The sequence below is a fragment of the Mycobacterium gastri genome (genome assembly GCF_002102175.1).
Taxonomy (GTDB): Bacteria; Actinomycetota; Actinomycetes; order Mycobacteriales; family Mycobacteriaceae; genus Mycobacterium; species Mycobacterium gastri.
The window spans coordinates 114,937-224,036 of sequence record NZ_LQOX01000129.1 but is presented as its reverse complement, the minus strand read 5'-3'; the positions used below and the strand labels follow the sequence as shown (position 1 = coordinate 224,036).

At 66.6% G+C, this 109,100-nt stretch carries 101 protein-coding genes and 3 pseudogenes (1 of these 104 running past the window's edge); 61 read left to right on the top strand and 43 right to left on the bottom strand.

The genetic code is table 11. The annotated features are described in order from the left end of the window. Together AWC07_RS20970 and AWC07_RS20965 are read right to left on the bottom strand one after the other, a co-directional pair. The coding region (locus tag AWC07_RS20970) for a hypothetical protein (RefSeq protein ID WP_167380114.1) at positions 1-605 on the bottom strand (605 nt) is incomplete at its 3' end. 5 nt (positions 606-610) lie between these two features. Next, positions 611-1,819 (bottom strand): tyrosine-type recombinase/integrase, encoded by a 1,209-nt coding sequence (locus AWC07_RS20965; protein ID WP_036419679.1) that lies wholly within the window; start codon positions 1,817-1,819, stop codon positions 611-613. 102 nt (positions 1,820-1,921) lie between these two features. Here AWC07_RS20965 and AWC07_RS20960 point away from each other — a divergent pair, with 102 nt between their 5' ends. Further along, complete coding sequence (locus tag AWC07_RS20960) at positions 1,922-2,203, top strand: hypothetical protein (RefSeq protein ID WP_139829805.1); 282 nt, start codon at positions 1,922-1,924, stop codon at positions 2,201-2,203. Between the two features lie 84 nt (positions 2,204-2,287). Continuing rightward, entirely contained in the window at positions 2,288-3,121 is an 834-nt protein-coding gene (locus tag AWC07_RS20955; protein ID WP_036419675.1) for an ExeA family protein, read from the top strand. Positions 3,122-3,524: 403 nt separating this feature from the next. Here the strand turns inward: AWC07_RS20955 and AWC07_RS20950 are convergent, their stop codons facing one another. Beyond that, complete coding sequence (locus tag AWC07_RS20950) at positions 3,525-4,622, bottom strand: F420-dependent hydroxymycolic acid dehydrogenase (protein WP_036419672.1); 1,098 nt, start codon at positions 4,620-4,622, stop codon at positions 3,525-3,527. Positions 4,623-4,821: 199 nt separating this feature from the next. On the opposite strand from AWC07_RS20950, the gene AWC07_RS20945 reads away from it, so the two are divergent. After that, positions 4,822-5,427: a GNAT family N-acetyltransferase gene (locus tag AWC07_RS20945; protein ID WP_036419671.1), complete on the top strand. Its 606-nt coding sequence runs from the start codon at positions 4,822-4,824 to the stop codon at positions 5,425-5,427. A 120-nt stretch (positions 5,428-5,547) separates the two neighbouring features. On the opposite strand, the gene AWC07_RS20940 is transcribed toward AWC07_RS20945, so the two are convergent. Continuing rightward, entirely contained in the window at positions 5,548-6,222 is a 675-nt protein-coding gene (locus AWC07_RS20940) for a TetR family transcriptional regulator (RefSeq protein ID WP_085105217.1), read from the bottom strand. A 69-nt stretch (positions 6,223-6,291) separates the two neighbouring features. On the opposite strand from AWC07_RS20940, the gene AWC07_RS20935 reads away from it, so the two are divergent. From AWC07_RS20935 to AWC07_RS20920, 4 genes are all read left to right on the top strand, one after another. Further along, complete coding sequence (locus AWC07_RS20935; protein WP_036417659.1) at positions 6,292-7,374, top strand: ferredoxin reductase; 1,083 nt, start codon at positions 6,292-6,294, stop codon at positions 7,372-7,374. Positions 7,375-7,399: 25 nt separating this feature from the next. Beyond that, a complete protein-coding gene (locus AWC07_RS20930; protein WP_036417657.1) occupies positions 7,400-8,512 on the top strand; it encodes a fatty acid desaturase family protein in 1,113 nt (370 codons plus the stop codon). 105 nt (positions 8,513-8,617) lie between these two features. Further along, a complete protein-coding gene (locus tag AWC07_RS20925; RefSeq protein ID WP_036417655.1) occupies positions 8,618-9,133 on the top strand; it encodes an SRPBCC family protein in 516 nt (171 codons plus the stop codon). After that, entirely contained in the window at positions 9,133-10,179 is a 1,047-nt protein-coding gene (locus AWC07_RS20920) for an LLM class flavin-dependent oxidoreductase (protein ID WP_036417653.1), read from the top strand. Before AWC07_RS20925 ends, AWC07_RS20920 begins: the two co-directional genes overlap by 1 nt. A gap of 6 nt (positions 10,180-10,185) precedes the next feature. Here AWC07_RS20920 and AWC07_RS20915 read toward each other — a convergent pair whose 3' ends face one another. From AWC07_RS20915 to AWC07_RS20890, 6 genes and pseudogenes are all read right to left on the bottom strand, one after another. After that, complete coding sequence (locus tag AWC07_RS20915) at positions 10,186-10,458, bottom strand: hypothetical protein (RefSeq protein ID WP_244187648.1); 273 nt, start codon at positions 10,456-10,458, stop codon at positions 10,186-10,188. Then, positions 10,437-11,153: a hypothetical protein gene (locus AWC07_RS20910; protein ID WP_425271267.1), complete on the bottom strand. Its 717-nt coding sequence runs from the start codon at positions 11,151-11,153 to the stop codon at positions 10,437-10,439. Before AWC07_RS20910 ends, AWC07_RS20915 begins: the two co-directional genes overlap by 22 nt. A 279-nt stretch (positions 11,154-11,432) precedes the next feature. Continuing rightward, positions 11,433-11,684 carry a hypothetical protein gene (locus AWC07_RS28960; RefSeq protein WP_244187647.1) on the bottom strand — a complete coding sequence of 84 codons (252 nt, stop codon included), beginning with the start codon at positions 11,682-11,684 and terminating at the stop codon, positions 11,433-11,435. A gap of 489 nt (positions 11,685-12,173) precedes the next feature. Next, positions 12,174-12,281 (bottom strand): annotated as a pseudogene (locus AWC07_RS27130) (helix-turn-helix domain-containing protein); the annotation flags it as partial. Between the two features lie 153 nt (positions 12,282-12,434). Continuing rightward, positions 12,435-13,547, bottom strand: coding sequence for a DUF1214 domain-containing protein (locus AWC07_RS20895; protein ID WP_036419578.1), 1,113 nt, complete (start codon positions 13,545-13,547; stop codon positions 12,435-12,437). After that, the gene (locus AWC07_RS20890) at positions 13,544-14,131 is read right to left on the bottom strand and encodes a TetR/AcrR family transcriptional regulator (RefSeq protein ID WP_036419576.1); all 588 of its coding nucleotides are present in this window, start codon (positions 14,129-14,131) and stop codon (positions 13,544-13,546) included. The genes AWC07_RS20895 and AWC07_RS20890 overlap by 4 nt, the downstream gene beginning before the upstream one ends. A gap of 28 nt (positions 14,132-14,159) precedes the next feature. Between AWC07_RS20890 and AWC07_RS20885 the strand changes: the two genes are divergently transcribed. Continuing rightward, a complete protein-coding gene (locus AWC07_RS20885) occupies positions 14,160-15,395 on the top strand; it encodes a sulfotransferase family protein (RefSeq protein ID WP_036419575.1) in 1,236 nt (411 codons plus the stop codon). Positions 15,396-15,494: 99 nt separating this feature from the next. Continuing rightward, positions 15,495-16,379 carry an alpha/beta fold hydrolase gene (locus AWC07_RS20880; protein WP_036419573.1) on the top strand — a complete coding sequence of 295 codons (885 nt, stop codon included), beginning with the start codon at positions 15,495-15,497 and terminating at the stop codon, positions 16,377-16,379. Here the strand turns inward: AWC07_RS20880 and AWC07_RS20875 are convergent. Genes AWC07_RS20875 through AWC07_RS20865 form a run of 3 tightly spaced genes read right to left on the bottom strand, consistent with a single transcriptional unit; the run spans position 16,369 to position 18,281 of the window. After that, on the bottom strand, positions 16,369-17,409 hold the full coding sequence (locus AWC07_RS20875; RefSeq protein ID WP_085105215.1) for a zinc-binding dehydrogenase: 1,041 nt from the start codon (positions 17,407-17,409) through the stop codon (positions 16,369-16,371). The two genes, AWC07_RS20880 and AWC07_RS20875, sit on opposite strands and share 11 nt — an antisense overlap. Positions 17,410-17,411: 2 nt before the next feature. Continuing rightward, positions 17,412-17,624 (bottom strand): TOBE domain-containing protein, encoded by a 213-nt coding sequence (locus AWC07_RS20870; RefSeq protein WP_036418633.1) that lies wholly within the window; start codon positions 17,622-17,624, stop codon positions 17,412-17,414. A 51-nt stretch (positions 17,625-17,675) separates the two neighbouring features. Continuing rightward, entirely contained in the window at positions 17,676-18,281 is a 606-nt protein-coding gene (locus tag AWC07_RS20865) for a TetR/AcrR family transcriptional regulator (RefSeq protein WP_036418638.1), read from the bottom strand. Positions 18,282-18,427: 146 nt separating this feature from the next. On the opposite strand from AWC07_RS20865, the gene AWC07_RS20860 reads away from it, so the two are divergent. Continuing rightward, positions 18,428-19,753: a cytochrome P450 gene (locus tag AWC07_RS20860; protein ID WP_085105220.1), complete on the top strand. Its 1,326-nt coding sequence runs from the start codon at positions 18,428-18,430 to the stop codon at positions 19,751-19,753. 12 nt (positions 19,754-19,765) lie between these two features. On the opposite strand, the gene msrA is transcribed toward AWC07_RS20860, so the two are convergent. Beyond that, complete coding sequence (msrA, locus tag AWC07_RS20855) at positions 19,766-20,278, bottom strand: peptide-methionine (S)-S-oxide reductase MsrA (protein WP_036419258.1); 513 nt, start codon at positions 20,276-20,278, stop codon at positions 19,766-19,768. 211 nt (positions 20,279-20,489) lie between these two features. On the opposite strand from msrA, the gene AWC07_RS20850 reads away from it, so the two are divergent. The 4 genes from AWC07_RS20850 to AWC07_RS20835 are packed head-to-tail and all read left to right on the top strand — an operon-like array spanning position 20,490 to position 23,268. Then, positions 20,490-20,996 carry a nuclear transport factor 2 family protein gene (locus AWC07_RS20850; protein WP_036419261.1) on the top strand — a complete coding sequence of 169 codons (507 nt, stop codon included), beginning with the start codon at positions 20,490-20,492 and terminating at the stop codon, positions 20,994-20,996. Further along, positions 20,993-22,027 carry an NAD-dependent epimerase/dehydratase family protein gene (locus AWC07_RS20845; protein ID WP_036419264.1) on the top strand — a complete coding sequence of 345 codons (1,035 nt, stop codon included), beginning with the start codon at positions 20,993-20,995 and terminating at the stop codon, positions 22,025-22,027. The genes AWC07_RS20850 and AWC07_RS20845 overlap by 4 nt, the downstream gene beginning before the upstream one ends. An 8-nt stretch (positions 22,028-22,035) precedes the next feature. Beyond that, on the top strand, positions 22,036-22,863 hold the full coding sequence (locus AWC07_RS20840; protein ID WP_036419267.1) for a class I SAM-dependent methyltransferase: 828 nt from the start codon (positions 22,036-22,038) through the stop codon (positions 22,861-22,863). Positions 22,864-22,887: 24 nt separating this feature from the next. After that, on the top strand, positions 22,888-23,268 hold the full coding sequence (locus AWC07_RS20835; RefSeq protein WP_036419270.1) for a DUF427 domain-containing protein: 381 nt from the start codon (positions 22,888-22,890) through the stop codon (positions 23,266-23,268). A gap of 1 nt (position 23,269) precedes the next feature. Here AWC07_RS20835 and AWC07_RS20830 read toward each other — a convergent pair whose 3' ends face one another. Further along, a complete protein-coding gene (locus tag AWC07_RS20830) occupies positions 23,270-23,653 on the bottom strand; it encodes a nuclear transport factor 2 family protein (RefSeq protein WP_036419273.1) in 384 nt (127 codons plus the stop codon). A gap of 86 nt (positions 23,654-23,739) precedes the next feature. Between AWC07_RS20830 and AWC07_RS20825 the strand changes: the two genes are divergently transcribed. Then, positions 23,740-24,651: a DNA-3-methyladenine glycosylase family protein gene (locus AWC07_RS20825; protein ID WP_036419276.1), complete on the top strand. Its 912-nt coding sequence runs from the start codon at positions 23,740-23,742 to the stop codon at positions 24,649-24,651. A gap of 40 nt (positions 24,652-24,691) precedes the next feature. Here the strand turns inward: AWC07_RS20825 and AWC07_RS20820 are convergent, their stop codons facing one another. Then, positions 24,692-26,131, bottom strand: a complete 1,440-nt coding sequence (locus tag AWC07_RS20820) for a chloride channel protein (protein ID WP_036419279.1) — start codon at positions 26,129-26,131, stop codon at positions 24,692-24,694. A 108-nt stretch (positions 26,132-26,239) separates the two neighbouring features. On the opposite strand from AWC07_RS20820, the gene AWC07_RS20815 reads away from it, so the two are divergent. From AWC07_RS20815 to AWC07_RS20780, 8 genes are all read left to right on the top strand, one after another. Continuing rightward, positions 26,240-27,226, top strand: a complete 987-nt coding sequence (locus tag AWC07_RS20815) for a pirin family protein (protein WP_036419282.1) — start codon at positions 26,240-26,242, stop codon at positions 27,224-27,226. Next, positions 27,226-27,855 carry a TetR/AcrR family transcriptional regulator gene (locus tag AWC07_RS20810; protein ID WP_036419284.1) on the top strand — a complete coding sequence of 210 codons (630 nt, stop codon included), beginning with the start codon at positions 27,226-27,228 and terminating at the stop codon, positions 27,853-27,855. The genes AWC07_RS20815 and AWC07_RS20810 overlap by 1 nt, the downstream gene beginning before the upstream one ends. A gap of 245 nt (positions 27,856-28,100) precedes the next feature. After that, complete coding sequence (locus tag AWC07_RS20805) at positions 28,101-29,033, top strand: class I SAM-dependent methyltransferase (protein WP_139829809.1); 933 nt, start codon at positions 28,101-28,103, stop codon at positions 29,031-29,033. After that, positions 29,033-29,977, top strand: a complete 945-nt coding sequence (locus AWC07_RS20800) for an SAM-dependent methyltransferase (RefSeq protein WP_036419290.1) — start codon at positions 29,033-29,035, stop codon at positions 29,975-29,977. Before AWC07_RS20805 ends, AWC07_RS20800 begins: the two co-directional genes overlap by 1 nt. Positions 29,978-30,243: 266 nt before the next feature. After that, positions 30,244-31,542 carry an MFS transporter gene (locus AWC07_RS20795; protein ID WP_244187646.1) on the top strand — a complete coding sequence of 433 codons (1,299 nt, stop codon included), beginning with the start codon at positions 30,244-30,246 and terminating at the stop codon, positions 31,540-31,542. 189 nt (positions 31,543-31,731) lie between these two features. Beyond that, positions 31,732-33,219 (top strand): aldehyde dehydrogenase family protein, encoded by a 1,488-nt coding sequence (locus AWC07_RS20790; protein ID WP_036418550.1) that lies wholly within the window; start codon positions 31,732-31,734, stop codon positions 33,217-33,219. 80 nt (positions 33,220-33,299) lie between these two features. Then, positions 33,300-34,160, top strand: a complete 861-nt coding sequence (locus AWC07_RS20785) for an SDR family oxidoreductase (RefSeq protein ID WP_036418547.1) — start codon at positions 33,300-33,302, stop codon at positions 34,158-34,160. 5 nt (positions 34,161-34,165) lie between these two features. Then, positions 34,166-35,134, top strand: coding sequence for an NADPH:quinone oxidoreductase family protein (locus AWC07_RS20780; protein ID WP_036418544.1), 969 nt, complete (start codon positions 34,166-34,168; stop codon positions 35,132-35,134). Here AWC07_RS20780 and AWC07_RS20775 read toward each other — a convergent pair. The 6 genes from AWC07_RS20775 to AWC07_RS20750 form a co-directional block, all read right to left on the bottom strand. Beyond that, a complete protein-coding gene (locus tag AWC07_RS20775; RefSeq protein ID WP_036418541.1) occupies positions 35,131-36,861 on the bottom strand; it encodes a PE family protein in 1,731 nt (576 codons plus the stop codon). The two genes, AWC07_RS20780 and AWC07_RS20775, sit on opposite strands and share 4 nt — an antisense overlap. A gap of 289 nt (positions 36,862-37,150) precedes the next feature. Beyond that, entirely contained in the window at positions 37,151-38,923 is a 1,773-nt protein-coding gene (locus tag AWC07_RS20770; RefSeq protein ID WP_036418539.1) for a PE-PPE domain-containing protein, read from the bottom strand. A 216-nt stretch (positions 38,924-39,139) separates the two neighbouring features. Next, positions 39,140-40,822 carry a PE family protein gene (locus AWC07_RS20765; RefSeq protein ID WP_036418536.1) on the bottom strand — a complete coding sequence of 561 codons (1,683 nt, stop codon included), beginning with the start codon at positions 40,820-40,822 and terminating at the stop codon, positions 39,140-39,142. A gap of 100 nt (positions 40,823-40,922) precedes the next feature. Next, positions 40,923-42,563, bottom strand: coding sequence for a PE family protein (locus AWC07_RS20760; RefSeq protein WP_036418533.1), 1,641 nt, complete (start codon positions 42,561-42,563; stop codon positions 40,923-40,925). Positions 42,564-42,680: 117 nt separating this feature from the next. After that, positions 42,681-43,493, bottom strand: a complete 813-nt coding sequence (locus AWC07_RS20755) for a tyrosine-protein phosphatase (RefSeq protein ID WP_036418530.1) — start codon at positions 43,491-43,493, stop codon at positions 42,681-42,683. After that, positions 43,486-44,715 (bottom strand): acyl-CoA dehydrogenase family protein, encoded by a 1,230-nt coding sequence (locus tag AWC07_RS20750; RefSeq protein WP_139829808.1) that lies wholly within the window; start codon positions 44,713-44,715, stop codon positions 43,486-43,488. The genes AWC07_RS20755 and AWC07_RS20750 overlap by 8 nt, the downstream gene beginning before the upstream one ends. A gap of 138 nt (positions 44,716-44,853) precedes the next feature. On the opposite strand from AWC07_RS20750, the gene AWC07_RS20745 reads away from it, so the two are divergent. The 4 genes from AWC07_RS20745 to AWC07_RS20730 all read left to right on the top strand — a co-directional run bounded on the left by AWC07_RS20745 (position 44,854) and on the right by AWC07_RS20730 (position 48,426). Further along, positions 44,854-45,315, top strand: a complete 462-nt coding sequence (locus AWC07_RS20745; RefSeq protein ID WP_036418527.1) for a nuclear transport factor 2 family protein — start codon at positions 44,854-44,856, stop codon at positions 45,313-45,315. Between the two features lie 236 nt (positions 45,316-45,551). Beyond that, positions 45,552-46,661 carry a Re/Si-specific NAD(P)(+) transhydrogenase subunit alpha gene (locus AWC07_RS20740; RefSeq protein ID WP_036418525.1) on the top strand — a complete coding sequence of 370 codons (1,110 nt, stop codon included), beginning with the start codon at positions 45,552-45,554 and terminating at the stop codon, positions 46,659-46,661. A 2-nt stretch (positions 46,662-46,663) separates the two neighbouring features. Continuing rightward, positions 46,664-47,002: an NAD(P) transhydrogenase subunit alpha part 2 gene (locus tag AWC07_RS20735; protein WP_036418521.1), complete on the top strand. Its 339-nt coding sequence runs from the start codon at positions 46,664-46,666 to the stop codon at positions 47,000-47,002. Then, on the top strand, positions 46,999-48,426 hold the full coding sequence (locus AWC07_RS20730; RefSeq protein WP_036418519.1) for an NAD(P)(+) transhydrogenase (Re/Si-specific) subunit beta: 1,428 nt from the start codon (positions 46,999-47,001) through the stop codon (positions 48,424-48,426). Before AWC07_RS20735 ends, AWC07_RS20730 begins: the two co-directional genes overlap by 4 nt. A gap of 41 nt (positions 48,427-48,467) precedes the next feature. Here AWC07_RS20730 and AWC07_RS20725 read toward each other — a convergent pair whose 3' ends face one another. Continuing rightward, entirely contained in the window at positions 48,468-49,931 is a 1,464-nt protein-coding gene (locus AWC07_RS20725) for a PE family protein (RefSeq protein ID WP_036418518.1), read from the bottom strand. 283 nt (positions 49,932-50,214) lie between these two features. Further along, positions 50,215-50,340, bottom strand: coding sequence for a hypothetical protein (locus AWC07_RS27125; protein WP_023369539.1), 126 nt, complete (start codon positions 50,338-50,340; stop codon positions 50,215-50,217). Positions 50,341-50,511: 171 nt separating this feature from the next. Here AWC07_RS27125 and AWC07_RS20720 point away from each other — a divergent pair, with 171 nt between their 5' ends. Beyond that, a complete protein-coding gene (locus AWC07_RS20720) occupies positions 50,512-51,144 on the top strand; it encodes a TetR/AcrR family transcriptional regulator (RefSeq protein WP_036418516.1) in 633 nt (210 codons plus the stop codon). Between the two features lie 216 nt (positions 51,145-51,360). Here the strand turns inward: AWC07_RS20720 and AWC07_RS20715 are convergent, their stop codons facing one another. The 4 genes from AWC07_RS20715 to AWC07_RS20700 all read right to left on the bottom strand — a co-directional run bounded on the left by AWC07_RS20715 (position 51,361) and on the right by AWC07_RS20700 (position 57,233). Further along, positions 51,361-52,896, bottom strand: coding sequence for a PE family protein (locus AWC07_RS20715; protein WP_084293737.1), 1,536 nt, complete (start codon positions 52,894-52,896; stop codon positions 51,361-51,363). A 133-nt stretch (positions 52,897-53,029) separates the two neighbouring features. Further along, on the bottom strand, positions 53,030-54,514 hold the full coding sequence (locus tag AWC07_RS20710) for a PE family protein (RefSeq protein WP_085105214.1): 1,485 nt from the start codon (positions 54,512-54,514) through the stop codon (positions 53,030-53,032). 164 nt (positions 54,515-54,678) lie between these two features. Next, complete coding sequence (locus tag AWC07_RS20705) at positions 54,679-56,199, bottom strand: PE family protein (RefSeq protein ID WP_036410122.1); 1,521 nt, start codon at positions 56,197-56,199, stop codon at positions 54,679-54,681. A 143-nt stretch (positions 56,200-56,342) separates the two neighbouring features. Beyond that, entirely contained in the window at positions 56,343-57,233 is an 891-nt protein-coding gene (locus AWC07_RS20700; protein ID WP_036410121.1) for an alpha/beta hydrolase, read from the bottom strand. A gap of 168 nt (positions 57,234-57,401) precedes the next feature. On the opposite strand from AWC07_RS20700, the gene AWC07_RS20695 reads away from it, so the two are divergent. Further along, positions 57,402-58,742 carry an FAD-binding oxidoreductase gene (locus tag AWC07_RS20695; RefSeq protein ID WP_036410125.1) on the top strand — a complete coding sequence of 447 codons (1,341 nt, stop codon included), beginning with the start codon at positions 57,402-57,404 and terminating at the stop codon, positions 58,740-58,742. A 25-nt stretch (positions 58,743-58,767) separates the two neighbouring features. Here AWC07_RS20695 and AWC07_RS20690 read toward each other — a convergent pair whose 3' ends face one another. Continuing rightward, entirely contained in the window at positions 58,768-59,316 is a 549-nt protein-coding gene (locus tag AWC07_RS20690; RefSeq protein ID WP_036410120.1) for a TetR/AcrR family transcriptional regulator, read from the bottom strand. A gap of 148 nt (positions 59,317-59,464) precedes the next feature. Between AWC07_RS20690 and AWC07_RS20685 the strand changes: the two genes are divergently transcribed. Both AWC07_RS20685 and AWC07_RS20680 read left to right on the top strand, forming a co-directional pair. Beyond that, positions 59,465-60,346 (top strand): acyl-CoA thioesterase, encoded by an 882-nt coding sequence (locus AWC07_RS20685; RefSeq protein ID WP_036410119.1) that lies wholly within the window; start codon positions 59,465-59,467, stop codon positions 60,344-60,346. A 4-nt stretch (positions 60,347-60,350) separates the two neighbouring features. Next, positions 60,351-61,265: an LLM class F420-dependent oxidoreductase gene (locus tag AWC07_RS20680; RefSeq protein WP_036410118.1), complete on the top strand. Its 915-nt coding sequence runs from the start codon at positions 60,351-60,353 to the stop codon at positions 61,263-61,265. 14 nt (positions 61,266-61,279) lie between these two features. Here the strand turns inward: AWC07_RS20680 and AWC07_RS20675 are convergent, their stop codons facing one another. After that, positions 61,280-61,981: a DUF427 domain-containing protein gene (locus AWC07_RS20675; RefSeq protein WP_036410117.1), complete on the bottom strand. Its 702-nt coding sequence runs from the start codon at positions 61,979-61,981 to the stop codon at positions 61,280-61,282. 230 nt (positions 61,982-62,211) lie between these two features. Here AWC07_RS20675 and AWC07_RS20670 point away from each other — a divergent pair, with 230 nt between their 5' ends. Both AWC07_RS20670 and AWC07_RS20665 read left to right on the top strand, forming a co-directional pair. Next, positions 62,212-63,381, top strand: a complete 1,170-nt coding sequence (locus tag AWC07_RS20670) for a CaiB/BaiF CoA transferase family protein (protein WP_036410116.1) — start codon at positions 62,212-62,214, stop codon at positions 63,379-63,381. 174 nt (positions 63,382-63,555) lie between these two features. Further along, positions 63,556-64,104, top strand: a complete 549-nt coding sequence (locus AWC07_RS20665) for a hypothetical protein (protein ID WP_036410115.1) — start codon at positions 63,556-63,558, stop codon at positions 64,102-64,104. Between the two features lie 21 nt (positions 64,105-64,125). On the opposite strand, the gene AWC07_RS20660 is transcribed toward AWC07_RS20665, so the two are convergent. Then, positions 64,126-65,256 carry an alcohol dehydrogenase catalytic domain-containing protein gene (locus tag AWC07_RS20660; RefSeq protein ID WP_085105218.1) on the bottom strand — a complete coding sequence of 377 codons (1,131 nt, stop codon included), beginning with the start codon at positions 65,254-65,256 and terminating at the stop codon, positions 64,126-64,128. 59 nt (positions 65,257-65,315) lie between these two features. On the opposite strand from AWC07_RS20660, the gene AWC07_RS20655 reads away from it, so the two are divergent. Together AWC07_RS20655 and AWC07_RS20650 are read left to right on the top strand one after the other, a co-directional pair. Then, on the top strand, positions 65,316-65,780 hold the full coding sequence (locus tag AWC07_RS20655; protein ID WP_036412083.1) for an acyl-CoA thioesterase: 465 nt from the start codon (positions 65,316-65,318) through the stop codon (positions 65,778-65,780). 102 nt (positions 65,781-65,882) lie between these two features. Beyond that, the gene (locus AWC07_RS20650) at positions 65,883-66,323 is read left to right on the top strand and encodes an SRPBCC family protein (protein ID WP_036412081.1); all 441 of its coding nucleotides are present in this window, start codon (positions 65,883-65,885) and stop codon (positions 66,321-66,323) included. On the opposite strand, the gene AWC07_RS20645 is transcribed toward AWC07_RS20650, so the two are convergent. Continuing rightward, positions 66,320-67,039: a GntR family transcriptional regulator gene (locus AWC07_RS20645; RefSeq protein WP_036412079.1), complete on the bottom strand. Its 720-nt coding sequence runs from the start codon at positions 67,037-67,039 to the stop codon at positions 66,320-66,322. The two genes, AWC07_RS20650 and AWC07_RS20645, sit on opposite strands and share 4 nt — an antisense overlap. A gap of 147 nt (positions 67,040-67,186) precedes the next feature. On the opposite strand from AWC07_RS20645, the gene fadD5 reads away from it, so the two are divergent. The 14 genes from fadD5 to AWC07_RS20575 all read left to right on the top strand — a co-directional run bounded on the left by fadD5 (position 67,187) and on the right by AWC07_RS20575 (position 82,813). Further along, positions 67,187-68,815, top strand: coding sequence for a fatty-acid--CoA ligase FadD5 (fadD5, locus tag AWC07_RS20640; protein WP_085105213.1), 1,629 nt, complete (start codon positions 67,187-67,189; stop codon positions 68,813-68,815). A gap of 327 nt (positions 68,816-69,142) precedes the next feature. After that, entirely contained in the window at positions 69,143-69,859 is a 717-nt protein-coding gene (locus AWC07_RS20635; protein WP_425271266.1) for an MlaE family ABC transporter permease, read from the top strand. Between the two features lies 1 nt (position 69,860). Beyond that, entirely contained in the window at positions 69,861-70,730 is an 870-nt protein-coding gene (locus AWC07_RS20630) for an MlaE family ABC transporter permease (RefSeq protein ID WP_036413710.1), read from the top strand. A 4-nt stretch (positions 70,731-70,734) separates the two neighbouring features. Further along, positions 70,735-72,054: an MCE family protein gene (locus AWC07_RS20625; protein ID WP_085105212.1), complete on the top strand. Its 1,320-nt coding sequence runs from the start codon at positions 70,735-70,737 to the stop codon at positions 72,052-72,054. Further along, positions 72,051-73,091 carry a virulence factor Mce family protein gene (locus tag AWC07_RS20620; RefSeq protein ID WP_036416063.1) on the top strand — a complete coding sequence of 347 codons (1,041 nt, stop codon included), beginning with the start codon at positions 72,051-72,053 and terminating at the stop codon, positions 73,089-73,091. The genes AWC07_RS20625 and AWC07_RS20620 overlap by 4 nt, the downstream gene beginning before the upstream one ends. Continuing rightward, positions 73,088-74,677 carry a virulence factor Mce family protein gene (locus tag AWC07_RS20615; RefSeq protein ID WP_085105211.1) on the top strand — a complete coding sequence of 530 codons (1,590 nt, stop codon included), beginning with the start codon at positions 73,088-73,090 and terminating at the stop codon, positions 74,675-74,677. Before AWC07_RS20620 ends, AWC07_RS20615 begins: the two co-directional genes overlap by 4 nt. Then, entirely contained in the window at positions 74,674-76,281 is a 1,608-nt protein-coding gene (locus AWC07_RS20610; protein ID WP_036412143.1) for a virulence factor Mce family protein, read from the top strand. The genes AWC07_RS20615 and AWC07_RS20610 overlap by 4 nt, the downstream gene beginning before the upstream one ends. Positions 76,282-76,343: 62 nt before the next feature. Continuing rightward, the gene (locus AWC07_RS20605; protein ID WP_036412141.1) at positions 76,344-77,513 is read left to right on the top strand and encodes a virulence factor Mce family protein; all 1,170 of its coding nucleotides are present in this window, start codon (positions 76,344-76,346) and stop codon (positions 77,511-77,513) included. Further along, entirely contained in the window at positions 77,507-79,063 is a 1,557-nt protein-coding gene (locus AWC07_RS20600) for a virulence factor Mce family protein (RefSeq protein ID WP_036412140.1), read from the top strand. Before AWC07_RS20605 ends, AWC07_RS20600 begins: the two co-directional genes overlap by 7 nt. Next, a complete protein-coding gene (locus AWC07_RS20595; RefSeq protein ID WP_036412138.1) occupies positions 79,033-79,797 on the top strand; it encodes a hypothetical protein in 765 nt (254 codons plus the stop codon). Before AWC07_RS20600 ends, AWC07_RS20595 begins: the two co-directional genes overlap by 31 nt. Beyond that, positions 79,794-80,771 (top strand): RDD family protein, encoded by a 978-nt coding sequence (locus AWC07_RS20590; protein ID WP_036412135.1) that lies wholly within the window; start codon positions 79,794-79,796, stop codon positions 80,769-80,771. The genes AWC07_RS20595 and AWC07_RS20590 overlap by 4 nt, the downstream gene beginning before the upstream one ends. Beyond that, positions 80,768-81,322, top strand: coding sequence for a hypothetical protein (locus AWC07_RS20585; protein WP_036412133.1), 555 nt, complete (start codon positions 80,768-80,770; stop codon positions 81,320-81,322). Before AWC07_RS20590 ends, AWC07_RS20585 begins: the two co-directional genes overlap by 4 nt. Next, positions 81,289-82,083, top strand: a complete 795-nt coding sequence (locus tag AWC07_RS20580) for a hypothetical protein (RefSeq protein ID WP_036412131.1) — start codon at positions 81,289-81,291, stop codon at positions 82,081-82,083. Before AWC07_RS20585 ends, AWC07_RS20580 begins: the two co-directional genes overlap by 34 nt. 22 nt (positions 82,084-82,105) lie before the next feature. Next, positions 82,106-82,813, top strand: a complete 708-nt coding sequence (locus AWC07_RS20575) for a YoaK family protein (RefSeq protein WP_036412129.1) — start codon at positions 82,106-82,108, stop codon at positions 82,811-82,813. Here AWC07_RS20575 and AWC07_RS20570 read toward each other — a convergent pair. The 5 genes and pseudogenes from AWC07_RS20570 to AWC07_RS20550 form a co-directional block, all read right to left on the bottom strand. Continuing rightward, on the bottom strand, positions 82,806-83,888 hold the full coding sequence (locus AWC07_RS20570; RefSeq protein ID WP_036412128.1) for a phosphodiester glycosidase family protein: 1,083 nt from the start codon (positions 83,886-83,888) through the stop codon (positions 82,806-82,808). The two genes, AWC07_RS20575 and AWC07_RS20570, sit on opposite strands and share 8 nt — an antisense overlap. A gap of 105 nt (positions 83,889-83,993) precedes the next feature. After that, positions 83,994-85,382: a YhgE/Pip domain-containing protein gene (locus AWC07_RS20565; protein ID WP_036412127.1), complete on the bottom strand. Its 1,389-nt coding sequence runs from the start codon at positions 85,380-85,382 to the stop codon at positions 83,994-83,996. 47 nt (positions 85,383-85,429) lie between these two features. Continuing rightward, on the bottom strand, positions 85,430-86,155 hold the full coding sequence (locus AWC07_RS20560) for a pirin family protein (protein WP_036412126.1): 726 nt from the start codon (positions 86,153-86,155) through the stop codon (positions 85,430-85,432). A gap of 247 nt (positions 86,156-86,402) precedes the next feature. Next, positions 86,403-86,816, bottom strand: a pseudogene (locus AWC07_RS20555) (alpha/beta hydrolase domain-containing protein); the annotation flags it as partial. Further along, positions 86,816-87,930, bottom strand: a pseudogene (locus AWC07_RS20550) (sigma-70 family RNA polymerase sigma factor). The pseudogenes AWC07_RS20550 and AWC07_RS20555, both read right to left, overlap by 1 nt. On the opposite strand from AWC07_RS20550, the gene AWC07_RS20545 reads away from it, so the two are divergent. From AWC07_RS20545 to AWC07_RS20530, 4 genes are all read left to right on the top strand, one after another. Beyond that, a complete protein-coding gene (locus tag AWC07_RS20545; protein WP_036412118.1) occupies positions 87,878-88,753 on the top strand; it encodes an alpha/beta hydrolase in 876 nt (291 codons plus the stop codon). The pseudogene AWC07_RS20550 and the gene AWC07_RS20545 overlap by 53 nt on opposite strands. A gap of 35 nt (positions 88,754-88,788) precedes the next feature. After that, a complete protein-coding gene (locus tag AWC07_RS20540; protein WP_036412117.1) occupies positions 88,789-89,538 on the top strand; it encodes a DUF2786 domain-containing protein in 750 nt (249 codons plus the stop codon). Continuing rightward, the gene (locus AWC07_RS20535) at positions 89,535-90,032 is read left to right on the top strand and encodes a TIGR04338 family metallohydrolase (protein WP_036412116.1); all 498 of its coding nucleotides are present in this window, start codon (positions 89,535-89,537) and stop codon (positions 90,030-90,032) included. Before AWC07_RS20540 ends, AWC07_RS20535 begins: the two co-directional genes overlap by 4 nt. 125 nt (positions 90,033-90,157) lie before the next feature. After that, positions 90,158-92,221: a glycoside hydrolase family 3 protein gene (locus AWC07_RS20530; RefSeq protein ID WP_036412148.1), complete on the top strand. Its 2,064-nt coding sequence runs from the start codon at positions 90,158-90,160 to the stop codon at positions 92,219-92,221. A gap of 21 nt (positions 92,222-92,242) precedes the next feature. On the opposite strand, the gene mymT is transcribed toward AWC07_RS20530, so the two are convergent. Both mymT and AWC07_RS20520 read right to left on the bottom strand, forming a co-directional pair. Beyond that, complete coding sequence (mymT, locus tag AWC07_RS30030) at positions 92,243-92,389, bottom strand: copper-binding metallothionein MymT (RefSeq protein WP_084293464.1); 147 nt, start codon at positions 92,387-92,389, stop codon at positions 92,243-92,245. 124 nt (positions 92,390-92,513) lie between these two features. Next, positions 92,514-95,873: a PE family protein gene (locus tag AWC07_RS20520; protein WP_085105210.1), complete on the bottom strand. Its 3,360-nt coding sequence runs from the start codon at positions 95,871-95,873 to the stop codon at positions 92,514-92,516. A gap of 204 nt (positions 95,874-96,077) precedes the next feature. Between AWC07_RS20520 and AWC07_RS20515 the strand changes: the two genes are divergently transcribed. Continuing rightward, complete coding sequence (locus tag AWC07_RS20515; RefSeq protein WP_036412282.1) at positions 96,078-96,518, top strand: SPW repeat protein; 441 nt, start codon at positions 96,078-96,080, stop codon at positions 96,516-96,518. A 353-nt stretch (positions 96,519-96,871) separates the two neighbouring features. Here AWC07_RS20515 and ilvD read toward each other — a convergent pair whose 3' ends face one another. Then, positions 96,872-98,566 (bottom strand): dihydroxy-acid dehydratase, encoded by a 1,695-nt coding sequence (gene ilvD, locus AWC07_RS20510; protein ID WP_036412280.1) that lies wholly within the window; start codon positions 98,564-98,566, stop codon positions 96,872-96,874. A gap of 123 nt (positions 98,567-98,689) precedes the next feature. Here ilvD and ricR point away from each other — a divergent pair, with 123 nt between their 5' ends. The 5 genes from ricR to AWC07_RS20485 all read left to right on the top strand — a co-directional run bounded on the left by ricR (position 98,690) and on the right by AWC07_RS20485 (position 104,607). Continuing rightward, positions 98,690-98,980, top strand: coding sequence for a copper-sensing transcriptional repressor RicR (gene ricR, locus AWC07_RS20505; RefSeq protein WP_036412279.1), 291 nt, complete (start codon positions 98,690-98,692; stop codon positions 98,978-98,980). Between the two features lie 149 nt (positions 98,981-99,129). Then, positions 99,130-100,368: an MFS transporter gene (locus AWC07_RS20500; protein ID WP_036412291.1), complete on the top strand. Its 1,239-nt coding sequence runs from the start codon at positions 99,130-99,132 to the stop codon at positions 100,366-100,368. A gap of 137 nt (positions 100,369-100,505) precedes the next feature. Then, positions 100,506-101,549, top strand: coding sequence for a L,D-transpeptidase (locus AWC07_RS20495; protein ID WP_036412277.1), 1,044 nt, complete (start codon positions 100,506-100,508; stop codon positions 101,547-101,549). A 200-nt stretch (positions 101,550-101,749) separates the two neighbouring features. Beyond that, positions 101,750-102,337 (top strand): TetR/AcrR family transcriptional regulator, encoded by a 588-nt coding sequence (locus AWC07_RS20490; protein ID WP_036412276.1) that lies wholly within the window; start codon positions 101,750-101,752, stop codon positions 102,335-102,337. Then, positions 102,334-104,607 (top strand): molybdopterin-dependent oxidoreductase, encoded by a 2,274-nt coding sequence (locus tag AWC07_RS20485; RefSeq protein ID WP_036412274.1) that lies wholly within the window; start codon positions 102,334-102,336, stop codon positions 104,605-104,607. Before AWC07_RS20490 ends, AWC07_RS20485 begins: the two co-directional genes overlap by 4 nt. Before the next feature lie 35 nt (positions 104,608-104,642). On the opposite strand, the gene AWC07_RS20480 is transcribed toward AWC07_RS20485, so the two are convergent. Next, positions 104,643-106,670, bottom strand: coding sequence for a M13 family metallopeptidase (locus AWC07_RS20480; protein WP_139829804.1), 2,028 nt, complete (start codon positions 106,668-106,670; stop codon positions 104,643-104,645). Between the two features lie 21 nt (positions 106,671-106,691). Between AWC07_RS20480 and AWC07_RS20475 the strand changes: the two genes are divergently transcribed. Together AWC07_RS20475 and AWC07_RS20470 are read left to right on the top strand one after the other, a co-directional pair. Further along, on the top strand, positions 106,692-107,330 hold the full coding sequence (locus tag AWC07_RS20475) for a hypothetical protein (RefSeq protein ID WP_036412273.1): 639 nt from the start codon (positions 106,692-106,694) through the stop codon (positions 107,328-107,330). Beyond that, complete coding sequence (locus tag AWC07_RS20470) at positions 107,327-108,028, top strand: hypothetical protein (protein WP_036412271.1); 702 nt, start codon at positions 107,327-107,329, stop codon at positions 108,026-108,028. Before AWC07_RS20475 ends, AWC07_RS20470 begins: the two co-directional genes overlap by 4 nt. 8 nt (positions 108,029-108,036) lie before the next feature. Here the strand turns inward: AWC07_RS20470 and AWC07_RS20465 are convergent, their stop codons facing one another. Together AWC07_RS20465 and AWC07_RS20460 are read right to left on the bottom strand one after the other, a co-directional pair. Continuing rightward, positions 108,037-108,555 (bottom strand): hypothetical protein, encoded by a 519-nt coding sequence (locus tag AWC07_RS20465; protein ID WP_036412270.1) that lies wholly within the window; start codon positions 108,553-108,555, stop codon positions 108,037-108,039. Then, positions 108,552-109,100, bottom strand: partial view of an MMPL family transporter gene (locus AWC07_RS20460; RefSeq protein ID WP_085105209.1) — the final stretch only. Its footprint extends 2,517 nt past the window's final position; the window shows 549 of its 3,066 coding nt (coding positions 2,518-3,066); its start codon lies beyond the right edge, outside the window; it ends in the stop codon at positions 108,552-108,554. The genes AWC07_RS20465 and AWC07_RS20460 overlap by 4 nt, the downstream gene beginning before the upstream one ends.

Here is a 109,100-nt window from a genome sequence, read left to right as displayed (position 1 = left end):
CCTTTGGCGGCCATGATCATGGCGATGCGCGCCAGCGCGATCCGGCGAGCCGTGTCCCCGACGGCCAGCCGATGGCACTGCTCGTTCAGCACCGCGAATCCCTCCGGGTCGCGGCTGCGGGCCATGGCGGCGGCCAGGTTCTTCGGCGACGGAGTCGCCAGCAGCCAGCCCAGGCTGGGCCGGATCACATCGGCGCAGATCAGCACCGACAAACCGCGTGAACAGCGGTTGTGCAGGTTGCTGATGGCGGTCTCGGTGCGCCCGGCCGCCAACGGCGTCACCGGAAGGATCCGCCAGTCGGCGGCGTGTTCCGCGCCGGAGGCGGCCCACCGCGCCTGCCAGGTTCTTCCTGGCATCGTGGCCAGCCAGTCCAGCACGGTGCGCACACTTCGCCGCACCTCGGCCTGGTATTTGACGTTGTCGGCGGTGAACGGCGCGCGAAACACCCGGGCAAGGACACGCCCGCGCGAGGCTTCGGTGGCTTCCCACGACACGGGATTCGCCCGGGCCGGGAACTGCTTTCGCAGTTCGAACAAGTCGCGACGATCCGAGCGTTGTCCCCGCTGGTCGCGGCTCGTCGCGGGCGTGGCGGTCGAAACCAGCACCGTGGTCACCGCGAGGCCCCCGGGAACAGCACATCCAGTGCATCGGAGCGGTATTCCGGCGTGATCGCGGCCGGTGTTGTCGGCGCTGCGGCTCGCCGCGCGTGGTGGGCCAGGATGCTTGCGATGGTCTCCTCGACCGGAGCCGAGGTATAGATCTGCGTGGTGGTCAGCTGGGCATGGCCCAAGATCCACTGGACGTCGGTCAGCGGCATATCAGGGTCGCGGGCCATCCGATAGGCAGCCGTGTGACGCAGGTCGTGGATCGAATAGTCCGTTCCTAGAACGGAATTCACGCGGATGAACATTGCGCGGGCGGCGTGATAGGTCAGTGCGCGAAACGGCCGCCGCAACGTCCACCACAGCGGATCGTCGCGCCCGGTCCGCACCCGTCCGTGAAATTCCGCCTGATACAGCCGAAGCCACACGAACGCATCCGGCGAGGCCGGAAGCTGCTGCGCCACCCGGCTGCCCTTGCGGATCACCGTGATCAGCTGCGATCCGGTATCCACATCGCCGCAGCACCCACCCAGCAGCTCCGACGCCCGGGCACCGGTCGACACGAAGAACGCCACCAGCGCCCGATCGCGATGCGATCCGAGCCCGGCGAACAGTTCGTTGAATCTCTCGTCCGGGATGCAGCGCGGCGGCCGTTCGACCAGCTTGGGTCGATACAACCCGACACGCTCGTTGCGGCGCGGATGCATCGGATTGTGGTGCGCGCCAACCCTTTTACGTCGCCGTTCCCGCACCAGCGGGAACGGGTTCACCATCGGGCCCGCACCGGTGTCGACATGGAAGTCGTAGAACGCCCGTAACACGGTCTCGCCATGCGCAGCAGTCGTCGGCGCGTACTTCCCGCCAGACACTGCGGGCAGCGCGTCGCTCTGCTTCCAGCGCACGCTCGCCGGTTTGCTCCCGGTCTGCACCCAGCGGCAGAAATCACGTGCCTCGACCCGGGTCGCCTGGTCCCACGGCACCTGCACCGCCCACAGAAACCTGAACCACCGCAACAGATCATGACCATACGACCGCTGCGTCGCTTCCGACCGCCCGGACGCCTGCAGCTCTTTGAGGAACTCACCGACCGGGCCGATCACCTCCCCGGTCGGATCGATCACCCGATACGGCTCCCATGGCGAACCGGTTGCCTCCAGCCGCCCGACCCGAGCGACCGCCAACGCCGCCGGGTCCCGCTCCGACTCATCTCCGATCATGGGCCGGAACCCTAACGGCCACTCACCAGACATGCCTCCTGAACAGGGAGGACAGCACTGGTAGTTCAGTTAACAGGCAACCGCTATCAGGTTGACGCCGCGTTGACCGGGCGCATGGTGGACCTGTTGTTCACCCCGTTCGATTTGACCGTCATCGAGGTGGAATACCAGGGCAAAGCGATGGGCCACGCGGTGCCGCACACCATCGGCCGCCACACCCACCCCGCGGTCAAATCCCAGACACCGGCACCGGTGCAGGCCACCGGCATCGACTACCTGCAACTGCTGGAGACCGCCCACCAGACCGACGTGGGCCAAGCGATCAACTGCCCCGCCCTCACCGACTGCGAGAACGACACCGAACCCTGCAGCGGCAACCGGTAGCAGATCAGCGGCGCTGGCCTCGTAAACAGACTGAACCCCAACCTCATTCACCACCGACCGCAGAACACCTTGGAGAACCCCCCCATGCTGGACAAAATCCAATCCTATTTCGGCTTGACCACCATGCCATTCGGGCGCGGCCTCGCGCCGGGCATGCTGTTTCGCAGCGGCGATCACGCCCAGGCCGTGGCCCGCATCGGCTACGGCATCGCCACTCGCGGCATCACCGTGATCACCGGCGAGGTCGGCGTGGGCAAAACCGTCGCCGCCCGCGCCGCGATCGAGCGCGCCGAACCCGCCCGCCACCACCTGATCTACATCCCCGACCCCACCGTGGGCGCCCGCGGCATCTACCACCACATCGTGTCCGCCCTGGGCGCACGCCCCAGCTTCCACAACGCCGCCCTGGTCCCCCAAGCCCGCGACGCGCTGGCCGCCGAAGCAGCCGAACGCGGCCGGGTCCCCATCTTGTGTATCGACGAGGGCCACTTGCTTTCCCACGACGCCCTCGAAGCATTGCGACTGCTCACTAATCATCGGCTTGACACCGAATCACCCTTCGCCACAATACTTTTAGGCCAACCCACGCTGGCCACCAAGATGGCCCTGGGAATCCTGGCCGCGCTCGAACAACGCATCACCGTGCGCCGCACCATGACCGGCATGACCAACGAGGAAACCGCCGGCTACATCCGCCACCACCTACAACTCGCGGGCCGATCCGACCCGCTGTTCACCGACGACGCCATTAGCCTCATTCATGACTCCGGCCGCGGCAAACCCCGCGCCGTCAACCGGCTCGCCATCTCCGCGCTCATCGCCACCTGCGCCGCCGGCAAAAACCTCGTCGACGAAACCAGCGCCCGATCCGCGGTCACCGAAACCAACCACGACACCCAACCCGCGCCGACACCCTGACCATCCCGGCGACACCCCGACCACCCCGGCCCCGCCCGAAACCACCCGAGCGGGGCCATTTCACACCCCAACCAGCCTCACCGGCAATGACGCCGCCGTGTGCACGATCAGTGACGCGCAACACCGGGTCGACTCTCATGCCGCCGCATCGAGTGTGCGGTGACGGGTGTGACCGTGTATGTAGGGCGAGAGTTTGACGATCCGGCCGCCCTGACAGCACACTCGGCGCCGTCAGCGCACACTCGGCGCCGTCAGCGACCGACCCAACGCGATTTCCATCTCCCCACACCGGGCGTAGCCCACGCCCGCCTAGTAGCGACAAGCCTAGGCCCGCAAGAGAATTAGCGCACTTAGCCGGGCAGGCGCCCGGATCCTGAGAGGCCGGCGGATCAAGGCCGATTCGCTAGCGCAGCCTGGGCAAGACGTTGGTGCGGTAGAACTCGATAGCGACGGTGGGGTCGTCCTGCGGAAAGTGCAGAAACGGTATGGCACCGGCATCGATCACCGCTTGCACCGCACCGATATGGGTCGACGGGTCGGTGCCCACGGCCCAGTTGGCGAGCACCTTCTCGATAGGGTTCGACTCGGCGGCACGCTGGATTTCCACCGGGTTGGGCTGGTCGACGGCCCCGGCGGTAAATCGCCACAGGCCGGCGGCGCGGGTGGCCGTCGTATGGTCACCGACGACAGCGAACAGCTCGGCATACTTGCCAAGATTTGCGGGGTCGCGTCCGGCGGCTTGTGCCCCCGCGGCGAACGCGGCGAGCAGCCGCGGATTCTTGAGGTCGCCTGCTTGGGTAATCCAGCCGTCCCCGTGCCGGCCGGCCAGCTCCGTGCTTTTTGGACCGCTGGCGGCCACGAAGATCGGCGGTGGCGTGGCGGGCAGGTCGTAGAGTTTTAGAGCGTCCGTCTGAAAATGCCGTCCGTCAAACGAAATTCGCTCACCGCTCCACAGCTGGCGGATCAGCCTGATGGCCTCGACCAGCCGGTCGTGGCGCTCCCGGTAGGAACCGAACGTGTTGGTGGCGGCCTGTTCGTTGAGTCGCTCACCGGTGCCGAGCCCCAAGAACACCCGGCCCGGACTCAGCATTGCCAACGAGGCGAATGCCTGGGCCACCGTGGCCGGATGGTAGCGGTAGGTAGGGCAGGTCACCCCGCTGCCGAGCGAGATACGAGTGGTGCTTTGACCCACTAACGCCAAGGTCAGCCAGGGAAACATCGAGTGACCCTGATTGTCCTGCCACGGCTGAAGGTGGTCACTGGCCCACACGTACCCAAACCCGGCACTTTCGGCGGCCCGGGCTTGCGCCACCAGCTGATCAGTGCGGAATTGCTCGTGGGACAACACGACTCCAATGCCGCTGGCCGGCGACACCGTGGGGCCGGTCGCCTCGCCGGTCGGTTCGCCGCGGGTGCCGCACCCGGTGGATATCGCGCCCGTCCCCAGCACGCCGGTGCCAGCGGCCAGTCGTGCAAACGCCCGTCGCGAGATGCCGGTCACCGGCTCCGACTACCCGTCACGCGACCCGTCACACCACCGAGCTTGCCGCACGCTCGCCGGGGCTGCCACAGCCGTCGGCGCATCGGGCGCGGCTGCGCAGAAAGCTGTGCCGAAGCGATTGACCAGCTGGCCGATCGGGCATGAGTCCCGCAGGGCGGCGGATTGGCCGATCCGTCGGCGCTACCACTAGTTTGGGCTGGTGACCTCCCAGGCGCGCCCAGCGCAGAAGGCCGACATCCGCGATCTGTCCCGCACCCTGGCTCGCGCCTTCTACGACGACCCGGTGATGACATGGTTGCTGCCCGACGACAAGTCCCGGCTCGCGCACCTTCATCGGGTGTTCGCGACGATGACCCGGCACCACCATCTGGCCCGCGGCGGCGTCGAGGTGGCGTGCGAGGGCGCCGGCGTCGGCGCGGCCGCCCTGTGGGATCCGCCGAATCAATGGCGTGAGACCCGCCGGGCGGAGCTGACCATGACCCCGGCATTCTTGCGGGTATTCGGCTTTCGCGGAGCGACCGCACGCGCTGTCCAGGAGGCGATGAAGCGCGCGCATCCCGAAGAACCGCACTGGTACTTGGCCGTCATCGGCAGCGACCCGGGCGTGCGCGGGCGGGGCTTTGGTCAGACCTTGATGCGGTCGCGGCTGGACCGCTGCGACGCCGAGTACTGCCCGGCATATCTCGAGTCCTCGAAACCCGAAAACATCCCGTATTACGAACGTTTCGGATTCACCGTCACCGGCGAGATCGCGCTGCCCCACGGCGGGCCGCCGATTTGGCCGATGTGGCGCGAACCGCGCTGAGCATCCGGCCGGAGCAAGGCGGCGGCCGACGACCTGTCCGACGACTTCGTCGAAGCATTCACCAAAGTCCTTGCCAAACACCGCGTTTGGGAGCGCGAGACCGACTCGGTGCCCGCCTGATCAGGGCTTGCTCTGCCAGCCGGCGACACCGATCGCGATCATCCGCAACTGCTTGACGGCGATTCGATGGATCTCCTCCAGCGCCTCGGCGCTCTGGGCGTCCTCGATCGCCTCGGCGATCACGATCATCGCGTTGACGAACAGTGTCGCCAGGATGTTGAGGTCCTCGGTGCTCCATTCGTTGAGCCCCGGGAAGCGGGCCAGGTCGGTGGCCAGCTCGGAGGTGATCAGCCGGATCTCCGTGCGGATGGCGTAGCGCAGCACCGATAGTCCGGTGGAGCGCTCCCTGACGATGAAACGCCAGTGTTCACGTTTGTCGGCGACGCTGCCCACCAAGATCTCCACGGACGACTCGATCACCCGGTTCGGGTCCAGCTTGCCGGCGCGCGCCCCGCGCAACGTGTCGCGCAGGGTGCGAAACGACTCGTCGATCAGGACCAGCCCCAGGGCCTCCATCGACTCGAAGTGCCGGTAGAACGCCGCGGGCACGATCCCGGCCTCCCGGGTCACCTCGCGCAGGCTCAGGCCGCTGAAGCTGCGGTCCTGCAGCAGTTTGAGCGCGGCGGCGACGATGGCGCGCCGGGTGGCTTCTTTGCGCTCCTCCCGCGACACGGTGGCGCGGGCCCGGCCTTGGCCGGACCGGTGTGAGCGTGAGCTAGGAGTACGATCGTTCACTGTGTGAACCCTACCACAGACCTGGGGAAACACTTGACGAACTGCTCAATCCCGACGCACCGTGTACATATGTTCACTCAAACTTTCAGCCAGGCTGTTGCGAAGCGAGTCCTGGGTTCCGACCTGGTCGGCCTGCTCACCGGCCCGCACGGCGTCGACCGCTACACCGAGCTGGTGGCGCCGACGTGGACATTGGGTGAGGCCCGCGCCAAGGTCATCGAGGTGCGGCGCGACACGCCGCGCAGCGTCACCCTCACCCTCGCTCCCAACGACACCTTCACCTCCACCCACACCGTCAAGGCGGGTCAGTACGTCAACCTCACCGTCGACATCGACGGTCGCCGGCATACCCGCTGCTATTCACCGGCCAACGCAGAAGGCAGCCCGACCCTCGAGCTGACGATCGGCCACCACGACGGCGGGCTGGTCTCGACCTACCTGTACCAGCGTGCCCGCCGCGGCATGGTGGTCGGTCTGGCCGGTGTCGGCGGCGACTTCGTGTTACCGGCGAAGCGGCCGCTCCGTATCCTGCTCGTATCCGGCGGCAGTGGCATCACGCCCGTCATGGCGATGCTGCGCACGCTGGTCGCCGAGGGCCATCAAGGCGAGATCGCCTTTGTGCACTACGCGCGCACGCCTGCGGAGGCGTGCTACCGCGACGAGTTGGCCGCCCACAAAGGTCGGCCGGGGGTGCGGGTATTGCACGGCTACACCCGCTCCGGCGCCGGTGATCTGGCCGGCCGGTTCGGCGCGGACCACCTGACCACGGCCATGGCGTCGCCGGACGCGGTATTCGTCTGCGGCCCAACAGCATTGGTCGAGGCGGTACGTGAGCACTGTGACAACGTCGTCACCGAGAGCTTCGTGCCTCCGGTGTTCGAGGCGCCGGCGAACCCCTCGGGTGGCCGAGTGTCCTTCGCCGACAGCAGTATCGACGTCGTCGACGACGGCCGCTCGCTGCTCGAGCAGGCGGAGGCGGCCGGCCTGGCACCCGAGAACGGCTGCCGGATGGGCATCTGCCACACCTGCACCCGGCGCAAGACCGCCGGCACCGTGCGAAACCTGGTCACCGGGGCCGTCTCCACGGGTCCCGACGAGGACGTGCAGATCTGTGTCTCGGTTCCCGTCGGCGACGTCGACCTCGCTCTATAACCGACAACATCTCAAGGAGTTCTCAATGACACCCAACAAGATCACCCTCACCCCCGACCAGGCCGACGCATTCGGCCGCGAACTCGACGCCATCAAGGAACGCATCATGGCGGATCTCGGCGAACAAGACGCCGACTACATCCGCAGAGTCATCAAGACGCAGCGCGCCCTGGAAGTCGGCGGACGATTGCTGCTGTTCCTGCCGCCGGCGTGGCTGCTGGGAACCGCGATGCTCGGGGTGTCAAAGATCCTGGACAACATGGAGATCGGCCACAACGTCATGCACGGTCAGTACGACTGGATGCGTGACCCGGCCATCTCGGGGCGTTCCTTCGAGTGGGACACGGCCTGCCCGGCCGATCAATGGCGGCATTCGCACAACTACCTGCACCACACCCACACCAACATCGTGGGAATGGACCGCGACATCGGCTACGGCATCCTGCGGATGAGCGAAGACCAGCCCTGGGAGCCCTACTTCCTGGGCAACCCGGTCTACGCATTCCTGTTGATGGTGCTGTTCCAGTACGGCGTCGCGCTGCACGAACTGGAATCCGAGCGCATCCGGGCCGGTGAGATCCGGCTGGCCGACAAACGCGAGGTCTTGCGGGCGATCTGGAAGAAGACGCGCCGGCAGACCCTCAAGGACTACGTCGCCTTCCCGCTGCTGGCCGGGCCGTTCGCGCCGTTCGTCTTCACGGGCAACCTCACGGCCAACCTGATGCGCAACGTGTGGTCGTACATGATCATCTTCTGCGGCCACTTCCCCGACGGCACTCAGGAGTTCACCGCCGAGGAAACCAAGAACGAGTCCCGTGGTCAGTGGTACTTCCGCCAGGTCCTCGGTTCGGCAAATCTGACCGGCGGCAAGCTGTTTCATCTGTTGTCGGGCAACTTGTCGCACCAGATCGAGCATCATCTGTTCCCCGACATGCCGGCCCGGCGGTACGCCGAGATCGCCCCGGAGGTGCGGGAGATCTGTGAGCGCTACGGCATCCCCTACAACAGCGGCCCGCTGCCCAACCAGTTCGCCACCGTGGTGCGCAAGATCGTGAAGCTCAGCCTCCCGGGGTCCTGGCCCGCGCGGCGCAAACCCGCTGCCGAGCAGCCGGCCGATCGGGCACTGGCCGTCGCATAGGCCGGTCGAGTCCCACGCGTTTCGTTCGGAACTCGGATAGCTTCCCGGCAGATTTCCGGCAGATTCGGGGCCGCTCCACGGGCCCGACTGGAGGACAATGGGCCCGTGGAGTGGACCGGCGCACGCTATGCGGACAAGCCAACCGTGGAGGCCTCGACGTGGATCGATGCCGATCCCGAGCGCGTCTGGAGTCTGGTCTGTGACGTCGAGTTGATGCCGACCCTCAGCAACGAATTGCAAGCAGTGGAATGGGTCGACGGGGCCACCGGCCCCCGGATGGGCGCCCGGTTCATCGGCCACAACCAGCACGACGCGTTCGGCGAATGGACCACCACGTCACAAATCGTCTGCTGTGATGAGCCGCATGAATTCGCTTGGGCCGTAGGCGAACCCGACAACCCCTCGGCCACCTGGCGGTTCCGCCTGACACCCCGGGACGGCGGCACCCTGCTGACCTACTGGACGCAGCTGGGGCCGGGCCGCTCGGGGTTGTCGCGGGCCATCGACGCGATGCCCGACAAGGAACAGAAGATCGTCTTCGTGCGGTTGCGGGAGTTCGAGACCGCGATCGACAAGACGCTGGCCGCGATCAAGAGGTTGGCCGAACACGGGGTCCGCTGATGCGCACCGCCACCACGGTCGAACTGTCCAGCGCCGGCCGAGACACCGTGGAGTTCGTCGTCGAGGCCGAAAAGCTGGGGCTGGACGTCTGCTGGGTCGCCGAGGCATGGGGTGCGGATGGGCCGTCGGCGTTGGGATACCTCGCCGCGCGCACCGACCGGATGCTGCTGGGCTCGGGTGTGCTGCAACTCGGCATCCGATCGCCCGTGGCGGTGGCCCAGACCGCGATCACGCTGTCCAACCTGTCGTGCGGGCGGTTCCTGCTCGGCCTGGGCGCCTCGGGTCCGCAGGTAATCGAGGGCCTGCACGGGGTGTCGTTCGGCCGGCCGCTGGCGCGGATGCGCGAAACCATCGACATCGTGCGGCAAGCGTTTGCCGGCGGCAAGATCTCCTACTCCGGCAACGAGTTTCGGATTCCGCGCCCCGGTGGGGAGGCGGTGCCGATGCGCTTGTCAACGCGGCCCGAGCACCGCATCCCGATATATTTGGCCGCGTTGTCGCCGGCGATGCTGCGGTTGACGGGACAGATCGCCGACGGCTGGCTGGGGACCAGCTTCGTGCCGGAAGGCGCCGCCGGCGCCTACTTCGCGCACCTGGATAGCGGGCTGGCCGCGGCCGGTCGCACCCGGGCCGACATCGACATCTGTCAGGGCGCCGAGGTCGCGTTCGCCAAGGACGAGGACCAGCTGCAAGGCATGGTCGCCGGTCGCAAGAAGGAGCTGGCGTTCAGCCTGGGCGGCATGGGATCGGCCAGCACCAACTACTACAACCGGGCCTACAGCCGGCAAGGCTGGGCCGACGTCGCCGCCGCGGTGCGGGAACACTGGCAGCGCGGTGAGCGCGACCGCGCGGTCGCGTTGATCACCGACGAGATGGTGCTGGCCACCACGCTGATCGGGACCGAGGACATGGTCCGGGCCCGCCTTGCGGTGTGGCGCGACGCCGGCGTGAACACGGTGCGGCTCTATCCCGCGGGCGACACGCTCGATGCCAAGCTTTCGACGCTCGGCCGGGCCATCGAGCTGGTCCGCGAGGTTCAGTTCTAGTTCGAATTACCGCTTTGTGCGTGACCGTGTCCGTTGGGCTCGCCGATGATTGAAGATCACCATCGAGCCGAACAGCGCCAACATGCCCGCCGAAACGATGACCATGTCGGTGTTACCGATGACCAGCAGGACCGCGACAAGCGCCACCGCGATAGCCGCGGCCAGGAGGTAGGACGCCACACGATACCGAGGGCGCCAGGCGGCCCACAACGCCAACCCAAACGCGCCAGAAAGGATCGCCCCAACCAGTGCGTCCATCACTTGGTCCCGGTCAGGCATTTCAGCAGATTCTCGCCCGCTACGGCCGTGCCGACACCGCCCGCCACAGCGACCGCGAGCCCCGCCCCGGTCTCTGCGGTCAGCCCGCCGATGCCGGTGACTACCAAACCGCTGGCAAACTGGCTAGTCCGGTCGATCCAGTCGCTGGTGCTGCAATGGGTACGGGCGTAGTCGATGTCTTTCACATGCGCCTGCAGATCCGCAACCTGGCCGCGCAACCACGCGGTCCTGGGGTCGTTTTCGGGAAGCGACTGCACGAACCGTTGCACATTGTCCACAAGACCCTGGCCGGTCAAATTAGCTGGATCACCACCGAGGATCATCTGCTGCAGCTTAGGGCTCAGGCCAGTGCCCGGCCGCGGTGGCCCATCAGGGGTGTCCCACGGGGCAAAGGGGGGCGGAGATTCAGGACCACTATTTTGATTGAAGTCGACCAACTGGATTCCGTTACCGCTATGAGCCGGTGTGAAGCTGACGTTGCCCAAGCCTGCCGTGGCGGCGGTCAGCGCACCGGCAACCCTAAGATCTGCGCTCTCAAGTTGTTCGGCGCGCGAGCGGATATCACCAGCAAATGCCTCTGCTTGTGCTTGGCGGGCAGCCTTCTCTGCGGGTGTGCTGCTAGTGCGGGTATCCGTGACAGATAAGTCCTCTCCGACGTTGAAACCCGCATTTTGGGCGTCCTCGACGGCAAACATCACCCGACGCTGCGCCGCGCTAATATCGCTGGCACCGTCACGTGCAATCCCAGCCGCCTGACGTAACTGATCGGCCTTGCTATTTACAACGGGCAAGTCGGCGCCGGTGCGTTGCCGCAACGCATCACCCCCGGCGCCTTCCCACGCGATCGAATAGGACTGGTTGCGCATCTGAAGGAACACGTCCTCCCACTGGTCGGCGGTTCTACTCCAGTAGCCGGCCGCGTCGACTAGGTGCTCGGTGCTCCACGCTCGGATTTGGGAAAGGCTGGCGGGCATCTAAACGACCGTCACGTGCGTCACGGCAGCCATTTCGCCCGCCGCAGTGGCTTCTTGATTGCCGTAACCCGTGGAGGCAGCGGCCACCGATGCAGCCGCCGCTTGAGTTCGGATGACAAACGCCGCCGCGGCAGCGCCGATCGCTGCGTTGATACCATTCACGGCCACCGTGGTGGTTTGAAACGGCTGCCCCGGCGACGACGGCGCTAACCCGGTGAGTTGGGCACTTAGGCCCTGCCATTGGCCGGCCATGACGTGTAGCTGATCGAGAATGACCCGTAGCTATTGTGATCCCATGGGCACGAGTTTAAGTCCATGGCATAAGGCGGGTTATCGATGCCGGTGTCATTTGGGACCAGTAGGTAGCCCCCTGCTGCGAAGCGAGAGACAAAAAATTGTTGCCGGAGCGCGTGGGCTGGACATTCAGAGTCAACTGCGTATCAGGGAGCACCATCACCAGTAGCGCGCAGTGGCGCGACGCCCGTGAAGCACGGCGATTCGTCCACCGAGACCGCCGTGGCTGGGCCGTTGGGCAGCCCGCGCACAGAGAGGCGCGTGGGCGTGCTCAAGCCCGTGCGGGTCGGCGCGAATGACCGGCATAGATGACCGGAACGCCAGGTCGAAACCGAACGAGACACCAGTTGCCAATGCGACAGGTCAAAGTGCCCGACGGTGAACCGGGCGCACCAGGACCACGAAGGTCGGCCAGTCACGCAGACGCGATGGACTCATCCCAAGTTGTTGCACCGTGTTCTTCGAAATCCCCATCACCCGGGCGATCATCTTGATCGACAAACCCTCCGCCCGGCGCAACCGACGAATCTCAGCCCAATCTTCCACAGACAACATTCCCTTCGGTCCTCCTGGCTCGGGTAGAGCCAGGACACCGGACCAGGGGGTCAAAATTCGGTTGCCGCGCCGGGGTCAGTTTTCACGTGCCGTCGACACGCTGCAGATCCAGAAAACCCATGGGGCAGGCCACGCCGACCGTCTCCGCGAGCTTTAGCCCACGCCGGTCGGCGCTTCGGCTACCGGTACCAGTCGCACCTCGGGCCGCGCCGGCAGCTCGTCGGCCAGAAACCACCGGAAGGCGAGGTTGCCTTGCGGATAACCCAGTGCGGTAAGCGAATTCGGATGGGCCGTCGTCCCGCGGGACAACACGATCGTCACCGAGCCGTCGCTATCGGCCACCGCGCTGTGACCGTTGATCGAGCAGCGGGCATCGGGGCCCTCGGCGGGGCCGTAGGTGGCCATGAACTGGTTCCACACCACCAGGTTCCAGAACCGGCACGGCGGCGGTCGGTGGGTGATGACCAGCGCTTCGTCGTCGTCGAGCACGAAACTGCCGTAGGAATAGCAGGCGTCGCGCGCCGACCAGCCGAAGTTGGCGTCGGGCACCTGATAGGGAGCCGCGAATTGGTTTGCGACGTGGGCGGTCTCGTGGCCGAGTCGATGCGCGTCACGGGCCCTCTCCCCGACGGCCAGCGGCACGATGGCGAACATGGTGCGCATCCAGGTGGCCGCCGCCCGCAGTCTTGCGGCGGTCTCGGCGTCGCCGTGGCGTATCGGATCCGGCGCGTCGAGCGCCTCGATGGTCCAGGTGACCGGGCGGCCGGTCAGCGGGTCGGCCTGATAGTCACGAGTCATCAGCACGGCGGCATCGGGCGTCGGACCCAGCTCGAAGGAGAAGTTGCCGTCGGAATCGATATCGAGATCACTGTCGCGGACAATCGCGACGACCCGGTCCGACCACGCGCCGGGGGAGGGTTCGTTGTAGGCGGTCACCGAGAAATACGCGCTGTCACCCTTGTTACCGCCAATCCGGTAGCGCCGTGCCGGATCGACCGGGCACATGAAGTAGTAGGCGTCGGTGTTGTCGCCGCCCCAGCGGCGGTCGCGACGAAACGGCGTGTTGACCGCGACGAATTGCGGCCGGCCCGGCTCGGGGAACAGATAGGCGTCGAAGGCCACACCCAGGGTGGCGGCGAGCATCCGGTACCCGTCGGCGAGGTGCCGGTCGTCGGTGACCGCACGCTCGCCCTCGAGGAAGCCGCTGTCCAGGGCGCCCAAGGTGTCGAGCAATTCCCGCCATGCCGTAGTCGACTCGTGCGTCATTCAGGCATTCCCTTCAGGATTCCGCTCAGGAGCAAGGTGGTGGTGCGGTGCACCCAGGCATCGTCGAGTTCGGCGCCGCGGGTCAGCAGGCGCAGCAGTGTGATGCCGGCAATGGCCTCGACCAACTCATCAGCGGTTACGTCGGCCCGGATTTCGCCTGCGGCAGCGGCGTTCTCGAGCCGTCCGGCAAGACCGCCGGAGATGATGCCGGCAAACCGATCCAACAGTGCGGCATGCAGGGTCGGGTCCGCCGCCATCTCGCCGACCAGGCCGGGGAGCGCCGCGCGGGCGGCCGGCGTCGCCAAGACCGCCATCGTGCGTCGCACCATCTCGCGCAGATCCGCCGCCAGCGATCCGGTGTCGGGAATGGCGGTCTGGGCGCCGATCGGAAACACCGCCTCGTGCACCAGGTGCGCCTTGCTCGGCCAGCGCCGATAGATCGCGGGCTTGCTGGTGCCGGCCCGCTCGGCGATGGCAGATACCAGCAGCCCGGCATAGCCCGTTTCGGCGAGCAGTTCAACCGTCGCGCGCAGCACCGCCGCATCGATCCGCGGATCACGGGGCCGGCCGAAATCGACTACCATTACGAAACCCAGAGTAACATAAGTTGCCGTGAGTGACGTCGTTCGTCTCGACGACCTGGCCGAGCCCCGGTTCAGCGCGGAGGCCCAGCAGATCCGCGACATGATGGCCACGATGGCCCCGCAATGTCCGTTGGATGCCGGGGCGTTGCACGCGCGCGCCAGCGCCGACACCGGCCTGCACGATTTCGGCGACGACGACTACCGGCAACGCCTCGACGTCTTCCTGGCGGCGCTGCGGGATATCGACGGCCTGCATGCGGCCGGGGTGGTGAACTTCTACGGGCAACTGCTGCAGTTGCTCAAGAACCGGCTGCTGTTGACCGACCTGCTCACCAGGCATCCCGAGATCGACGACATCGAACTGCAACCACCGGTGTTCATCGCCGGTTTGCCCCGTACCGGCACCACGCATCTGCACAACATGCTGGCGGCGGCCTCCACCTTTCGCACCATGCCGTACTGGGAAAGTGTCGAGCCCTTTCCGCTGCCGCACGAGGTTGGCGTGGAGCCGGATCCGCGGCGGGCACGCATGGACGTCGCGGTGGCCGTGATCAACACCGTGATGCCCTACTTCCCGCTGATGCACGAGATGACCACCGACCATGTGCACGAAGAGATTCAGCTGCTGGCCAACGACTTCTCGACCATGCTTTTCGAAACGCTGGCCCAGGTGCCCCGGTGGCGCGACTACTACCTGGCCCACGACCAAACGCCGCACTACCGATACCTGGCCAGGCAGCTCAAGGCGATGCAGTTTCTGCGCGGCGGGCGGCGGTGGCTGCTCAAGTCGCCCCAGCACCTCGAGCAGGTGCCGGTGCTGGATCGGGTTTTTCCCGGCAGCATCGTGGTGTTCACCCACCGCGACCCGGTGCCGGTGGCGCTGTCGATGATGGCGATGATCACCTATTCCGCTCGGATGCACCGCTCGCCGGTGCCGGTGGCGGCGATTGCGGCGTATTGGGTGGACCGGCTCGACCGGATGCTCACCGCGCTGGTGCGCGATCGCGACACCATCGGTCCGCGGCGCTCGATCGACGTCCGATTCGACGACTTCATGGCCGACGAAGTCGGCGTCGCCGAGCGGGTGTACGCCCTGGCCGGCGAGCCGCTCGACGAATCGGCACGCGCGGCGATCACCGGCTACCTGGCCGGCCACCGGCGCGGCCGGCTGGGCAACGTCGAAACGTCCTGCGAGATGTTCGGCCTTGCCGAGGAGGACCTGCGCGCCCGCTTCGCGCCCTATGTCGAGCGGTTTCTGACCTAGCGCCGAGCCTGTAAATAGGCAGAAGAAGTGCGAGTAGCGGCCTGCAAAATTACAGGCTCGGTGGCCGGCTGGGTGGGGCAAGCGCTACCTTCTCAACACATGACCACAATGCCCGCCCTGGACGGCGTCGAGCACAGATATGTCGAGGTAGGCGACGACGTCACCATCCACGTCGCCGATGCCGGGCCTACCGACGGGCCGGCGGTCATGCTGGTGCACGGCTTTCCGGAGAACTGGTGGGAGTGGCACGAGCTGATCGGCCCGCTGGCCGCCGACGGCTACCGGGTGCTGTGCCCGGACCTGCGCGGCGCGGGCTGGAGTTCGGCGCCGCGCTCCCGGTACCTCAAGAGCGAGATGGCCGATGATCTGGCCGCGGTGCTGGACCGGCTGGGTGTCGAGAAGGTCAAACTCGTGGCCCACGACTGGGGCGGGCCGGTCGCCTTCATCATGATGCTGCGCCACCCCGCCAAAGTGACCGGCTTCTTCGGGCTGAACACCTCGGCGCCGTGGGTACGCCGCGACCTCGGGATGCTGCGGCATATGTGGCGGTTCTGGTACCAGATCCCGATCTCGCTGCCGGTCATCGGTCCCCGGCTGATCGCCGACCCCAAGGCCCGCTACTTCCGGATGCTGACGTCCTGGGTCGGTGGCGGATACCGCGTGCCCGACGAGGACGTCCGGATGTACGTCGACTGCATGCGCCAGCCCGGGCACGCCGAAGCCGGCTCCCGCTGGTACCGCAGCTTCCAGACGACCGAGATGGCGCGCTGGCTGCGCGGCGAGTACGACGACGCTCGGGTCGACGTGCCGGTGCGCTGGTTACACGGCACCGGCGACCCGGTGATCACGCCCAACCTGCTACGCGGATACGAAGATCGCGCAAGCGATTTCGAGGTCGAGCTGGTCGACGGTGTCGGCCATTGGATCGTCGAGCAGCGGCCCGACCTGGTGCTGGACCGGCTGCGCGCGTTCCTTACGGCTTGACCAGGATGCGGATCGGGTTGCCCTGCTGCCGCTCCAGCTTCTCGATGCCCGCCGGGAGGTCTTCGAGCGTGACGACCTCGCTGATCGACCGCGAAATATCAAGGCGCCCAAGCGAAACCAGCTTCGCCAGGGTCTCGATGTCGACGTTCTGGTAACCGAGGTGACCGAGCACCTGCTTGCGGGTCACCCCGAACATCACCGTCGGTCCGATGGTCGGCGACTCCGCGCTCATTCCCACCCCGACCAGCCGCCCGCCGGGTGTCAGCGAGCCCAGGGCCTGTTCGAACGTCACCTTCAGGCCGACCGCGTCGAACGCCACGTCCAATAACCGCCCGCCGGTGACCTCGGCGAGCTTGTCGGTCAACCCGTCGTCACGGGTGTCGAACGCGTAGTCGGCGCCGAGTTCCAGCGCGCGTTCGAGAACGGCCGGGTTGATGTCGAGGGCGATCACCGGTGCCGCGCCGACCAACCGTGCGAGCTGGACGATGTGGGTGCCCACCCCGCCGACGCCCCAGACCCCGACCGATTCGCCGATCCCCACCTTTGCGGTTCGGACGACGGCGCCGAACGGCGTCGACACCGCGTCGGCCAGGATCGCCGCCTGCTCCAGCGCAACGTTGTCCGGCACCCGGGTCAGGCCGGTTGCCTGCGCGACGGTGTATTCGGCCCACGCGCCGTCGTAGGCGAAAGCCATCAACCGGATGCTCAGGCAGTTGACGACATCGCCGCGGCGGCAGTTGGGGCACGTTTGGCAGGGCCGGCCGGCGGCGACCACCACGCGATCCCCCTCCGCCCAGCCGGTCACGTCGGGGCCCAGCTTCGCGATGGTGCCCGAGGCCTCGTGGCCCTGGGTCACCACCGGTGTCTGGGCCGGGAACGTTCCGTTGATCAGGCTCAGGTCCGAGTGGCAGATCCCGCAGAAGGCAACCTTGACCAGGACCTCGCCCGGACCGGGCTCGGGTATCGGAACATCTTCCAGCGCAACCTTTTTGGTGTCGGCGTAGAAGCGTTCCGCACGCATGGTGGCCATGGTCACTCGACGCCGATCGTGACCTCGGTCGACTTGATGAACACCGTCGCGGGCTGGCCGGCCTTGAGGCCGAGATCGACCGCCGCGTCCTTGGTGACCGACGACGTGACGATCTGGTCGCCGCCGTCGAGCCTGACCTTGACGATCGCCATCACGCTGCCGAGGTCGACCTCGGTGATGGTGCCCTTGAGCTGGTTCCTGGTAGATAGCCGCATCGCAGTCCCTTCCACAAATCACCGGGTGTGCGACGAGCGTAGTCGGCCCGGTCAGGAACGAGGGCCCAGGAGGGCTATCGACGCATCGATCGCCGGTTCGACGACGTCGCGGACCGGCCGCCCGTCCTCGACGGCGAGTGCGGTCAGCTCGCGCAGTCCGCCCAGCAGGATCACCGACAACGGCACGGTCAGCGGGGGTAGGCCGGCCCGCCGGAACCCCGGGCTGGCACTGAGGTCGATCAGCAGGGTGGACAGCAGCTGCAATCCGCGGCGCTGGACGGGCCGCGCGACGGCGCCCAGCGAGGGGAGCTCGCGAATCCAGCTCAAGGTGATGGCCGGGCGGGACTCGATGTGCCCGGCGTAGGCCTCGACCGCTTGGCGAATCTGCTGATGCCAGTCGGCGTCGGGATCGACCGCTGCCGAGATCTTCTCGCTGAGCTTTTCGACGTCGGCCCGCAGCAGCTCCAGGAAGCACTGCTCCTTGCTGGCGAACTGGTCATAGAAGGTGCGTTTCGACGTCCGCGCGTGGCGCACGACGTCGGCGACGGTAGTCGCGCGGTAGCCGCGTTCACCGATAGCGGCGGCCAGACCGTCGAACAGCCGAAGCCGGAAGGGATCGACGTCGGCCGGCGCGGCAGTGCCGGCAACTGCTGTCACCAACGCGCCTCCTTACCCGGATCGGTGCGGACCTTGTCAGCCTTGGTACCAAAGAGTACCGTGCCAGGATAAGCCTGCGGTACACCGCGGTACCATCCCCGTGTTCCTGACCGAGCAGCCGGGGCAGATGTTGGGAGCCCATGTCGATGAGCCACGCAATCACCGATGCGCCAGCACCACCCGGAGGCACGTTGCCGCCGGCGCCGCGGATTCCGAGCCTGGTCCAAGGCCTGGTCTTTGCGGTCACGCGCCGCGGCATGATGCGACGGCTGGCGCACCGCTACGGCAACGTCTTCACCCTGAACATCCCCATCTACGGGCGGGTCGTGGTGGTCGGTGATCCGCAGCTGGCAAGGCAGGTCTTCACCACCAGTCCCGACGAGTTGGGCAACATCCAGCCGAATCTGAGCCGGCTGTTCGGCTCCGGTTCGGTGTTCGCGCTCGACGGCGACGACCATCGCCGGCGGCGACGCCTGCTGGCGCCGCCGTTTCACGGCAAGAGCATCAAGAAGTACGAGGCCATCATCGAGGAAGAGACGTTGCGCGAGACGGCTCGATGGCCGAAGGGGGAGCCGTTAGCGACCCTGCCGTCGATGATGCACATCACCCTCAACGCCATCCTGCGTGCGGTGTTCGGGGCCGACGGTGCCGAACTCGACGAGCTGCGCCGGCTGATCCCGCCGTGGGTCACGCTGGGCTCGCGGCTGGCGGCGATGCCCAAACCGCAACGCAACTATGGCCGGTACAGTCCGTGGGGCCGGCTGGCCGAGTACCGGCGGCAGTACGACGCCGTCCTCGACAAGCTGATCGACCGCGAGCGGTCCGACCCGAACTTCGCCGATCGGACCGATGTCCTCGCGTTGATGTTGCGCAGCACCTACGATGACGGTTCGGTGATGTCCCGCAAGGACATTGGTGACGAGCTGCTCACCCTGCTGGCCGCCGGGCACGAGACCACCGCGGCCACGCTGGCCTGGGCATTCGAGCGGCTGACCCGGCACCCGCAGATCCTGGCCGACCTGGTGGCGGAGGCCGATGCCGGCGGTGACGAGCTGCGCCAGGCGACCATCCTGGAAGTCCAGCGGGCCCGGACCGTCATCGATTTCGCGGCCCGGCACGTTTATTCCGACGTTTATCACCTGGGCGAGTGGGCGATCCCGCGCGGGGATTCGATCATCATCAACATCGGCCAGATCCACGACAACCCCGACGTATTCCCCGACCCGCAGCGCTTCGACCCGCAACGCTACATCGCAAGCAAGCCGTCGGCGTTCGCCTGGATCCCGTTCGGCGGCGGTACCCGCCGCTGCGTGGGCGCCGCGTTCGCCAACATGGAGATGGACGTGGTGCTGCGAACAGTGCTGCGCCACTTCGTCATCGAGACGACGACGGCGCCCGACGAGAAGTGGCACTGCCGCGGGGTTGCCTACATTCCCAAGGACGGCGGACGAATCGTGGTGCGCCAGCGTTAGTTAGCGGCTGATTTATTGGCTTGCCGACGCCCGCCGCGGCAGCTTCCAGCCCGGACGGATGTAGTGGCAGGTGTACCCGTAGGGGTAGCGCTGCAGGTAATCCTGGTGCTCGGGCTCGGCTTCCCAGAATGCTCCGGCCGGGCTGACTTCGGTCACCACTTTGCCCGGCCACAGGCCCGAGGCCTCGACATCGGCGATGGTGTCCAACGCGATCCGCCGCTGCTCGTCGTCCAGGTAGAAGATGGCCGAGCGGTAGCTGGGACCGACGTCGTTGCCCTGCCGGTTCCTTGTGGTCGGGTCGTGGATCTGGAAGAAGAATTCCAGCAGCGTGCGGTAGTCCGTGACCGCCGGGTCGTAGAGGATTTCGACGGCCTCGGCGTGGCTGCCGTGATTGCGATAGGTGGCGTTGGGCGTGTCGCCGCCGCTGTAGCCGACTCGGGTGGCGATGACACCGGGCTGACGGCGGATCAGGTCCTGCATGCCCCAGAAGCATCCGCCGGCCAGGATTGCCTTGTTGGTCGTCATTGCGTCTCTCCTTCGGTGGTGTCGTGAAGGGCCCACGATCCGAGGTTAGTTGCGGTCGGCTGACATCGCCCAGAGCCAGACCGCGCAGTCGGGTCGATGCCGTCGGCGCTACCGTCGTCGGACGTCGTACGATTCGCCTCATCTCGCGTCATCTCGCCTCATCGACCGAAATTGACGGACGGCTGCTGCCGGGCCGTCCTGAGGAGCTAACGTGACCGGCCCGGTGTTCAGCCGCGACGAATTGGCCGCGGCATTCGGCGAATTCGAGCGAACCGTCGCCCGCGCGGCGCAGACGCGAGACTGGGACGACTGGGTCGCCCAGTACACCCCGGACATCGAATACATCGAGCATGCCGCGGGCACGATGCACGGCCGCGAGCAGGTGCGCGCCTGGATTCAGCACACGATGTCGACCTTCCCCGGCAGTCACATGGTGGCGTTTCCGTCGTTGTGGTCGGTGATCGACGAGTCCACCGGCCGCATCATCATGGAGCTGGACAACCCGATGCGCGACCCCGGCGACGGCAGCGTGATCAGCGCGACCAATATCTCGATCATCACCTACGCCGGCGACGGCCAGTGGTGCCGCCAGGAAGACATCTACAACCCGCTGCGCTTCTTGAAGGCGGGAATGGCGTGGTGCCGCAAGGCGCAGGCGCTGGGCACCCTCGACGAGGACGCGGCGCAGTGGATGCAACGGTATGGGGGACCTCAATGAGCACCAAGCCCAAGCTGGTCATCGGCGCCAACGGCTTTCTGGGTTCACATGTGACCCGCCGACTCGTCGCGGCCGGCGAACAGGTACGGGCGATGGTGCGCCCCACCGCCAATACCCGGTCGATCGACGACCTGGAGGTCACCCGATTTCACGGCGACGTCTTCGATACCGCGGTGCTGCGCGAGGCGATGGACGGTTGCGACGACGTCTACTACTGCGTGGTCGACACCCGAGCCTGGTTGCGCGACGCGTCGCCGCTGTTTCGCACCAACGTCGAAGGCCTGCGCAACGTTCTAGATGTGGCCGTCGAAAAGCCGATAGCCGCGAACCTGCACAGGTTCGTCTTCACCAGCACCTATGCCACGGTGGGCCGCCGCCATGGGCACGTGGCCACCGAGGACGACGTCGTCGATGTCCGCCGGGTCAGCCCCTATGTCCAATCCCGGATCCAGGCCGAAGACCTGGTGATGCGGTATGTGTCGGAGGCGGGGCTGCCCGCCGTCGCACTGTGCGTCTCGACGACCTACGGCAGCGGCGACTGGGGCCGCACACCCCACGGCGCCTTCATCGCCGGCGCGGTTTTCGGCAAGTTGCCCTTCCTGATGACCGGGATCCAACTGGAAGCCGTGGGCGTCGACGATGCCGCCGAAGCGATGATCCTGGCGGCCGAGCGCGGCCGCAACGGCGAGCGCTACCTGGTCTCCGAAAGAATGATCGCGTTGACCGAGGTGGTGCGGATCGCCGCGGACGAGGCCGGGGTGCCGCCGCCGCGGCGCTCGATCCCGATGCCGGTGCTCTATGCGCTGGGCGCGCTGGGCAGCCTGCGGGCCCGGCTCACCGGCAAAGATGCCGAACTGAGCCTGCAGTCGGTGCGGATGATGCGCGCCGAAGCCGAAGTCGACCACAGCAAGGCGGTCCGCGAGTTGGGCTGGCAGCCGCGCCCAGTCGAGGAATCGATTCGCCAGGCCGCCCGGTTCTGGGCCGAGATGCGCACCGTCAGGCCGGACGCCAAGACCGCGCCATCCGAATAGGCAGACATATGGACAAAGTCGCGGTCAACCTCAGCGGGCCGCCGCAGACCATGCTCGCGACTCTGTACGCCAAGGCGCTCGACGCCGGCTTGGCGAACCCGATCCTGGGCGATCGCTACGCCGAGGAGGTTGTGAGGCGCATCGACTACGACTGGTCGCAAACCTCCATCACCGCGCGCAACTGTGCGTCGGTGACGACGCGGACGGCGCACTTCGACACCTGGGCCCACCAATTCCTGGCCGTGCACCCCAGCGCCGTCGTGCTGCATCTCGGTTGCGGGCTGGACAGTCGATATTTCCGGCTGCGGCCGGGCCCGGCGGTGCAGTGGTATGACGTCGACCACCCCGAGGTCGCCGCGCTGTTCACCCGGCTGTACCCGACAGCGGCCAACCACCACGTCATCGCCGCGTCGGTCACCGATCCGGCCTGGCTCGCCGACATTCCCGAAGACCTGCCCGCGCTGCTGATCGGCGAGGGGCTGACCATGTACCTCAGCGAACCGGACGGCGTCGGGTTACTGCGACGAGTGGTTGACCGTTTTCCGTCCGGCGAGTTGCAGTTCGACGCTTTCAACCGGCTGGGCATCAAGTCGCAATGGATCAACACCGTGGTGCGCCGATCCGGATCGACGCTGCGCTGGGGGATCGACGGGCCCGACGACATCCTGCGGGCGGTGCCCGGCACCCGGCTGCTGGCCCGGGTCCGCTGGTTCGAATCGGACACCTTCGCGCGGTTGCCGCGCGCCTACCAGGTGATGGGCCGGCTGATGTCGCGGGTGCCGGCACTGGCCAACATGGCGCAGTACCACCGCTACGCCTTCGGCCGGGAATGTTGATCGCCGGCAGGCGTTGCACCTCCCATGAGCCACCGGAAAGTCTTGGAACCCAACGCAGGGCACCCGATCACCATCGAACCGGCCAAGGGCCGGGTACAGGTCCGCGTCAACGGCGAACTCGTCGCGGACACCACTGCGGCATTGGAATTACGGGAGGCCACTTTGCCTGCGGTGCACTACATTCCGCTGGCCGACGTCGCCCAGGACCGGCTCACCCGTAGCGACACCAGCAGCTACTGCCCGTTCAAGGGACAAGCCAGCTATTACAGCGTCACCACCGCGGCCGGCGACACCGTCGACGACGCGATCTGGACCTACGAGCAGCCCTACCCCGCGGTCGCGGCGATCGCCGGACACGTCGCCTTCTATCCCAACAAAGCCCAGATCAGCGTCGAGCCGGCATAGCTCAGGGAAACACCTTCGCCAGCGACTGCGTATCGCTGTATTCACGCAACGACACGATCTGGCCGTCGTGGCACTCGAAGAGGCAGACGAACGGGCTGTCGTAGCGGGTGCCGTCGGCGGTGACGCCGTCGACCTCACCCTCGATGACAACCGTCTCGCCCTCGTTGACGCAGCGCAGCAGTTCGATATTGACCTCGAATTTCTTTTTGCGACGCTCGACCGCGCGCCGCAGGGTTGCCTTATTGAACGACGAACGCGTGACGATGCTCCAGTAGGTGAAGTCGTCGCTGAGCAACGCGAAGCCCTCGTCGAGGTCTCCGCCCTCGCACATGCTCTGCATGAACATCCATGCCAGTTCGGCCTGCGGGTCGTCGAACGGCGTCATCACATCGTCATCCTGTCGCGGGAGGGCGATCGCGGTCAATCGAGGTCCCGATCGCGGTTCGCTTGCGGGAGTCATGGCAGGCTCGGGTGATCAGCGCGCGCACAGTCACCTTCCCCGGGGCCGCCGGCTTCGGGCATACCCTGGCGCCATTGCGCCGCGGCCGCGGCGATCCCTGCTTTCGCATCCCCGGTGACGGCACGATCTGGCGCACCAGCCTGCTGTCCAGCGGTCCGGTCACGGCGCGCATCAGCCGGGCGGCGCCCGAAGCAGCCCGGTGCGCGGCGTGGGGCCGAGGGGCCGAACAGTTCATTGAGATGCTGCCGACGATGCTGGGCGCCGACGACGACGCCTCGGATTTCATGCCGAGTGAGCCGACGGTCGCAGCCGCGCTCCGGCGGCTGCCGCACCTGCGCCTGGTCCGCACCGGGCAGGTGCTGGAGGCGTTGATCCCGGCGGTCATCGAGCAGCGGGTCCCCGGCGCCGACGCCTTTCGGTCGTGGCGCGTGCTGGTGACCAAGTACGGCACGCCGGCCCCCGGACCGGCGCCCGACGGTATGCGGGTGCCGCCGTCGGCTGATGCATGGCGGCATATCCCGTCCTGGGAGTTTCACCGCGCCAACGTCGATCCGGGGCGGGCCCGGACGGTCGTGAACTGTGCCCGGCGGGCGGTGTCGCTGGAGCGGTTGACCGCGGTGCCGGCCGCGCAGGCACGCGAGGCACTCATGTCGCTGCCGGGAGTCGGTGTATGGACCGCGGCCGAGACGGCCCAGCGGGCCTTCGGAGACCCCGACGCGGTGTCGGTGGGCGATTACCACATTCCGAAAATGATCGGCTGGACCCTGCTGGGCCGTCCGGTCGACGACGCCGGCATGCTCGAGCTGCTGGAGCCAATGCGGCCGCACCGGCATCGGGTGGTCCGGCTGCTCGAAGCCAGCGGCCTGGCCTACGAGCCGCGCCGCGGGCCGCGGTTGGCGGTGCAGCAGATCCACTCGCGGTAAGCCTCCGCGGCGAGGACCGGTGTGAGACGGCCGGGACCGATCAGTCCCCGCGAGCCTTCGCGGCGCGCTCGGCCGCGGCGGCTTCGCGGTTCAACCGCTGCGCTTCGTAGATGGTGACGTTGGTGCGCGACATCAGCAATGCGGCGATCCCGACGGCCAGGATCGCCCCGGGCACCACCGAGAACGAGCCGGTCATCTCCGCGACCATGATCATGATCGCCAGCGGTGCCCGCGCCACACTGCCGAAACACGCCATCATGCCCACGACCACGAAGATTCCCGGTGCGTCGGGAACTCCCGGTATCCCAGAGAGCTCTCCCAGCCGCCAGATCGCGGCGCCGACGAACGCGCCGATGACGATGCCGGGCCCGAACAGCCCGCCCGAACCGCCGGTGCCGATCGACAGCGAGGTGGCGATGATCTTGGCGATCGGCAGGACGACGATGATCCACAACGGGATGCTCATCAGCGATCCGCGGTCGGCGGCCAGCTGCGCCCAGCCGTAGCCGCTGCTCAGGATTTGCGGGATCAGCAGCCCCAGCAACCCGACCAGCAGCCCGCCGACGGCCGGCTTGATCACCGGCCCGCCGGGAAGCCGGCGGGTGAGCGCTACGGATGCGTGGAAGATGCGGGCGTACAGGTAGCCGACGGCCGCGGCGATCAGCCCGATCACGACGAACCACAACAGCGGCCAGGCCCGCTCGAAGCGGTACTCGGCGTCGATGTAGCCGAACAGCGGGTCGAACCCCAGGAAGGCGCCGAGCACCGCATACGCCGTCCCGGAGGTGATGAAGCCGGGCAGCAGGCTGCGATAGTCGAAATCGTCGCGGTAGGTGATCGACGCCGCCAGCACCGCTCCGCCCAGCGGGGCGGCGAAGATCGCGCCGATACCCGCGCCGATACCCAGCGCCACCGCGATCCGGCCATCCTCGTCGGACAGGCCCAGCCGCCGCGTCAGCAATGAGCAGAAACCGGCCGAGATCTGCGCCGTCGGGCCCTCACGCCCGCCGGACCCGCCCGATCCGATGGTCAGCGCGCTGGCCACCATCTTCACCAGCACCGCCCGCCCGCGGATGGCCCGCGGATCGGTGTGGACCGCCTCGATGGCCTCGTCGGTGCCGTGACCGGTGGCTTCCGGCGCGAACCTGGCCACGATGAACGCCGAGAGCAGCGCCCCGCCCGTCGTCACCAGCGGAATGGCCCATGGGCGTGCGAAACCGCTGGACCCACGGCTGCCGCCCTCTCCGAGGGGGGTCGGAATGTGGTAGTTGGCGAGATAGCCGAGCAGGAACTCGCCGGTGTATTTCAGCGCCAGGTAGAACACCACCGCGCCCAGGCCGGCGATGACACCGATGGTGATGCCCAGCAATAACCACTTGCGAAGGTAGCCAGCACTTCTGATCGATGCGCCGAATCGCCCGCCGGCGGCGGCGGGCGGTGCCTCTGTGGGTTCTGGGGCGTCCGGTGTCGGGTCGCTCACCGCGCGTGCCTCGCAAGCATCAGGTCATCCTATGACAACCGGGAATAAGTGGACTCTGGTCCGGTTATACCTCGTAGTTCTCGATGAGTTTCCGATGAGGAGGTAGGAATGCCTGCTGTAACCGCCGATACGTTGACCCTGCCGCGGGTGGCTGCACCCGATGCCGGCGCTACCGAGCGGCCGGTCCGCTCGATCACGTCCGGCCCGCGAGGCTACGAGGGTGAGGGGTTTCCCGTTGTCCGGGCGTTCGCCGGAATCGGCACCGCCGCGCTGGACCCGTTCGTGCATATGGACCAGATCGGTGAGGTGGACTACCAGCCGGGCGAGCCCCGGGGCACCGACTGGCATCCGCACCGGGGCTTCGAAACCGTCACCTACATGATCGACGGAAAGCTCGCACACCAGGATTCCTACGGCGGCGGCGGCCTGATCACCGACGGCGCGACGCAGTGGATGACGGCGGGATCGGGCATCTTGCATATCGAGACACCGCCCATCGACACCGTGAATCACGGGGGGCTCTTCCACGGCATCCAACTGTGGGTGAATCTGCCGAAGAAGGACAAGTTTGCCCAGCCTCGCTACCAGGCCATCGAAGGCGGCGACGTCACGCTGATCGCCTCGGGCGACGGCGGAGCCCTGGTCCGCATCATCGCCGGAGACATCGACGGCCACCGTGGACCCGGGATCACCCACACGCCGATCACGCTGGCGCACGCCACGATCGAACACGGTGCCCGGCTGAACATCCCGTGGCGACGGGATTTCAATTCGCTGGTCTATGTGCTGTCCGGGCGCGGCTGGGTCGGCGCGGCCGGATACCCGATTCACCGGGGTCAGTTGGCGGTGATGGGCCCCGGTGACCGGATCACCGTGACTGCCGGCCCGACGCCGAATGCCTACCGGGCAACAGCTCTTGACGTGCTGCTGCTGGGCGGGCGACCCATTCGCGAGCCGGTATTCCACTATGGGCCCTTCGTGATGAACACCCGGGCCGAAGTGATCGAGGCGCTCGAGGATTACCAGGCTGGCAAGTTTCGTAGCATCCCGCCGAACGCGCTGATGCCGCACCGTGGCGGTGGCACACTCCAGTAATGCCGCCCACCGCCGCGCGTCGCGGCCCCGGACGTCCGCCTGCCGCAAAATCGGACGAGACGCGACGGCGCATCGTCGACGCCGCCCGCCAGGTGTTCAGCGAACGCGGTTACGACGGCGCGACCTTCCAGGCGATCGCCGTCCGGGCCGACCTGACCCGGCCGGCCATCAATCATTACTTCGCCAGCAAACGGGTGCTGTACCGGGAAGTGGTGGACCAAGCCAACGAGCTGGTCGTCACCGCCGGTATCGAGCGGGCACGGCGTGAGCCGACGCTGCTCCGGCGGCTGGCCGCGTTCATCAGCGTGGCGATGGAGGCAGACGGGAAAAATCCCGCCACTGCCGCATTCTTGGCCACCGCTGTGCTCGAGTCGCAGCGGCATCCGGAACTGGGGCGATCCGAAAACGACCCGGTCGCCGGCTGCCGGAAGTTCCTGATCTGGGCAGTCCACGATGCCGTTGCGCGCGGCGAACTGACCGCCGATACCCAGGCCGCTCCGTTGGCCGAGGCGCTGCTGCTCGTCTTGTGCGGGGTCGGCTTCTATGCCGGCTTCGTGGGCAGCTACCGGGAGATGGAGGACATCATCGCGGCGCTGCGGAAGTTGATGGCCGGCACGCTCTGGAAGTAGCAGGCCTGACCGCCAGTAGCCGACCGGCAGTAGTGACCTGGGCCACAAAGTGTATAGGTTGCCTAACTTATTAGGTAGCATGGTCGCGGTATGACTGATCCGGTTGGCGTTCCTTGGTTTTCCTTGGTTTTCCTTGGCTTTCCTTCGTTGCGCGCCGCTGGGACGAATCCCACGGTCTCGCGCCACTTTTCGCCGGTCCATCCAACGAGAGATTCGCTAGAGAACGGGAGCACGCGATGAGCACCCTGCGTACCCATGACGACACCTGGGACATCCGAACCAGCGTTGGTGCCACCGCGGTGATGGTGGCCGCGGCCCGGGCCGTCGAAACCGAACAGCCCGCGCCGCTGATCCGCGACCCGTATGCCAAACTGCTGGTCACCAACGCCAATGCCGGCGTCCTGTGGGAAGCGATGCTCGACGAGCAGATGGTGGACAAGATGGCGGCTCTCGACGCCGAGACCGCGGCGACCGTCCAGCACATGCGCAGCTACCAGGCCGTGCGGACGAACTTCTTCGACACCTACTTCGCCGACGCGGTCGCCGACGGGATCCGCCAGGTCGTGATTCTGGCCTCGGGACTGGACTCCCGCGCCTACCGGCTGGACTGGCCGGCCGGGACGACGGTGTACGAGATCGATCAGCCTCAGGTTCTTGCCTATAAGTCCGCGACGCTGGCGGGAAACGGGGTGACGCCGTCGGTCGATCGCCGTGAGGTGCCGATCGACTTGCGCCAGGACTGGCCTGCCGCGTTGCGCGCCGCCGGTTTCGACCCGACAGCCCGGACCGCATGGCTGGCCGAGGGACTGCTGATGTACCTGCCCGCCGACGCCCAGGATCGGCTGTTCAGCCAGATCGGCGAGCTCAGCCCGCCGGGGAGCCGGATCGCCGCCGAAACCGCGGGCAACCACGCCGACAAACGGCGCGAACAGATGCGGGAGCGATTCAAGAAGGTGGCCGAGACGCTGGGTCTGGAGCAGACCGTCGATGTGCAGGAGCTCATCTACCACGACCCCAAGCGAGCGAAGGTCGCCGACTGGCTCAACGACCACGGTTGGCGCGCCACAGCGCAAAACGCCGGCGACGAGATGCGCCGGGTGGGCCGCTGGGTCGAGGGCGTACCGATGGCCGACGACAAGGATGCGTACTCCGAGTTCGTGACGGCGAAGCGGTTGTAATGCCGCGCACCGCGGACGACTCCTGGGATATTGCAACGAGCGTGGGGGCAACCGCGGTGATGGTCGCCCTGGCCCGTGCGGCCGAGACGGCCAGCGACAATCCGCTCGTCCGGGACGAGTTCGCCGAGCCGTTGGTGTCCACTCCCGAATTGGCGGGAGTTCGCGAGCAGGTTGCCGCCTGGTGGGCCCCGGGGCCGGACCCCGGCTCCGGGGCTGACCCGGATTTGACCGTCGATTCCCGGCAGATGATCAATTACCAGGCGGTGCGCACCCATTTCTTCGATGCGTATTTCGCCGACGCGGCCGGGGCCGGAATCCGCCAGGCTGTGTTGCTGGCCGCAGGTCTGGATTCGCGTGCCTATCGTTTGGACTGGCCGGACGGCACCATCGTGTACGAGATCGATCTGCCCAAAGTGCTGGAATACAAGGAGCGGACCCTTGCCGCCCACGGTGTCGGTCCGGTTGCCGATCGGCGGCCAGTGCCCGTCGACCTGCGCCACGACTGGCCGCAAGCACTGCGCGATGCCGGTTTCGACCCGAGCCGTCCAGCGGCCTGGCTGGCCGAAGGGCTGTTGCCGTTCCTGCCGGCGTCGACGCAGGAGGCCATGTTCGCCTCGGTCGACACGCTCAGCGGACCGGGCAGCCGGGTGGCCGTCGAGATTTTCGTATTCGACGAAGACAAGCGCCAAGAGGCGCAGCAGAAATGGGCAGAGCGACGCGCGAAACGAGAAGCCATCGGCCCCGACGGCTCGGACGCCTCGTTCAACCCGTTCGACCTATGGTTCGACGACGAAGGCCGACCTGATCCGGCCGATTGGTTCGCCGCGCACGGCTGGGCGACGCTGTCGGTGGAAGCGCGCGACGAGGCGGTGCGACTGGGCCGGCCGCCGGGGCCTGAAGGCGGGCCGTTCGCCAACCGATTCGTGACAGCGGCCAAACTCTGACGGGAGAAAGCACTCAAAGCAAAGGCCCGTTCGGATTTCGCTGCAGCAAAACTTTCAAAGCCACGGCCGGCCGATGGCGGCTGGGTTAGTCTGAGGCTCCGTCCGGTCGCCCGGTAAGGAAGTGGTTGCATGGACCTCGACGCCGCGGTCAGCACGGTAGCCCTCGGATCGGCAACTGCCAGGAGCTTCTCCTTTTCGTCCATATCGCTGGGTGACCCACCCCATCAAGCCGGCGCGGACTAACCGGTTAACCCGGGGTTGCGGCCGTGTCGACCCGGAGCGCCGATGGTCACGGTCTCCTGCGCGGCACGCCGGGCCACGTTGGCCGCGGCGAAGCAGCGGGGCGCGGGGTCGCCCCGGACACTGACGCGAACTCTTTCGCACTGACGCTGGCGCTGCTGACCTCGACGGCGTTCCTGCTTTTCGCGCAGATCTTCATGGTTGCCCCGATCCTGCCGGCGCTGGCGGGCGACTTCGGCAGCACCGCGGGCATGGTCGGACTCGGGGTGCCGGCGTTCTTGGTGCCCTACGGGTGGACGGTCCTGGTGTGGGGCACGGTATCGGACCGGTGGGGACGCCGCCGCGTCATCCTTATTTCGCTGTGCGCCTTCGTGATTCTGACCGCAGGCACCCCGCTGGCAACCAACGTCGGGGAATTCATCGCGCTTCGATTCGTGACCGGGGTCGCCGCCGGCGGCGTGGTGCCGATCAGTGTGGCATTGATCGGCGACCTGGTGCCGTACCGGCGTCGCGGCCGGGTGCTGGGATGGGTCTTCGGCGGAGCGGCCGGTGGGATGGCCTTCGGCGCGGCCGGGGGCGCGCTGGGCGAACAGCTGGTCGGCTGGCAGGGGTTGTTCGGTGTGGTGGCCGTCGGCGGATTGGCGTTGCTGGTGCTGGGGCTGTGGTTGGTTCCCGACACCGCTGCAGCGCCACGCCCGTCGTCGGTCCGCCAGGTCGCGGCCGGATTCGCGGATCTGCTGAGCACCTCCCGTGGTCGCCGGACCTATGGCTACGTGCTGGTCAACGCGGTGCTGCACGCCGGGATCTACACCTGGCTGGGGGTCTATCTGCACGACCACGTTCAGCTCGACGAGGCGCAGATCGGGCTGGTGCTGCTCGGCTACGGCATCCCGGGCTTGGTGCTCAGCCCGGCCATCGGCCGACTGGCCGATCGCTACGGACGGGCGCGCGTCATCCCACTCGGGTTGGCCCTGACCGCCGCCTGTGCCGCGGTGTTCGCCAGTGAGCCGTCGTTGGTATTCCTCCAGGCCGCCGTCGTCTCGCTGTCGCTGGGGTACGACATGACCCAACCGGCCCTGGTCGTCATCGTCACCGATCTTCCCGGGCAGCGCGGGCAGGCGATCGGGCTCAACTCCTGCGTCCTGTGGGTTGGCATGGGCGTTGGCAGCCTGGTCTTCCAGGCCATCCTGCTGCCACTCGGCTTTTCCGCCGCCTTCGCCTGGTTTGCGGGCCTGTCCCTGCTCGCCGGGGCGGTCGCGATACCGCTGTTTCGTGCCGAACGACCTGCGCCAGGTACCAGAGTGTCACCCGCCGCTCCGGCGTAGCGCAGATCGGGCCGGATCTTTTCTATTCCTGCCGTAGCCGCATGACTAGGATCGCGAATATCACCGATGTGCGACCACATGATGTGGCATGAGCACTCCGGGCCACTTCCGGGAAGCCGGAAAGACCCGGATCGGACCCGGAAAGATCCGGATCGGACCCCGATAGGACCCCGATAGGAAGGGACAACGATGACCGCCGAATCGGTTGCACCGAAAGCTCAGGAACTCGAGGCGGCCCAGCCCGCAGCCGCTGAAGCCGACGCGTCGAAGTCGACCGATGTCGCCGGAACAGTAGCCGAAACCGTGGCGCGGCTGCGTAAGACGTTCGCCACCGGACGCACTCGCAGTGTCGAGTGGCGCAGGAACCAGTTACTGCAATTGCAGCGGCTGATGGAGGAGAACGAGGACGCGATCACCAAGGCGCTCGCCGAGGACCTGGACCGCAACCCGGTCGAGGCGTATATCGCCGATATCGCGGTGACAGTCAGCGAAGCGAAGTATGCGGCCAAGAAGGTCCGCAAGTGGATGCGCCGCAAGTACCTGCTCCTCGAGGCGCCGCAGCTGCCCGGCCGGGGCTGGGTGGAGTACGAACCCTACGGCACCGTGCTGATCATCGGCGCCTGGAATTACCCGTTCTATCTGACGCTGGGCCCGGCGGTCGGCGCGATCGCCGCCGGAAACACCGTCATCCTCAAACCCTCGGAAATCGCCGCGGCGTCGTCACGACTGATAGCCGAGCTGGTGCCCCGCTACCTCGACCGCGACGCGATTGCCGTGGTCGAAGGCGACGGCACGGTAAGTCAGGCGCTCATCGCGCAGGGCCTGGACCGGGTGATGTTCACCGGCGGCACCGAGATCGGCCGCAAGGTCTACGAAGGCGCGGCGCCGCATCTGACCCCGGTCACGCTCGAACTCGGCGGCAAGAGCCCGGTGATCGTTGCGGCCGACGCGGACATCGATGTCGCCGCCAAGCGGATCGCCTGGATCAAGCTGCTCAACGGTGGCCAGACCTGCGTCGCTCCCGATTACGTGCTGGCCGACGCGACCATCCGCGACGAGCTCGTCACCAAGATCGGCGCCGCCATCAGCAGGTTCCGTTCCCAGGACGACCCGGCCGGATTGCGCATTGTCAACCAGCGCCAGTTCGACCGGTTGAGCGGTTACCTCGCCGCTGTCGAAAACCAGGGCGAAGCCGACGGGAAGGCCAAGGTCGCCGTGGGCGGTCAATGTGACGCGTCGAGCCTGCGTATCCAGCCGACCGTCGTCGTCGACCCCGATCCGGCCGGACCGCTGATGTCCAACGAGATCTTCGGGCCGATCCTGCCGGTGCTCACCGTCAAGTCGCTGGACGAGGCAATCAAGTTCGTCAACTCGCGGCCCAAGCCGCTGTCGGCATACCTGTTCACCAAGTCACGAGAAACGCGTGAACGGGTGATCAAGGAGGTGCCGGCCGGCGGCATGCTGGTCAACCACCTGGCCTTCCAGGTGTCGACGGCCAAGCTGCCGTTCGGCGGCGTGGGCGCCTCCGGCATGGGTGCATACCACGGCAAATGGGGCTTCGACGAGTTCAGCCACCGCAAGTCGGTGCTGACCAAGCCGACCCGCCCCGACTTCTCGAAGATCATCTACCCGCCCTACACCGAGCGGGCGTTCAAGCTGGCGCGCAAGCTGTTCTAGCCTGACGCAGATGCCCGCGCGACCCGGTTAGCCGCCGGGCCGACCCTGACCATGTCAACGCACGTTCAGAGAGGAAGCTGATGCCTGGAGTGCAGGATCGCGTCGTCGTCGTTACCGGAGCCGGTGGGGGGCTGGGCCGTGAATACGCCCTGACTCTTGCCCGGGAGGGCGCCAGCGTCGTCGTCAACGATCTCGGCGGATCCCGGGACGGGACTGGCGCCGGCCACAACATGGCCGATCAGGTCGTCGCCGAGATCAAGGACGCCGGCGGGCGCGCGGTGGCCAACTACGACAGCGTCGCCGAGCCCGAGGGGGCGGCCAACATCGTCAAGACCGCGCTCGACGAGTTCGGGGCGGTGCATGGCGTGGTCAGCAATGCCGGGATCCTGCGCGACGGCACCTTCCACAAGATGTCGTTCGAGAACTGGGACGCCGTGCTCAAGGTGCACCTCTACGGCGGGTACAACGTGATCCGCGCGGCCTGGCCGCACTTCCGCGAACAGAGTTACGGCCGGGTCGTCGTCGCCACCTCCACCAGCGGGCTGTTCGGCAACTTCGGCCAGACCAACTACGGTGCGGCCAAGCTCGGGCTGGTCGGCCTGATCAACACGCTGGCGCTGGAAGGCGCCAAATACAACATCCACGCCAACGCGGTCGCCCCGATCGCGGCCACCCGGATGACCCAGGACATCATGCCGCCGGAGGTGCTGGAGAAGCTCACGCCGGATTTCGTCGCGCCGGTGGTGGCCTACCTGTGCACCGAGGAATGCGCGGACAACGCGTCGGTGTTCATCGTCGGTGGTGGCAAGGTGCAGCGAGCCGCGTTGTTCCAGAACGCCGGGGTTAACTTCGACACCCCGCCTTCGGTGCAGGATGTGGCGGCACACTGGGCCGAGATCACCGACCTGTCCGCCGCGCAAAAAGCCGGATTCAAGCTGTAGCTTGCATGAAAGCCTGTGTCGTACAAGAGCTTTCCGGCCCGTCCGGCATAGTCTATACCGATATCGACGACATTCCCGATGACGGCGACAAGGTCGTCATCGACGTCCGCGCTGCCGGCGTGTGCTTTCCGGACCTGCTACTGAGCAAGGGCGAGTACCAACTGAAGTTGCCGCCGCCGTTCGTGCCTGGCCTGGAATCCGCCGGCGTCGTGCGCTATGCGCCGATCGGCTCCGGTTTTCATGTGGGGGAACGAGTCTCGGCCTTCGGGGTGCTCGGTTGCTACGCCGAACGGGTGGCTGTTCCGGTTTCCAACGTGGTGCGCAGCCCCGCCGAACTCGACGACGCCGAAGCCGTGTCGTTGTTGGTCAACTACAACACCATGTACTTCGCGCTGGCCCGCCGTGCCGCAATGCGGCCGGGCAACACGGTGCTGGTGCTCGGTGCCGCCGGCGGGGTGGGCACGGCTGCCGTCCAGCTCGCCAAGGCGATGGGCGCACGCCAGGTGATAGCCGTGGTGCACCGCGAGGGGGCGGTTGACTACGTCGGGGCGCTCGGTGCCGACGTGGTGCTGCGCTTGACGGATGGCTGGGTTGCGCAGGTGCACAAGCACACTCACGGCCGCGGCGTGGATATCGTCGTCGACCCGATCGGCGGCCCGAGCTTCGACGACGCCATCCGGGCGCTGGCCATCGACGGCAAGTTGTTGGTCATCGGCTTTGCCGCGGGCAGCATCCCGACGCTCACGGTCAACCGGTTGCTGCTGCGCAATGTCGGTGTGCTCGGCGTCGCGTGGGGCGAGTACCTCAACAAGGTCCCCGGTTCGGCGGGCTTGTTCTCCTGGGGTTTGAACTATCTGGTCGCGCTGGGGTTGAGACCGCCTCCGCCGCAACGCTATCCGTTGTCCGAAGCCCAGTCCGCGCTACAGAGCCTGGCCGACGGAGGTGTGCTCGGCAAGGTGGTGCTGGAGCCCTAAGCCGGCTCGATCTGACCGCCGAGCATCGAAACGACGGCATTGCCGATGACGATGAGCTCGAAACCGGCACCGAATGTCAGCAGTCCCGCGTTCGCCGCGATCGGACGGCCGATCGCATTGACCAGACCTGCCGGGTCGCCGTTGGCCGCTTGCGCGATCCCGTCCAGGAACAGGCTGAGGTCATAGGAGGGCAACGAGGTCAGGACCGCGTTGGCGATGTCCGCGGTCGCAAGCAGCGCCGAATAGCCCCCGGACATCGCGTTCGAGACGGCGTTGGTGGCAGCGGTGTTCGCCGCCTGCAGGCTGGTGATGACGCTGTCGATCGACACGGTCGCAGGTGTGGGGGGCTGGCCGAATAGGTCGGGCGGGGTCAACGGACTTGCCGTGCCGGACAGGGACAGGTCCGGCAGCGCCGGCACGCCCATGGCGGCGATGTCGCTTGCAAACGCGCCCACGCCCTGCTGGGTTCCGGTGACCAAGGCACCCACGACGGTGATGGGGCTAAGCGGAGGGACCAGTTCGAATGGGGTGGGCACGTTCGCCGGCCCGGTCGAATAGCCATAGGCCGGGTCGCCGTAACCGAGGTTGACCAACACCTTCAGGTCCGGCTCGATCAGGTCTGCCAGCGGGTTGCCGACGAACGGCAGCGCCCGCAGTGGCGTCAAGATCGGCAGATGCTGGCTGCGGATCATGTAGTACGTGGTCTGGGTGGGGCCTTGCGTCGGCAAGGTGATGGCGGGTGGAAGCGACGTCAGCTCCGGATAGGTGTCATGCAGAAAGACGACGCCGGCCAGGGCGTTGACGTCGGACAAGATGTTGATCGGGTACCGCGGGAAGTCGGCGTAGCCGTCGTATTCGATGGTGTAGACGCTGGTGGGGAAGGCGTTGTCCGGGGGTGCGCCGTAGGCGGTGATGCCCAGGCTCGGCAGGCTCAGTCCGGGGAAACGGGTGAGCAGGCCGCCGTTGGGATTAACCGGGTTCCCGAGCAGGGTGAAGGTTATCGGTAGCGAACTCGGGGCCCCGGTGGGGCTGAGTTTGCTCATCTCCAGTGAGGCGATGACCGCGCTCTGCGAGAGGCCGACGACGGCGACGGGATTGCCGGCGGCCAGTTCCCGCCGGATCGCGTCGTCCAGCATGGTCAGTCCTTGAGACACCGACGCGTCCAGGGTCAAGTCCTTGGGGCCAAACGCCGGATACAGCCCTTCGGGGGTGAACAGGGCCCGCGGGTTGAAGGTTACGGCGGGGAAATTGGGCGTGAGATAGGTGCCGACGACATTGCTCACGAAGCTCGCATCCGGTATCGGCACGCCGCTGCCACCCATCACCAAAGCGGTGGTGGGACTTGCCGCCGGCGCCGGCATCGCGGCGGTTGTGGCGCTATCAGCCAGCGGGCGGCCCAGCAGTGACTGGACCGGTGCCGTGAGTGCGTTGAGCGCAGCGGCGGCGTTGCCGGCTTCGGTGTCCAGATAGGCGCTTGCCGCGCCGGTCAACGCCTGGATGAAGCGGTCATGGAAGGCTGCCGCCTGACTCATGACCGCCTGGTACTCCCGGGCGTACGAGCCGAAAAGGTTAGCGGTGGCCGCTGACACCTCGTCGGCCGCGGCGGCTACCCAAACGGTGATCTGCCCCGCCGCGGCCGCGTTGGCCTCGCCGATCGCTGAACCGATTCGCGCCACATCGGCGGCCGCCGCCGTCATCATCTGCGGCTCGGTGGTGAAATACGTCATCGGTCCGTCCTCCGAACGACCAGGATTCCTGTCCAACCGATAGATCGGCGAACAGGTAATCCGGCGCCCGAAGCCGGTGCCCGTCAGCGTAAGGCGTTTCGGTAAGGGCCGCTTGAGATTTGACCAGAAAATCGGCCGCGCGGAACGGTCCCCATGCCCGCCGGACCATAGGGAGCGCGCCGCGGATGCTCGGCCCCGATGTCGCGGACGGTCAGTTCCCCCGGGTCGCCGGCCTCAGAACAGCTGCGCCGAAGTGGTTTTGGTTACCGTGGCGACGGCTAGAAAAAAACTAGGCCGCACCGGTGAGGTCGCCGATGACCGATTCGACTCCATTGAGCAAGACGATGGTTTGGAAGCCGCCCGCGAGGGTCAGCAGCGCTACATCGGCCGCGACCGGATAGCCGAATGCATTGACGATGCCGGCCGGGTCACCGTTGGCCAGCTCCCGGATCCCGTCCAGGAAGAGGTTGACGTCATACGACGGAACCTTGGTGGCCAGGGTGTTGATGATGTCTGCCGTCGGTAGCGCCATCGCGTAGGTGTCTGAGGCGGCGCTGCTGATGGCGTCGGTGAACCGGGCGTTGGCCGCTTTGAGGGCGTCGATGATGCCGTCAATCGGCGAGCCCGTGGCCGCCGGCAGGCTGGGCAGCGCCCACGATGTCGGCGAGCCGCCGGTCAGCGCGGCGGCCGGCAGCGAGAAGTCGGGCAGCGAGGTCGGCAGCATGGCGCCGATGTCGGCGACGAAGGCATTCACCCCCTGCTGGGCTCCGCCGACCATATCGCCGGCGAATGTCACCGGGTCGATCGACGGAAACAGCCCAAAGCGGGTGGGAACGTCGGCGTATCCGGTCGAATAGCCGAAGCGAGGATCGCCGTAGCCCAGGTTGACCAGATACGTCAGGTCCGGCTGGACCAGGTCGGCCAGGGGGTTGCCGATCACCGGAATTGCCCGCAGCGGTGTCAGCAGCGGAAGTTCCGGGGAGGTGATCATGTAGTAGTGCTCGAGACCGTTATTGGCAGGAGACACCGGCAACTCCACCATGTTGTAGCCCGGGGGAAGGTTGTTCGGATCCAGTAACGGGTAGTCGCCGTGTACGAACTGGATACCCAGGAATGCGTTGAGGTCCGACAGGAAGTTGAGCGGGTAACGCGGGAAGTCGGCGTATCCGTCGTATTGAAGTGTGTACTGGCTGAGCTGGTAACCCGAATTCGACGGCGTCGCCCCGTAGAACTCCAGACCCAGCGCCGGCATGGACAACCCGGGGAAGCGCGACAGCAGGCCGCCGTTGGGGGCCATCGGGTTGCCCAGCAGCGTGAAGCTGAGGTTGGCCGTGTTCGGGCTCCCCTGCAGAATGAGTTGGCGCATCTCCATCGAGGAGAGGATGGCGCTTTGCGAATAGCCCAACACCGCGACGTTGCCTCCGGCTGTGATCAGCCCCTGCGGCCCGAAGAGCGCGTTGTCGAGGATTTGCACACCCGTGGTCACCGACTGGGTGAGCGGCAAGTCCTTGATCTGGGTAAGCGGATACAAACCTTCAGGAGTGTTGAGGGGGAGCAACTGGTTTGGCGTGCCGGAAATGTAGGGCGCAACGGCCTGCATGTACGGCAGTGATGGAATCGGCGAGCCACTGCCGGTCATGATCAAGGCATCGAACGGAATCGGCAGGGCAGCCGGCGCCGCGGCCGGGCCCCCGACCGCCGCGGCCGTGACCGGGGCTCCGCCGAGTAACGACGCGATAGGCGAGGTCACCGCCCGAAGCGCGCCGGACACCATCGCCGCGTTGACCGCCTCCGCTTCTGTGTAGGCCGTCGCGGCGGCGGCCAGGGCCTGGGCGAATGTGTCATGGAACACCGCGGCCTGCTTGATGACCGCCTGGTATTCCTGCGCGTATGCGCCGAACAGCGTCGCGGCCGCCGCCGACACTTCGTCGGCTGCCGCCGCTACCAGACCCGTTGTCGGGGCTGCGGCGGCGGCATTGGCTTCGGCGATCGCCGAGCGAATTCCTTCGATGTTCGCGGCGGCGGTGGCCATCAGCTGCGGTTGGGTGATCACGTTGGTCATCGGTCTAATTTCCTTCAAACCCGGGGTGTTTCGTTTTAGCGCCGCCGATGCGTCGAAAACCGATGGCCCGGGGCGGAACCCGGCCATCGGGAGGTCCGGCATCTGTCAGCCTAGATCGGTCCGTCGGATCGCATTGCGCGTTTGGCCATCTCAGCCGATCTCGGTGTCGGGCGGGGTGCTCGACGGCCGACCCGGGCTGTTCGACGCCGCGCCGCGTTAGAAGTCGGTGACCACGATGCCCAGCAGGACCAAGCCCTCAAGCCCGCCGGCGAGCGCAAGCAATCCCACGTCGGCTGCGATCGGATAGCCAATGGCATTGATCAGGCCGATCGGGTCGCCGTTGACCGCTTGTTCGATGCCGTCCAGGAAGAGGTTGACGTCATAAGACGGCACTTCGGTCAGACCGGCATTGAGGATGTCTGCCGTCGGAAGCAGCGACTCGTAAGCGCTGGACAGCCCCCCGGAAACGGTGTTGGTGAGATATGTGTTCGCCGCCTGCAGGTCGGTGATCAACCCGTCGATCGACGTCGGCGGAACCGGTGTACCGGGCAGCGGCAACGCGATCGACGTCAGCAGATCCACCAGGCGCGAGGGCCCCAGGCTGGGCACGGTGGGCGGTCCTTGCGGTCCTTGGCCGAAGACATCGTTGACCGCGGCGTTGAAGCCCTGTTGTGTTCCGGTGACCAATTCTTCGGCGACGACGGCCGGGTCGACCTCAGGGAACAGCCCGAACGGCGTGGCCACATTCGCCGGCGCGGTCGAATAGCCGTAGTGGGGGTCGCCGTAGCCCAAATTGACGATAATCGCCAGATCCGGCTGGAGCAGATCCGCCAGTGGGTTACCGATAATCGGAATAAAGCGCAGCGGGTCCAGTAGTGGCAAATTGTGAGTGCGGATGAGATAGTACGAGGTGTTTCCGTTGTACGTCGGTTCCGTCGGTAACTTGATCAGATCCCCCGGGGGCAGCGTCTGCGGATTGATATTCGGGGTATCGGTGTGGACGAAGGCGATGCCCGCGACAGCATTCAGGTCAGACACGATATTGAGCGGATAGCGCGGAAAGTCGGCGAAGCCGTCATATTCGTGGGTGTAAATCGAGGTCGGGTAGATGGTGTCGGCGGGCGTCGCACCGAAGAACTCCACACCCAGGCTCGGCAGGCTGAGGCCGGCAAAGCGCGACAGCAGGCCGCCGTTGGGATTCATCGGGTTGGCCAGCAGGACGAAGCCGAGCTTGTCCGCGGGTGGAGCGGTGCCCGGCGGCATGGCCGCCAGATTCCGCATCTCCAACGAGGCGATGATCGCGCTCTGCGAGTAGCCCCCGACGACGACGCTGTTTCCCAGGTTGTTGACCTCGTTGAGGATCGCGTTGTGCAGGATCTCGACGCCCTGGCTCACCGAAGTGCTCAGCGGCAAGCTCTTTTCGCCGGTGAGCGGATACAACTGCTCCGGGGTGAACAGCGCCAGCGCATTGCTGGTCCCGAATTGCGGACTGATGTAGTTGAGCAGGCCGTTCACGTAATCGGTTCCGGGCGTTGGGTTTCCGCTGCCGCCCATGACGAGGGAAACGGTTGGCCCGGTCAGTGGCGACATCGTGATGGACGCCGAGACCGCTGCGGCGTTGGTGGCTTCACTCTGCGCGTACGCCAAACCCGCCGCCGCCAGCGTTCGAGCGAACTCGGCCCTAAACGCCTCCAGGAGCGTGACGATGGCCTGGTACTCCCGGCCGTATGCGCCGAACAGATTCGCGATTGCCGCCGACACCTCGTCGGCCGCCGCCGCCACCATGCTTGACGTCGGACCGGCTGCCGCAGCACTGGCGGAGCTCAGCGTTGCGCCAATGCGTTCGAGATCCGCCGCGGCCGTTGCCATGAGCTGAGAATCAGCCAGCACGTACCCCATCGGCGCATCCTCCTTACCGACCGACCTCAGGCGCTCAAGACAAACCTGTCCGCCCCTTCGGTGCCTGGTAGCCCATTCATCGCGTCCAGCCGAAATCCAGCTAGAATTGCAGGCTCTGTAGTTGCTGAATAATTGCCGCCACCGTTCTCACGATTGCGATGAATTCGATCATGCTGCCCAGCGCGGCCAACCCGGCGGTGGCGGCCAGCGGCAATTCGATCGCGGCAATGAAGTTTCCCTGTAACAGCTGGTTCAGGAACAGGCTGAGGTCGTAGGCCGGAAGAATCGTGGCAAAAGCCACGCCGAGATCCGCCGTGGGAAGCAGAAGTGAGTAGCTGTCCGAGACAACGGCCGCCAAAGTGCTGACGATATTGACTGGTGTCGCCGGCACCGGTGGTTGAGCCGGCGGCAGGACTTGCTGTATGTACGGCGGGAATCCGATCACTGGCAATTCAGGAGGGTTGAGCGCAGCCGGCAGCGCTGCCGCGAAGTCGTGGATACCTTGCTGGGTTCCGGCAACTAGGGCATCGGCGACGACACCCGGCGGGATGCCCGGGAAGAGTCCGAATGGGGTGGGCACATTCGCGTAGCTGGTCGAGTAGCCGAATCTCGGGTCGCCGTAGCCGAGATTGACGATCACTTCCAGATTCGGTTGGACGAGCGCGGCCAGGGGGGGTCCGATGACAGGGATTGCTCGTACCGGCGCTAGCAGGGGCAGGTCCGCGGTTTCGATGATGTAGTACTGATTCGACGTCACGCCCTGGACCGGCAGGAGTATGGCGTCCGCAACCTGTTGCGGGGTGAGATACTGATACTGGGTGTGCACGGTGAGTATCCCGAATACGGCGTTGATGTCGGACAGGACGTTGAGCGGATACCGCGGGAAGTCGGCGAAACCGTCGTATTCGAGCGTGTAGGTAGTCGTTGGGTAAGGGTTGTCCGGTGTCGCCCCGTAGAACGGCAGCCCTAGGGTCGAAATGTTCAGACCGGGTATCCGTGAGAGAATGCCGCCGTTGGGATTCATCTCGTTGCCTATCAATATGAAACTGAGTTGGCTCGGGTCTGGAGCATTTGTGCCCAGGGAGATGAGGTGCTGCATTTCCAGGGACGAGATGACGGCGCTCTGGGAATAGCCAAAAACCGTGACGCGGTTACCCGCGTTGATCTGCTCCCAAATCGCGGTGTCGAGAATCGACAGCCCTATTTGTACCGAGTTTTGGAAGGGCAGGGATTTGACGCCGGTGATGGGATAGAGCTCCTCAGTTGTGTTCAACGGGTTCACGACGACGCCGGGCGGAAGGAATAGATTGGTGATGGCGGCGACGTACTGGCTCGAGGGTATCGGCGATCCGGTGCCGCTCATGACGATTGCGGTGTCCTGGCCGAAAACCGGCGGTACTACGGGGGGAGAGGTCGGCGTAAAGAGCCCGGCGGTCGCGCCATTCACCAGGGTGGCGGCGCTGATGGCCTCGTCGCCGAAGTAGGCGTTCGCCGCCGCCACCAATTTTTGGGTGAATTGGTTGTAGAGCGCCCCGAGTTGCGCGTTGATCGCTTGGTATTCCTGCCCGAACGCGCCAAACAGCTGCGCGATGACGGTGGACACTTCATCTGCGGCGGCCGCGGCGATCGCGGTCGTCGGAACTGCCACCGTCGCAGCGGCCTCGTTGATCGCCGTGCCGATCCCGGCGAACTCGGTGGCCGCCGCGGCCATGGCCGGCGGCTGCGTGAGAACATACGACAAGACGCCATCCTCCTGAAGAGGGGGGGTGCACCAATGACCCGCCATGTCGGGTACCCGTTGAGCGTAAGGCGATTCCGCGAACGTGTCTGGCCTTTGGCTGACCTCAAAGATAGGTGTTCAGCCCAGTAACACGTTGCGCAGTCGGTCGACGTCGGCCGCCGTGATACCCGCGTCGCGCAGGTAGGCATCCACCGATCCCCAGGTCTCATCGATGGTCTGCCATGACGCCGCCAGGTACTCCGGCCGGACGCCGAGCACGCCGTCGGACAGCCGGGCTTCGGTGAACGTCACCACCTCCGGGGTCAGTTCGGTGTCGGAGCGCTGTCGGATCATTTCCGAGATTTGTTCCCGCAACCGCGGCACCGCGTCATTGCTGCGCAGGAAGTCGGTCAGAATGGCCTCGCGGTCGACACCAACGGCTTCCAGCACGGTGGCAACCACGAAGCCCGTGCGGTCTTTGCCCGCAAAGCAATGGGTGAGCACCGCCCGCCCGCCGGTCAGCAAGGTGACGACGCGGTGCAGCGCGCGTTGGGCACCGGTGCGCGCGGGGAATTGGCGATATTCGTCGGTCATATAGCGGACGGCGGCCTGGTCGATTGATTCGCCGTCCGGACTGTCGGTCATGAGCTGCCGAAACGCGTGTTCGTGCGGCGCATCGGCGTCGGTCCCGGCGTCGTCGTCGGCCAGGTCGGGGAACGGCAGCAGGTGGATGTCGACGCCGGCAGGCACTCGTCCAGGACCGCGCCGGACGACCTCCCGTGATGAGCGCAGGTCGGCGACATCGGTGATGGCCAGCCGGCGCAGCGCTTCCCGGCCGGCGTCGTCGAGGCGACTGAGCTCGCTGGAGCGAAACAGCCGCCCCGGTCTCAGCGCGGTGCTGTCGGCGACGTCACGAAAGTTCCATGCGCCCGGCAGTTCCCGGTCAGCCATGTCGGGTGACCGCGGCGGCGAACGCGGATTTCTGCCGCCCCAGCTCGGCGTGCGCAATGGACCGCAGGTGCACCTCGTCGGGTCCGTCGAAGATCCGCATCGCACGATGCCAGCTGTAGAGCCGGGCCAGCGGGGTGTCGTCGCTGACCCCGGCGGCGCCATGCACCTGGATCGCCCGGTCGATGACGTCACATGCGACTTGCGGTGCCACGGCTTTGATCATCGCGACCAGGTGGCGAGCCTCCTTGTTGCCGTGCTGGTCGATGGTCCACGCCGCCTTCTCGCACAGCAGCCTCGCCTGGTCGATTTCGTTGCGGGACTTGGCAATTGCCTGCTGGACCACACCCTGCTCGGCAAGCGGGCGGCCGAACGCGACCCGGTTGCGCGCCCGGTCCACCATCAGCGCCAGCGCGCGTTCGGCTCCGCCCAGTGCGCGCATGCAGTGGTGGATGCGTCCCGGTCCCAGCCGGGCCTGGGCGATCGCGAAGCCGGAGCCCTCTTCACCGAGCAGGTTGGTGGCCGGCACCCGAACGTTGTCGTAGCTCACCTCGCAGTGGCCGTGCTGGTCCTGCCAGCCGAAAACGGGTGTGGAACGCACGATTGTCACCCCGGCGGTGTCCATCGGCACCAGGATCATCGACTGCTGTTGGTGCGCGGCCGCGTCGGGGTTGGTGCGCCCCATCACGATCAGGATCTTGCAGCGCGGGTCGGAAGCGCCCGACGTCCACCATTTGCGGCCGTTGATGACGTAGTTATTGCCGTCGTCGCCGTCTCGCGAGATTGTGGTTTCGATGTTGCGGGCGTCGCTGCTGGCGACCGCGGGCTCGGTCATGGAGAAGGCGCTGCGGATCTCGCCGTCGAGCAATGGTTGCAGCCACTGCCGGCGCTGCTCGTCGGTGCCGAACATGTGCAGGATTTCCATGTTGCCGGTGTCGGGCGCCGCGCAGTTCAATGCCTCAGGCGCAATCTCCAGGCTCCACCCGGTCAGCTCGGCCAGCGGCGCGTACTCCAAGTTGGTCAAGCCCGACTCCGCCGGCAGGAACAGGTTCCACAGGCCGCGCTCTTTGGCCTTGATCTTGAGTTCCTCGATGATCGGCGGGACGGTGTGGTCATCAGGGCCGGCTTCCTGGCGGTATCGCTCGTAGTCGGACTCGGCCGGGAAGACGTACTCCGTCATGAAGTCGGACAACCGCTGGTGGTAGTCGATGGCCTTGGCCGACATCGCGAAGTCCATGACCGTCACGATAGGACACGCACTGGGGCACCAAATTTCAGGGCATCAGACCGTCGAGCCTGTAATTCTGCCGGGAAAGTACGAGTAGGCGTCTGCAGATTTACAGGCTCGGCGCACGATGGGGCCATGACCGAATCGCGTCCCCCGTTCCCGCCGTTCACCCTCGAAACGGCACTGCACAAGGTTCAGGCCGCCGAGGACGCCTGGAACACGCGCGACCCCGAGCGCGTCAGCCTCGCGTACACGCCCGACTCCCGCTGGCGCAATCGCGGCGAACACATCGTGGGCCGCGACGCGATCGTGGCGTTTTTGAGCCGCAAGTGGCAGCGCGAACTCGACTATTCGTTGCGCAAGAGCCTGTGGGACTTCCACGACAACCGCATCGCGGTGCGGTTCCAGTACGAGTGCCGCGACCACACCGGCCAGTGGTATCGCAGCTACGGCAACGAGCTGTGGGAATTCACCCCGGCGGGGCTGATGGCGCGCCGCGAGGCCAGCATCAACGACGTGCCGATCGCCGAATCCGAGCGGCGCTGGTTCGGTCCGCGACCGGCCTCCGACCACGGGCAGGACATCCCGCTGTGGTGAGCCCCGTCGCTGCGGGACACAACTCCGCTTTGTGGCTCCACAACAACGTGAGAGCTACCGGTTTGGCGCCTAGCGGGCAACCATCAACCAGTGTGCCGAGGGTTGCCGGCACCGCCACCCGAACGGTCACAAATCGGTGGTGAACCCGGCACGCGTTATGGTAGCCAGGCGCGCGCGGCCGAGCTAGCGGCATATCCATCGCGCAGGAAAGTACGAGGAAAGTAGATGTACGCGCCATGACAGATGCGCAGACCCACACCATCAGGGTAGGGGTGGTGGCCGAGTCACGGCCCGACGAGCGGCGCGTTGCGCTGGTACCCAAAGCGGTCGCCGCACTGGTGAACAGTGGTGTCGCCGTCGTGGTCGAGGCCGGTGCCGGTCAGCGGGCGCTGCTACCCGACGAGCTCTACACCGACGCGGGAGCCACCATTGGAGATGCCTGGGCTGCCGACGTCGTCGTCAAGGTCGCGCCGCCAACGGTCGAGGAGGTGGGCCGGCTGCGCAGCGGGCAAACCCTGATCGGCTTCCTCGCCCCCCGCAACGCCGACAACTCGATCGCTGCGCTCCAGCAAGCCGGCGTGCAGGCCTTCGCTCTCGAGGCCATTCCGCGCATCTCGCGGGCCCAGGTCATGGATGCGCTGTCGTCGCAGGCCAACGTCGCCGGCTACAAGGCGGTGCTGCTTGCGGCATCGGAGTCCACCCGGTTCTTCCCGATGCTGACCACCGCGGCGGGAACGGTGAAGCCGGCCACGGTGCTGGTGCTGGGTGTCGGCGTGGCGGGCTTGCAGGCCCTGGCGACCGCCAAGCGGTTGGGGGCACGCACCACCGGCTACGACGTGCGTCCCGAAGTCGCCGACCAGGTGCGATCGGTGGGTGGGCAGTGGCTCGAGGTCGGAGTCACGGCGTCGGGCGAGGGCGGATACGCCCGCGAGCTGACCGACGAGGAACGCGCCCAGCAGCAAAAGGCTCTGGAAGAGGCGATCAGCGGCTTCGACGTGGTCATCACCACGGCGTTGGTCCCGGGCCGGCCCGCGCCGCGGCTGGTGACCGCTGCCGCCGTCGAAGCCATGAAGCCCGGCAGTGTGGTCGTGGACCTGGCCGGCGAGACGGGCGGCAACTGCGAGCTGACCGAGCCCGGCCAGACGGTGGTCAAGCATGGCGTGACGATCGCCTCGCCGCTGAATCTGCCGGCGACCATGCCCGAGCATGCCAGTGAGCTTTACAGCAAGAACATCACGGCCCTGCTGGACCTGCTGGTCAAAGACGGCAAGCTGGCCCCCGACTTCGACGACGAGGTCATCGCGGAATCGTGTGTGACCCGCACCCAGGACGGAAAGGCCTCCTAGAGATGTACGACCAGCTGTTGGAGAACCTGGCGATCCTGGTGTTGTCCGGGTTCGTCGGGTTCGCGGTGATTTCCAAAGTGCCCAATACATTGCACACCCCGCTGATGTCGGGAACCAACGCGATCCACGGCATCGTGGTGCTCGGTGCGCTGGTGGTGTTCGGGGAGGTCGAGCACCCGTCGCTGGCCGTGCAGATCATCCTGTTCGTCGCGGTGGTGTTCGGCACGCTGAACGTCATCGGCGGCTTCATCGTCACCGACCGGATGCTCGGCATGTTCAAGGGCAAGAAGGCACAGGCCGCAAAGAAAGCCGCTAAGAAAGAGGAGCCGGCAGCCAAATGAACTACTTGGTGATCGGCCTCTACATCTTCTCGTTCTCGCTCTTCATCTACGGCCTGATGGGCCTGACCGGGCCCAAGACCGCGGTGCGCGGCAACTTGATCGCCGCGGTCGGCATGACCATCGCGGTGGCGGCCACCCTGGTGATGATCCGGCACACCAGTCAATGGCCGCTGATCATCGCCGGCCTGGTCGTGGGGGTCGTGCTCGGGGTGCCGCCGGCGCGGCTGACCAAGATGACCGCCATGCCACAGCTGGTGGCGTTCTTCAACGGCGTCGGTGGTGGGACGGTGGCGCTCATCGCGCTCGCCGAATTCATTGAAACCAGCGGCTTCTCGGCATTCCAGCACGGCGAGTCGCCGACCGTGCACATCGTGGTGGCCTCGTTGTTCGCCGCCATCATCGGATCGATTTCGTTCTGGGGATCGATCATCGCGTTCGGCAAGCTGCAGGAGATCATCTCCGGCCGGCCGATCGGCCTCGGCAAGGCGCAGCAGCCGGTCAACCTGCTGCTGCTGGCCGGGGCCATCGCGGCCGCGGTGGTGATCGGGCTCGGCGCACATCCCGGCAGCGGCGGGGTGTCGCTGTGGTGGATGATCGGTCTGCTGGCCGCCGCCGGCGTGCTGGGCTTGATGGTGGTGCTACCCATCGGCGGTGCCGACATGCCGGTGGTGATCTCGATGCTCAACGCCATGACCGGGTTGTCCGCGGCGGCCGCTGGCCTGGCGCTGAACAATACCGCGATGATCGTGGCGGGCATGATCGTCGGCGCCTCCGGCTCTATCCTGACCAACCTGATGGCCAAGGCGATGAACCGCTCCATCCCGGCGATCGTCGCGGGCGGTTTCGGCGGGGTGGTCGTCAGCGGCGGCCCCGATGGTCAAGGCGGCGACAAGCATGTCAAGGCCACGTCGGCGGCCGACGCCGCCATTCAGATGGCGTACGCCAACCAGGTCATCGTGGTGCCCGGTTACGGGCTGGCCGTGGCCCAGGCGCAGCATGCCGTCAAGGACATGGCGTCGTTACTGGAGGACAAGGGTGTGCCGGTCAAGTACGCGATCCACCCGGTGGCCGGCCGCATGCCCGGGCATATGAATGTGCTGCTGGCCGAGGCCGAGGTCGACTACGACGCGATGAAAGACATGGACGACATCAACGATGAGTTCGCCCGCACCGACGTCGCTATCGTCATCGGCGCCAACGACGTCACCAATCCGGCGGCGCGCAACGAAACGTCCAGTCCGATCTATGGCATGCCGATTCTCAACGTCGACAAGGCCAGGTCGGTCATCGTGCTCAAGCGGTCGATGAACTCCGGATTCGCCGGCATCGACAATCCGCTGTTCTATGCCGACGGCACCACGATGCTGTTCGGGGACGCGAAGAAGTCGGTGAGTGAGGTCACCGAAGAACTCAAGGCGCTATAGGCCGGCTATAGCCGTTAGGTGGAACCCGGCGCGAGGCTGTCTCAGATGACAGGCGGAATCAATCGCGCTACCGACCCAATGGCGCCACTCAGCAACGACAGCTCTGTCACACTCGACTGGCCGAAGTTGAACACCAGGCCGGGATTCGCCGACGGAACATAGGGGTAGGTATCAGGCAGCGAGGACGGCGGTAACAGCCCGATATCTACCAGGGCGGCTTGAGGGCCTTGCACCGCCCCTGTCGCCAGGTCGGAGATCACTGCGATCGGGTTGGGAATTCCGAACAGACTGGCGGGGGTGGGCACATCCGCGTAGCCGTAGCCGTAGCCCAAATCGACCAACACCCGTAGGTCCGGCTGGATCAGGTCGGCGAGCGGGGGCCCGACAAAAGGCAAGGCGCGAAGGGGTTCCAGCAACGGGAGGTCCTGGGTCAAAAACATGTAGTAATGGGTGTTGCCGGTGTAACCCGGGGATGTCGGCAATGGCACGGCATTCGCAACGTCGGCGGCCGTGATGGGATACGCGTTGTGGACGAATCTGATGCCCATAAAGGCGTTGATGTCGGACAAGATATTGAGCGGGTATTGCGGGTTGTGGGCATAGCCGTCGTATTGGCCGGTGTAAATGTAAGTCTGGTAGGGGGAATTCGATGGCGTTGCACCGTCGAACGACACATCCATGAATGGGATGTAAAGGCCGGTGTAACGCTCGAGGATACCGCCGTTGGGGTTATTGATATTACCGATCATCATGAAAGCCAGTCGGCTGGGGTCTGGCTGTTGGCCGACTGGTAGCGCCATAAGCGCACGTATCTCATTAGTGGCTACCGCGGCGCTTTGCGAGTAACCAAAAACGACAACGTCATGCCCATTTTGTAGTTCCGCGTTGATTCCATTGTTCAGCGCAGTGACGCCCTGGGCGATGGACTGGTCGAGTGACAGGCGCCCGATAAACGGCCACCACTGCTCGGGCGTGTACTGGGCGACCGGGTTGTTGGGCCCGAAGATCGGCTGGATGTACGCGCTGTCAAGGGCCGCCAAGACAGGCGCAGGAAAGGTCGGATACCCGGTGCCGCCCATGATCAACGCCGTGACCGGGTTGCCGGACAGCATCACAGTCGACGTCGAAGTACCCACGGCGCCGCCAGGTCCGGCGTTGCCCAGTCCCAGCAGCGCTTGGGCCGGCGCGCCGAGCGCGTCAAGTGCGCCCGACATGGCCGCGGCGTTGGCGGCCTCGGCCTGCGCGTAGGTGGTCCCAGCGGCGGCCAGCGCCCGGGTGAATTCGTTGTGGAAGGTCGTGGCCTGGTTCAGGACTGCCTGATAATCGTGGGCGTATGCGCGAAACAGCGCCGCAGCGGCGGCCGACACCTCGTCGGCAGCCGCCGCCAGCACCCGGCCCGTTGGGCCCGCAGCGGCGGCACCGGCCGCGCTGATCGCCGAACCGATCCCATCCACGTCGGCGGCCGCCGAAGCCAGCAGCTCCGGGACCGCGATCACACTCGGCAACTCGTCTCCTGTCCGACACTGAGGCGATTACCCGTCAAGCGGGACCGACCCTGCCAAGCACGGCCAGCCCAACAGCGGGTGCCCAGAGAGCCTAAAAGAGTTCTGCCGGGCACGTCCGGCGTTTTGGCCAATCCAGCTCCCGCTGGGCCCAAATGTCGCGACCGCGGCCGGTTGGGATCACCAATCGTTACAAACGGCAGGTCGCCAACATAGGGCTAGCCAGCCGCGATGGAACCCGGGTGGAGCTTGTCGGTTGCGTTGTGGCGATGGTGGTGCTGGATCTCTAAACGGGCGGGTAGGCCGGCGGCGGATATCCGTTGCCGTCCTCGACCCCACGGATGCCCCAGGTCAGGTAATTGAAGAAGAACTCGATTTCGTCGCTCACGTCGTAGTCAGGACTTGGATCCATTACTGCACCTCTCGACTCGCTATCGACTCGCGACTTGGTCCCCAGGAGTCTAGTCGGATCCGCGTCGGTGCGACAGGCGGTGCCGGGCCTGCCTAAACTGTCCAACCAGTTGATTGGTTAAGCCTTGATTCGGGGCGTCGAGCCCCGCGGGCAGCGAGATAGCGAGTACCGATGCCACAAACGCCGTCCGAGAACGGGCTTTCGCGCCGTGAGGAGTTGCTGGCCGTTGCCACGAAGCTGTTTGCTGCCCGCGGTTATCACGGCACCCGGATGGATGACGTCGCCGACGTGATCGGGCTGAACAAGGCGACGGTGTACCACTACTACGCCAGCAAGGCGCTGATCCTGTTCGACATCTACCGCCGGGCCGCCGAGGGCACGCTGGCCGCCGTGCACGACGACCCATCCTGGACCGCCCGCGAAGCGCTCTACCAGTACACCGTGCGGCTGCTTACCGGCATTGCGCGCAATCCGGAGCGGGCCGCGGTGTACTTCCAGGAGCAGCCCTACATCACCGAATGGTTCACCAGTGAACAGGTGGCGGAGGTTCGCGAGAAGGAAGTCCAGGTCTACGAGCACGTCCACGGCCTCATCGACCGCGGCATCGCCAGCGGCGAGTTCTACGAATGCGACTCCCATGTGGTGGCGCTGGGCTACATCGGGATGACGCTGGGCAGCTACCGCTGGCTACGGCCGAGCGGACGCCGCACCGCCAAGGAGATCGCGGCCGAATTCAGCACCGCGTTGCTGCGCGGGCTGATTCGCGACGAGTCGATTCGCAGAAATTCTCCGCTGGGACCGTAACCCCCGATAACGGCGCGAAAAATCGAGCTAGGGATTCACCGGTGGAATCAGGTGCAGGATTGAGCCGAGCGCGCAGCTCAGCATCGACAGGCCCGTCGCGCTGGGTTGGCCGAAGCTCGGCGACAGGACCGGATTCAGCGCGTTACCCGGGCACTCCGCGTGCACTGACGGCGGCGAGGCGGTTCGCCGGAGTTCTCGGCTTACACCTGAGCTGTGCTACTGCGCCAACGGAATTATTAACGGAATCAACGGAAGTGCTAACGCAGTCAGCGCAGGCGTGTGATGGATAGGCGGAATCAATTCCAGTAGCGGCCCGACGGCGCGAGTGAGCAAAGATATCTCTGTCACGGTCGGCTGGCCTGTGTAGAAATTCACGTCGGTGTCCAGGGCCGGAAGATATGGATATTCGTTCGGCACTGCGGACTGCGGCAATATTCCGATGTCTACGAGGGAGGCTTGGACACCCTTGACGGCGCCATCGGCCAGTTCTCTGCCGACGACGAATGGGTCGGGTGCGGGAAACAGGCTGGCCGGGGTGGGGACGTTGGCGTAGTCCTGGCCGTTTCCCCAGTCGGAGTAGCCCAGGTCGACCAGCACCCGCAGATCGGGCTGGATGAGGTCGGCGAGCGGGGCGCCGATAATGGGAATATCACGAAGCGGGTGGAGCAATGGCAGATCCTTGGTCATGAACATGTAGTACTGCGTGTTGCCGTTATAGCCCGGAGACGTCGGCAGCGGTACCGCGTCAGCGACGTCGAGGTTTGGATACGTATCGTGTCGCCCGGTGCTCATTATCGCGTTGAGGTCGGCCAAGAAATTGAGCGGGTAGCGCGGGAAGTCGCTGGCCGGGTCGTATTGGGCGGCGTAAATGGTGGTCGGGTAGGGAGAATCCGGCGGCGTCGCTTCAGTGAATGTTATGTCCAACCAGGGGATGGTAATGCCCGGAAATCGGGTGAAGAAGCCCCCGTTGGGAGTTGCGGGATTACCGGCCAGCACGAACGACAGTTGGCTGGGGTCGGGCCGCATGCCGGGGGGCAGGGCCATGAGGTCGGTGATGACGTTGGTGGCAACCACGGCGCTTTGCGAGAAGCCGAAATTGACAACCTTGTTGCCGGAACCGATCTGAGAGGCGATCGCGGTTTTGAGATCAACCATGCCCTGGGCGACGGACTCGTTGAGCGTCAGGCCACCGAGATTCAGCGTAAGCGGCCACAACTGGGCGGGGTAGCTCACCCCCGCCGCGAGTGCCCCTGTGAAGAAGGGCTGGATGTACGCGTCGTTGATCAGCGATACGTAGATGGGGAAGGGCTCCGGGTCAAAGGTTCCGCCCATGACCAGCGCCACCGTCGAGGCGGCGGGTGCCGCGGCAGCCATCAGTGCCGGTGCGGTGGTGGCGTTGCTGACCGCCGGGGCCAGCAGGCTCTGGACCTGCGCGTTGAGTCCGCCGAGAGCATTGGCCACCGCGGCGGCATTGGCGGCCTCGGCTTGCGCGTAGGTGGTTGCCGCACCGGCCAGCGTCTGGACGAACTCGTCATGAAATGCGGTGGCTTGCGTAAGGGCCGCCTGGAGCTGCTGGCCGTATGTGCCGAAGAGCTTCGCGATCGCCGCCGACACCTCGTCGGCAGCCGCCGCCAGCACATTGGTCGTCGACCCCGCGGCGGCGGCGCCGGCCGCGCTGATGGCCGAACCGATCTGCCCGGCATTCGTAGCCGCCGACACCATCGTTTCGGGCGCAGCGATTAGGTGCGTCATTGCACGTCCTCCCCTGACAATCCGGCGTTTTCCAAGAGGTGACGAGCAAGCTTTTCTTGCACTGGAAGACGGGGGTTACACCTGGTCAGCGAGAGTGTGATTTTAGCAAGGCGCAAGCCCGGTATGGGCGAAATCAATCCCACCACGGCGGAATCCATCCCAGATCTTTGGCCGCGGTGCCCAGAGCGCCGGTTAGCAGCGACAGCCCGGTCACGCTCGGCTGACCCAGAAAGAAGTTCACGCCCGGGGCCAACGACGGAGCGTACGGATACCCGGTCGGTAGGTCGGACTGCGGTAACCACCCAAGACTCACCAGGCTGGCTTGGACTCCCTGCGCGGCGCCCTTGGCCAGGTAGTAGCTGACGGCCAGCGGGTTGGGAACGGACAGGAATGAGGCGGGGGTGGGAATGTCTGCATAGCTCAGGCCCGGTCCGTAGTCGGAATAGCCCAAATCGACGAGCACCCGCAGGTCCGGCTGGACGAGTTCGGCGATAGCTGTCCCCACATAGGGAATGGGACGTATAAGGCTGGTCAGCGGCATGTTCTGGGTCGGCACCAGGTAGTACTGGGTGTTGCCGGAGTAGCCCGGGGAAGTCGGCAGGAGTACCGCGTTGTCAACCTGGTCCGGCGTTAGGCCGATATAGAAATGGGTGCCGTCGAAGACGCCGATGATGGCGTTGAGGTCCGCCAGGAGATTGAGCGGGTATTGCGGGAAGTTGGAGGCGCCGTCGTATTGGTGCGAGTAGATGACAGTCGGGTAGGGCGAATCCGGTGGCGTGGAGCCGTTGAACAGCACATCCAGGATCGGGAGGTACAGGCCGTTGAACCGCTGCAGGACCCCGCCGTTGGGGTTGTTCGGGTTACCGGTCAGCACGAAGGCCAGCTCGCTGGGACTCGGCGGAGCGGGTTGGCTCATCAGATTGCGTATTTCGATGGTGGAAATCGTGGCGCTCTGCGAGTAGCCGAAAACGACGGCGCTGTTCCCCAGGGTGCTGAGTTGCGTATTGACCGCGTCGCTCAAGATAGCCACACCCTGAGCGACGGACTGGCCGAACGTCAGGTTGCCGAGATTCAGTGTGATCGGCCAGACCTGCTCCGGCGTGTACAGGACGTTCGATACGGCCCCGGGGAAATTGGGCTGGATGAACAGCGTCTGAGCACCGGTCACAAATATCGCGTCGGGGTACGGGATAGCGGTGCCGCCCATGATGAAGGCCACTTGCGTGGCGGGGCTGGCGATCGAAGTCAGCGGGATGGTGCCACCGGTCCCGGCGTTGGGAAGCAGCGGGCCCAACAGGGAATGGACTTGCGTGTCGAAAGCGTTCAGCGCGCTGCACGCCGTGGCTTCGGCTTGTGCGTAGGCGTTAGCCGCCGCGGCCAGTGCCCGGGTGAACTCGCTGTGAAACTCGGCGGCCAGGGTGACAACAGCCTGGTACTCCTGACCGAAGGCGCCAAACAGCGTCGCGACGGCCCCCGACACCTCGTCTTCGGCCGCCGCCAGCAATCCCGTCGTGGGGACGGCCGCGGCCGCGTTCGCCGCGTGCAGCGCCGCCGCGATCCCGTCCAGATCAGTGGCGGCCGTAGCCACCATTTCTGGCGCAGTGAGCAAATACGACATCGCTAAGTCCTTTGCAAACCGGGCGCCTTCCGGTCGAACACGGAAAGGGCCGCGACTGCGGGTATCAGGTATGAACAGAGGGTAAGGCGGTCCTGCCGGTAAGTCCGGCGATTGCCCGTTTTTGGCCACGCGGACTCGTCCCGATCGGGCCCGGCGCCGTCATCTCATGGGAAGATCGGCGGCGGAATCACATGCAGCAGCGACCCGAGGCCCCCGCTCAGCAGGGACAGCAACGTCACCTCGGGCTGGCCGATATAGAAGTTCAGCCCCGGATTGATGGACGGTATCCATGGATAAGCTTGCGGGAACCACTCCGGGCCCCAGAATCCGGCTTCCACGCCGATTTCCACCGCGGCGGCGTAGGGCGCCTGCAGGCTTCCCAAGGCCAGGTAGTAGCCGACGGCAAACGGGTTGGGAATCGACAACAACCCGGCCGGGGTCGGAACGTTCGCATAATTCGGTCCGTAGTCGGCGTAGCCCAAGTCGACGAGCACGCGCAACTGCGGCTGGAACAGGTCGGCGATCGGCGGGCCGGCATAGGGAATGTCGCGAATCGGCTGGACCAGCGGTAGGTCTTGGGTCAGCAGCATGTAGTACTGGGTGTTGCCGGCGTAGCCCGGAGAGGTCGGCAGGGGCACCGCGTTGGCGATCTCGCTGGCCGACAGCGTCGGATATGTGTTGTGCACATAGAAGTAGCCCATGAAGGCGTTGATGTCCGACAAGATGTTGAGCGGATATCGCGGGGCGTTGGCGATGCCGTCGTACTGGGCGGTGTAAATGGTGGTCGCATAGGGACTGTTCGGCGGGGTCGCACCATTGAACGAGACATCCAGGAACGGGATGTAGAAACCGGGGAAGCGCGACAGCAGTCCGCCGTCAGGCGTATTGGGATTGCCAATCATGACGAACGAGATATCGCTCGCATGGGGGGACCCCGCCCCGATGAGCGCGTTGATTTCGTTGTTGACGATGGTGGCGCTCTGCGAATAGCCGAAAGCGACGACCTTATTTCCCAGAGCTATTTGGGCATTGATGGCGTTGTTCAGGTCCAATACGCCCTGGGCGACGGACTGGTTGAACGTCATGTTGCCCAGTTGTGGGGTAACCGGCCAGAACTGCTCGGGGGTGAAGAGCGCCTTCGGGATGGCCCCGGCGAAGAGGTGCTGAATGTATTTGACGTTGATTCGATTCAGGTATATCGGGTCGGGGTCGGGGTTTCCGGTGCCGCCCATGATCAGCGCAACCTGGGATGCTGCGGCCGGTACCGCCGTCAGCGCGCTGGCTCCGCCGGTGCCGACCCCCGCGCTGGTCAACAACGACTGGATCGGTGCGGTGACCGCGGTACGCGCATTCGACAGAACCCCGTTCAGAGCCCCGTTCAGAGCCCCGTTCAGCAAAGCCGCGTTGGTGGCCTCCGCCTGCACGTAGGCACCCGCCGCGGCGGCCAGCGCCCGGGTGAACTCGTGGTGGAATGCGGCAGCCTGCCTGACGACCGCCTGGTACTCCTGCGCGTAGGCATTGAACAGCGCGGCGGTAGCGGCCGAAACCTCGTCACCGGCAGCTGCCAGCAGATTGGCCGTCGGTCCGGCAGCCGCCGCGTTGGCCGTGCCTACCGCCGCGGCAATACCGTCGACTTCGCTGGCAGCAGACGCCAATAGCTCCGGGGCGGTAAACACATGCGACATCTCCCCGTCCTTCCCGCCAACGGGCCCCGCCCTGTCCCGCCGCAACTAACCGCAACCGCGGGTATTGGGTAATTACCGAGAGTAGAGCGGTCTTGCCGGGAAGTCTGGCGTTTGCCCGTATCGGACGGCATGAAAGCGCGAGACTAGCAAGCTTTCAGGTGCTGGTCCAGGAACGCGATCTGGTCGGCGACGGCGCGCTCGAACGCGTCGTTGACATAGATGGCGAAATGCCCCTCGGGATACACCTTGACCTCGCCACGGGGAGCTTTGGCGGCGTAACGCAGGGTCGGGCCGGCGGGCGCCACCGAGTCGGTCTCGCACACGCAGAACAGGATGGGGCAGCGGACCTTCGCGGCCAGCCGCCCCGGACGATAGGTGAGGACCCGCAGCGCGATCCGGGCGGCGATCTCGTTGCGCAACTCCACACCCTCGGGCACCAGCTCGAGGTAACCATCGTAGGCGTCCGGGGCGGTCATCACCGCAACCTCGCCGGGCTTGCCCACCGTGGGAACGAGCACCGGGGGCCGTCCGGACAGGGCGCCGACGACGTCGCGCAGCGCCAGCGCGGTGAGGCGCGCGACCGTCACCGGGTTGATCGCGCGGACGGAGGCGACGCCGTCGGTGAACGGGCATTGCGCGACGACGGCGGCGATACCCGGCACCCGGGCTGCCGTGGTGATGACGTGCCCGCCGCCAAATGACGTTCCCCACAAGCCGATTCGGCTCTGGTCGATACCCTCGATGGTGCGCGCATAGGCCACCGCCGCCGTCCAGTCCGCAAGCTGCATACCGATGTCGAGCAGTTGGCGGGGCTCGCCCTCGCTGTCGCCGAAGTTGCGGTAGTCGAACACCAGGCAGGCGTAACCGGCCGCCCTGAACCGCTCGGCGTAGGCGTCCAACCGCATGGTGCGCACCGCACCCAGACCGTGCGCCATGACCAGCAGCGGCGACGGGCCGCTGCCGGCGGGGCGGTAGAGCCACGCGCTGATCCGGTCGGGGCCGGAGGTGAAATAGACGTCTTCGCGTTCGGCCACAGCCCCTCCACGCGATGTTCGGAGCCCGCCGGATGATGGACTACGGTCTGGAAACGGTAACAGCATCGCAGCTTGACGGAGGGCAGCCATGGCGATTCGCGTCGTCCGCGTCGGCGCCGGAAACGTCCGTCGACTGGCGCTTGACGAGGCATCGCACGCGTTATGAGCATGCTGCGCGGCCTGACCGCCGCCGTCGGTTCGAGCCACGTCACCACCGATGCCGACGTGCTCGCCGCGCGCAGCGTCGACCACACCGGCCGCTATCGGGGCCGGGCCAGTGCGCTGGTGCGGCCCGGCTGCGCCGAGCAGGTCGCCGAGGTGCTGCGGGTATGCCGGGACGCCGGGGCCTACGTCACCGTGCAAGGCGGTCGCACCTCCCTGGTGGCCGGCACCGTTCCGCAACACGACGACGTACTGCTGTCCACCGAAAGACTTTGTGCGGTAGGCGATGTCGACGTCCTCGAACGCCGTGTCGAGGCGGGCGCCGGGGCCACGCTGGCGGCGGTGCAACACGCCGCGGCGGCGGCGGGCCTGGTGTTCGGCGTCGACCTGTCGGCTCGTGATTCCGCGACCGTCGGCGGCATGGCCGCCACGAACGCCGGCGGCCTGCGTACGGTGCGCTACGGCAACATGAGCGAGCAGGTGGTGGGTCTGGACGTGGCGCTGCCCGACGGTTCGGTGTTGCACCGGCACAGCCGGGTGCGCCGCGACAACACCGGCTACGACCTGCCGGCGCTGTTCGTCGGGGCCGAAGGCACGTTGGGCGTCATCACCGAGCTGGACCTGCGGCTGCATCCGGCTGCGTCGTATCGGGTGACGGCGGTCTGTGGGTTCGCCGACCTCGACGTGCTAGTCGATGCCGGACGGGTGTTGCGCGACGCGGACGGAATCGCGGCACTGGAATTGATCGACGGCCGCGCCGTCGCGCTGACCCGCGAGCAGCTGGGACTGGCCGCTCCCGTCGAGGGCGACTGGCTGCTGTTGGTGGAACTGGCAGCCGACCACGATCAGACCGATCGGCTCGCCGGGCTGCTCGGCGAGATGCGGTGCTGTGGCGAACCGGCCGTAGGCGTGGATAGCGCTGCGCGGCAACGATTGTGGCGCACCCGGGAAGCGCTGCCCGAGGTGTTGGCCGGCTATGGGCCACCGATGAAGATCGACGTTTCGCTGCCGTTGCCGGTGATCGGCAGATTTGCCCGGGATGCGGTCAGTCTGATCCACGCTCATGTTGCCGACGCACTGCCGGTCCTGTTCGGCCACATCGGTGAGGGCAATCTGCACCTCAACGTGCTGCGGTTGCCGCCGGACCGCGAACCTGCGCTGTATCCGGAGCTGATGGGACTGATCGCCGAGTGCGGCGGCAACGTCAGCTCGGAGCACGGCGTCGGCAGCCGCAAGCGCCGGTACCTGGGGATGTCCCGGGAGCCCGCCGATATCGCCGTCATGCGAACCCTCAAGGCGGCGCTGGACCCGACCGGCTATCTCAACGCGGCGGTGTTGTTCGAGTAGCGGCTCGGTTGGCGGGGCTTTAGTTTTAGTCGGTTCCCTTGATGCCGACGGCATGGCGCAGCTGAGCCAGGAACTCGTCGGCGTCGTCGCTTCGAACGATGTAGTGCGAGATCGCGACTCGTATTGCCGTCGCCGCCTTCACCGCGGCATTGGGGCCCGGAAGAAGCCGCTGCAAGCCGGCACGCATCTCGGGTATGACACCGGACATCTGCGCGATGACCAACTCCGGTTCGACATCGACCATCCGCACCCCCGAGTAGGAGTACTGGTAGTCGACGATGAAACGCAATGCGGCATCCAGCCTTTCGACGCCCCTGAGCCCGGCCGTCGCGTCGGCCAGTCCGCTTTCGAACTTCTGGCGCTCGTAGCGCGAAAATGTGGCGAGCAACTCCTCTTTGGAAGCGAACCAGCGGTAGAGGGTCGGACGCGACACTCCGGCCTGGGCAGCGACTTCCGAGAGGCTGAGCTTGGTCTTGCCGCTGCGGGCGAGCACCTCCGCGGTGGCCGCCAGGATCCGCTGACGGGTCAAACTGTCGGTGTCGGTGGCAGCTGTTGTCCCAAACGCCTGGCTCATGCCTCAAACTTTACAAAACATCGGCCAAGTGTCACGTGGTTTCGACCGGTGGCCCGCGGACGCGGGGCCACCTGAGAAGCTTTACAAAATAGGCGCAAAGTGTCACGCTGAGCCGTGGGTTGGCGTCGCGAGCAAGAGGTGAACGCAGTTGACGACAGATTCTGAACAGGCCCAATGGTCGGTCGATCGGCTGCTCGAGCTCTTCGAGGTACGGGCCCAGGGCGCCGATCGGTTCAGCGCCGACACCGGCATCGCCGGGCAGGACGACCGACGGGTGGTGGAGGGCACCCAGGTGCTCGCACAGGCAATCGTCGCCGTGGCCAAGCGATTCCACGGCAAGTCGGTGCGTTCGGCGCACGCGGTGTTTTCCCGCGCCGTCGCGGTCGGTCCGCCGGTCGAGCTGCTCCTCGACGTCGTGCACGAGGGCCGGTCCACCGCCACCGCCGTCGTCTCGGCGCAGCAGGACGGCCGGCGCTGCATCACCATGACGGTCCTGGCCGACGTCCCCACCGGCGACGTGATCCGCCATCACCTGCCGCGGCCCGGCGTCGGGGCGCCCGCGGACGCCAACGTCTCGCAGATGCCTATGATCGGACGCGTGCTGCGACTGGTCGACGTGGTGGACGTCAACAGTCCGGACGAGGTGGGACCGCCCGAGTTGTACGCGTGGTTGCGCTACGACCCTATCCCGGCCCGTGACGACCTGGCCAAGGCGCTGGTTGGGTACTTCACTGGCCACCTGGGCATTTCGACCACCATGCGGGCGCACCGGGGCATCGGTACCAGCCAGGCGCATCTGACCGTGTCCACCGCGCCGATGACGATCTCGGTGGCTTTTCACGAACCGGTGCGCTGGGACGGCTGGTTGCTCTACACCCACGAGAGCACGCAGGTCGGCGCCGGGATGTCGTACGTCCGCGGCACCGTGCACACCGAGGAGGGCGGACTCATCGCCTCCTTTGCCCAGGAGGCGATGATCCGGCCGCTGCGCACCACCGACACGGCGATCGACGCCCGGTCCCGGTTCTAGCGGTATGCGCTTCGCCGTCACCCACCCGATGCACAGTCATCCCTACAACCCGGAGCTGTTGTCCGGGGCCAGTATCGCGGCGATAGCCGCGGCGGCCGAAGACGCCGGCTTTCACGGGTTCGGCTTCACCGACCACCCGGCCCCGTCACAGCGCTGGCTTCAAGCGGGCGGCCATGACGCGTTGGATCCGTTTGTCGCCCTGGGTTTTGCCGCCGCACGGACCACGACGCTGCGGCTGATTCCCAACATCGTGGTGCTGCCGTACCGAAACCCGTTCCTGGTGGCCAAGTCCGGCGCAACGCTGGACCTGCTGTCCGGCGGCCGGTTCACGCTGGCGGTCGGCGTGGGATATCTGAAACGGGAATTCGCGGCACTGGGTGTCGACTACGACGAGCGTGCCGAGCTGTTCGAGGAGGCGCTGCAGGTCATCCGCGCGGTGTGGACCAGCGATGACATATCTTTTGCGGGAAGGCATTTCACCGCGCGCGGCATCACCGCGCATCCCAGACCGCTCAGCCCGCCGCCGATCTGGATCGGCGGCAACACAAAGGCGGCCCGCCGTCGCGTCGCCCGCTACGGTGACGGCTGGTGCCCGTTCCCCGCGCCCGCGCGGCTGGCCCAGACCGCGGGTACCGCGGCCATCGACTCGGTGGACCGGCTTGCCGACGGTATCGAGGACTTACGGCGCGACTGCGACGCGGCCGGCCGGGATTGGTCGGCAATCGACATCACTTTCACCAACGCCGACGGGGGCAGCCCGGCGAGTGACGACTTCAACGCCGATGCTTACCTGTCCGGGTTGGAAAAGCTTGCAGCCCTTGGTGTTACCTGGGTGCACGTAGGGCTGCCCGGCGACAGCCTCGGTCATGTGCTGGACAGCATCGAGCGGTTCCGGACTGTGGTGATCGATGCCGCCTAACCCCTTATCGCCGATCACAGCACCCTTGTCGCCCCGAGAACATGGCCCGGCAGCTCCGCGATGACATCGATGCGGGTGTCGTCGAAGCTGAGCAATCCCTTGATGGGCAAGCTTTCCGGAAACGGATCCGGATAACTCCACGCGGCGTCTTCGACGAAGACGTCGTCCAGGACGGCGGACCAGTATGTCGCGACGCCCTTGTAGTTGCAGTAGCCCGACGTGTCCGACTTCCGCAGTAGATCGGTGCGCACCTGCGAAGGTTCCACGTACAGCCGCGGTTCCAGCGACGTCTCGAAAACGATCACCGTGTCGTGGGTGTCCACCAGCGCAGTCCCGGCAAGAGAGACGTTGAGGTGACGCGTGGTTGGGCGGCAGTCGACCCGGTGGTACGGATTAGGCGGATAGTGGACGAGTTTGCGGCCCTCTTCCACCCAGGTGTCGACGGCATCCCACGGCACGCGAACGTAGCCGGGGGCTTCGGATTCGGGTTCGGTCGGTAGGTCGCCTACCTCGTCGGACGGGAAAGCGTAGCTGAGCGGGTGATCGCGCCGATGTACCAGCAGCGCCCGCTCGGTGTCGATGACCAGCCGCCCATTGCGGAATGCCTGGATCCGGCGCAGATGCGGTTCGATGTAGACGACGTTGGTAGGTATCGGCGGACAGAAGTGTCCGGCCGGGTTCCGGCTGAGGGGACCATGTCCGGCCACCAGACTCATGAGGCTCCTCCCAACGTGGGCACCCGCACCGCGGCCATGGTGACCGCGTCGCCGCGAGCCGCGTCTGCCAAGTGCGGGGTTGCGAACGCACTGCTGGCGGACCGCGAACCCCGGCGACGTCATGCTGTCAGGTAAGCGTAAGCGGTGGCCCGCCGGTATCCCCCGCGGATTGCCGTTACTGCTTCGGTCCCGGAGAAACTCCGGCGGACGAGCCACGGTAGGAATGAGCCATGGCGGGACCGGTAGCAGGCATCACAGTCGTCGAGCTTGGGGTCTGGGTCGCTGGGCCGGCCACGGCCGCGATCCTGGCCGACTGGGGCGCCGACGTCATCAAGATCGAACCGCCGACCGGCGATCCGGGCCGGATGTTCGGCCGGATGCTGGGATGCGATCTGGGGGTCAACCCGCCTTTCGAAATGGACAACCGTTCCAAGCGCAGCGTCGTGCTGGACCTCACTACCGCTGCCGATCGCCGCGCTGCCTTCGAATTACTCACCGATGCAGACGTTTTCGTGACCAATGTGCGCCCCGGCGCGTTGCAACGGCTGGGGCTCGACTTCGAGGCGGTGTCCGGCCACAACCCCCGTCTGGTCTACGGGCTGATCACCGGATACGGCGAAACCGGGCCAGACGCCGACCGCGCCGCTTACGACGTAGCGGCGTTCTGGGCGCGCGCCGGTGTGGCCGATCTGCTCACCCCGCCGGGCGGCACCCCGCCGTTCCAGCGCGGCGGCATGGGTGATCACTCGGCGGGCATGACCCTGGCGGCCGCCGTCTGCGCAGCACTGCTCGCGCGTGAGCGCACCGGAACCGGTCAACTGGTGACCACCTCGCTGTACCGCCAGGGCGCCTACACGGTCAGCTTCGACCTGAACACCTATCTGCTCACCGGCCAGCCGATCGCGGTCGGACAACGCGAGTCGATGGGTAACCCGTGCATGAACAACTACACCGCCGGCGACGGGAGGCGGTTCTGGATCGTCGGGCTGCAGGCGGATCGGCACTGGCCCGCGTTGTGTCGTGTTGTCGGGCGGCCGGAATGGCTGGCCGATCCGCGGTATGGCGATGCCCGCGCCCGCGCCGCCAACGCCGTGCCGCTGATCGCCGCGCTGGACGAGATCTTCGCAACGAAGTCGCTTGCCGAATGGGCGGAAGCCTTCGCCGCCGAACCGGATTTCTTCTGGTCCCCGGTCAACACGATCGAGGACGTCGTCGCCGACGAGCAGTTCCACGCCGCGGGCGGCATCGTCGAGGTGCCGGACGGGGAATCGAGCGTGCCGATGGTGGCCACGCCGGCGGATTTCCACGGCACGCCATGGGAGCCCCGCTGGGCGGCGCCCGCACTGGGCCAGCACACCGAGGAAGTTCTGGCCGAACTTGCCGCGCGCCGCGGGTCCTGACCGCCCCGCAAGCTTTACAAATTTGCGCGAAAGTGTCACGCTGTCGAGTGGGCCGTGTCACCCGATTCGCCGAAACCCGGCCGGTCCCGGTGGGCCATCCGGTGCGGCGGACACCCCTGACAGCAGCGGCAAGCCACCGGTCCGCAGGTGGGCCCACGCACAAGGAATGAACCGATGATCACTCCCGCTTACGGCATCAGCGATTACCTGGCAACAGCTGCGACCCGAGGGCCGCGGACCGACACGGAGTGTCTGCGTTATCGGCTCGAGGTGGTCGCCACCAGCACCGTCGACGTGGTGCACGCCGCCGGGGGCTGGTTGTACGACCGGGTGACGGCCGGTTGGGAGGTGACGGTGCTGCTGCCAGGGGGCGGCGGCACCCGGCCGTTGCAGATCCTCGGGGCCCGGGCCGCGGACCTGGAGACCGGATTGACCGAGTCGCGCCCATGGGGCCAGAGCCTGGCCGTCAGCGCCGGGGCGTTAGCGGCAGACGATCGCGTTCGCGATCGGGTGCTCGAGGCGCTCGAGTACCGGTCGGGTGAGGTGGCACTGTGGGGCGACAAGTGGCCTTGGGGGCTCAATCGCGCGATCAGCCCGGTGCGGCATGTGCTCAGCTTGACCGCCCGGGCCTTCAAGCGTCAGGCGCTGAAAGCGGCCGGAATCCCCTACGGCTCAGTCGAGCCGGTCGAGACACTGCTCAGCGACACGCAGTGGTGGGGCTAGTGCCGGCGTGAGCCCGCAGAGTCAGAACGTGATGAGCTGGCGGATCGCCACGCCGTCGGCCAGATGATCCATCGCCGCGTTGATGTCGTCCAACCGGATCGTCGACGACACCAGCGATTCCACCGGCAGCCGGCCGGACCGCCACAGTGACACGAACCGGGGAATGTCGCGCCGCGGGACCGCCGAACCGAGGTAACTGCCGATCAGCGAGCGGCCCTCGGCGACAAAACCCAACGGCGAGATGCTGATCCGCGCGTCCGGGGGCGGCAGCCCGACGGTGACGGTACAGCCGCCCGGGGCGGTCAGTGCGATCGCGGTCTGCAGCGCGTCAGGGTGACCGACAGCCTCGACGACCACGTCCGCTTTCACCCCGGCATCCGTGGCCCGCTGCGGGGTATAGGTATCATGAACGCCGAGTTTGGTTGCAGCAGAAAGCTTTTCAGGTATCTGATCGACACCGATGACACGGACGTCGGGATAGGTCAGTGCGGTGAGCGCCGCCGCCATCCCGACACCCCCGAGTCCGACGACGGCGACCGACTGTCCCGGTCGCGGGTTACCGACGTTGAGTACGGCGCCGCCGCCGGTCAGCACCGCGCATCCGAGCAGGGCCGCCACCTGCGCCGGCACGTCGTCGGGTACCGCGATGGCACTGGCCCGGTTGACCACGGCATGGGTGGCAAATCCCGAGACGCCGAGGTGGTGGTACACCGGGTGGCCTTCGCGGCTGAGTCTGATAGCGCCGCCCAGCAAGGTTCCGGCCGCGTTGGCCGCGCCGGCCGGCTGGCACGGTGTCATGCCCTCGGTCGCGCATGCCGGACAGTGTTCGCACCGCGGTAGGAACACCAGCACGACTCGCTGGCCGACGGCTACCTCGTCAACCCGGTCGTCAACCCGGTCGTCAACCCGGTCACCGACCTGCTCGACGATTCCCGCGGCCTCATGGCCGAGCAACATCGGCACCGGCCGCACCCGGTTGCCGTTGACCACCGACAGATCGGAGTGGCATACGCCGGCGGCCTCGACGCGGACCAGCACCTCGTCGCTGCCGGGCGCTTCCAGATCGAGGTCGGCCACGCTGATCGGCCGTGACTCGACGTACGGGCGAGGCGACCCGATCCGCTCGAGCACCGCTCCGCGGATGCGAAACATGTTGGAATACAACCATGGCCTCAATATCGCCGGACCGGTCGGTGCCGTCGGCGCCCGAAATGCCTGCGCCGCAGAATCTCACCAGCGCCGACTTCCCGGTGCTGTGGCCGGTGCTCACCCGCTGGGCCGACAACGACATGTTCGGTCACCTCAACAACGCCGTCTATTACCAACTCTTCGACACCGCGATCAACGCCTGGATCAACACGGGTACCAACCTCGACCCGCTCACCACGCCTTCGCTGGGCATCGTCGCCGAGTCGGGCTGTCGTTACTTCTCCGAACTGCATTTCCCGGAACAGCTGGTGGTGGGCCTGGCGGTCACCCGCCTGGGCCGAAGCAGCGTCACCTACCGGCTCGGCGTGTTCAAAGCCGGCCAGCAAACCGACAGCGACCGGCCGCAGCCGATCACCGCGCTGGGGCACTGGGTACACGTCTACGTCGACCGGACCAGTCGCAAACCCGTCCCGATCCCCGACGCCATCCGCTCATTGCTTGCAGCAGCTTGCGTGAGGCTTGCGTGAGGCTTGCGTGAAGCCGGCGTGAAACCCGCGTGAAATAGGCCGGGCCACACCCGAAATCAGGCCCCAACCGGCGCGGTCAGTGCCCGCCGGTATGCTTCGCCAATGCCAGTTTTGAGCAAGACCGTCGAGGTCAGCGCGGACGCCGCGGCGATCATGGGCATCGTCGCCGATATCGAGCGGTACCCGGAATGGAACGAAGGGATCAAGGGCGCCTGGGTGCTGCACCGCTATGACGACGGGCGTCCCAGCCAGGTGCGGCTCGACACCGCCGTCCAAGGCTTCGAAGGCATCTATATCCACGCCGTGTATTACCCGGGTGACAACCAGATCCAAACGGTCATGCAGCAAGGTGACCTCTTTATCAAGCAGGAGCAGTTGTTCAGCGTGGTGGAGACCGGCGCCAACAGCTTGCTGACCGTGGACATCGACGTCGAGCCCAGCCTGCCGGTGCCCGCGCCCATGGTGAAAATGCTGCTGAACAATGTCCTCGAGCAGCTCGCCGAGAACCTCAAACAGCGCGCCGAGAACCTGGCCACCGGCTAGGAAGACGGGGCAACCCGATCGGATTGGCCGAAGATTCCGTTGCGGTCCAGCGTTTCGGTCAGTCGTCGTGCCGCGTCGGTGAATTGCCAGACGGTGTGCTCGGCGACCGCGGCCGCATCCCGGCGGCGCAGCGCCGCGATCAGCCGTCGGTGATTGTCCACGGTGGCCGCGCCCCATCGCGGATCCGCGGCAAACACCTGCGCCGGCATGTAGCGGGCGGCATTCAGTAGGAACCAGGCCAGCTTGATTCGGTGGCTCGCCTGATTGAAGATGCGATGGAACGAGAACTCGAGCGTCGCTATGGTCTCGGCGTCACCGGACCCGACGGCAGCGGCCAGCCCATCGTTGATGCGGCTCAGCTCCTCGATCTCCACGTCGGTGATCCGGGCGGTCGCCGCGGCGGCAAGCTCCCTGGCAATGGTGGCCTGCAGCCAGAAGATGTCCTCGATGTCCTGCCTGGTCAGCGGCAGTACCACGTGACCACGGTGCGGCTCCAGCTGCACCATGCCTTCGCCGCGCAGCTTCAGCAGGGCCTCACGAACCGGGGTGATGCTGACCCCCAGTTCGGCCGCGGTCTCGTCGAGGCGGATGAACGTGCCCGGACGCAGGGTCCCCGACATGATCGCCGCCCGCAAATGGCCGGCCACCTCGTCGGATAACTGCGCCCGGCGCAGTGGCCGCCGGCTTCGCGGCCGGGCGGATAGCGGAGCGTTCATGCGGCCTGCCAGGACTTTCGGGGGCTTGGCGGGACTTTGCAGGTCTTGTTTTAGGGCCACTGGGCCCGTTAATGTGACCCAGATAACACCATGTTTTATCAAATATCAGCGTGACGCAAGCGGTGCAGGAGTGAAGGGATCGCACAGTTGACCGCGCAACTGGCCAGTCATCTGAGCCAGGCCGCAGCCGGCCTGGAGCAGCCCTATCTGGCCCGGCGGCAAAACTGGGTCAACCAGCTCGAGCGGCATGCCCTGATGCAGCCCGAGGCGACCGCACTCCGGTTTCTGGGTCACACTGTGACGTGGTCTGACCTGCGCTATCGGGTCACCGCGCTGGCCGGCGCCCTGAGCCGTCGAGGGGTCGGCTTCGGCGACCGGGTCATGATCCTGATGCTCAACCGCACCGAGTTCATCGAGTCGGTGCTGGCGGCCAACATGCTCGGGGCCATCGCGGTGCCACTGAATTTCCGGCTCACCCCGACCGAGATCGCCGTGCTGGTGGCGGACTGCGCACCTCGGGTGCTGATCACCGAGGCGGTGCTGGCGCCGGTAGCCACCGGTGTCCGCTCCATCCGGCCGCTGGTGGACACCATCGTGGTGGCCGGCGGCGCATCCGACGACACCGTGCTTGGCTATGACGACCTGATCAACGAGACCGGGGGCCCGCCCGGACCGGTCGACATCCCGAACGACTCGCCGGCCCTGATCATGTACACCTCGGGGACCACCGGCCGGCCGAAGGGCGCGGTGCTCACGCACGCCAATCTCACCGGGCAGGCGATAACCGCGCTGTACACCAGCGGCGCCAACATCGGCAGCGACGTCGGTTTCATCGGGGTTCCGCTGTTCCACATCGCCGGGATCGGCAACATGCTGACCGGGATGTTGCTCGGTGTTCCCACAGTGCTGTACCCACTGGGCGCGTTCGATCCCGGTCAACTGCTCGACGTGCTGGCCGCGGAGCGGGTCACCGGGATCTTTCTGGTGCCCGCGCAATGGCAGGCGGTGTGCGCCGAGCAGCAGGCAAGGCCGCGCAACCTGAAATTGCGGGTAATGTCATGGGGCGCCGCACCGGCGCCGGACGCGTTGCTGCGGCAGATGTCGGAGGTCTTTCCCGGAACGCAGATTCTGGCCGCGTTCGGCCAGACCGAGATGTCGCCGGTCACTTGCATGCTGCTCGGCGAAGACGCGATCCGCAAGCGCGGCTCGGTCGGCAAGGTGATCCCCACGGTCGCCGCCCGCGTGGTCGACGACCAGATGGACGACGTACCCGTCGGTGAGGTGGGCGAAATCGTCTACCGCGCACCGACATTGATGAGCTGCTACTGGAACAACCCGCAGGCCACCGCGGAAGCGTTCGCCGGCGGCTGGTTTCATTCCGGGGACCTCGTCCGGATGGACTCCGACGGCTACGTCTGGGTGGTCGACCGCAAGAAGGACATGATCATCTCCGGCGGCGAGAACATCTACTGCGCCGAGGTGGAAAACGTTCTGGCCGGCCACCCGGGCATCGCCGAAGTCGCGGTGATCGGCCGGCCCGACGAAAAGTGGGGCGAGGTGCCGGTTGCGATCGCGGCTGTAACGGACGCCCCCCTCCGGATCGAAGACCTAACTGAGTACCTGACCGAGCGGCTCGCGCGTTACAAACACCCCAAGGCGCTCGAGATCGTCGAGGCACTGCCCCGCAACCCTGCCGGGAAGGTGCTCAAAACCGAATTGCGATTGCGCTACGGAGCTCGGAGGAGCTTCGAAAACCGTCCTGTGCCAATGCATTAAACGAAAAGAGAGGACGACTGACAGGACCTTTGCGGGTTGCCCGCTGTTGACGAAGGGTTAATTGTGAGGATGCGGTTCACACGCCGACGGCCATCAGGTACATTCCTGTGGTCTCCGTTACTACCTGCAGGTAGGGAGCCGACGGTCACACACCTAGGGATGGGGCAAGGAGGAAGGCGTGCGACATGATCGGCCGTTACGCCGCAACCCGAGCGGTCCCATGGTGAGGAGGCGACAGTGACGACGACCTCGACGCGTCCGCACCTGCTGGGCTACCTACGTGACCAAGTGGAAACGCCCCTCACACTCGTCGGCGGATTCTTCCGGATGTGTGTGTTGACCGGAAAGGCGCTGTTTCGCAGGCCGTTCCAATGGCGCGAGTTCATCCTGCAGTGCTGGTTCATCATGCGGGTCGCGCTGCTGCCGGCCATCTTGGTCTCGGTGCCGTTCACCGTCCTGCTGATCTTCACGCTCAACGTGCTGCTGGCCCAGTTCGGTGCCGCTGACCTCTCCGGTGCCGGCGCCGCGATCGGGGCCGTCACCCAGCTCGGCCCACAGGTCACGGTGCTGGTGGTGGCCGGCGCCGGGTCGACCGCCATCTGCGCCGATCTGGGTGCCCGCACCATCCGTGAGGAGATCGACGCGATGGAGGTGCTGGGCATTGACCCCATCCACCGGCTCGTCGTTCCCCGGGTCATTGCCGCGACGCTCATCGCCACGTTGCTCAACGCCATGGTGATCACCGTTGGGCTGGTGGGCGGTTATCTTTTCGGTGTTTATCTGCAGAACGTGTCGGGCGGCGCGTACCTGGCCACTCTCACCACCATTACCGGCCTGCCCGAGGTCGTCATCGCGATGGTCAAGGCGGCGACGTTCGGGCTGATCGCCGGGCTGGTCGGCTGCTACCGCGGGCTGACCGTCCGGGGCGGCTCCAAGGGTTTGGGTACCGCTGTCAACGAGACCGTCGTGCTCTGCGTGGTCGCGCTTTTCGCGGTCAACGTGGTGCTGACCACGGTCGGCGTCCGGTTCGGGACGGGGCACTGACATGGCGACTTCCGCGGTATTGCGCGCCCGATTCCCCAGGGCCGTCGCCAATCTGAACCGATATGGCGGTGCGGCGGTCCGCGGGCTGGACACGACCGGCCGGCTGGCCTGGTTCACGCTGGTCAGTCTCGGGAACATCCCGTTTGCCCTGAGCCGCTATCGCAAGGAAACCCTGCGGCTGATCGCTCAGATCGGAATGGGCACTGGTGCGATGGCCGTCGTCGGCGGCACCGCCGCGATCGTCGGTTTCGTCACGTTGTCCGGCAGTTCGCTGGTCGCAATCCAGGGATTCGCGTCGCTGGGGAACATCGGGGTGGAGGCGTTCACCGGCTTTTTCTCCGCGCTGATCAACGTCCGCATCGCCGCGCCGGTGGTCACCGGTGTGGCCATCGCGGCAACGGTCGGCGCCGGTGCCACCGCCGAGCTCGGTGCGATGCGGATCAGCGAAGAGATCGACGCCCTGGAAGTGATGGGCATCAAGTCGATCTGCTTCCTGGCTACCACCCGGATCCTGGCGGGGCTGACGGTGATCATCCCGCTTTATGCGATGGCCATGATCATGGCGTTCCTCTCCCCGCAGATCACCACGACGGTGCTCTACGGACAGTCGACCGGCACCTACGACCACTACTTCCGGACGTTCCTGCGCCCTGACGACGTCTTCTGGTCATTTTTGGAGGCCATCATCATCACCGCGGTGGTGATGGTCAGTCACTGCTACTACGGGTACAGCGCCGGCGGCGGCCCCGTCGGTGTCGGCGAGGCCGTCGGCCGATCGATGCGTTTCTCGCTGGTCTCGATACCCGTGGTCGTCTTGTCCGCCGCGTTGGCGCTCTACGGCGTCGACCCCAACTTCGCACTGACGGTGTAGCGCCATGACGATGCCGGCGAAGGTCAACAAGGTCAGCGACCCGCCGTACAAGACGGCGGGTGTTGTCTTTCTGGTACTCGCGCTTGTCATATTCGTGTTGGTGTACCTGCAGTTTCGTGGGGATTTCACCCCGAAGGTCAAGCTGACGATGTTTTCCGATCGAGCCGGCCTGGTGATGGATCCCGGCTCGAAGGTCACCTACAACGGTGTGCAGATCGGCCGGGTCGACACCATCTCGGAGATCACGCGCGACGGCAAACCGGCCGCCAAGTTCGTCTTGAACGTCAATCCGAAGTACCTCTCGCTGGTACCGGAGAACGTCAACGCGCAAATCAAGGCGACCACGGTGTTCGGCGGCAAGTATGTGTCGCTGACGACGCCGAGAGACGACCGTGGCAACGTCATCTCGAAGGGGCATCTCACCCCCAAGAGCGTCATCAATGCCGTCGGGGTGACCACCGAGATCAATACCTTGTTCCAGACCATCACCTCGATTGCCGAGAAGGTGGACCCGGTCAAGCTCAACCTGACGCTCAGCGCGGCCGCCCAGGCGCTGACCGGATTGGGCGATCGCTTCGGGCAATCGATCGTCAACGCCAACGCGATCCTCGACGATGTCAACCCGCGGATGCCGCAGGCCCGCCGCGACATTCAGCAGTTGGCGGCGCTGGGCGACGTCTACGCCAACGCATCGCCGGATTTGTTTGACTTCCTTGACAATTCGGTGCCTACGGCGCGCACGTTCAACCAGCACCAGCGCGAATTGGATGCCGCTTTGCTGGCGGCGGTCGGGTTCGGCAACACCGGAGCGGACGTCTTTGGCCGGGGTGGCCCGTATCTGGCGCGTGGCGCCGCCGACCTGGTGCCCAGTGCTCAGTTGCTGGACACCTACAGCCCGGAGCTGTTCTGTACGCTGCGCAACTACCACGACATCGAGCCCAAGGCCGCCACGTTCCTCGGCGGCAACGGCTACTCGCTGGCCACTCACAGCGAGCTGCTGTCCGGGTTGGGATTGATGCTGAACCCGACGTCGCTGGTGCCGCTGCTGCTCTCACAGATCGGCGGGCTGGCCGCCGGGGTGGTCGGCGGAGCGCCGAATCCATACATGTATCCGGAAAACCTGCCGCGGGTCAACGCGCATGGCGGCCCTGGCGGTGCGCCGGGCTGCTGGCAGCACATCACCCACGACTTCTGGCCGGCACCCGAGTTGGTGATGGACACCGGCAACAGCATCGCTCCCTATAACCACCTGGAGACCGGTTCGCCCTACGCGATCGAATACGTCTGGGGCCGTCAAGTAGGGGACAACACGATCAACCCATGAAAATCACCGGTACTGTAATAAAACTCGGCGCCTTCGCACTGGTGCTGGTGCTGTTCAGCGTGATGATCGTCATCGTTTTCGGTCAGATCCGCTTCGACCGCACCTACGGCTACTCCGCTGAGTTCAGCAACGTCAGCGGGCTCCGGCCCGGACAATTCGTCCGCGCTTCGGGGGTGGAGATCGGCAAGGTCAAAAATGTGTCGCTGGTCGACGGCGGCAAACGGGTCCGGGTGGATTTCGACGTCGACCGTTCGATACCCCTTTACCAATCGACGACGGCGCAGATCCGCTACCTCGACCTGATCGGCAATCGTTACCTGGAACTCAAGCGCGGTGACGGCGAGGGCAGCGACCGGGTCATGCGGCCGGGTGGGTTCATTCCGCTGTCGCGCACGTCGCCGGCGCTCGACCTCGACGCACTGATCGGCGGTTTCAAGCCGGTGTTCCGGGCGCTGGACCCGGACAAGGTCAACACCATCGCCTCGGCGCTCATCACCGTGTTCCAGGGCCAGGGCGGCACCATCAACGACATTCTCGACCAGACCGCGCAGCTGACCTCACAGATCGCCGAACGCGACCAGGCGATCGGCGAGGTGGTGAAGAACTTGAACGCCGTGCTGGATACCACGGTTCGCCATCGCAAGGACTTCGATCAGACGGTCAACAACCTGGAGGTGCTGATCACCGGGTTGAAGGACCACCGTACCCAGTTGGCGGACGGCATCGTGCACATCAGCAACGCCGCCGGAACCGTGGCCGATCTGCTGGCCGAGGACCGCGCACTGCTGCACAAGACCGTCAACTACCTCGATGCCGTCCAGCAGCCGCTCATCGACCAGCGTCAGGAGTTGAACGACTTCCTGCACAAGGTCCCGACCGCGCTGAACATGATCGGGCGCACCATCGGGTCCTACGGGGACTTCGTGAATTTCTACTCCTGCGACATCAGCCTCAGAATCAATGGGCTGCAGCCCGGCGGGCCGGTGCGCACGGTCCGGCTCTTCACCCAGCCGACGGGTAGGTGCACGCCACAATGAGAACGCTGGAACCTCCCAATCGGCTTCGTATCGGCCTCATGGGCATCGTGGTGATGATCATCGTCGTCGCCGTCGGCCAGAGCTTCACCAGCGTCCCCATGTTGTTCGCACGGCCGAGCTACTACGGGCAGTTCACCGACTCCGGTGGTCTCAACAAGGGTGACAAGGTGCGCATCGCCGGCATGGACGTCGGCAAGGTCGAGGCCCTGTCGATCGACGGTGACCACATCAAGATCAAATTCTCGGTCGGCACCAACGTCATCGGCACCGAAAGCCGGCTGGCGATCCGCACCGACACCATCCTCGGCAAGAAGGTCCTCGAGATCGAGGCGCGCGGCAACCAGCCGCTGCGGCCGGGGGGCACATTGCCGTTGGGCCAGAGCACCACTCCGTACCAGATTTACGACGCCTTCTTCGACGTCACCAAGGCGGCCACCGGCTGGGACATCGACACGGTCAAGCAGTCGCTGCATGTGTTGTCGCAGACCATCGACCAGACCTACCCGCATCTGAGCGCCACCCTCGAGGGCGTGGCCAAGTTCTCCGACACCATCGGCAAGCGCGACCAGGAGATCAAGCACCTGCTTGCGCAGGCCAACCAGGTGGCCAGCATCCTCGGGGACCGCAGCCAGCAGGTGGACCGGCTGTTGGTCAACGCGAAGACGTTGATCGCCGCGTTCAACGAACGCGGGCGCGCCATCGACGCACTACTGGCCAACGTCGCTTCGTTCTCGGCCCAGGTGCAGGGGCTGATCAACGACAACCCGAACCTCAACCATGTGCTCGAGCAGCTACGTCAGGTCAGCGACATCCTGGTTGAGCGCAAAGACGACCTGGCAAACGGGCTGCTGATGGTCGGCGGATTCCTCCCGTCGCTGAATGAGTCCATCGCGTCGGGACCGTTCTTCAAGGTGGTCATCCACAACCTGGTTCCGGGGCAGATTCTGCAGCCCTTCATCGACGCCGCGTTCAAGAAGCGGGGCCTGGACCCGGAGAATTTCTGGCGCAGCGCCGGGTTGCCGGAATACCGTTGGCCCGACCCCAACGGCACCCGGTTCCCCAATGGCGCGCCGCCGCCGGCGCCGGGTGTGCTGGAGGGCACGCCCGAGCACCCGGGGCCGGCTGTCCCGCCCGGTTCACCCTGCTCGTACACGCCGGCCAATCCCGGCGGCAATGTCACCGTCGGGGACGAGGGGCTGCCGCGGCCCTGGAACCCGCTGCCCTGCGCGGGAGCGCTTCTCGGCCCGTTCGGCGGTCCGAACTTCCCGGCGCCGCTGGACGTCGAGGCGTCCCCGCCGAACCCGAATGGCCTGCCGCCGACGCCGGGCATCCCGATCGCGGGGCGGCCGGGCGACCCGCCGCCTGACGTTCCGGGCACCCCGGTGCCGCTGCCGCCGAACGCACCGCCGGGTGCGCGAACCGAGCAACTGGCGCCGGCCGGCCCGACACCGCCGCCGTCGACATTCGCGCCGGGGCTGCCGCCGGGTCCGCCCGCGCCGCCCGGGCCGGGGCCGCAGCTGCCCGACCCCTACATCAACCCAGGAGGCACCGGCGGTAGCGGTGTGACTGGAGGGAGCCAGAATTGAGCACCGTCTTTGACATCCGCAATCTGCGGCTTCCGAGGATGACGCGGGCGACGGTGATCGTCGGAACGCTGATCGTGATCTTGGCCCTGGTGGCAGCGTTTGTCGGCTGGCGGCTTTACCAGAAGCTGACCAACAACACCGTGGTTGCCTATTTCCCTGCCGCAAATGCGCTGTACCCCGGCGACAAGGTCCAGATCATGGGCTTGCAAGTGGGCAAGATCGACAGCATCGAAGCGGTTGGCGACAAGATGAAGGTCACCTTCCACTATCAGAGCCAGTACAAGGTGCCGGCCAACGCTTCGGCGGTGGTCCTCAACCCGACCCTGGTGGCGTCGCGCTCGATCCAATTGGAGCCGCCGTACAAAGGTGGCCCGGTGCTGGCCGACAACGCGGTCATCCCGATCGAGCGCACCCAGGTACCGGTGGAGTGGGACGAGCTGCGCAACAGCATCACCAACATCATCGACAAGCTCGGCCCCACCCCGCAGCAGCCCACGGGACCGTTCGGTGAGGTCCTCGAATCGTTCGCGAACGGACTCGCCGGCAAGGGCAAGCAGTTCAACACCACACTGGACAACCTGTCTCGGGCGCTGACCGCACTGAACGAAGGCCGTGGCGACTTCTTCGCGGTGGTCCGCAGCTTGGCGCTGTTCGTCAACGCGCTGCACCAGGATGACCAGCAGTTCGTTGCGTTGAACCAGAACCTGGCCGACCTCACCGGCCGGCTGGTCAGCTCCGACCAAGCCCTTTCCAATGCGTTGCAGCAGTTCGATAGCTTGCTGACGACGATCCGGCCGTTCCTCGACAAGAACCGCGAGGTGTTGACTCACGACGTCAACAACCTGGCCGAGGCGACCAACACGCTGCTTCAGCCCGAGCCGTTGAACGGCTTGGAGACCGCCTTGCACGTCCTGCCGACGGCGGCGTCGAACGTCAACCAGATCTACCATCCGTCGCACGGGTCCGTCGTGGCCATCCCGGAGATCACATCCTTCGCCAACCCGATGCAATTCGTCTGCAGTTCGATTCAGGCCGCCAGCCGGCTCGGATATCAGGAGTCCGCTGAGCTTTGTGCGCAGTATCTGGCGCCGATCCTGGATGCGATCAAGTTCAACTACTTCCCGTTCGGGGTGAACTTCTTCAGCACCGCCGAGGTGCTGCCCAAGCAGGTCGCCTACTCCGAGCCGCGGCTGCAGCCGCCGAACGGGTACAAGGACACGACCGTCCCGGGGATCTGGGTGCCGGATACTCCGTTGTCGCACCGCAACACCCAGCAGGGCTGGATTGTCGCCCCCGGCATGCAGGGACAGCAGGTGGGGCCGATCACGGCGGGCCTGATGACCCCCGAGTCGCTGGCCGAACTCATGGGAGGCCCAGACATCCCGCCCGTTCAGTCCACCTTGCAGACGCCACCCGGACCGCCGAATGCGTACGACGAGTACCCGGTGTTGCCGCCGATCGGTTTGCAGGCCCCGGTGCCGATCCAGCCGCCGCCGCCCGCCCCAGGGGTGCTCCCGGGTCCGGTTGCCCCGACGCCCGGGCCGGCAGCGGCGCCCGCACCGGTAGGCGCTCCACTTCCCGCTGAGGCAGGAGCGGGTCAGTGAGGGGCGCGATGAGCGCGGTAGGCGCGAAGAGCAAGCCGAGCCATTGGGCACCGAGGGGCGCGATGAGACGCGTCCGTCACCGGGCCTGGCAGACATTGGCGTTGCTGCTGGTCGCGCTGATGCTGAGCTCGTGCGGCTGGCGCGGGATCTCCAATGTGTCGATTCCGGGTGGTCCGGGCACCGGGGACGGGTCCTACGTCCTCTATGTGCAGGTGCCCGACACACTGGCGATCAACGGCAACAGCAAGGTGATGGTCGCCGACGTCACGGTGGGCTCGATACGCGACATCAGATTGGAGAACTGGATAGCGACCCTCAAGCTGGGCATCGACAAGGGCGTCAAGCTACCGAGAAACGCGATCGCCAAGATCGGACAGACCAGTTTGCTTGGTTCTCAGCATGTGGAGCTCGCGTTGCCGCCCGACCCGTCCCCGCAGCCGCTGTGCCCGCCGCCGCACCGCAAACAAGATTGCACCATTTCGCTGAAGAACTCCTCCGCATATCCCAACACCGAGCAAACACTGGCCAGCATCTCGATGATTTTGCGCGGTGGCGGCATCCCGAATCTGGAGGTGCTCCAGAACGAGGTCTACAACGTGTTCCATGGGCGGGCCGACCAGATTCGGGCCTTCCTTACCAAGCTGGACACCTTTACCGACCAGCTCAACCAGCAACGCGATGACATCACCCACGCTATCGACTCCACCAACCGGTTGCTGGTCTACGTGGGTCGTCGAGCCGACGTGCTGGACCGGGTGCTGACCGACATCCCGCCGCTGATCAAGCACTTCGCCGACACGCGCGACCTGCTCATCAACGCCGTCGACGCGGTGGGACAGCTCACCCAGGTGACCGACCAGTACCTGTCGGAGGCACGCGGCCCGCTGCATACCGACTTGCAAGCGCTGCAATGCCCGCTGAAGGAGCTCGGCCGCGGCTCGCAGTACCTGCTCGGCGCGCTGAAGCTGATTCTCACCCAGCCGTACGACATTGATACCGTGCCGAAGCTGTTCCGCGGCGACTATCAGAACGTGTCGGCCACGATTGACGTGACCTTCAGCGCCATGGACAACGCCTTGCTCACCGGTACCGGGTTCTCCGGAGCCCTGCGCGCGCTCGAGCAGTCCTTCGGTCGCGATCCCGAGACGATGATCCCCGACGTCCGCTACACGCCGAACCCGAACGACGCGCCCGGCGGACCGCTGGTGGAAAGGGGCGACCGGCAATGCTGACTCCCTTCATCAAACGCCAGTTGATCGTGTTCGGGGTGCTGACAGTGGTCTCGCTGTTGGTCCTCGGGGTTTACTACCTGCGGATTCCATCGCTGGCAGGCATCGGCCGATACACGCTCAAGGCGGAGCTGCCGGCATCGGGCGGCCTGTACCCCACGGCCAACGTGACCTATCGCGGCGTCACCATCGGCAAGGTCACCGACGTGGAGCCAACGCCAACCGGCGCCGAGGCGACGATGAGCATCGACAGCCGCTACAAGATCCCGATCGATGCGTCGGCGAACGTGCATTCGGTATCGGCTGTCGGTGAGCAGTACCTGGACCTGGTGTCGACGGGCAACCCCGGCAAGGTCTTTTCGCCCGGCCAGACGATCACCAAGGGGACGGTGCCCAGTGAGATCGGGCCCGCCCTGGATACCGCTAACCGCGGACTTCAGGTGTTGCCGGCGGACAAGATCCCCGTGCTGCTCGACGAGACGGCGCAAGCCGTGGGAGGTTTGGGCCCTGCCCTGCAACGGCTGGTCGACGCCACGCAGGCAATCGTCGGTGATTTCCGCACCCAGATCAAAGACGTCGACGACATCATCGAGCACTCCGGACCGGTCATCGACAGCCAGGTCCGCTCGGGCGATGCGATCGAACGCTGGGCACACAACCTCAACACGCTGGCAGCGCAGACCGCGCAACGGGACCAGAACGTGAAAAGCATTCTGTCCCAAGCGGCTCCGACCGCCGACCAGCTGAACGAGGTCTTCACCGACGTGCGTGATTCGCTGCCGCAGACGCTGGCGAACCTCGAAGTCGTGTTCGACTTGCTCAAGCGTTACCACAAGGGCGTCGAGCAGGTGCTGGTGTTCTTGCCACAGGGTGCTTCGATCGCGCAGACAGTGGCCGCACCCTTCCCCAACATGGCCGCCCTTGACCTGGCGTTGGCGATCAACCAGCCGCCGCCGTGTCTGACCGGGTTCATCCCTGCCTCGGAGTGGCGCTCTTTCGCCGACACCAGCCTGCAGCCGTTGCCGACAGGCACGTACTGCAAGATTCCGATGGATACCCCGGCCAACAGCGTGCGCGGGTCACGCAACATCCCGTGTGTCGACGTCCCAGGCAAGCGAGCGGCCACGCCCCGGGAGTGCCGCGACCCGAAGCCGTACGTTCCGGCGGGCACCAATCCCTGGTATGGCGACCCCAACCAGATCTTGACGTGCCCGGCACCGGCGGCGCGCTGCGATCAGCCGGTGAAGCCCGGCTTGGTGATCCCGGCGCCGTCGATCAATAACGGCATGAACCCGGCGCCGGCCGATCGACTGCCTCCGGGCGGGACGCCGCCTCCGGTCAGTGACCCGCTACAGCGGCCCGGTTCGGGTACTGTGCAGTGCAACGGACAGCAGCCCAACCCCTGTGTCTACACTCCGGGCGGGCCGCCCACGGCGGTCTACAGCCCTCAGAGCGGTGAACTGGTAGGGCCCGACGGCGTCAGATACTCCGTCGAAAACTCGACCAAAACAGGAGACGACGGATGGAAGGAGATGCTGGCGCCAGCCGGCTGAACCCCATCGACGCGGATAATTCGCCGAGCCCCGAGGCAACGGACGAGGACTCGTCAGAATCCGCGGCCCACACCGGCTCAGCCACCCCCGACACGGAGGGTGAACTGACTGCGGAATCTGAGCCCGGTCAGGACAGCGCCGAGGCGACGGACGAGGACTCAGCCGAATCGGAGGACGAAGCCGGTCCGGACACCTCCGACACCGTACGTGAGGACCAAACCATCGAGCGGCGCCCGTCGCGTTTGGGCCGTGGGTGGCTAGTCGGTATCAGCGCGGCGCTGGTGCTCGTCGCCGGCGGCATCGGGGCGGGCGGCTATCTGGCGCTGCGCGCCCACCGGCAGAGCGAGGTAGTAGCCCGCAACAACGCGGCAGCGCTTCAGGTGGCCAAGGACTGCGTCGCGGTCACCCAGGCGCCGGATACGAGCTCCATGGCCGCCAGTGAACAGAAGATCATCGACTGCGGCACCGATCAGTACCGCTCCCAGGCCGTGCTCTACAGCAGCATGCTCGTTCAGGCTTACCAGGCCGCCAATGTGCACGTTCAGTTGACCGATATGCGGGCTGCGGTCGAGCGAAACAATCCCGACGGATCGGTAGACGTGATCGTCGCCCTGCGCGTCCGGATGTCCAACAATCAGGCGCAGGATCAGGAAACGGGCTACCGGTTGCGGGTTCGGATGACACCGACGGACGGCCAGTACAAGATTTCGAAACTCGATCAGGTGACGAAGTGACGGTGGTGGTCGAGGAGATCCAGACCCCCGAGACCGTCCACGCCCTAGCCGAGAAGGCGTTGGCGCCATGGCATTTGCGGGTGGCTGCATTCGCCGTTGATGTGCTGCCGGGCATCGCGGTGGTGGCGACGCTGGCGCTGGTCTCGTTTACCGTGCCGTCGGACAGCGCATGGTGGTGGGTGTGTGTCGCCATCCTGGCCTTGGTGACCCTGCTGATGTCGGTCAACCGGTGGCTACTGCCCGCCCTGACCGGTTGGACCCTGGGACGCGCCCTGTGCGGAATCGCGGTGGTACGCCATGACGGAGACGCCGTCGGCCCGTGGCGGCTGATGGTGCGCGACCTGGCTCACCTGGCCGACACCGTGCCGCTCATGGTCGGATGGCTGTGGCCGCTGTGGGACCCGGACCGGCGCACCTTCGCCGACATGCTGTTGGGCACCGAGGTGCGAACCGTCGATCCCGGCGAGCGGCCGGCCAGGGTCCGGCGCTGGACGGCGGTGGCATTGCTCACCGCGGCCGGGCTATGCGTGGGCGGTGCCGGTGTGAGCTATGCCGTGGTGTACTCCTACGACAAGGCAACCGATCGAACCTGTGCAGAGCTTGCGACGCAGGGTCCGAAAATGGTCTCCCAGATGTTGACGTACGACCCGAAAACGTTGCGTGAGGACTTCGCTCGAGCACAATCGCTGACCACCGACAGGTACCGCGGTCAGTTGGCCGCGCAGCAGGACACCGTCGCGAAGGGGCACCCCGTCCTCAACGAATACTGGGTGACGGGCAGTTCTATCCAATCCGCGACGCCGAACCGTGCGACCATGCTGTTGTTCATGCAGGGTCGCCGTGGCACACCGCCCGACATCCGTTACATCAGCGCAACCGTCCGGGTCAGCTTCGCCAGGGACCGCGACGACCAATGGCGCGTTGACGACTTGACGGTACTGACCAAACCTAAGCCGCCCGGGGACGGAAAATGAGTCCGCGTCGCAGATTCCACCCCGGTGAGGGATTCCTGCTGCCCACGCACCCGTTGCCGCCGAGGCGACCGTGGGTGTTCCCGCTCGCGGCCATTTCCGCTGCCGCGGTGATGGTGGTGGCGATCACGCTGTCCAGCTTGATGCTGGTGGCGCACGTGTCGCGGGATCGGGCCGCGCACCGGGAGCACGAGGCGGTCAACTACGTGAAATGGTTCATGGGCCAGTTCACCTCCGTTGACCCCTATCACGCCAACGAATACGTCGAACGGATATTGGCGCAAGCGACGGGCGACTTCGCCAAGCAGTACCACGACAGGGCGAACGAGATCCTGCTTCAGGTCGCGCAAGCAGAACCCGCCAAGGGTACGGTCCTTGACGCGGGCGTGGAACGGTGGAACGACGATGGCAGCGCCAGCATTTTGGTGGCCACCGAAGTCACCTCCAAGTCAGCCGATGGCAAAGAGGTCTTCGAGAACACCAACCGTTGGGCTGCCACGGCTAAGCAGGAAGGGAATCAGTGGAAGATCAGCAACCTGCTGCAGATGATCTGACCGCGGCCAGCTCTGACGCGTCCGACCCCGAGGCCGATTCCCAGGCCGAGTTGGACGATCAGGCAACTCGAGCAATCGAGTCGATGGACGCGGCACCTGGAGGCGACGACACTGCGGCAGCAGCAAAGGATCAGTCCGAACAAGCCGACGGCGCCGACACCGACACCAACACCGAGGTCGCCGCTGATGGCGCCGGGCGCAAGGTCGGGTTCCTCAAGCGACTGACCGGCAAGGTGAAACGCCCCAGCGGCAAGCGAGTCGCCGCAGTCGTCGCTGGACTGGTCGTGTCGCTTTTCGTGGGTTCCGCCGCATTTGCCGGCGCGACCCTGCAGCCTTACCTGGCTGATCGCGCGATCGTCGCCGTCAAGCTCGACGTGGCGCGAACCGCGGCGAACGCGATCACCACGTTGTGGACCTATACCCCGGAAAACATGGACAAGCTGGCCGATCGCGCGGCGGTCTACCTCAGCGGTGACTTCGGAGCGCAATACCGGAAATTCGTCGACAGCATCGTCGCGCCGAACAAGCAAGCCAAGGTCACCAATAACACCGAGGTCACCGGCGTGGCCGTCGAATCGCTGGATGGTCCCAATGCGGTCGCCATCGTGTACACGAACACTACGACCACCAGCCCGCTGACCAAGAACATTCCGGCAATGAAGTATCTGTCGTACCGGCTGATCATGAAGCGGGATAACTCCCGCTGGTTTGTGACCAGGATGACGACGATCACCTCGCTGGATTTGACGCCTCGGCTGTAGCCCCGGCCTGTCGAGGGGTCACATGGCCGTCAGCTTGCCCGGCTATCACCGGTTGACGATCGCCGCGCTGCTGTTGCTGACCTTCGCCACCGGCTTGGCCGACGCGATCAGTGTGCTGGTCCTCGGGCATGTGTTCGTGGCCAACATGACCGGTAACGTGATCTTCCTCGGCATTTGCCTGGTGCCGAAGTCGCAGTCGGGAATCGACCTGGTCGCCGGCGTGGTGTCCGTGGTCACCTTCGTCATCGGCACAATCATCGGCGGCCGGTTGACTCGGGCGCTCGGTGGTGAGCCACGACGCTGGATCAGCGCGGCGCTGGGGACCGAGATCTCGGTGCTGGCTACGTTGTCGGTACTGGCTGGCAGCGGGGTACTGCGCTATCACGACAGCACCAAGCTGTTTCTCATCGGTGGGCTCGCGCTGACGTTCGGCTTGCAGAACGCGATCGCTCGGGAGTTCGGCATTCGCGAACTCAGCACCACGATGTTGACGTCGACCATCGTCGCGATCGGCGCCGAGAGCCGGCTGGCCGGCGGCACGGGTGGCCGAAACCTGCTGCGCTACAGTGTGATCGCGGCGATGTGCGGCGGCGCCCTGCTCGGTGCCGCCATGTCCAGGGTGACCGTGGCGCCGGTGTTCGCACTGGCCGCCGCCGTGATCTCGGTGAGCATGCTGGTCTTCCGCTACGGCCCCCTGGATCGCAAAACGCCTCAGGCGCTTACTAGTTGAAAGCGAGCCAACTGGGCAGCGCCCGTTCGTGGGAGTCGCAGAGGACCTCGCGGGTGTCGCACGAGCCCTTCGGCGATCCCGCGCCGGCCCACATGCCTCCGGTGTCGCGGCGCAACACAATTGCCGATGACCCACCACCGTCGAGCAGGATCGCCGTATCGCTGCCAAGGCCCCGGAAGAGGTCTTGAATGTTGTCCGGCGTGTAGTTACCTCCTTCGAAGATGTACATCTCGTCTTTCTGCTTGGCGTAGGCCAGCGCCGTACGCGCGGCACTTGGGCCACCGTCGTGAAGTTGGCCGGTGTTGCCGGGCGACAACAGCCCGATCCCGGCGACGGCGACGAACTTCGCGTTCTTGTTGAGCAAGTCCTGGATCACCGGAGTGGCCAGGTCGTAGTCTTCTCTGCCCCTGGGCCGCAACACATATGGCGCGCCACCAGCCGGGATGATCATGGTGGTCAGCGACGTCCAGGTCTCGTTTCCGCCGGACAGCCCCTGCTTGCCGGCGTAGGCGACGGTGCCGGTGACCGCCTGGTTGGCGCGGCCCTGGCCGTGGGTGTTGTCGACGAACGCGCCCAATGGCGAACTGCAACCGGTCGAGCGCCACGAGCCGCCCTTCTGCGGGCGCACGTCGAAGAAGTTGGCGTTGATCGCGATTGTCGGTTGTCCCATTCGCTGCCAGGCCTGCAGCGGTGCGTAGATCTCCGATGCCTGCCAGAGCCCTTCGTTGGTGCGCGCCCCGGCATTGTGTTCGCAGCGCGCCTGGTCACCGGTGTGAGTGTCGACCAGCAGGTGTGGCTGCAGCCGCTGCGACGCATTCTTGATGATCATGAGATGGCCGCCGTTGTTCATCTCGTAGCGGCCGCCCTCGCCGTTGAGCAGCGGCATCGGGTGTCCGCCGCCGAAGTTGTACACCAGGTAGGAGCCCTTGGTCGTGGCGATGGCGTGTTCGAGCATCTCGCGACCGTCGGCGGCGTGGGCGAGGGGTTGTCCCGTGGTGGCCGTGAGCGTGGCGCATGCAGCCACCATGGCAAGACAAGCCGCAAGTCGGCGCAGGCTGGCAGATGGCGTCAGCACGGTAGCCCTTTCGGCCCGATCGGGAAGCGGCCATCCCAGAATCAGTCACATCCGTCACACTGTCAACTTGTATAACAGTGCTGTGACGACCCGGCCGCGGTCGAATTACGTTTGCTGGCTCGAATTTTCGCTTGCGCTCTCGGCGGCGCCGGCGCCGGCGCGGGCCCGTTCCCGTGCCTGGTGCTGCGCTTGGTGCTCCGCCGCAATAGCCATCTCGACCGCCCCCTGTATCCGGTGGAACCCCTTGCGGTCGTACAGGTGGGTGATGATGCCCCCTAACAGCAGGCCGATGACCAAACCGATGGAGGTCATCGCCAGGGCGTGCGACAACCCGGCGTCGGCGTGACCGTCGAGGTAGAGCAGCGACCGTACCCCCAGGAACACTTGGTGCATCGGCTCGAATGTGGCCAGCCAGCGGAAGAACGGCGGCACCGCCTCCAGGGGAACGGTAGCGCCCGCCGACGGTAGCCCGAGGATGACGAAGACCAACATGCTCACCAGTAAGCCCATCGAGCCCAGCACCGCGATCAGCGAACTGGACGTGACGCCCACCGCGACGATCGCGAACACTCCGTACAGCCACAATTGCCAGCCGAGCGAAATGGGCATGCCCAGGCCATGGCCGATCGCCAGGTACACCGCCGACGTCAGCAAGGCCAGCACCGTCATCAATCCCCACTTCAGCAGCAGGGTGCGGAAGCGTGAGATGCGGACCTGCTCGGAGAAGCGATACACCGGGCCGAATTCGGCTGGTACATAACCGAGCATAGAGTCCACCAGCGTGCTGACCACGATGCTGCCGGTAAATCCGGCCAGCAGCAGCAAAAGTGAATAGTAGAAGGCTGACAGGCCATTACCGGTTCCATTGGGCAGCGGGTTGTAGACCGTGGATTTGACGTCGATCGGATTGGTCAGCCCCAGCGCGGCGGCTCCGGCCAGCGGCGCGCCGCCGGTCTGCGCGGCAACATCGGCGGTAAGTCGTTGCCCGACTTTGGTATTCACCACGGCCATCGCTTGGGTCAACGTCTGGGCGGCGATGCTCGAGCCCAGGGTGCCCGCGCGCGGATTGGTCGAGATGGTAATCGTGGGCCGGTCCGCGTGGGTCGGCTGCACGGCGCTCATCGCGTAATCTCGCAGGCTCGACGAGAAGGTCGGTGGAATGACGGCCGAACCGTAGACCTCAGCCCGGTCCAGAAGCTGCTTGGCCTCATCGTGGGAGACGACGCGCACGTCGTACTTGTTCTTGTCCAATCCGGCCACCAGCCCGTCGACAATCTGCTTGCCCGTGGGCCCGGCGTCCTGGTTGACCACAGCGATCGGGAAGTGACGCAGGTTGGTAGCCGGGTTCAGGATTCCGCCGAGGTAGAGCGCGGCCAGTGCCGACATGAGGGCCAGTGTGATGAGGATCGGTGCCGCCCAGAACCGCACGGTCCGAACCGACTTGATGCCGCGCTTGGGGTTCGGGGCGGCGTGCCGCGGCTGCGATTGAGACATGTGGGCTCCTGTCTGTCGTGCCCACTCTATGTGGTGTCAGAGCGGGGTCAGGACCTCAGGCTTGCGTGCATCTCCCACACCAGGACTTCCGCAACGCCGTCGGCGGTGAGCCGCCGGGCGCCGGTGTCGGTGCAGCGGACCGCATCCCCTTGGGTCAGCACGCCGACACCGTCCAAGGTGACCCCGCCGCGGGCGACGAACAGATGCAGATACGGCGCCGGGGGGACGTCGACCGTGTCGCCGGGCCGCAATCGCGCCGCGTGCAGGGCCGCGCTGCGGTTGTGCAGGGTGATCGCGGCGCTGTGTCCCTTGATGCCCGAGGCGATGGCGACCAGACCGCCGTTCGACAGCTCGGCGCCCATATCGTGCTGCTGGTAGCCCGGGTCGATGCCGGTCTGGTCGGGCACTATCCACATCTGCACGAAACGCACTGGCTGCGTGGATGACCCGTTCTTCTCCGAATGCAAGATTCCGCTGCCCGCCGACATGCGCTGGGCCAGACCGGGGTAGATCACGCCGTGGTTGCCCGTCGAATCCCGGTGGGTCAGTTCACCTTCCAGCACCCAGGTCACGATCTCCATGTCGCGGTGCGGGTGAGTGTCGAATCCTCTTGCCGGTTGCACGATGTCGTCGTTGCTGACCAGGAGCAGCCCGTGGTGGGTGTTGTCCGGATCGTAGTGGTCGCCGAACGAGAAACAATGTCGAGATGTCAGCCAGGAGGTTGTGGTGACGGCCCGGTCGGCCGCTCGCCGGATCTCGACGGTGGCAGGCATGATTTCACAGTACCGGCGTGCGCAGCCGGTGTGGCGTGCTGCGTCGACCTCGGGTCACGGGGGCGTCACGGCGGCCGCGGCCGCCCAGCGGCTGCACTGCCGTACCCTACCGCCCGTGCCGGGAATCCTCGAATCTGGTTGTGCTCGGCCCTGATTCGACTACCGCACAGCCGCCGGCGTGGTCGCGAGTGCGGATGACGCCGAGCCGGCCGCCTCGGATGGTTGCCGGGGCGGAGTTGATCGGCGCCGGCTCCTGCCTTTTCAGCGACATGTCGACGCCAAGCAGGCCGGCACCGCCGGCCACCCCCACCTGCTGGGCCGAGACCGCGACGTAGGCGTAGCCGGCGCGAGTGATCTCGCGGTGGCCCATCATCCACACGGCGGGGGCATCGATGCCGCCGCTGACGTTGAGCCATTCGACCAGCACCGTACCGTTGAATTGAGTCTGGTCGGCGGGGGTCAGCGCCACGATCCGAGTGGCGTAGTCGGCGGCGCCCGAAGGTGTTGCCGTCCAGCGGCCGTCGGGTCCGAGTTCGGACACCGGAGCGTAGGAAGCGGCGGTGCCGGAAACGAAGAATTCCTCGGCGATGTAGCCTACGCTGCCAATGTCGAAGGCGCCCAGCAGCAGGGGCTTACCGGGGACAGACGCGACGACGGCCATCACAGCGAACTGGGCAGACCGAACTTCGGGAACAGTGAGCCGTCGAGGAAAGCCACCACGTGGGACACCCGGCCGTCGACCATGTCCAGCACATGCAACTGGAACGGCACATGCCGCTGACCCGCGCGCATGTACATGGCCGCGGCGGGCTGGCCGTTGGCCACCAACGGGATCATGCGCATATCGCCGGGCGATTCGGCGGGACATTGCTGGTGAATGAGGGTGATGATGTCCTGCGCGCCGCGGTACCAGCCGACATAGGGCGGCATCTCCCAGATCGCCTCGGCGGTGAACAGCTCCACCAGCCGGTCGATGTCGTAGGTCTCGAACGCGGCGATGTAGCGGGCCAGCAAGTCCTGGGCCTCCGGCGAATCCGGCGCGCTCAACCGATCTTCGGCGCTGGGGCGCACGGTCTCCAGCTGGGACCGGGCCCGCTGCAGCAGGCTGTTGACGGCGACGGTGGTGGTGCCGATCGCCTCGGCCACTTCGGCCGACTTCCACTGCAGAACGTCGCGCAGCAACAGCACCGCACGCTGCCGGGGCGACAGATGCTGCAGCGCGGCCACAAACGCCAACCGGACCGATTCACGCGACCCGATGATGACCGACGGATCCGCCGGATCGTCCGCCGGTTCCGGCAGCGGCTCGAGCCAGGGCACTTCACAGCGCTCGACCAACTCCGCCGTCGGATCCGAGCTGGACGTCCCCAGCCCTGTCGGCAACGGCCGGCGCTGCCGGCCCTCCAGAGCGCTCAGGCAGGTGTTGGTGGCGATCCGATGCAGCCAGGTCCGTATCGACGACTTGCCTTCGAACCGGTCGTAGGCTTTCCAGGCACGCAGCAACGTCTCCTGCACCAGATCCTCGGCGTCGTGTAGCGATCCCGTCATCCGGTAGCAGTGCGCCAGCAGTTCGCGCCGGTAGGGTTCGGCACGGGCGGAGAAATCACCGCCGAGCTCATTGTCCTGTGCTAGCGGACCCACCCCGACGAGCCTACGCAGAACCGCTGACAACCCGGACAGCCCCGCCCGGGGAGCCGCTGTGCAGGCCGTAAGCTGCCCGTAATGAACGCGACGCGCACTGAAGGCAACTTCGACGGTGTCGGCGGTGTGGACATCGTCTACGACGTCTGGACGCCCGACACCGAACCCGCAACAGCGCCGAAAGCGATCCCTAAAGCGATCCCTAAAGCGATCGTGGTGCTGGCTCACGGTTTGGGCGAGCATGCCCGCCGATACGACCACGTCGCGCAGCGGTTCGGTGAGGCCGGTCTGGTCACCTACGCACTCGACCATCGCGGACACGGCCGCTCGGGCGGCAAGCGGGTGCTGGTGCGCGATATTTCCGAATACACCGCCGACTTCGACACCCTCGTGGGCATCGCCACCCGGGAGAACCCCGGCCTGAAGTGCATCGTGCTAGGGCACAGCATGGGCGGCGGGATGGTGTTCGCCTACGGGGTGGAACGCCCGGACAACTACGACCTGATGGTGCTGTCGGCACCGGCGGTGGCGGCCCAGGATCTGGTGTCGCCGGTGGTGGCGGTGGCCGCCAAGGTTCTTGGCGCCGTGGTGCCCGGCCTGCCGGTCCAGGATCTCGACTTCACCGCCATATCCCGCGACCCGCAGGTGGTGGCGGACTACCAGAACGACCCGCGCGTGTACCACGGCCGGGTGCCGGCCGGGATCGGCCGGGCGTTGCTGCAGGTGGGCGAGACCATGCCGCGGCGGGCGCCGGCGCTGACCGCGCCGCTGTTGGTGGTGCACGGCACGGGTGACCGGCTCATCCCGATCGAGGGCAGCCGGCGCCTGGTGGAATGTGTGGGATCCACCGATGTCGAGCTGAAGGAGTATCCCGGGCTCTACCACGAGGTCTTCAACGAGCCGGAGCGCGACCAGGTGCTCGACGACGTTGTTGGCTGGATCACCAAACGCCTCTGAATCGAATTGTCGTACCCCTGCAGTAGTTTGGCGCCATGACCGACGACAAGATGCTGTCCCGTATTGCCGCGCTGCTGCGTCAGGCCGAAGGCACCGACAACCCGCACGAGGCCGACGCGTTCATGAGCGCCGCGCAACGGTTGGCCACCGCGGCGTCCATCGACCTCGCCGTGGCGCGGTCCCATTCGGCCCACCGTTCGGCCGCGCAAGCACCGACCCAGCGCACCATCACCATCGGAACGGCCGGCGCCCGCGGGCTGCGGACCTACGTGCAGCTGTTCGTGCTGATCGCCACGGCCAACGACGTACGCTGCGACGTCGCGTCGAATTCGACGTTCCTCTACGCCTACGGGTTCCCCGAGGACATCGACGCGACCCACGCCCTGTACGCCAGCCTGGTGGTGCAGATGGTCCGGGCTTCCGATGCCTACCTTGCGTCCGGGGCACACCGCCCCACGCCCACCATCACCGCCAGGCTCAACTTCCAGCTGGCCTTCGGGGTCCGGGTTGGGCAGCGCCTGGCCGAGGCCCGGGAGCAGGCCCGCCAACAGGTCACCAAGGACCGTGGTCGTGCACCAGGTACCGCTCTCGCGTTGCGGGACAAGGAGATTGAGCTGCGTGACCACTACCGCAGCGCGTCGAAGGCGCGCGGTACCTGGCGGGCCAGCAGGGCCACGGCCGGGTACTCGTCGGCGGCGCGGCAAGCGGGTGACCGGGCGGGCAGGCGAGCGCGGCTGGGAAACAGCCCCGAATTGCCCGGCGCGCGGACTCCACTGGGCCGGTGACCCAGCGGGATTGCCAGCGCGCCAAGGTGTATGCCGCTGAAGAATTCGTCCGCATCTTGTTCGACCGTGCCGCCGAGCACGGCTCACCCGCGGTGGAGTTCTTCGGGACTCAGTTGACGTTGCCGCCGGAGGGGCGGTTCGGGTCGGTGGCATCGGTGCAGCGTTACGTCGACGACGTGCTCGCGTTGCCGGTGGTGCGGCAGCACTGGCCGCAGGTGGCACCGCTGCGGGTACGGGCGCGCCGGGCGGCCACCGCCGCGCACTACGAAAACCGCGACGGCGCAGCCGTTATCGCGGTTCCCGACCTTGATGCCGCCGACTGGGCGATGCGTGAACTGGTGGTGCTGCACGAGATCGCGCACCACTTGTGTCAGGTCCCGCCCCCGCATGGGCCGCAGTTCGTGGCGACGATCTGTACGTTGACGGAGTTGGTGATGGGACCCGAGGTTGGCCATGTGCTGCGCGTCGTGTACGCGAAAGAGGGTGTGCGGTGAGGCCCTCCGGTGACGATGCGGGCCGCTCTGCGGCCCGAGGTGGGGGCACCTCCCGCTTGCGGGGGAGAGCCGGGCAATCGAGCGCTGTAGACCCTGACGTGCGGGCGCGTGAGGTTGAGTCGCAGATGACCGACGACGAGCGATTCGCGCTGCTGGTCGGGGTCATGGGCAAGAGTGAACTCTGGCCGCTGCGCGACGAACGTATCCCGGAGGGCACCCCGATGAGTGCCGGATATGTGCCGGGGGTGCCTCGGCTCGGCGTGCCCGCGCTGAAGATGAGTGACGCCAGCCTGGGCGTCACCAACCCCGGCTTTCGCCCGGGTGACACCGCCACCGCGCTGCCGGCCAGCCTGGCGCTGGCCGCCAGTTTCAACCCGGCACTGTCCCGAGCCTCGGGCCAGGCGATCGCTCGCGAGGCACGCAGCCGCGGATTCAATGTGCTGCTGGCCGGCGGCATCAACCTGGCCCGCGACCCGCGCAACGGCCGCAACTTCGAATACCTTTCCGAAGACCCGCTTTTGAGCGGGATCATGGCCGCTGAATCGATCATCGGAATACAGCAAGAAGGTGTCATCTCGACGGCCAAGCACTACTGTTTGAACTGCAACGAGACCAACCGGCACTGGCTGGACGCCGTCATCGATCCCGACGCGCACCGCGAATCGGACTTGCTGGCTTTCGAGATCGCCATCGAGCGCGCACAACCCGGCGCGGTGATGACGGCGTACAACAAGGTCAACGGCGACTATGCTGCCGCCAATACGGTGTTGATCAACGACGTGCTGAAAGGCGCTTGGGGATACCGCGGTTGGGCCATGTCCGATTGGGGCGGCACACCGGGCTGGGAATGTGCGCTTGCCGGCCTGGACCAAGAATGCGGGGCGCAGATCGACGCCCTGCTGTGGCAGTCGGAGGCCTTCGGTGACCGGCTGCGGGCCGCCTACCTCGACGGCAGGCTGCCCAAGGAGCGCCTGTCAGACATGGTTCGGCGGATCCTGCGCTCGATGTTCGCCGTCGGAATCGACCAGTGGGAACCCGTGTCCGCACCGGATATGGCCGCGCACAACGAGATTGCGCTGCAGATCGCACGGCAGGGAATCGTGCTGCTGCAAAACCGGGGTGTGCTGCCGCTGAAAGCCGCCGCGCGTATCGCGGTCATCGGTGGGTATGCCCAGCGCGGCGTGCCGGCCGGCTGCGGGTCCAGTGCCGTCGTCCCGCCCGGGGGCTATGCCGAGGTGATCCCCATCGGCGGGCCGGGGCTGGCGGGCGGCCTGCGCAACCTCCACCTGCTGCCGTCAAGCCCGCTCGACGAAATGCGAAAGCGGCTTCCCCACGCGCAAATCGAGTTTGACCCCGGTATCAGCCCGGCCGAAGCGGTGCTGGCGGCGCGCCGGGCTGATGTTGTGATTGTCTTCGCGATCCGCGTCGAGGGGGAGGGCGTCGACATTCCCGACCTGTCGCTGCCGTGGGGCCAGGATGCGCTGATCGCCGCCGTCGCCGCGGCCAACCCGAACACCGCCGTCGTACTGGAGACCGGCAACCCGGTGGTCATGCCCTGGCGCGACTCCGTCAATGCCATAGTGCAGGCGTGGTATCCGGGCCAGGCCGGTGGTCAGGCCATCGCGGAAGTCCTCGCCGGCGAGGTGAATCCGTCGGGCCGGCTGCCGCTCACCTTCCCGGTTGATCTTGGTCAGACACCGCGCCCGCAGCTGCCCGAGCTCGGCGCCCCGTGGGGCACGCCGAGCACCATCCACTATTGCGAGGGCGCCGAGGTCGGATACCGCTGGTACGCCCGAACGGGGCAGGCCCCGATGTTCGCGTTCGGTCACGGCTTGTCCTACACCGGCTTTGAGTACCGCGAGCTGGCGGTGACCGGCGAGGATACCGTGATCGCCAGCTTCACCGTCGTCAACACCGGCGACCGCGCCGGGGCCGACGTCCCGCAGCTGTACCTGACCGCCGCTCCCGGGGAACCGCGGTCGCGATTGCTGGGATTCGAGCGGGTCGAGCTCGAGCCGGGTCAGGCCCGTCGGGTGACCCTTCGGGCGGATCCGCGACTGCTTGCCCGCTATGACGCCGGATGCTGGCGCATCGAGCCGGGTGGTTACCCGGTGGCGGTGGGCGCTTCGGCGGTCGACCTGAAGCTGGCGGCCGAAGTTGAGCTAGCCCGCCGTGCGTTCAGGCGGTAACGCACGACCGGCGGACTCGATCTATTTGACAGGCACCAACTCTTCGCCGCAGGTGCAGCGGTAAGGCTGGCCGGAGTTCGCGCAATGGCACTCGTTTTCAATAACAACGCGACAGCCGCAGCCCTCGTGGCCACAGGTCAGCGCGGTTCCGGCCTGGTAATTCGCCATGTTTCTCACCCTCGTCTCTGTCGGGACTGGAGTCCCATTGGTTGGCTATTGCACCAGACCTACGGCTAGACGTTTCCGGCACATCGTGCCGCAGCCGGTCGAGAAGGTCCACTGTGATCCGAGGCTAGAGGTTTTGGCCGTCGAGGCCGTCCGCGCCGAGGTTGCCGGGGCCGCCGCCGACGCCGCCCGGTGCGGTGCCTTGGCCGCCGCCACCCGGTTGGCCGCCGTCCCCGCCTTTGCCGCCGGACGCGCCGACGCCATCGCCACCGTCGCCGCCAGCGCCGCCGTTACCGCCTTGACCGCCGTCGCCGCCGTCGGCACCGCCGGACCCGGTTCCACCGGTGCCGCCGGTGCCGCCGTTCCCGGCGTTCCCCCCGGCACCGCCCGCCTGGCCGGAGGTGACACCGGTGCCGCCGGTGCCGCCGCTGCCGCCGGTGCCGCCTTGGCCGCCGGTGCCGCCGGCCGCGCCATCATCACCGGTCCCACCGGTGCCACCGGTGCCGCCGTTGCCGCCGATGCCGCCTCCGCCGACGGCGCCCGCAGCGCCCGCGCCGGAGCCGGCCTGCCCGCCTGCGCCGCCGGTGCCGCCGGTGCCGCCCTGGCCGCCGGCCTCGCCGGCTAAGGTGCTGCCGTTGACGCCGCCGAAGCCGCCGGTGCCGCCCTCGCCGCCTTGGCCGCCGTCGCCGCCACTGCCGTTGGTGGCGCCGACACCGGCCGAGCCACCCGCGCCGCCGGCGCCGCCCGTGCCGCCCTTTCCGCCCTGGAAGCCGGTTTGGTCGGTTCCGCCGCTGCCGCCGAAGCCGCCGTTGCCGCCCAGGCCGCCGGGGCCGCCGTCGCCCGCAGCGAGCCCGCCGGGTCCGGCGACGCCTCCCGTGCCGCCGGTGCCACCGGCCCCGCCGGCGTAGCCCGCCGAGTTGTCGCCGGTGTCGCCATCGCCGCCGGTGCCGCCATAGCCGCCGCCACCGCCGTTGCCGCCGATGCCGCCGGGGGCCGCGGTGCCGCCGGTGCCCCCGGCGCCGCCCATCCCGCCCGCGTAGCCTGCCGAGTTGTCGCCGCTGCCGCCGTATCCGCCGGGGCCGCCGTAGCCGCCGGTGCCTCCGTTGCCGCCGATGCCACCGGCACCCGCGGCGCCACCGTTGCCGCCGGTGCCGCCGATTCCGCCCGCATAGCCTGTCGCTCCGTCGCCCGTGTCGCCTTGGCCGCCGCCGCCACCCTCGCCGCCGGTGCCGCCATTGCCACCGACGCCGGAGGTCGCGCCCGAGCCTGGAGCTCCGCCGGTGCCGCCGGTACCGCCCATCCCTCCGATGAGGCCCGCCGATTGGCTGCCCGGTCCGCCATAGCCGCCACCGCCGCCGGGGCCACCGTTGCCGCCGTTGCCGGCGACTCCGTTGACCGAGTCGCCGCCGGTGCCGCCGGTGCCGCCGACACCGCCGACGTAGCCCGGCTGGCCGATTCCGCCGGCACCGCCGTAGCCGCCTCCGCCGCCCTCACCGCCGTCGCCGCCGTAGCCAGAACCAGCCTGTACGCCGGAACCATCAAGGCCGCCTTCGCCCGCAGTGCCGCCCTCGCCGCCGTCGCCGCCGTTGCCGCCGATGCTGTTCCAGCCGTTGCCGCCGTAACCGCCATAGCCGCCATCGCCGCCATCGCCGCCGGTGCCGCCGGAGTTGCCGGACCCAGAAATGGCGTGAGCACCGCCGCCGCCGGCCCCGCCTGCGCCGCCGGCGCCGCCAATGCCCGCGATGCCACTGGTGGGTTCGTCGCGTTGTCCCGGCCAGCCGCCGGTGCCACCGTCACCACCGGTGCCGCCCATACCGCCATTGCCGCCACCGGAACCGACGTCGGGGGTGCCGGAGCCGCCCGCGCCGCCGGCGCCGCCGGCGCCGCCCGCCCCGCCATTGCCATTGGTGCCGCCGGTGGCACCGGGGCCGCCGTCGCCGCCGTCGCCGCCCAGGCCGCCGTCGCCACCCGGGTTCCCGGTGCCGGGATTGCCAGCGCTGCCGGCGCCGCCGGCGCCGCCGGCGCCGCCGGTGCCGCCGGTGCCGTTGGTGCCACCCGTGCCGCCCGTTCCGGCGGCACCAGTGAACCCGCCGAGGCCGCCCTTTCCGCCGTTGCCGCCGGTACCTCCGCCGCTGCCGCTGTCCGCGGTGCCGGAGCCGCCGCTGCCGCCCAGCCCGCCGGCACCGCCATTGCCGCCGTTGCCGTTGGTGCCGCCGGCACCGCTGTTGCCGCCGTTGCCGCCCTCACCCCCGGAACCCGCGGCGGTGCCATTGGCGCCGGTGCCGGCCGCGCCGCTGAGCCCGGCCCCGCCCGCACCGCCGTCGCCGCCGCGTCCTCCGTCGCCGTACCCGCCGGCCGATCCGCCGAACCCGCCGGTGCCAGCGGCCGCGCCCGCGCCGGCGGCGCCGCCGGCGCCGCCGTGACCGCCCAGGCCGGCGCCCTTTCCGGGGCCGATTTCGAGCTGGGCCGCGCCGGTACCGCCGGTCCCGCCCGCGCCGCCGTTGCCGCCGCCACCACCGCTGCCGTTGATGCCGAAGGTGCCCGCGTTGCCGCCGGCCCCAGCGTCGCCTCCGACGCCACCAGCGCCGCCGCGGCCGGCCGGATTGTTGAAGCCGCCGGGCAAGCCGTCACCGCCGGCGCCTCCGCCGCCACCCGTGCCGCCGTCACCGCCGGCGCCGGCGTGGCCGAACATGCCGGCACCCCCGCCGACTCCGCCGTGTCCACCGGCCCCACCGGCGCCGCCCTCCTGGCCGGCCAAGCCTTGACCACCGGAACCGCCGGCACCGCCCGCGCCACCGGCTCCGGCGTAGCCAAACGGGCTGCCGCTGCCCCCGGTGCCGCCCGTGCCGCCCATGCCTCCGGCAGCGCCGGCCGTGCCGGTGGCACCGGTCCCGCCGGCCCCGCCGGCGCCACCGGCGCCGTACAAGTAGCCGGCATTGCCGCCGGCGCCGCCGGTCCCGCCGGCCCCGCCTTGCCCGCCGATGCCGCCATTGCCGATGAGGCCGGCGGCCCCGCCGGCGCCGCCGGGCGCCCCCGGGTTGGTGCTGGCCCCGCCGTTGCCGCCGTTGCCGTACAGGATCCCGCCCGCCCCGCCAGCCGTCCCGACGCCGTTGACGGTGGTTCCGTTGGCGCCGTTGCCGATCAGCGGGCGGCCCAGCAGCGCCTGGGTGGGTGCATTGATTACCGCAAGCAGGCCGTCTGTGGCGTTGGCAGCTTCGGCGGAAACATACGAATTCGCGCCGGCCAGTAGGTTGCTCGTGAACTCGTCGTGGAAAGCCGCTGCCCGCCCGGCCAGCACCTGGTAACTCTGCGCGTGCCGGGAAAACAACGCCGCAATCGCCGTTGATACCTCGTCGGCGGCCGCGCTGGCCACGTTGGTCGTCGTGCTGGCCGCTGCCGCGTTCCCATTGGCCAACAGCGCGCCGATGCTCTGCACATCGGCGGCCATCGAGGCCATGATGTCCGGTGAGACCAGTACATACGTCACAAGGCACCTCGGTGTGTACTAACGGGCGATTGCACGATGGTATCGGCGGCAAGGAAGCCGGCGCGCATGGTTTCGGAAATCGCTTAACCACAGGTCATCTGGCCGATCGATTGCGTGGCCGCCGTGAGCGGCCGAGCGTAATCTTGGAGCAGATGGATGGGATGCAGAAGGCTTAAACCCGCTGCATAACAGAAAGGTTGCGAAATGAGTACGGTCCATTCATCAATTGATCACCACCCCGATTTGTTGGCTCTACGGGCGAGTTACGAGCGCGCCGCCGAGTCGATGAGCACGCAGATCACCTTCGGCCTGACGATGCTGGCAGGCCTGTATGTGGCTGCGTCACCATGGATCGTTGGTTTCAGCGCGACGAGACAGCTCGCCTGGTGCGACCTCATCGTTGGGATCGCGGTCGCGTACCTGGCCTACGGGTTCGCCTCAGCGCTGGATCGCACGCACGGCATGACCTGGACGATGCCCGTGCTCGGTGTATGGCTCATCTTCTCGCCGTGGGTTCTGCAAGGAATCACGCGGACGGCCGGCATGATGTGGTCGCATATCATCGCAGGAGCGGTGGTGGCCTTTCTAGGGCTGACCGCCACCTACTTCGGCATGCGCACGCGCGCGGCGGCTACCAACTCGTAGTTCCGAAGTCCGCCAACAGAGAAGGCAATACCACTAGCGACCACTAGCGAACCTTGGTCGCTAGTGGTTCCGCTGAGAATTACAGCGGTGTAAGTTAGGGCTGTTCTCGGCGAGGGGAAGTGCCGAGCCTCCATGGTGGTGTCTGTGGTTGGGGGCTGTGGTGTCTCGTCGATCGCCGTTTGTGGTGTTGTTCGATGCGGATCGGGTGGATCTGGGGGAACGTGCCCGCGCCTATACGCTGGCGCACGCGGAGGTGGTGCGCGCGAAGATCGTTCTGCTGTCTGCTGACGGCGTGCCGAACGCGGTGGACCGAGCCCATCACCGATACCCCGACGAACTAACCGGCAGGACCACTAGCCGCAGACTGCCCCAGCTGCCGCTGAGCCGACCAGCTTGACGTACTTGGCCAGAACGCCGGTCTTGTAGCGCGGCGGCGGGGGAGTGAAATCCTTTCGCCGAGCCCCGAATTCGTCCGGATTGGCGAGCACGTCGAGGGTGCGGCCGGTGACGTCGAGTCGGATCCGGTCGCCGTCACGCAGGAAGGCGATCGGCCCCGCATCGACGGCTTCGGGCGCGATGTGGCCGACGCACAGGCCGGTGGTACCGCCCGAGAACCGGCCGTCGGTCAGCAACAGCACGTCTTTGCCCAGTCCCGCGCCTTTGATCGCCCCGGTGATGGCGAGCATTTCCCGCATCCCGGGCCCCCCCTTGGGCCCTTCGTAGCGGATCACCACCGCGTCGCCCTTGGTGATGGTGCCGTCCTCGAGGGCGTCCAGCGCGGCCCGTTCACCGTCGAAAACCCTTGCCACACCTTCGAATACCTCGGAGTCAAAGCCGGCCGTCTTGACCACCGCACCCTCCGGCGCCAGCGATCCGCGCAAAATGGTGATCCCGCCGGTCGGGTGGATGGGGTTGCTCAGCGCGCGCAGGACTTTGCCGTCTGGATCCGGCGGGGCAATGGCGGCCAGGTTCTCGGCCACCGTCTGACCGGTCACCGTCAGGCAATCGCCGTGCAGCAGACCAGCATCCAGCAGCGCCTTCATGACGACCGGCACCCCGCCGATGTGGTCGACGTGCGACATCACGTGCCGGCCGAACGGCTTGACATCGGCCAGATGCGGCACTTTCGACCCGATCCGGTTGAAGTCGTCCAGCGCCAGCTCGACGTCGGCCTCGTGGGCGATGGCCAGCAGATGCAACACCGCATTGGTCGAGCCGCCGAACGCCATCACCACCGCGATCGCGTTCTCGAACGCCTCCCGGGTCAGGATGTCGCGGGCGGTGATGCCGCGGCGCAGCAGTTCGACGACGGCGTGGCCGCTGCGGCGCGCGAACCCGTCGCGGCGGCGGTCGGTGGCCGGCGGCGCCGCGCTGCCCGGCAACGACATGCCCAGTGCCTCGGCGGCGCTGGCCATGGTGTTGGCGGTGTACATACCGCCGCACGCTCCCTCGCCGGGGCAGATCGCGCGCTCGATGGCGTCGACGTCCTCTCGGCTCATCAGTCCGCGCGCGCACGCGCCGACCGCCTCGAAGGCGTCGATGATGGTGACCTCGCGCTCGCTGCCGTCGGAGAGCTTGGCCAGCCCCGGCAGGATCGAGCCCGCGTAGAGGAACACCGCCGCCAGGTCCAAACGTGCTGCGGCCATCAGCATTCCGGGCAGGGACTTATCGCATCCGGCCAGCAGCACCGAGCCGTCCAGCCGCTCGGCCTGCATCACCGTCTCGACGCTGTCGGCGATCACCTCGCGCGACACGAGCGAGAAGTGCATCCCCTCGTGACCCATTGAAATGCCGTCGGATACCGAGATCGTCCCGAACTCAAGGGGATAGCCGCCCGCGGCGAACACCCCTTCCTTGACCGCCTTGGCCAACCGGTCCAGGGACAGGTTGCACGGCGTGATCTCGTTCCACGACGAGGCGACCCCGATCTGCGCCTTGGCGAAGTCGTCGTCCCCCATGCCTACTGCCCGCAACATGCCGCGGGCCGCGGCCTTCTCCAGGCCGTCGGTGACGTCACGACTACGGGGCTTGATGTCGGCTTCGGGCATCGTCCAAGTATGCTCGTGTTGCCCTACCTCATACCCCGCTAGGGTATAAGGTACAATCGAGGATTTACGGCAGCCCGGTCGGAGATTTCCGCAGAATTGGGGCGTCCGATCGTTGGGAGAGTGATGACAACCGACTACGGCTATTCGCAGCAGAAGGACAATTACGCCAAGCGGCTGCGGCGCATCGAGGGTCAGGTGCGTGGCATCGCGCGGATGATCGAGGAGGATAAGTACTGTATCGACGTGCTGACCCAGATCAGCGCCGTCAACAGTGCGCTGCGATCGGTGGCGCTGAACCTGCTCGACGAGCACCTGAGCCACTGCGTCACCCGTGCCGTTGCCGAGGACGGCTCCGAAGCGGACAGCAAGCTCGCCGAAGCCTCCGCAGCCATCGCCCGACTCGTTCGTTCCTGAGCGCCGCGGCCCCGCACGGGCGTGTTGACCCGCAATTCGTGTGACGGCGCGGCGGCGGTGCGTACGGTGAGTGCAGCGTGATCGTCGCGACGCACTACCGCGGTGCGTGGGCGATGCGCGGCCACTGAATGCCGATAGATGTCACCGCCATGACTGCCGAGACCCGAACTGTTGCCACCGCCGCCGGACCGTGGACGCCGCGGATCGCCGCGCAATTGGCTGTGCTGGCCGCAGCGGCCTTCGTGTATGTCACCGCTGAGATCTTGCCGGTAGGCGCCCTGTCGGCGATCGCGCGGAACCTGAACATCAGCGTCGTCCTGGTGGGGACTCTGCTGTCCTGGTATGCCCTGGTCGCGGCGCTGACGACGGTTCCGTTGGTGCGGTGGACGGCGCATTGGCCGCGGCGGCGGACCCTGGTGGTCGCCCTCGTCTGCCTGACCGTTTCGCAGCTGATCTCGGCGCTGGCGCCGAACTTCGCGGTATTGGCCGGCGGGCGGGTGCTGTGTGCGGTCACCCATGGCTTGCTGTGGTCGGTCATCGCCCCGATCGCCACCCGGCTGGTGCCCTCCAGCCACGCCGGACGCGCCACCACGTCGATTTACATCGGAACCAGCCTGGCGCTGGTGGTGGGCAGTCCACTGACGGCCGCTCTGAGCCTGATGTGGGGTTGGCGGCTGGCAGCGGTGTGCGTCACCGTTGCGGCTGCCGCGGTCACTGTGGCGGCCCGGCTGCTGTTGCCTGAGCTCGTTCTCAGCGCGGACCAGTTGCGGCACGTCGGTCCGCGATCCCGCCACCACCGCAATCGCGCGCTGATCATCGTCAGCCTGATCACCATGATCGGCGTCACCGGCCATTTCGTCTCCTACACCTACATCGTGGTGGTCATCCGGCAAGTCGTCGGCGTGCACGGGCCGAACCAGGCGTGGCTGCTGGCCGCCTATGGGGTCGCCGGAGTGGTCGCGGTGGCCCTGGTGGCGCGCCCGCTGGACCGCCGGCCCAAGGGCGCGATGATTTTCTGTGTCGCGGGCTTGACCGTCGCGTTCGTCGTGCTGACTGCACTGGCGTTCGGCGGTGGCCGCGCCCCGGTGACGACGCTGGTCGTCGGGACCGGGGCGATCGTCCTGTGGGGAGCGGCCGCCACCGCGGTGTCGCCGATGCTGCAATCGGCGGCGATGCGCAGCGGGTCCGACGACCCCGACGGGGCATCCGGGCTGTATGTGACGGCGTTTCAGCTCGGCATCATGGCCGGCTCACTGGCGGGTGGACTGTTGTACGAGCGGAATGTGGCGTTGATGCTCACCGCATCGGCGATCTTGATGGCCGTCGCGTTGGTGGGGATGACGGTGGCAAGACGCGTCTTCGAGGCTGCGGATGAGGCGGCCCGGTGAAACTTCACACCTTGAGTAAGGCTGCAGGTCAACGGCGTGAATTGAGCAGCTGACATGGTGCCGGGCGGCCGCGGGGCCGGAAAGCAGCCGCTGCGCTATGCCACACTGGGGCCAGGACGTGACCGGAGGGATGACATATGTCGCGCTGGACGAGGGCCCGCATGGGGGGCAGGAGGGGCAGGACGGGAAGCCTCTTCGTCGCGGTGAACGTGGCCGGGGTGGTTTCGGTGTTGCTGCTAGGCACCGGTCCCGCTGTTGCGGACCCGGATCAGGTGCCCGGCGACCCGGGAGTGGTCGCGCCGGCTGAGCCTGCCGACCCAGGGGCCCCCGCACCCGACCCAGGGGCCCCCGCACCCGACCCGCTGGCCCTGCCGCCGGCGTCCGACCCGCTTGCGCCGCCGCCCGACCCGCTGGCGATACCTGCGGCAGCCGGCCCGGTCGCCGGGCAGGATCCGACGCCGTTTGTCGGCGATCCGCCATTCCGGCCGCCGACATTCAACCCGGTCAACGGCGCGATGGTCGGTGTGGCCAAACCGATCATCATCAACTTCCAGGTACCCATCGCCGACCGTCCGATGGCTGAAAGCGCCATCCACATTTCGTCGATCCCACCGGTGCCCGGCAAGTTCTACTGGATGAGTCCAACCCAAGTTCGGTGGCGCCCGCTGCAGTTCTGGCCGGCCAACACGGCGGTCAACATCGATGCGGCCGGCACCAGGTCGAGCTTCCGCACCGGTGATTCGCTGGTGGCCACCGCCGACGACGCGACGCACCAGATGACGATCACCCGCAACGGCGTGGTCCAGCAGACGTTCCCGATGTCGATGGGGATGGCGGCCGGCAATCATCAGACTCCGAACGGCACGTATTACGTGCTCGAGAAGATGCCCACGGTGGTGATGGATTCCTCCACGTATGGGGTCCCGGTCAACTCGCCGCAGGGTTACAAGGTCACTGTTTCTGACGCGGTCCGCATCGACAACAGCGGAAACTTCGTGCACAGCGCGCCGTGGTCGGTGGGTGATCAGGGCAAGCGGGATGTCAGCCATGGCTGCATCAACCTCAGTCCCGCCAACGCTAAGTGGTTCTACGACAACTTCGGCAGCGGTGACCCCATCGTCGTGAAGAACTCCGCGGGGACCTACAACAAGAACGACGGCGCTCAGGACTGGCAGATCTAAGCCGTAGCGAGCGAGCTGCGAACCTTGTGACATCAAGGGGTCTGAGCCGATCCGGTGGCGTCGCTTACGAGTGCTGACACCGGGCCTGCGCAGGCCCACCGGCCAAACCCACTCTTTTGCCCAAACCGCGGCGGGACGGCCCTTGCGCAACTGCGTTATGTATAGCAACATACATAGACGTCCCGGCCCGAGGAGCAGCCATGCGAAGTCCGCGCGAACGCATGGTCGTGTCGGCCGCGCTGCTGATCCGCGAGCGTGGCGCACGCGCCACCGCCATCTCCGACGTGCTACAGCACAGCGGGGCGCCGCGCGGGTCGGCCTACCACTACTTCCCGGGCGGGCGGACCCAGTTGCTGTGCGAGGCCGTCGATTACGCCGGTGAGCACATCGCGGCCATCATCACCGAACCGCGTGGCAGCCTCGGCCTGCTGGACACGCTGATCGGCTGGTACCGCGAGCAGTTGCTCGCCAGCGACTTCCGTGCGGGTTGTCCCATCGCGGCGGTGGCGGTCGAGGCCGGCGAGGGCGCCGACAGCGAGCGGATGGCGCCGGTGATCGAGCACGCGGCGGCGGTGTTCGACCGCTGGTCAGACCTGGTCGCGCAGCGCTTCGTCAGCGACGGCATTCCGGCCGCCCGGGCGGACGAATTGGCGATGCATTCGGTGTCGGCGCTGGAAGGCGCGCTCCTGTTGGCCCGGGTGCGGCGCGACCTGACGCCGCTTGAGTCGGTTCACCGCCAGCTGCACCGCCTGCTGCTGGCCGAGTTGCCGGAAGGGAAACCCCAATGACCACCACGGATTGGCAGCCCACTGCCTGCATCCTCTGCGAATGCAACTGCGGCATCGTGGTGCAGGTAGCCGACCGCAAACTGGCCCGCATCCGCGGCGACAAAGCGCACCCGGCGTCCCGCGGCTACACCTGCAACAAGGCGTTACGCCTGGACCACTACCAGAACAACCGCGGCCGGTTGACCTCGCCGCTGCGCCGCCGGTCCGATGGGACCTACGAGGAAATCGGCTGGGACACAGCCATTGTCGAAATCGCCGACGGGTTCAAGCGGATCCGTGATGTCTACGGCGGCGACAAGATCTTCTATTACGGCGGCGGCGGGCAGGGCAACCATCTCGGCGGTGCCTACAGCGGCGCATTCCTGAAGGCGTTGGGCGCGCGCTACCGGTCAAATGCCTTGGCGCAGGAAAAGACCGGCGAAGCATGGATCGATTGGCAGCTATATGGCGGTCACACGCGCGGCGAATTCGAGCACGCCGAGGTATCGGTGTTCGTCGGCAAGAATCCGTGGATGTCGCAGAGCTTTCCGCGGGCCCGAGTGGTGCTCAACGACATCGCCAAAGACCCCGCCCGATCGATGATCGTGATCGACCCCGTCGTCACCGACACGGCCAAGATGGCCGACTTTCATCTGCGGGTGCGGCCCGGCACCGACGCCTGGTGCACGGCGGCACTGGCGGCCGTTCTGGTTCAGGAAAATCTTTGCGACGAAACATTTCTCAGCGAACACGTGCACGGCGTCGACGCCGTGCGCGCCGTACTGCGGGAGGTTCCCGTCGCCGACTACGCGCAACGTTGCGGAGTGGACGAGGAATTGTTGCGAGCGGCGGCCCGGCGGATCGGCACTGCGGGCAGCGTCTCGGTGTTCGAGGATCTGGGAGTCCAGCAGGCGCCCAACAGCACGCTGTGTTCGTACTTGAACAAGTTGCTGTGGATTCTCACCGGCAACTTTGCGAAAAAAGGCGGCCAGCATCTACATTCGTCGTTCGCACCGTTGTTCAGCACGGTATCCGGACGCACGCCTGTCAACGGCGCTCCGATCATCGCCGGACTGGTGCCGGGCAATGTCGTGCCGGAAGAGATCCTGACCGACCATCCGGACCGTTTCCGCGCCATGATCGTCGAAAGCGCCAATCCCGCTCATTCCCTTGCTGATTCGGCGGCCTGCCGGGAGGCGTTCGCAACGCTGGAACTGCTGGTAGTCGTCGACGTCGCGATGACCGAAACCGCCCGGCTGGCCCATTACGTGCTGCCGGCGTCGTCGCAGTTCGAGAAGGTCGAAGCGACCTTTTTCAACTTCGAGTTCCCGCACAACGCGGTGCACCTGCGCCACCCGATACTGGAACCGCTGCCCGGAACGTTGCCGGAACCGGAAATCTGGTCACGGTTGGTAGGCGCGTTGGATGTTGTCGACGACGCGGATCTGCGGCCGCTGCACGAGGCGGCGCAGCAAGGCCGCCAGGCCTACACCCAAGCGTTTCTCACCGCGGTGGCGACCAATCCGACCGTGGCCAAACTGCTTCCCTACGTGCTGTACGAAACCCTCGGCCCGACGCTACCGGACGGGCTGGCGGGAGCGGCGGCCCTGTGGGGGCTCGCGCAGAAGACCGCGATGACCTATCCCGACGCCGTCCGGCGCGCTGGGCACGCTGACGGCAACGCCTTGTTCGACGCGATCCTGTCCAGTCGCTCCGGGGTAACCTTCACCGCGCACAACTACCCGGACGACTTCGCGTTGATCAGCCACGCCGACCACAAGATCGCCTTGGAAGTCCCGGAAATGCTCGACGAGATAAGGTTATTGGCCCGCGCTACGGCGGTGCTGACGACGCCGGAGCTGCCGATCGTGCTGTCGGTCGGCGAGCGTCGCGCTTACACCGCCAACGACATCTTCCGCGACCCGTCCTGGCGCAAACGCGACGCCGACGGGGCACTGCGGGTCAGTGTCGAAGACGCCCAAGTCCTCGGACTGGCCAACGGGGGCCGAGCCCGCATCACCACCGCGGCCGGCAGCGCCGAGGCGACCGTCGAGATCACCGAGACGATGCTGCCCGGACATGCCGCCCTGCCCAACGGCTTTGGCCTGGACTACACCGACGACGACGGCCAGCTACACACCCCGGGCGTCGCCCCGAACGCACTGACCTCGACGCGGTGGCGCGACCCCTATGCCGGGACACCATGGCACAAACATGTGCCGGCGCGCATCGAGCCCTGCCCAGCTGGGGGTAACTCCCGTTTGCCGGGGAACACAGAATCGCGTGCCTAGTCGCGAAATGATGCTGCTCGCGGGAAGAACGTGACCTAACTCCAGATGCGGACCCGGTGTTGCGGCGCTAAGTAGAGGGCATCGTGCTCGGTGACGTCGAAAGCCTCGTAAAAAGCGTCGATGTTGCGCACCACACCGTTGCACCGGAACTCCGGCGGGGAATGCGGATCGACGGCCAGCCGCCGGATCGCCTCAGCCTCACGCGCTTTGGTGCACCACACCTGAGCCCAACCGAAGAACATCCGCTGCACGCCGGTAAGGCCGTCGATGACCGGAGCGGGCTCGCCGTTCAGTGACAGCTGGTAGGCCAGCAGCGCGATGGACAGCCCACCCAGATCGCCGATGTTCTCCCCGACGGTGAACGCACCGTTCACATGGTGCCCACTGTCCAGGCCTCGTGGTGTGTACGCCTCGTATTGCTCGATCAGTGTCTTTGTGCGGCTGGCGAATTCGGCACGGTCGTCGTCGGTCCACCAGTCCACCAGGTTGCCGTCGCCGTCGTACTTGGCGCCCTGGTCGTCGAAGCCGTGCCCGATCTCGTGCCCGATCACCGCGCCGATGCCACCGTAGTTGGCGGCGTCGTCGGCCTCGGCGTCGAAGAACGGCGGTTGCAAAATGGCTGCGGGAAAGACGATCTCGTTCATCCCCGGGTTGTAGTAGGCGTTGACCGTTTGTGGCGTCATGAACCACTCGTCGCGGTCGACCGGGCCGCCGAGCTTGGCCAGCTCGCGGTCGTGGTTGACCGCATAGCCGCGCCGGAAGTTGCCGTAGAGGTCGTTACGGTCGATCACCAGCTTGGAGTAGTCCTTCCACTTGACCGGGTAACCGACCTTGGCGGTGAACTTGCCCAGCTTGGCCAGTGCCCGCTGCCGGGTCTGCGGGGTCATCCACTCCAATTCGCCGATGCTGACCCGGTACGCCTCCTGCAGGTTGGCCACCAGCTCGTCGATGCGGGCCTTGGCGCCTGGCGGGAAATACCTTTGCACATAACGCTTTCCGACCGCATCGCCGATCAGCGTCTCCACCAGGGCCACGCCCCGCTTCCAGCGCTCGCGGATCTGCTCGGCGCCGGTCAGCCTGCGGCCGTAGAACTCGAAGTCCTGATCGACCAGGTCGCGGGTCAGCCAGGGAGCCCGGGAACGGATCAATCGCCAACGCGCCCAACACTTCCAGTCGTCGAGGTCTTCGCTGCTCCACAGCTCCGCGAAGGCGTGCAGATAATCGGGCTGGCGCACCACCAATTCCGGGAGAGCCTGCGGCGTGCAGCCCAGCGCGGTGACCCAGCCCTCCCAGTCGAAGCCCGCGCCCTCGACCTGCAGGTCGATGAAGGTGCGCAGGTTGTAGTTGAGCACGGCGTCGCGGCGTTTGACCACGTCCCAATGGGCGGCGGCAAGCTTGCTTTCCAGTGCCACGATTCGGGCCGCGACACCAGCGTGGGCGGCGTGGGCGCCCTGGTCCTCGGGGCCGTATACCAAGCTGAACATCCGCGCGATGTGGTCGGGGTAAGCGGCCAGCACCGCGGCGTGCCGTTCGTCGCGGTAGTAGGACTCGTCGGGCAGGCCGATGCCGGACTGGGCGAAGTGCAGCAGGTAACGGGTGGAGTCCTTGGAGTCGGTGTCCACATAGAATCCGATGCCACCGCCCACGCCCGTGCGTTGCAGGGCGCCGATGACAGCGGCCAAGGAGGCGCGGTCGGCGGCGTCGTCGATGGTGGCCACCTCGTCGTGCAGTGGTTGCAGACCGCGGCGTTCGACGGCGTCTTCGTCGATGAAGCTGGCGTACAGGTCGCCGATGCGCTGCTCGTCGCCACCGGCCGCGGCACCCTTTTCACCGGCTTGGCTTGCTTCGACGATCAGATCGCGCACCTGCTCTTCGGCGCGGTCGAACAGCTGCCGGAAGGCGCCGTCGATCGCCCGGTCCGCCGGTATCTCGTGTTCCTTGAGCCAGCGGCCGTTGACATGGCCGAACAGGTCGTCTTGCGGGCGGGCATCGGCGTCGACGTAGCTCAGGTCGATGCCCGAGCGGCTGGCCTCTACTGTCACCCCGCCATCCTTCCACCCCATATCGGGTGCGACGATCGGGCCATGCCCGACGAGGATGCTGATGTCGATGAGGCCGACGACTCCGGGGAGGCAACGCCGGAGCCCGACGAATCGGAGTCGTCACGCTCTGCGATGTTCTCCCACTATGGCATCGCCTCGACCGTTCTCGGTGTGCTGTCGGTGGCCGCCGTCGTGCTCGGCGCCCTCATCTGGACGGCGCATCGTGACGAGGTCGCCGAGCGGGTGTACCTGAGTCGGGTCATGCGTGCGGCCGCGGAATGGACCGACGTGCTGATCAACATGAACGCCGGCAACGTCGACTCCAGCCTGCAGCGGCTGCACGACGGAACGGTCGGACAGCTCAACACCGATTTCGACGCCGCCGTGCAGCCCTACCGGCAGGTGGTGGAGAAGTTGCAGACGCGCAGCAACGGCCGGATCGAGGCGGTGGCGGTCGAAACGGTGCACCACGACCTGGATACCCGGCCCGGCAGCGCCCGGCCGGTGGTGACCACCAAATTGCCGCCCTTCGCCACTCGGACGGACTCGGTGCTGCTGGTGGCGACGTCGGTCGCCGAGAATGCCGGCGTCAAGCCCCAGACGGTCCACTGGAACCTGCGGATCGACGTCTCCGAGGTGGACGGCAAGTTGATGATCTCCGGGCTGGAGTCGATCCGATGAGACTCCCGACGAGAAACGCGTGGCGGCTGGCCGTATTCGACGTCGTGGCGCCGCTGGTGGCCGCCATGGCGCTGCTGGTGATCGGATACGTGCTCGGCTGGCCGTGGTGGTGGATTTCGGCGTGCTCGGTGTTGGTGCTGCTGATCGCCGAGGGAGTGGCCGTCAATTTCTGGCTGTTTCGCCGTGATGCCGTCACCGTAGGCACCGACGACGACGCTCCCGGGCTGCGTCTGGCCGTGGTGTTCTTGTGCGCGGCCGCTCTGGTGGCCGCGGTGCTGACCGGATACAGCCACTGGACCACGCCGGACCGCGAGTTCAATCGCGACTCCCGAACGGTGGTGCAGGTCGCCACCGGGATGGCCGAGGCGGTGGCGTCGTTCTCCCCGACGGCCCCGAACGCCTCCGTGGATCGGGCCGCGGCCATGATGGTTCCGGACCGGGCGCAAGCGTTCAAAGAGCAATATGCCAAGTCCAGCGCCGACCTGGTGCAACGCAAGGTCACCGCACAGGCCGCCACGCTGTCGGCCGGAGTGGAGGCGCTCGGGCCCGCGGCCGCCAGCGTGGCGGTGATTCTGCGGGTCACCCAGAACTCGCCCGGTCAGCCCCCCAGTCAGGCGGCGCCGGCGGTCCGGGTAACGATGACCAAGCGTGGCGATGACTGGCTGGTGCTCGACGTGACGCCGATCAATTCCCGATAGGCCGGGCGTCAGTTGGTGTCGGCGGCGCGCGTGTTGCGCACCCGGACGAACCGGTCGGACAACCGTCGCATCCGAATCATCAGCGAGGCGGACGGGCTGACACTGCCGTCGAGGTAGGAGCCCAAGTCCTCGACCTGCACACCGATCCGCGACGCGAATTCCTGCTGCCCCAGACCCGATCGATCCATCAGCAGCTTCACGTGACGGGCCACCTCGGCACGCTCGTTGGCCTCCAGTTGGATGCGGGCCCGGTCCAGCACCTCCGACAGCGCCTTGGAAATGCCGTACGGCCGAGCTCCTTCCAGGATCTCTTCGACCTGACGGGCGGTGCGACCGTAGGGGTCGCGCTTGAGTGCGGCGGCGATGCGCTTCCAGGTGGCGATGTCGCCGCCGTCCAGCGCCGCGCGGATCGCGGCGGTAGACCAAAATTCCACCGGCTGGTCGGTGCCGGGTTCGCCGGTTCCCCGCCCGGACCGTTGCGGTGGCGAAGCGGGCACCGGTTTCCGCTGGTCGGCGGCCAACGTCACCTCGCCTCCTCCAACATCGCTACGGCCACTGCCAGGCAGCGCTGCCTGACCTCCTCCCAGTTTGCCCTGGCATCAGGGTCGGGCCACTCGTCGTCGACATCAGACGGGTTCGGATCAGCGAGGCGGCGGACCAGCTGGGTGGCCATCCATTGCCGCCTCGAATACGCACCCAGTGGCTGACAACAGTAATACCTGTCCATTCCCGCCAGCACCACGGCCGCGGTTTCGGGCTCCATTGCTTCGACCATGTCAGCAAATTCGGCATAATCGCGGCTGCTGTTACGGCTCATGATCAGGTAGCCCTTGAGTCGCAACGTTTCTGCCCCGGTCGGGATCCGCAGCCGGTCGCCGGTGGGCAATTGGACGTTGGTGGTCTCGATCGGGCCGCGGCGCTCGAACCGGGGCCGCTCCGCGCCGCTTTTCGCGGCCGCGCGCTCGTCGGCGCCGGTGTCCAGGGCGTCGAGGGCGATCGCGAGTCGCCCGCGCCACACGGTGACCGGATGAACCGGACGCTCGGCCCATGACATTGCCCGGGCGAGGCTGTT

Bases quoted from the DNA above. Each gene is read 5' to 3' on its own strand.
- AWC07_RS20965 (WP_036419679.1), bottom strand. From the start codon at position 1,819: ATGATCGGAGATGAGTCGGAGCGGGACCCGGCGGCGTTGGCGGTCGCT.
- AWC07_RS20955 (WP_036419675.1), top strand. From the start codon at position 2,288: ATGCTGGACAAAATCCAATCCTATTTCGGCTTGACCACCATGCCATTC.
- AWC07_RS20935 (WP_036417659.1), top strand. From the start codon at position 6,292: ATGTTCACTCAAACTTTCAGCCAGGCTGTTGCGAAGCGAGTCCTGGGT.
- AWC07_RS20930 (WP_036417657.1), top strand. From the start codon at position 7,400: ATGACACCCAACAAGATCACCCTCACCCCCGACCAGGCCGACGCATTC.
- AWC07_RS20920 (WP_036417653.1), top strand. From the start codon at position 9,133: ATGCGCACCGCCACCACGGTCGAACTGTCCAGCGCCGGCCGAGACACC.
- AWC07_RS20915 (WP_244187648.1), bottom strand. From the start codon at position 10,458: ATGCCTGACCGGGACCAAGTGATGGACGCACTGGTTGGGGCGATCCTT.
- AWC07_RS20910 (WP_425271267.1), bottom strand. From the start codon at position 11,153: ATGTTTGCCGTCGAGGACGCCCAAAATGCGGGTTTCAACGTCGGAGAG.
- AWC07_RS28960 (WP_244187647.1), bottom strand. From the start codon at position 11,684: ATGGCCGGCCAATGGCAGGGCCTAAGTGCCCAACTCACCGGGTTAGCG.
- AWC07_RS20895 (WP_036419578.1), bottom strand. From the start codon at position 13,547: ATGACGCACGAGTCGACTACGGCATGGCGGGAATTGCTCGACACCTTG.
- AWC07_RS20890 (WP_036419576.1), bottom strand. From the start codon at position 14,131: ATGGTAGTCGATTTCGGCCGGCCCCGTGATCCGCGGATCGATGCGGCG.
- AWC07_RS20880 (WP_036419573.1), top strand. From the start codon at position 15,495: ATGACCACAATGCCCGCCCTGGACGGCGTCGAGCACAGATATGTCGAG.
- AWC07_RS20875 (WP_085105215.1), bottom strand. From the start codon at position 17,409: ATGGCCACCATGCGTGCGGAACGCTTCTACGCCGACACCAAAAAGGTT.
- AWC07_RS20870 (WP_036418633.1), bottom strand. From the start codon at position 17,624: ATGCGGCTATCTACCAGGAACCAGCTCAAGGGCACCATCACCGAGGTC.
- AWC07_RS20860 (WP_085105220.1), top strand. From the start codon at position 18,428: ATGAGCCACGCAATCACCGATGCGCCAGCACCACCCGGAGGCACGTTG.
- msrA (WP_036419258.1), bottom strand. From the start codon at position 20,278: ATGACGACCAACAAGGCAATCCTGGCCGGCGGATGCTTCTGGGGCATG.
- AWC07_RS20845 (WP_036419264.1), top strand. From the start codon at position 20,993: ATGAGCACCAAGCCCAAGCTGGTCATCGGCGCCAACGGCTTTCTGGGT.
- AWC07_RS20840 (WP_036419267.1), top strand. From the start codon at position 22,036: ATGGACAAAGTCGCGGTCAACCTCAGCGGGCCGCCGCAGACCATGCTC.
- AWC07_RS20835 (WP_036419270.1), top strand. From the start codon at position 22,888: ATGAGCCACCGGAAAGTCTTGGAACCCAACGCAGGGCACCCGATCACC.
- AWC07_RS20830 (WP_036419273.1), bottom strand. From the start codon at position 23,653: ATGACGCCGTTCGACGACCCGCAGGCCGAACTGGCATGGATGTTCATG.
- AWC07_RS20815 (WP_036419282.1), top strand. From the start codon at position 26,240: ATGCCTGCTGTAACCGCCGATACGTTGACCCTGCCGCGGGTGGCTGCA.
- AWC07_RS20810 (WP_036419284.1), top strand. From the start codon at position 27,226: ATGCCGCCCACCGCCGCGCGTCGCGGCCCCGGACGTCCGCCTGCCGCA.
- AWC07_RS20800 (WP_036419290.1), top strand. From the start codon at position 29,033: ATGCCGCGCACCGCGGACGACTCCTGGGATATTGCAACGAGCGTGGGG.
- AWC07_RS20790 (WP_036418550.1), top strand. From the start codon at position 31,732: ATGACCGCCGAATCGGTTGCACCGAAAGCTCAGGAACTCGAGGCGGCC.
- AWC07_RS20785 (WP_036418547.1), top strand. From the start codon at position 33,300: ATGCCTGGAGTGCAGGATCGCGTCGTCGTCGTTACCGGAGCCGGTGGG.
- AWC07_RS20780 (WP_036418544.1), top strand. From the start codon at position 34,166: ATGAAAGCCTGTGTCGTACAAGAGCTTTCCGGCCCGTCCGGCATAGTC.
- AWC07_RS20775 (WP_036418541.1), bottom strand. From the start codon at position 36,861: ATGACGTATTTCACCACCGAGCCGCAGATGATGACGGCGGCGGCCGCC.
- AWC07_RS20770 (WP_036418539.1), bottom strand. From the start codon at position 38,923: ATGACCAACGTGATCACCCAACCGCAGCTGATGGCCACCGCCGCCGCG.
- AWC07_RS20765 (WP_036418536.1), bottom strand. From the start codon at position 40,822: ATGGGGTACGTGCTGGCTGATTCTCAGCTCATGGCAACGGCCGCGGCG.
- AWC07_RS20755 (WP_036418530.1), bottom strand. From the start codon at position 43,493: ATGGCTGACCGGGAACTGCCGGGCGCATGGAACTTTCGTGACGTCGCC.
- AWC07_RS20750 (WP_139829808.1), bottom strand. From the start codon at position 44,715: ATGTCGGCCAAGGCCATCGACTACCACCAGCGGTTGTCCGACTTCATG.
- AWC07_RS20745 (WP_036418527.1), top strand. From the start codon at position 44,854: ATGACCGAATCGCGTCCCCCGTTCCCGCCGTTCACCCTCGAAACGGCA.
- AWC07_RS20740 (WP_036418525.1), top strand. From the start codon at position 45,552: ATGACAGATGCGCAGACCCACACCATCAGGGTAGGGGTGGTGGCCGAG.
- AWC07_RS20735 (WP_036418521.1), top strand. From the start codon at position 46,664: ATGTACGACCAGCTGTTGGAGAACCTGGCGATCCTGGTGTTGTCCGGG.
- AWC07_RS20730 (WP_036418519.1), top strand. From the start codon at position 46,999: ATGAACTACTTGGTGATCGGCCTCTACATCTTCTCGTTCTCGCTCTTC.
- AWC07_RS27125 (WP_023369539.1), bottom strand. From the start codon at position 50,340: ATGGATCCAAGTCCTGACTACGACGTGAGCGACGAAATCGAGTTCTTC.
- AWC07_RS20720 (WP_036418516.1), top strand. From the start codon at position 50,512: ATGCCACAAACGCCGTCCGAGAACGGGCTTTCGCGCCGTGAGGAGTTG.
- AWC07_RS20715 (WP_084293737.1), bottom strand. From the start codon at position 52,896: ATGACGCACCTAATCGCTGCGCCCGAAACGATGGTGTCGGCGGCTACG.
- AWC07_RS20710 (WP_085105214.1), bottom strand. From the start codon at position 54,514: ATGTCGTATTTGCTCACTGCGCCAGAAATGGTGGCTACGGCCGCCACT.
- AWC07_RS20705 (WP_036410122.1), bottom strand. From the start codon at position 56,199: ATGTCGCATGTGTTTACCGCCCCGGAGCTATTGGCGTCTGCTGCCAGC.
- AWC07_RS20695 (WP_036410125.1), top strand. From the start codon at position 57,402: ATGCTGCGCGGCCTGACCGCCGCCGTCGGTTCGAGCCACGTCACCACC.
- AWC07_RS20690 (WP_036410120.1), bottom strand. From the start codon at position 59,316: ATGAGCCAGGCGTTTGGGACAACAGCTGCCACCGACACCGACAGTTTG.
- AWC07_RS20680 (WP_036410118.1), top strand. From the start codon at position 60,351: ATGCGCTTCGCCGTCACCCACCCGATGCACAGTCATCCCTACAACCCG.
- AWC07_RS20675 (WP_036410117.1), bottom strand. From the start codon at position 61,981: ATGAGTCTGGTGGCCGGACATGGTCCCCTCAGCCGGAACCCGGCCGGA.
- AWC07_RS20670 (WP_036410116.1), top strand. From the start codon at position 62,212: ATGGCGGGACCGGTAGCAGGCATCACAGTCGTCGAGCTTGGGGTCTGG.
- AWC07_RS20665 (WP_036410115.1), top strand. From the start codon at position 63,556: ATGATCACTCCCGCTTACGGCATCAGCGATTACCTGGCAACAGCTGCG.
- AWC07_RS20660 (WP_085105218.1), bottom strand. From the start codon at position 65,256: ATGTTTCGCATCCGCGGAGCGGTGCTCGAGCGGATCGGGTCGCCTCGC.
- AWC07_RS20655 (WP_036412083.1), top strand. From the start codon at position 65,316: ATGCCTGCGCCGCAGAATCTCACCAGCGCCGACTTCCCGGTGCTGTGG.
- AWC07_RS20650 (WP_036412081.1), top strand. From the start codon at position 65,883: ATGCCAGTTTTGAGCAAGACCGTCGAGGTCAGCGCGGACGCCGCGGCG.
- AWC07_RS20645 (WP_036412079.1), bottom strand. From the start codon at position 67,039: ATGAACGCTCCGCTATCCGCCCGGCCGCGAAGCCGGCGGCCACTGCGC.
- AWC07_RS20635 (WP_425271266.1), top strand. From the start codon at position 69,143: ATGTGTGTGTTGACCGGAAAGGCGCTGTTTCGCAGGCCGTTCCAATGG.
- AWC07_RS20630 (WP_036413710.1), top strand. From the start codon at position 69,861: ATGGCGACTTCCGCGGTATTGCGCGCCCGATTCCCCAGGGCCGTCGCC.
- AWC07_RS20625 (WP_085105212.1), top strand. From the start codon at position 70,735: ATGACGATGCCGGCGAAGGTCAACAAGGTCAGCGACCCGCCGTACAAG.
- AWC07_RS20620 (WP_036416063.1), top strand. From the start codon at position 72,051: ATGAAAATCACCGGTACTGTAATAAAACTCGGCGCCTTCGCACTGGTG.
- AWC07_RS20615 (WP_085105211.1), top strand. From the start codon at position 73,088: ATGAGAACGCTGGAACCTCCCAATCGGCTTCGTATCGGCCTCATGGGC.
- AWC07_RS20605 (WP_036412141.1), top strand. From the start codon at position 76,344: ATGAGACGCGTCCGTCACCGGGCCTGGCAGACATTGGCGTTGCTGCTG.
- AWC07_RS20600 (WP_036412140.1), top strand. From the start codon at position 77,507: ATGCTGACTCCCTTCATCAAACGCCAGTTGATCGTGTTCGGGGTGCTG.
- AWC07_RS20595 (WP_036412138.1), top strand. From the start codon at position 79,033: ATGGAAGGAGATGCTGGCGCCAGCCGGCTGAACCCCATCGACGCGGAT.
- AWC07_RS20585 (WP_036412133.1), top strand. From the start codon at position 80,768: ATGAGTCCGCGTCGCAGATTCCACCCCGGTGAGGGATTCCTGCTGCCC.
- AWC07_RS20575 (WP_036412129.1), top strand. From the start codon at position 82,106: ATGGCCGTCAGCTTGCCCGGCTATCACCGGTTGACGATCGCCGCGCTG.
- AWC07_RS20565 (WP_036412127.1), bottom strand. From the start codon at position 85,382: ATGTCTCAATCGCAGCCGCGGCACGCCGCCCCGAACCCCAAGCGCGGC.
- AWC07_RS20560 (WP_036412126.1), bottom strand. From the start codon at position 86,155: ATGCCTGCCACCGTCGAGATCCGGCGAGCGGCCGACCGGGCCGTCACC.
- AWC07_RS20545 (WP_036412118.1), top strand. From the start codon at position 87,878: ATGAACGCGACGCGCACTGAAGGCAACTTCGACGGTGTCGGCGGTGTG.
- AWC07_RS20540 (WP_036412117.1), top strand. From the start codon at position 88,789: ATGACCGACGACAAGATGCTGTCCCGTATTGCCGCGCTGCTGCGTCAG.
- AWC07_RS20530 (WP_036412148.1), top strand. From the start codon at position 90,158: ATGACCGACGACGAGCGATTCGCGCTGCTGGTCGGGGTCATGGGCAAG.
- mymT (WP_084293464.1), bottom strand. From the start codon at position 92,389: ATGGCGAATTACCAGGCCGGAACCGCGCTGACCTGTGGCCACGAGGGC.
- AWC07_RS20515 (WP_036412282.1), top strand. From the start codon at position 96,078: ATGAGTACGGTCCATTCATCAATTGATCACCACCCCGATTTGTTGGCT.
- ilvD (WP_036412280.1), bottom strand. From the start codon at position 98,566: ATGCCCGAAGCCGACATCAAGCCCCGTAGTCGTGACGTCACCGACGGC.
- ricR (WP_036412279.1), top strand. From the start codon at position 98,690: ATGACAACCGACTACGGCTATTCGCAGCAGAAGGACAATTACGCCAAG.
- AWC07_RS20500 (WP_036412291.1), top strand. From the start codon at position 99,130: ATGACTGCCGAGACCCGAACTGTTGCCACCGCCGCCGGACCGTGGACG.
- AWC07_RS20495 (WP_036412277.1), top strand. From the start codon at position 100,506: ATGTCGCGCTGGACGAGGGCCCGCATGGGGGGCAGGAGGGGCAGGACG.
- AWC07_RS20490 (WP_036412276.1), top strand. From the start codon at position 101,750: ATGCGAAGTCCGCGCGAACGCATGGTCGTGTCGGCCGCGCTGCTGATC.
- AWC07_RS20485 (WP_036412274.1), top strand. From the start codon at position 102,334: ATGACCACCACGGATTGGCAGCCCACTGCCTGCATCCTCTGCGAATGC.
- AWC07_RS20480 (WP_139829804.1), bottom strand. From the start codon at position 106,670: ATGGGGTGGAAGGATGGCGGGGTGACAGTAGAGGCCAGCCGCTCGGGC.
- AWC07_RS20475 (WP_036412273.1), top strand. From the start codon at position 106,692: ATGCCCGACGAGGATGCTGATGTCGATGAGGCCGACGACTCCGGGGAG.
- AWC07_RS20470 (WP_036412271.1), top strand. From the start codon at position 107,327: ATGAGACTCCCGACGAGAAACGCGTGGCGGCTGGCCGTATTCGACGTC.